The sequence below is a fragment of the Ruegeria sp. AJ12 genome (genome assembly GCF_056536245.1).
On the sequence record NZ_JBQFJJ010000002.1, the window covers coordinates 1 to 115,343 of the forward strand.

Annotated in this window: 95 protein-coding genes and 5 pseudogenes (1 of these 100 running past the window's edge); 57 read left to right on the plus strand and 43 right to left on the minus strand. The window is 58.5% G+C overall.

Going from position 1 to position 115,343, the window contains the following annotated elements:
- The coding region (locus ACR3E0_RS20305; RefSeq protein WP_480481132.1) for an IclR family transcriptional regulator domain-containing protein at positions 1-285 on the plus strand (285 nt) is incomplete at its 5' end.
- 94 nt (positions 286-379) lie between these two features.
- Here ACR3E0_RS20305 and ACR3E0_RS20310 read toward each other — a convergent pair.
- A complete protein-coding gene (locus ACR3E0_RS20310) occupies positions 380-1,099 on the minus strand; it encodes a hypothetical protein (protein ID WP_480481134.1) in 720 nt (239 codons plus the stop codon).
- Positions 1,100-1,186: 87 nt separating this feature from the next.
- Here ACR3E0_RS20310 and ACR3E0_RS20315 point away from each other — a divergent pair, with 87 nt between their 5' ends.
- The 9 genes and pseudogenes from ACR3E0_RS20315 to ACR3E0_RS20355 all read left to right on the plus strand — a co-directional run bounded on the left by ACR3E0_RS20315 (position 1,187) and on the right by ACR3E0_RS20355 (position 10,110).
- Complete coding sequence (locus ACR3E0_RS20315) at positions 1,187-1,729, plus strand: MarR family winged helix-turn-helix transcriptional regulator (RefSeq protein ID WP_480481136.1); 543 nt, start codon at positions 1,187-1,189, stop codon at positions 1,727-1,729.
- Positions 1,726-2,424 carry an MOSC domain-containing protein gene (locus ACR3E0_RS20320; RefSeq protein ID WP_480481138.1) on the plus strand — a complete coding sequence of 233 codons (699 nt, stop codon included), beginning with the start codon at positions 1,726-1,728 and terminating at the stop codon, positions 2,422-2,424. The genes ACR3E0_RS20315 and ACR3E0_RS20320 overlap by 4 nt, the downstream gene beginning before the upstream one ends.
- 157 nt (positions 2,425-2,581) lie before the next feature.
- A complete protein-coding gene (locus ACR3E0_RS20325; protein ID WP_480481140.1) occupies positions 2,582-3,607 on the plus strand; it encodes a LacI family DNA-binding transcriptional regulator in 1,026 nt (341 codons plus the stop codon).
- Between the two features lie 92 nt (positions 3,608-3,699).
- Positions 3,700-5,004 (plus strand): ABC transporter substrate-binding protein, encoded by a 1,305-nt coding sequence (locus ACR3E0_RS20330; protein ID WP_480481142.1) that lies wholly within the window; start codon positions 3,700-3,702, stop codon positions 5,002-5,004.
- 107 nt (positions 5,005-5,111) lie between these two features.
- Positions 5,112-5,978, plus strand: a complete 867-nt coding sequence (locus ACR3E0_RS20335) for a carbohydrate ABC transporter permease (protein WP_480481143.1) — start codon at positions 5,112-5,114, stop codon at positions 5,976-5,978.
- A 13-nt stretch (positions 5,979-5,991) separates the two neighbouring features.
- Positions 5,992-6,822 (plus strand): carbohydrate ABC transporter permease, encoded by an 831-nt coding sequence (locus ACR3E0_RS20340; protein ID WP_480481145.1) that lies wholly within the window; start codon positions 5,992-5,994, stop codon positions 6,820-6,822.
- A 12-nt stretch (positions 6,823-6,834) separates the two neighbouring features.
- Positions 6,835-7,839: an ABC transporter ATP-binding protein gene (locus ACR3E0_RS20345; RefSeq protein WP_480481148.1), complete on the plus strand. Its 1,005-nt coding sequence runs from the start codon at positions 6,835-6,837 to the stop codon at positions 7,837-7,839.
- The gene (locus ACR3E0_RS20350) at positions 7,836-8,609 is read left to right on the plus strand and encodes an L-iditol 2-dehydrogenase (RefSeq protein ID WP_480481150.1); all 774 of its coding nucleotides are present in this window, start codon (positions 7,836-7,838) and stop codon (positions 8,607-8,609) included. The genes ACR3E0_RS20345 and ACR3E0_RS20350 overlap by 4 nt, the downstream gene beginning before the upstream one ends.
- Positions 8,609-10,110, plus strand: a pseudogene (locus tag ACR3E0_RS20355) (mannitol dehydrogenase family protein). Before ACR3E0_RS20350 ends, ACR3E0_RS20355 begins: the two are co-directional and overlap by 1 nt.
- A 12-nt stretch (positions 10,111-10,122) precedes the next feature.
- Here ACR3E0_RS20355 and ACR3E0_RS20360 read toward each other — a convergent pair.
- The 3 genes and pseudogenes from ACR3E0_RS20360 to ACR3E0_RS20370 form a co-directional block, all read right to left on the minus strand.
- The gene (locus ACR3E0_RS20360) at positions 10,123-10,620 is read right to left on the minus strand and encodes an RES family NAD+ phosphorylase (protein ID WP_480481152.1); all 498 of its coding nucleotides are present in this window, start codon (positions 10,618-10,620) and stop codon (positions 10,123-10,125) included.
- On the minus strand, positions 10,617-10,805 hold the full coding sequence (locus ACR3E0_RS20365) for an antitoxin Xre/MbcA/ParS toxin-binding domain-containing protein (protein ID WP_480481154.1): 189 nt from the start codon (positions 10,803-10,805) through the stop codon (positions 10,617-10,619). The genes ACR3E0_RS20360 and ACR3E0_RS20365 overlap by 4 nt, the downstream gene beginning before the upstream one ends.
- Positions 10,793-11,152: pseudogene (locus ACR3E0_RS20370) on the minus strand (antitoxin Xre-like helix-turn-helix domain-containing protein); the annotation flags it as partial. The gene ACR3E0_RS20365 and the pseudogene ACR3E0_RS20370, both read right to left, overlap by 13 nt.
- A gap of 182 nt (positions 11,153-11,334) precedes the next feature.
- On the opposite strand from ACR3E0_RS20370, the gene pta reads away from it, so the two are divergent.
- Positions 11,335-12,342: a phosphate acetyltransferase gene (pta, locus tag ACR3E0_RS20375; protein WP_480481156.1), complete on the plus strand. Its 1,008-nt coding sequence runs from the start codon at positions 11,335-11,337 to the stop codon at positions 12,340-12,342.
- Here the strand turns inward: pta and ACR3E0_RS20380 are convergent.
- The 4 genes from ACR3E0_RS20380 to ACR3E0_RS20395 all read right to left on the minus strand — a co-directional run bounded on the left by ACR3E0_RS20380 (position 12,339) and on the right by ACR3E0_RS20395 (position 17,279).
- On the minus strand, positions 12,339-12,953 hold the full coding sequence (locus ACR3E0_RS20380) for a class I SAM-dependent methyltransferase (RefSeq protein ID WP_480481158.1): 615 nt from the start codon (positions 12,951-12,953) through the stop codon (positions 12,339-12,341). The two genes, pta and ACR3E0_RS20380, sit on opposite strands and share 4 nt — an antisense overlap.
- Before the next feature lie 9 nt (positions 12,954-12,962).
- The gene (pssA, locus tag ACR3E0_RS20385; RefSeq protein WP_480481160.1) at positions 12,963-13,709 is read right to left on the minus strand and encodes a CDP-diacylglycerol--serine O-phosphatidyltransferase; all 747 of its coding nucleotides are present in this window, start codon (positions 13,707-13,709) and stop codon (positions 12,963-12,965) included.
- A 12-nt stretch (positions 13,710-13,721) separates the two neighbouring features.
- Positions 13,722-14,396, minus strand: a complete 675-nt coding sequence (locus ACR3E0_RS20390) for a phosphatidylserine decarboxylase (protein WP_480481162.1) — start codon at positions 14,394-14,396, stop codon at positions 13,722-13,724.
- Positions 14,397-15,314: 918 nt separating this feature from the next.
- Positions 15,315-17,279 carry a CocE/NonD family hydrolase gene (locus ACR3E0_RS20395; protein ID WP_480481164.1) on the minus strand — a complete coding sequence of 655 codons (1,965 nt, stop codon included), beginning with the start codon at positions 17,277-17,279 and terminating at the stop codon, positions 15,315-15,317.
- A 165-nt stretch (positions 17,280-17,444) separates the two neighbouring features.
- Between ACR3E0_RS20395 and ACR3E0_RS20400 the strand changes: the two genes are divergently transcribed.
- From ACR3E0_RS20400 to ACR3E0_RS20455, 12 genes are all read left to right on the plus strand, one after another.
- The gene (locus ACR3E0_RS20400) at positions 17,445-18,107 is read left to right on the plus strand and encodes a helix-turn-helix domain-containing protein (protein WP_480481166.1); all 663 of its coding nucleotides are present in this window, start codon (positions 17,445-17,447) and stop codon (positions 18,105-18,107) included.
- A complete protein-coding gene (locus ACR3E0_RS20405) occupies positions 18,104-20,143 on the plus strand; it encodes an oxidoreductase (protein WP_480481168.1) in 2,040 nt (679 codons plus the stop codon). The genes ACR3E0_RS20400 and ACR3E0_RS20405 overlap by 4 nt, the downstream gene beginning before the upstream one ends.
- 128 nt (positions 20,144-20,271) lie before the next feature.
- Positions 20,272-20,964 (plus strand): helix-turn-helix domain-containing protein, encoded by a 693-nt coding sequence (locus ACR3E0_RS20410; RefSeq protein ID WP_480481170.1) that lies wholly within the window; start codon positions 20,272-20,274, stop codon positions 20,962-20,964.
- Positions 20,965-21,056: 92 nt separating this feature from the next.
- Complete coding sequence (locus ACR3E0_RS20415; protein WP_480481172.1) at positions 21,057-22,616, plus strand: ABC transporter substrate-binding protein; 1,560 nt, start codon at positions 21,057-21,059, stop codon at positions 22,614-22,616.
- 55 nt (positions 22,617-22,671) lie between these two features.
- Positions 22,672-23,616, plus strand: coding sequence for an ABC transporter permease (locus ACR3E0_RS20420; RefSeq protein ID WP_480481174.1), 945 nt, complete (start codon positions 22,672-22,674; stop codon positions 23,614-23,616).
- Between the two features lie 16 nt (positions 23,617-23,632).
- Positions 23,633-24,475: an ABC transporter permease gene (locus tag ACR3E0_RS20425; protein ID WP_480481176.1), complete on the plus strand. Its 843-nt coding sequence runs from the start codon at positions 23,633-23,635 to the stop codon at positions 24,473-24,475.
- Entirely contained in the window at positions 24,475-25,461 is a 987-nt protein-coding gene (locus ACR3E0_RS20430; protein WP_480481178.1) for an ABC transporter ATP-binding protein, read from the plus strand. Before ACR3E0_RS20425 ends, ACR3E0_RS20430 begins: the two co-directional genes overlap by 1 nt.
- On the plus strand, positions 25,458-26,459 hold the full coding sequence (locus tag ACR3E0_RS20435) for an ABC transporter ATP-binding protein (protein ID WP_480481180.1): 1,002 nt from the start codon (positions 25,458-25,460) through the stop codon (positions 26,457-26,459). The genes ACR3E0_RS20430 and ACR3E0_RS20435 overlap by 4 nt, the downstream gene beginning before the upstream one ends.
- On the plus strand, positions 26,456-28,474 hold the full coding sequence (locus ACR3E0_RS20440; protein ID WP_480481182.1) for a CocE/NonD family hydrolase: 2,019 nt from the start codon (positions 26,456-26,458) through the stop codon (positions 28,472-28,474). Before ACR3E0_RS20435 ends, ACR3E0_RS20440 begins: the two co-directional genes overlap by 4 nt.
- A 44-nt stretch (positions 28,475-28,518) precedes the next feature.
- Positions 28,519-29,373: an alpha/beta fold hydrolase gene (locus tag ACR3E0_RS20445; protein ID WP_480481184.1), complete on the plus strand. Its 855-nt coding sequence runs from the start codon at positions 28,519-28,521 to the stop codon at positions 29,371-29,373.
- A gap of 16 nt (positions 29,374-29,389) precedes the next feature.
- Entirely contained in the window at positions 29,390-30,391 is a 1,002-nt protein-coding gene (locus ACR3E0_RS20450) for a M81 family metallopeptidase (RefSeq protein WP_480481186.1), read from the plus strand.
- The gene (locus tag ACR3E0_RS20455; protein WP_480481188.1) at positions 30,295-30,879 is read left to right on the plus strand and encodes an MlrC C-terminal domain-containing protein; all 585 of its coding nucleotides are present in this window, start codon (positions 30,295-30,297) and stop codon (positions 30,877-30,879) included. Before ACR3E0_RS20450 ends, ACR3E0_RS20455 begins: the two co-directional genes overlap by 97 nt.
- An 89-nt stretch (positions 30,880-30,968) precedes the next feature.
- Here ACR3E0_RS20455 and ACR3E0_RS20460 read toward each other — a convergent pair whose 3' ends face one another.
- Entirely contained in the window at positions 30,969-31,841 is an 873-nt protein-coding gene (locus ACR3E0_RS20460; RefSeq protein WP_480481190.1) for a LysR family transcriptional regulator, read from the minus strand.
- A 145-nt stretch (positions 31,842-31,986) separates the two neighbouring features.
- On the opposite strand from ACR3E0_RS20460, the gene bla reads away from it, so the two are divergent.
- Positions 31,987-32,865 (plus strand): class A beta-lactamase, encoded by an 879-nt coding sequence (gene bla, locus ACR3E0_RS20465; RefSeq protein WP_480481192.1) that lies wholly within the window; start codon positions 31,987-31,989, stop codon positions 32,863-32,865.
- Positions 32,866-33,057: 192 nt separating this feature from the next.
- Here the strand turns inward: bla and ACR3E0_RS20470 are convergent, their stop codons facing one another.
- On the minus strand, positions 33,058-33,822 hold the full coding sequence (locus ACR3E0_RS20470) for a LytTR family DNA-binding domain-containing protein (protein ID WP_480481194.1): 765 nt from the start codon (positions 33,820-33,822) through the stop codon (positions 33,058-33,060).
- A gap of 89 nt (positions 33,823-33,911) precedes the next feature.
- Between ACR3E0_RS20470 and ACR3E0_RS20475 the strand changes: the two genes are divergently transcribed.
- Complete coding sequence (locus ACR3E0_RS20475; protein WP_480481196.1) at positions 33,912-35,006, plus strand: C45 family peptidase; 1,095 nt, start codon at positions 33,912-33,914, stop codon at positions 35,004-35,006.
- Between the two features lie 91 nt (positions 35,007-35,097).
- Here ACR3E0_RS20475 and ACR3E0_RS20480 read toward each other — a convergent pair.
- Positions 35,098-35,387, minus strand: a pseudogene (locus ACR3E0_RS20480) (aldehyde dehydrogenase family protein); the annotation flags it as partial.
- A 213-nt stretch (positions 35,388-35,600) separates the two neighbouring features.
- Here ACR3E0_RS20480 and ACR3E0_RS20485 point away from each other — a divergent pair.
- A pseudogene (locus ACR3E0_RS20485) lies at positions 35,601-36,359 on the plus strand (IS5 family transposase).
- Between the two features lie 86 nt (positions 36,360-36,445).
- On the opposite strand, the gene ACR3E0_RS20490 reads toward ACR3E0_RS20485, so the two are convergent.
- The 3 genes from ACR3E0_RS20490 to ACR3E0_RS20500 form a co-directional block, all read right to left on the minus strand.
- A complete protein-coding gene (locus ACR3E0_RS20490; protein ID WP_480481198.1) occupies positions 36,446-36,913 on the minus strand; it encodes a hypothetical protein in 468 nt (155 codons plus the stop codon).
- 31 nt (positions 36,914-36,944) lie between these two features.
- The gene (locus ACR3E0_RS20495; protein ID WP_480481200.1) at positions 36,945-38,705 is read right to left on the minus strand and encodes a DUF1217 domain-containing protein; all 1,761 of its coding nucleotides are present in this window, start codon (positions 38,703-38,705) and stop codon (positions 36,945-36,947) included.
- Positions 38,706-38,816: 111 nt separating this feature from the next.
- On the minus strand, positions 38,817-39,200 hold the full coding sequence (locus tag ACR3E0_RS20500; RefSeq protein WP_480481202.1) for a type II toxin-antitoxin system MqsR family toxin: 384 nt from the start codon (positions 39,198-39,200) through the stop codon (positions 38,817-38,819).
- Positions 39,201-39,692: 492 nt separating this feature from the next.
- Between ACR3E0_RS20500 and ACR3E0_RS20505 the strand changes: the two are divergent.
- A pseudogene (locus tag ACR3E0_RS20505) lies at positions 39,693-40,491 on the plus strand (IS5 family transposase).
- Between the two features lie 263 nt (positions 40,492-40,754).
- On the opposite strand, the gene ACR3E0_RS20510 reads toward ACR3E0_RS20505, so the two are convergent.
- On the minus strand, positions 40,755-42,029 hold the full coding sequence (locus tag ACR3E0_RS20510; RefSeq protein WP_480481204.1) for a replication initiation protein: 1,275 nt from the start codon (positions 42,027-42,029) through the stop codon (positions 40,755-40,757).
- A 580-nt stretch (positions 42,030-42,609) separates the two neighbouring features.
- On the opposite strand from ACR3E0_RS20510, the gene ACR3E0_RS20515 reads away from it, so the two are divergent.
- Positions 42,610-43,995 (plus strand): AAA family ATPase, encoded by a 1,386-nt coding sequence (locus ACR3E0_RS20515; protein WP_480481206.1) that lies wholly within the window; start codon positions 42,610-42,612, stop codon positions 43,993-43,995.
- Positions 43,988-45,055, plus strand: coding sequence for a ParB/RepB/Spo0J family partition protein (locus ACR3E0_RS20520; protein WP_480481208.1), 1,068 nt, complete (start codon positions 43,988-43,990; stop codon positions 45,053-45,055). The genes ACR3E0_RS20515 and ACR3E0_RS20520 overlap by 8 nt, the downstream gene beginning before the upstream one ends.
- 252 nt (positions 45,056-45,307) lie before the next feature.
- On the opposite strand, the gene ACR3E0_RS20525 is transcribed toward ACR3E0_RS20520, so the two are convergent.
- The 6 genes from ACR3E0_RS20525 to ACR3E0_RS20550 all read right to left on the minus strand — a co-directional run bounded on the left by ACR3E0_RS20525 (position 45,308) and on the right by ACR3E0_RS20550 (position 50,309).
- Positions 45,308-46,147 (minus strand): energy transducer TonB, encoded by an 840-nt coding sequence (locus ACR3E0_RS20525; RefSeq protein ID WP_480481210.1) that lies wholly within the window; start codon positions 46,145-46,147, stop codon positions 45,308-45,310.
- On the minus strand, positions 46,144-46,476 hold the full coding sequence (locus ACR3E0_RS20530) for an ExbD/TolR family protein (protein WP_480481212.1): 333 nt from the start codon (positions 46,474-46,476) through the stop codon (positions 46,144-46,146). The genes ACR3E0_RS20525 and ACR3E0_RS20530 overlap by 4 nt, the downstream gene beginning before the upstream one ends.
- A gap of 55 nt (positions 46,477-46,531) precedes the next feature.
- Positions 46,532-46,903, minus strand: coding sequence for an ExbD/TolR family protein (locus ACR3E0_RS20535; protein WP_480481214.1), 372 nt, complete (start codon positions 46,901-46,903; stop codon positions 46,532-46,534).
- Positions 46,904-46,907: 4 nt separating this feature from the next.
- Positions 46,908-47,801 (minus strand): MotA/TolQ/ExbB proton channel family protein, encoded by an 894-nt coding sequence (locus ACR3E0_RS20540; RefSeq protein WP_480481216.1) that lies wholly within the window; start codon positions 47,799-47,801, stop codon positions 46,908-46,910.
- 479 nt (positions 47,802-48,280) lie between these two features.
- Complete coding sequence (locus ACR3E0_RS20545; RefSeq protein ID WP_480481218.1) at positions 48,281-49,288, minus strand: Ldh family oxidoreductase; 1,008 nt, start codon at positions 49,286-49,288, stop codon at positions 48,281-48,283.
- Positions 49,289-49,370: 82 nt separating this feature from the next.
- Positions 49,371-50,309, minus strand: coding sequence for a c-type cytochrome (locus ACR3E0_RS20550; RefSeq protein ID WP_480481220.1), 939 nt, complete (start codon positions 50,307-50,309; stop codon positions 49,371-49,373).
- 18 nt (positions 50,310-50,327) lie between these two features.
- On the opposite strand from ACR3E0_RS20550, the gene ACR3E0_RS20555 reads away from it, so the two are divergent.
- The 3 genes from ACR3E0_RS20555 (at position 50,328) to ACR3E0_RS20565 (ending at position 52,820) form a co-directional block, all read left to right on the plus strand.
- Positions 50,328-50,930, plus strand: coding sequence for an RNA polymerase sigma factor (locus ACR3E0_RS20555; protein WP_480481222.1), 603 nt, complete (start codon positions 50,328-50,330; stop codon positions 50,928-50,930).
- On the plus strand, positions 50,927-51,670 hold the full coding sequence (locus tag ACR3E0_RS20560) for a hypothetical protein (RefSeq protein WP_480481224.1): 744 nt from the start codon (positions 50,927-50,929) through the stop codon (positions 51,668-51,670). Before ACR3E0_RS20555 ends, ACR3E0_RS20560 begins: the two co-directional genes overlap by 4 nt.
- Positions 51,671-51,740: 70 nt before the next feature.
- The gene (locus tag ACR3E0_RS20565) at positions 51,741-52,820 is read left to right on the plus strand and encodes a helix-turn-helix domain-containing protein (RefSeq protein WP_480481226.1); all 1,080 of its coding nucleotides are present in this window, start codon (positions 51,741-51,743) and stop codon (positions 52,818-52,820) included.
- Between the two features lie 34 nt (positions 52,821-52,854).
- Here the strand turns inward: ACR3E0_RS20565 and ACR3E0_RS20570 are convergent, their stop codons facing one another.
- Positions 52,855-54,159: a UDP-glucose dehydrogenase family protein gene (locus ACR3E0_RS20570; protein ID WP_480481228.1), complete on the minus strand. Its 1,305-nt coding sequence runs from the start codon at positions 54,157-54,159 to the stop codon at positions 52,855-52,857.
- Between the two features lie 158 nt (positions 54,160-54,317).
- Here ACR3E0_RS20570 and gmd point away from each other — a divergent pair, with 158 nt between their 5' ends.
- Both gmd and fcl read left to right on the plus strand, forming a co-directional pair.
- A complete protein-coding gene (gene gmd, locus ACR3E0_RS20575) occupies positions 54,318-55,442 on the plus strand; it encodes a GDP-mannose 4,6-dehydratase (protein WP_480481230.1) in 1,125 nt (374 codons plus the stop codon).
- A gap of 10 nt (positions 55,443-55,452) precedes the next feature.
- Positions 55,453-56,430: a GDP-L-fucose synthase gene (fcl, locus tag ACR3E0_RS20580; RefSeq protein ID WP_480481232.1), complete on the plus strand. Its 978-nt coding sequence runs from the start codon at positions 55,453-55,455 to the stop codon at positions 56,428-56,430.
- Between the two features lie 33 nt (positions 56,431-56,463).
- On the opposite strand, the gene ACR3E0_RS20585 is transcribed toward fcl, so the two are convergent.
- From ACR3E0_RS20585 to ACR3E0_RS20620, 8 genes are all read right to left on the minus strand, one after another.
- Positions 56,464-57,534, minus strand: a complete 1,071-nt coding sequence (locus ACR3E0_RS20585; protein WP_480481234.1) for a DUF2793 domain-containing protein — start codon at positions 57,532-57,534, stop codon at positions 56,464-56,466.
- Between the two features lie 242 nt (positions 57,535-57,776).
- A complete protein-coding gene (locus ACR3E0_RS20590; protein WP_480481236.1) occupies positions 57,777-59,213 on the minus strand; it encodes a mannose-1-phosphate guanylyltransferase/mannose-6-phosphate isomerase in 1,437 nt (478 codons plus the stop codon).
- Between the two features lie 72 nt (positions 59,214-59,285).
- Complete coding sequence (gene galU / locus ACR3E0_RS20595; protein ID WP_480481238.1) at positions 59,286-60,179, minus strand: UTP--glucose-1-phosphate uridylyltransferase GalU; 894 nt, start codon at positions 60,177-60,179, stop codon at positions 59,286-59,288.
- Between the two features lie 284 nt (positions 60,180-60,463).
- The gene (locus tag ACR3E0_RS20600) at positions 60,464-62,269 is read right to left on the minus strand and encodes an ABC transporter ATP-binding protein (RefSeq protein ID WP_480481240.1); all 1,806 of its coding nucleotides are present in this window, start codon (positions 62,267-62,269) and stop codon (positions 60,464-60,466) included.
- Position 62,270: 1 nt separating this feature from the next.
- Positions 62,271-63,200 carry an ABC transporter permease subunit gene (locus ACR3E0_RS20605; protein ID WP_480481242.1) on the minus strand — a complete coding sequence of 310 codons (930 nt, stop codon included), beginning with the start codon at positions 63,198-63,200 and terminating at the stop codon, positions 62,271-62,273.
- Between the two features lie 10 nt (positions 63,201-63,210).
- Positions 63,211-64,134, minus strand: coding sequence for an oligopeptide ABC transporter permease OppB (gene oppB, locus ACR3E0_RS20610; RefSeq protein ID WP_480481244.1), 924 nt, complete (start codon positions 64,132-64,134; stop codon positions 63,211-63,213).
- 66 nt (positions 64,135-64,200) lie between these two features.
- Positions 64,201-65,826 carry a peptide ABC transporter substrate-binding protein gene (locus tag ACR3E0_RS20615; protein WP_480481246.1) on the minus strand — a complete coding sequence of 542 codons (1,626 nt, stop codon included), beginning with the start codon at positions 65,824-65,826 and terminating at the stop codon, positions 64,201-64,203.
- Between the two features lie 465 nt (positions 65,827-66,291).
- Positions 66,292-67,527 carry a lytic murein transglycosylase gene (locus tag ACR3E0_RS20620; RefSeq protein WP_480481248.1) on the minus strand — a complete coding sequence of 412 codons (1,236 nt, stop codon included), beginning with the start codon at positions 67,525-67,527 and terminating at the stop codon, positions 66,292-66,294.
- Between the two features lie 191 nt (positions 67,528-67,718).
- On the opposite strand from ACR3E0_RS20620, the gene ACR3E0_RS20625 reads away from it, so the two are divergent.
- The 6 genes from ACR3E0_RS20625 to ACR3E0_RS20650 are packed head-to-tail and all read left to right on the plus strand — an operon-like array spanning position 67,719 to position 74,252.
- A complete protein-coding gene (locus tag ACR3E0_RS20625) occupies positions 67,719-68,681 on the plus strand; it encodes a cytochrome ubiquinol oxidase subunit II (RefSeq protein WP_480481250.1) in 963 nt (320 codons plus the stop codon).
- On the plus strand, positions 68,678-70,768 hold the full coding sequence (locus ACR3E0_RS20630; RefSeq protein ID WP_480481252.1) for a cbb3-type cytochrome c oxidase subunit I: 2,091 nt from the start codon (positions 68,678-68,680) through the stop codon (positions 70,766-70,768). Before ACR3E0_RS20625 ends, ACR3E0_RS20630 begins: the two co-directional genes overlap by 4 nt.
- Complete coding sequence (locus tag ACR3E0_RS20635) at positions 70,765-71,397, plus strand: cytochrome c oxidase subunit 3 (protein ID WP_480481254.1); 633 nt, start codon at positions 70,765-70,767, stop codon at positions 71,395-71,397. The genes ACR3E0_RS20630 and ACR3E0_RS20635 overlap by 4 nt, the downstream gene beginning before the upstream one ends.
- Positions 71,390-71,716, plus strand: a complete 327-nt coding sequence (locus ACR3E0_RS20640; RefSeq protein ID WP_480481256.1) for a cytochrome o ubiquinol oxidase subunit IV — start codon at positions 71,390-71,392, stop codon at positions 71,714-71,716. Before ACR3E0_RS20635 ends, ACR3E0_RS20640 begins: the two co-directional genes overlap by 8 nt.
- Before the next feature lie 32 nt (positions 71,717-71,748).
- Positions 71,749-72,732 (plus strand): HlyD family secretion protein, encoded by a 984-nt coding sequence (locus ACR3E0_RS20645; protein ID WP_480481258.1) that lies wholly within the window; start codon positions 71,749-71,751, stop codon positions 72,730-72,732.
- Positions 72,729-74,252, plus strand: a complete 1,524-nt coding sequence (locus ACR3E0_RS20650; protein WP_480481260.1) for a DHA2 family efflux MFS transporter permease subunit — start codon at positions 72,729-72,731, stop codon at positions 74,250-74,252. The genes ACR3E0_RS20645 and ACR3E0_RS20650 overlap by 4 nt, the downstream gene beginning before the upstream one ends.
- Here ACR3E0_RS20650 and crcB read toward each other — a convergent pair.
- Both crcB and ACR3E0_RS20660 read right to left on the minus strand, forming a co-directional pair.
- On the minus strand, positions 74,249-74,611 hold the full coding sequence (crcB, locus tag ACR3E0_RS20655) for a fluoride efflux transporter CrcB (RefSeq protein WP_480481262.1): 363 nt from the start codon (positions 74,609-74,611) through the stop codon (positions 74,249-74,251). The two genes, ACR3E0_RS20650 and crcB, sit on opposite strands and share 4 nt — an antisense overlap.
- Entirely contained in the window at positions 74,608-75,021 is a 414-nt protein-coding gene (locus tag ACR3E0_RS20660) for a fluoride efflux transporter FluC (protein ID WP_480481264.1), read from the minus strand. The genes crcB and ACR3E0_RS20660 overlap by 4 nt, the downstream gene beginning before the upstream one ends.
- A 228-nt stretch (positions 75,022-75,249) precedes the next feature.
- Between ACR3E0_RS20660 and ACR3E0_RS20665 the strand changes: the two genes are divergently transcribed.
- From ACR3E0_RS20665 to ACR3E0_RS20675, 3 genes are read left to right on the plus strand one after another with little or no spacing between them, the layout of a single operon-like run.
- Positions 75,250-76,830 (plus strand): FMN-binding glutamate synthase family protein, encoded by a 1,581-nt coding sequence (locus tag ACR3E0_RS20665; protein WP_480481266.1) that lies wholly within the window; start codon positions 75,250-75,252, stop codon positions 76,828-76,830.
- 60 nt (positions 76,831-76,890) lie between these two features.
- On the plus strand, positions 76,891-77,430 hold the full coding sequence (locus ACR3E0_RS20670; protein WP_480481268.1) for an RNA polymerase sigma factor: 540 nt from the start codon (positions 76,891-76,893) through the stop codon (positions 77,428-77,430).
- 23 nt (positions 77,431-77,453) lie between these two features.
- Positions 77,454-79,382: a vWA domain-containing protein gene (locus tag ACR3E0_RS20675; protein WP_480481731.1), complete on the plus strand. Its 1,929-nt coding sequence runs from the start codon at positions 77,454-77,456 to the stop codon at positions 79,380-79,382.
- A 38-nt stretch (positions 79,383-79,420) separates the two neighbouring features.
- Here ACR3E0_RS20675 and ACR3E0_RS20680 read toward each other — a convergent pair whose 3' ends face one another.
- From ACR3E0_RS20680 to ACR3E0_RS20695, 4 genes are read right to left on the minus strand one after another with little or no spacing between them, the layout of a single operon-like run.
- Positions 79,421-80,077, minus strand: coding sequence for an ABC-type transport auxiliary lipoprotein family protein (locus ACR3E0_RS20680; RefSeq protein ID WP_480481270.1), 657 nt, complete (start codon positions 80,075-80,077; stop codon positions 79,421-79,423).
- The gene (locus ACR3E0_RS20685) at positions 80,074-81,390 is read right to left on the minus strand and encodes an MlaD family protein (protein ID WP_480481272.1); all 1,317 of its coding nucleotides are present in this window, start codon (positions 81,388-81,390) and stop codon (positions 80,074-80,076) included. The genes ACR3E0_RS20680 and ACR3E0_RS20685 overlap by 4 nt, the downstream gene beginning before the upstream one ends.
- 5 nt (positions 81,391-81,395) lie before the next feature.
- On the minus strand, positions 81,396-82,211 hold the full coding sequence (locus ACR3E0_RS20690) for an ABC transporter ATP-binding protein (RefSeq protein ID WP_480481274.1): 816 nt from the start codon (positions 82,209-82,211) through the stop codon (positions 81,396-81,398).
- Position 82,212: 1 nt separating this feature from the next.
- Positions 82,213-83,337 carry an MlaE family lipid ABC transporter permease subunit gene (locus tag ACR3E0_RS20695; protein ID WP_480481276.1) on the minus strand — a complete coding sequence of 375 codons (1,125 nt, stop codon included), beginning with the start codon at positions 83,335-83,337 and terminating at the stop codon, positions 82,213-82,215.
- A 207-nt stretch (positions 83,338-83,544) separates the two neighbouring features.
- Here ACR3E0_RS20695 and ACR3E0_RS20700 point away from each other — a divergent pair, with 207 nt between their 5' ends.
- The 9 genes from ACR3E0_RS20700 to ACR3E0_RS20740 all read left to right on the plus strand — a co-directional run bounded on the left by ACR3E0_RS20700 (position 83,545) and on the right by ACR3E0_RS20740 (position 95,815).
- Positions 83,545-83,949, plus strand: coding sequence for an SxtJ family membrane protein (locus tag ACR3E0_RS20700; RefSeq protein WP_480481278.1), 405 nt, complete (start codon positions 83,545-83,547; stop codon positions 83,947-83,949).
- Positions 83,950-83,966: 17 nt separating this feature from the next.
- On the plus strand, positions 83,967-84,116 hold the full coding sequence (locus tag ACR3E0_RS20705) for a DUF5989 family protein (RefSeq protein ID WP_170431284.1): 150 nt from the start codon (positions 83,967-83,969) through the stop codon (positions 84,114-84,116).
- Between the two features lie 4 nt (positions 84,117-84,120).
- Positions 84,121-85,956, plus strand: coding sequence for a carbamoyltransferase family protein (locus ACR3E0_RS20710; RefSeq protein ID WP_480481280.1), 1,836 nt, complete (start codon positions 84,121-84,123; stop codon positions 85,954-85,956).
- Between the two features lie 72 nt (positions 85,957-86,028).
- The gene (locus ACR3E0_RS20715) at positions 86,029-87,561 is read left to right on the plus strand and encodes an alkaline phosphatase family protein (RefSeq protein WP_480481282.1); all 1,533 of its coding nucleotides are present in this window, start codon (positions 86,029-86,031) and stop codon (positions 87,559-87,561) included.
- A 225-nt stretch (positions 87,562-87,786) separates the two neighbouring features.
- On the plus strand, positions 87,787-89,472 hold the full coding sequence (gene aspT / locus ACR3E0_RS20720) for an aspartate-alanine antiporter (protein ID WP_480481284.1): 1,686 nt from the start codon (positions 87,787-87,789) through the stop codon (positions 89,470-89,472).
- A gap of 18 nt (positions 89,473-89,490) precedes the next feature.
- Positions 89,491-91,107: a bifunctional aspartate transaminase/aspartate 4-decarboxylase gene (locus tag ACR3E0_RS20725; RefSeq protein ID WP_480481286.1), complete on the plus strand. Its 1,617-nt coding sequence runs from the start codon at positions 89,491-89,493 to the stop codon at positions 91,105-91,107.
- Between the two features lie 109 nt (positions 91,108-91,216).
- Positions 91,217-93,082: a hybrid sensor histidine kinase/response regulator gene (locus ACR3E0_RS20730; RefSeq protein ID WP_480481733.1), complete on the plus strand. Its 1,866-nt coding sequence runs from the start codon at positions 91,217-91,219 to the stop codon at positions 93,080-93,082.
- A complete protein-coding gene (locus ACR3E0_RS20735) occupies positions 93,082-93,783 on the plus strand; it encodes a response regulator transcription factor (RefSeq protein ID WP_480481288.1) in 702 nt (233 codons plus the stop codon). Before ACR3E0_RS20730 ends, ACR3E0_RS20735 begins: the two co-directional genes overlap by 1 nt.
- 265 nt (positions 93,784-94,048) lie before the next feature.
- Entirely contained in the window at positions 94,049-95,815 is a 1,767-nt protein-coding gene (locus ACR3E0_RS20740) for an ABC transporter ATP-binding protein (RefSeq protein ID WP_480481290.1), read from the plus strand.
- 117 nt (positions 95,816-95,932) lie between these two features.
- Here the strand turns inward: ACR3E0_RS20740 and ACR3E0_RS20745 are convergent, their stop codons facing one another.
- The 5 genes from ACR3E0_RS20745 to ACR3E0_RS20765 are packed head-to-tail and all read right to left on the minus strand — an operon-like array spanning position 95,933 to position 105,416.
- Positions 95,933-97,243, minus strand: a complete 1,311-nt coding sequence (locus tag ACR3E0_RS20745; protein WP_480481292.1) for an HlyD family type I secretion periplasmic adaptor subunit — start codon at positions 97,241-97,243, stop codon at positions 95,933-95,935.
- Positions 97,227-99,374 carry a type I secretion system permease/ATPase gene (locus ACR3E0_RS20750; protein ID WP_480481294.1) on the minus strand — a complete coding sequence of 716 codons (2,148 nt, stop codon included), beginning with the start codon at positions 99,372-99,374 and terminating at the stop codon, positions 97,227-97,229. The genes ACR3E0_RS20745 and ACR3E0_RS20750 overlap by 17 nt, the downstream gene beginning before the upstream one ends.
- Entirely contained in the window at positions 99,374-100,714 is a 1,341-nt protein-coding gene (locus ACR3E0_RS20755; protein ID WP_480481296.1) for a TolC family protein, read from the minus strand. The genes ACR3E0_RS20750 and ACR3E0_RS20755 overlap by 1 nt, the downstream gene beginning before the upstream one ends.
- Positions 100,701-101,543 (minus strand): SapC family protein, encoded by an 843-nt coding sequence (locus ACR3E0_RS20760; protein WP_480481298.1) that lies wholly within the window; start codon positions 101,541-101,543, stop codon positions 100,701-100,703. The genes ACR3E0_RS20755 and ACR3E0_RS20760 overlap by 14 nt, the downstream gene beginning before the upstream one ends.
- A gap of 57 nt (positions 101,544-101,600) precedes the next feature.
- A complete protein-coding gene (locus tag ACR3E0_RS20765; RefSeq protein ID WP_480481300.1) occupies positions 101,601-105,416 on the minus strand; it encodes a beta strand repeat-containing protein in 3,816 nt (1,271 codons plus the stop codon).
- 228 nt (positions 105,417-105,644) lie between these two features.
- Between ACR3E0_RS20765 and ACR3E0_RS20770 the strand changes: the two genes are divergently transcribed.
- The 5 genes from ACR3E0_RS20770 to ACR3E0_RS20790 all read left to right on the plus strand — a co-directional run bounded on the left by ACR3E0_RS20770 (position 105,645) and on the right by ACR3E0_RS20790 (position 112,924).
- Positions 105,645-107,693, plus strand: coding sequence for a M10 family metallopeptidase C-terminal domain-containing protein (locus ACR3E0_RS20770; protein ID WP_480481302.1), 2,049 nt, complete (start codon positions 105,645-105,647; stop codon positions 107,691-107,693).
- Between the two features lie 685 nt (positions 107,694-108,378).
- Positions 108,379-109,503 carry an extracellular solute-binding protein gene (locus ACR3E0_RS20775; RefSeq protein WP_480481304.1) on the plus strand — a complete coding sequence of 375 codons (1,125 nt, stop codon included), beginning with the start codon at positions 108,379-108,381 and terminating at the stop codon, positions 109,501-109,503.
- A 116-nt stretch (positions 109,504-109,619) separates the two neighbouring features.
- Positions 109,620-110,732, plus strand: coding sequence for an ABC transporter ATP-binding protein (locus tag ACR3E0_RS20780; RefSeq protein WP_480481306.1), 1,113 nt, complete (start codon positions 109,620-109,622; stop codon positions 110,730-110,732).
- A 12-nt stretch (positions 110,733-110,744) separates the two neighbouring features.
- Positions 110,745-111,665: an ABC transporter permease gene (locus tag ACR3E0_RS20785; RefSeq protein WP_480481308.1), complete on the plus strand. Its 921-nt coding sequence runs from the start codon at positions 110,745-110,747 to the stop codon at positions 111,663-111,665.
- Positions 111,662-112,924, plus strand: coding sequence for an ABC transporter permease (locus ACR3E0_RS20790; protein WP_480481310.1), 1,263 nt, complete (start codon positions 111,662-111,664; stop codon positions 112,922-112,924). Before ACR3E0_RS20785 ends, ACR3E0_RS20790 begins: the two co-directional genes overlap by 4 nt.
- 39 nt (positions 112,925-112,963) lie before the next feature.
- On the opposite strand, the gene ACR3E0_RS20795 is transcribed toward ACR3E0_RS20790, so the two are convergent.
- The gene (locus tag ACR3E0_RS20795; protein WP_480481312.1) at positions 112,964-114,883 is read right to left on the minus strand and encodes a beta-galactosidase; all 1,920 of its coding nucleotides are present in this window, start codon (positions 114,881-114,883) and stop codon (positions 112,964-112,966) included.
- Positions 114,880-115,343: the 3' portion of an SMP-30/gluconolactonase/LRE family protein gene (locus tag ACR3E0_RS20800; protein WP_480481314.1), read on the minus strand. The gene runs 397 nt beyond the window's last position; only the last 464 of its 861 coding nucleotides appear in the window; the start codon falls outside the window, past its right edge; it ends in the stop codon at positions 114,880-114,882. The genes ACR3E0_RS20795 and ACR3E0_RS20800 overlap by 4 nt, the downstream gene beginning before the upstream one ends.

The window sequence follows — 115,343 nt, forward strand, 5'->3', positions numbered from 1 at the left end:
TCGGCCCGCAAACTTCACGCCCACACGACGCAGACCCTGACCGCACCCGACGCGGTGCGCGATGAAATCAACAGGGTGTCCCGCAACGGGTATTCCACCGATGATGAAGAGTTCATGTCCGGCATGACCGCCATCGCGGTACCGATTCTGGACAGTCGCGAGCGGCTTGTCGCCACGCTGTCGGTTCACGCGCCGGTGCAACGTCATGACATTGACGGGCTGATGCAGTTTCTGGACACCCTGCATCAGGGTGCCCGGAAACTTTCCAGCCTGCTATCCGATTGATCAGTTGAGCCGAGGCTGGTTGATCCCCAAAAACGGGCGGCCCGCCACCTGCCTACTCGATCTTGCCGGGCAGGCCAGGTTGCCGGAAGCGACGTCAAACACATCCACCACGCACAAGAGGTGCGTGAATGTTGGCGTTGACCCGCAAGGCCGAGGTCACGCCGTCATAGGCCACCCCGCCCAGTTGAACATCGCTGCGGAAACCTGCGTTGACGGCGATCTCAGGGCCGTCGAACAAGGGTGTAAAACCGGGACTGTCGAGGAAGATCGGAAATCCCGGCCATGTTGCCGGCAGTTGAGGCGTTTCGCCCTCCGGAATGTCCCGAACGGCAAGCGCGCCGGGTCCACATGCCTCGGTCGGTGTCAGAACAACCCAGTGGCTGTGCCAGACGTCACCGTCATTTGTCGGGTCCCCATCGTTGTTTTCGTCAAACAGCGGGGTGTCGTCAAAATCCGGGTGGCTGGTCGCTGCCAGCGCCAGAATTCCGGTTCCCTCTTCGAACCCCACGGCAGACGGGTCCAGCGATGTCGGCCAGACATATGCAAACACATCCGATCCGCCAACGGCACCTGTTGCTTCGGGAATGTCCGCGCCAGCGGTTCCGTTTGTCGTCATGTGAAACGTAACGGTGTTGCCAGTGCGATGGACATGGGCGGCCAGAATATCAAAGGATGCGATCTTCGCCGCGTCCGACTCTGAAAGAATGGCGCCCTGCTGATTGATGGCATGGCCATGGGAATGGTCGCCATCCGCAAGCGCGGCCGTACCGAGCAATGCGATGACGGCTGAAATCGGAAAACGTGATTGTGTCATGATCTGTCCTTTCTGATGATTTCGACTCACTATTAATAGCGAGTCGAAACTATTGCAATAGTAATTTCGAGTCGATACATTCTAGCCATGACACCGGATATCGAAATTCGTGACCTCATCAACCGTTTGGCAAGGCTGGATGCGGCCGCGGGATGGGACGGGGATCTGAACCCAACCCAGCGGGCCGCACTTGGGTATCTGTCGCGGGCCAACCGGTTTTCCCGAAGCCCCTCTCATGTGTCGGACTACCTCGGCACAACCCGTGGCACGACCACGCAATCGCTGAAATCGCTGTTGCAAAAGGGCTATGTGACCGAGCAACGTTCGGCACATGACAAACGGGTGATCAGCTACTCATTGACAGCCGCCGGACAAAAGGCGGCTGAGGCTCCTGCCCCGGTGCAAGCGGCAATCACAGCACTTGACGCGGACGACCAAAAGCTGTTGCAGGACCTGCTGACGAAATCTCTGCACACTGTTCTGGCACAAAACAATGGTCGCGACTTCGGGTTGTGCAAATCCTGCATTCATCATCAAAAACAGGATGCGGGCCCGTTTTGCGCGCTGTTGAACGTCTCGCTGTCACCGCATGAAACCAACCAGATTTGTCACGAACAGGAAAGCGCATGACCAAGCCGGACCTTAACGCTCGGATCGACGGCCTCTTTTTTGGGGCGGTTCAGCACAGATGGGAGGGGCGGGACCCGTCCGCAATCGGCAAAACCGCGGTCTCTGGGCCACAGCGCATTGACGACACCGGATTTGTCGGGGACGCGCAGGCGGATCTGGTCAATCACGGTGGCCGGGACAAGGCCATTCATCACTATGCATCGGAACATTATCCATCGTGGAAGGCAGAAGGCGCGATCCCGCCAGACGCCACACCAGCAGCCTTTGGCGAGAATATCGCCACGCACGGCATGACAGAAGAGACGCTGTGCATCGGTGACATCCTGCGCCTCGGGACAGCAACCGTTCAGATCAGCCAGGGCCGCCAACCTTGTTGGAAAGTGTCCGAGCACACGCGGAACAAACGCATGGCCTATCTCTTTCAGAAAACGGGCCGAACCGGTTGGTATTACCGCGTTCTCGAGCATGGCGCGGCAGGCGTTGGTGATGAGGTCCGTTTGTTGGAGCGCCCACAGCCCGGCTGGTCTGTCAAACGGGTCACCGCCGCACGACTGACACGGCGCGTGTCGGACAAAGATGCCGCAATACTGGCCCAGTTGCCCGAACTTGCCATCGGTTGGCGGAAAGCATTTGAAAAAATGGCGTCCGGTGACCGGGACGAGGACACCAGCAGACGGCTCACAGGACATCAATGACAGGCGGGAAGGTTGCCGGGCAGGCTCAAACTCCGACTGGCATCACAAAAACCCCGTGTTCCGCCGAACTGGACCGGCCTATTGATTTTTTGTCGCGCGCAAAGAATATGTAAAGCATTGTCAAGATCGCGACGAGGCTCCCTCAGGGTTCGACAGCATGACCAAGATAAAGAACATGGAAGAATTCGCAGCCGTCAGCGGTATCTCGCGGCCAACCGTGTCCAAGTATTTTCACGACCCTGACAGCGTGCGCGCCACAACCCGCGCACGTATCGAAGAAGCGCTGGAGCGGTTTGACTATCGGCCCAACATCTACGCGGTGAACCAGAACCGGAAACTGACCAAGAATATCGGCATCGTGGTCCCATACCTCGCCGATCCGTTCTTTGCCGAGATTGCCAGATATCTGGAACAGAGTTGCATCGCGGCGGGCTATCGCCCTTCGCTATTCAGTTCGCATGGGGAACAAAAGCTGGAAAACGAAATCCTGGACAGCTTGCGATCCCTGAAGCCCGCGGGCGTATTGCTGGCCCCGCTCGGGCGTGCATCGAACCAGTCGCACATCGAATCCTTCTGCCAAAACGTGCCCACGGTGCTGTTCGATAGCAACCTCGAAGGTCTGGGGGCTGCTTTCGTCGGTTCGGACAATTTCAGTTTCGTGTCGCAGACGGTCGAGTATCTGACCCGGACCGGCGCGCCCCCGTCGTTCTTCGAGATGCGCACCCCGGCAAACCCCAACGCCAACAAACGGCGCAAAGCCTATATCGAAGTGATGGAGCGGCTGGGTTTCGAACCCCATGTTGTAAAGATTGATGGCGAAGGCTGGGCGTTCGAAGAAATCGGACGGCAGGGCGCGGCCAAGGCGCTGGATGCCGGCGCGTTCAAAACCAACACGGTGCTGTGCAGCAATGACCGTCTGGCAATCGGCTTTTTGTCAACGTGCTACGAGATGGGGATTCGCGTCGGACGCAAGGATGACTGTACTCTGCGCGTGGCTTCAAACGACGATCATCCCTTTTCCAGATTTACCTGCCCCTCCCTGACAACCGCCGCCCATGACTATGACAACGTGGCAGGACGCAGCGTCGAAACCCTGTTTGAACTCATTGAAAATGGGGGAAAATTCGACACAAGAACGGAAACCCTGTTCCCTGCGCGGCTTGTTTTGAGAGATTCCGCATGAGTTTATTTTTACGCGCGTAAAGTTTTTATTGACGCCGCGACAACTTTTACTCTACGCTTCCCGCACGACATCCAAGCTCAGGGAGGACAGGGATGTATCTGAAGAACGCACTTCGTGCGGCGACTGCAATGACTTTCGTCGCAACGGCAGCGGCCCATGCACAAACTATCACAATCGCCACAGTGAACAACGGCGACATGATCCGGATGCAGGGCTATACCGACAATTTCACCGAAGCGACCGGCATTGACGTTGAATGGGTGACGCTGGAAGAGAACGTGCTGCGTCAGCGCGTGACCACCGACATCACCACCAAGGGCGGTCAGTTCGACATCATGACCATCGGCATGTACGAAACCCCGATCTGGGGTGCCAATGGCTGGCTGGTTCCTCTGGATGGGATGTCCGCCGAATATGATGTCGGGGACCTGTTGCCTGCAATGGCCGGCGGCCTGAGCAATGACGGCACGCTCTATGCGGCGCCGTTTTACGGCGAAAGCTCGATGATCATGTACCGCACCGACCTGATGGAAAAGGCCGGATTGGAAATGCCTGAAGGCCCCACATGGCAGTTCATTCGTGAGGCCGCAGCGGCCATGACGGACCGCGACAATGACATCAACGGCATCTGCCTGCGCGGCAAGGCCGGTTGGGGTGAAGGCGGCGCTTTCATCACCGTAACCGCAAACTCGTTCGGCGCGCGCTGGTTCGATGAGGACTGGAAGCCCCAGTTCGATCAGCCTGAGTGGAAAGAGGCTCTGACATTCTTCGTCGACATGATGAACGAATCCGGGCCGGCGGGTTATGCGACCAACGGTTTCAACGAGAACCTGTCGCTTTTCCAGCAGGGCAAATGCGGCATGTGGATCGATGCCACTGTTGCAGCCTCATTCGTGACAAACCCCGATGACTCGACCGTTGCTGACAAGGTCGGCTTCGCTTTGGCACCGAACTCGGAAGGCGTCGACAAGCGCGCCAACTGGTTGTGGGCCTGGGCCCTCGCCATTCCTGCCGGCACACAGCAGGAAGACGCGGCCAAACAGTTCATCGAGTGGGCAACGTCGAAAGACTACATCGAGTTGGTGGCCGAGAATGAAGGCTGGGCCAACGTGCCTCCGGGCGCGCGGACCTCGCTCTATGAGAACGACAACTACAAGGACATTCCATTCGCCAAGATGACGCTGGAGTCGATCCTGCTGGCCGATCCGCAGAACTGCTGCGCCCAGCCGACGCCGTATACCGGCATCCAGTTCGTTGCGATCCCGGAATTCGCAGGCATTGCCACACAGGTCAGCCAGGAATTCTCGGCAGTCTATGCCGGACAACAGACGGTGGATGAAGCCCTTGCCAAAGCGCAGGCCTTCACTGCTGAAGAGATGGAAGCCGCAGGGTACTGAGGCATCCTCCCCAGTGGGGGACAGGTGATCTGTCCCCCGCTCCCCACTTCCACAACTCGCGTTTTTCTCGCAGGCTGAGTTACGCCTGAACAGAGAGGGTTTGCGTAATGGCTACTCAACACTCCCGATCCGTTGCTCGCCTGATGATGGCACCCGCAGTGGTCCTGCTGCTTGGCTGGATGCTCGTGCCGCTGACGATGACGCTGTACTTTTCCTTCAAGAAATACCTGCCGTTGCGGGGCGGAGATCTGGGCTGGGTTGGCTTTGACAACTACATCCGCTTCGTCTCGTCCAGCACATTCTGGCCCGCCGTTCAGGCCACATTGGTGATTGTCGGCGGCGTTCTGATCATCACGATCATTCTGGGCATCCTGCTCGCAATGCTGCTGGATCAGCCGATGTGGGGACAAGGCGTTGTCCGTATCCTTGTGATTGCTCCGTTCTTTGTGATGCCGACCGTCTCGGCATTGGTCTGGAAGAACATGTTCATGGACCCGGTAAACGGCCTGCTGGCGCATCTGTGGCGTTTTTTCGGGGCCGAGCCAATCTCTTGGCTGTCACAGGCCTCGATGCCCTCCATCGTCATCATCGTCTCGTGGCAATGGCTGCCCTTTGCAACGCTGATCCTGCTGACCGCAATTCAGTCGCTGGACAGTGAACAGTTGGAAGCCGCCGAGATGGACGGTGCCCCGCCGCTGAAACGCTTCTATCACATCATCCTGCCACATCTGGGCCGCGCCATCACCATCGTGATCCTGATCCAGACGATCTTCCTGTTGTCGATCTTCGCCGAGATCTTTGTGACCACCGGCGGTGCATTCGGCACTCGCACCCTCACCTACCTGATCTTCCAGCGTGTGCTGGAAAGCCAGAACGTCGGCCTCGGATCAGCCGGAGGTGTCTACGCCATCATCCTTGCCAATATCGTTGCGATCTTCCTGATGCGCATCGTCGGCAAAAACCTGGACGCGTGAGGAGACAGAACCCATGGCCCGCACCGTCACAACACAACGCAAAACCTTCAACACGGCTCTTGCCTGGATCGTCGGTCTGCTGATCTTTTTTCCGATCCTTTGGACCATCCTGACCAGCTTCAAGACCGAGGCGCAGGCGATTGCCAGCCCTCCGATCTTTCTGAACTTCGACTGGACGCTCGAGAACTATGCCATCGTGCAGGAACGCTCGGACTACATGAGGTTCCTGTGGAACTCGGTGATCATCGCCGGCGGGTCAACCATCCTGGGTGTGATCATCGCCGTACCCGCCGCGTGGGCGATGGCATTCGTGCCGTCCAAACGCACCAAGGACATTCTGCTGTGGATGCTGTCCACCAAGATGCTGCCAGCAGTAGGCGTGCTGTACCCGATCTACCTGCTGTTCATTCAGCTGGGGCTGCTGGACAGCCGTGGGGGACTGGTCGTGGTGCTGATGCTGATCAACCTGCCGATCATCGTGTGGATGCTCTACACCTATTTCCGCGAGATACCGGGTGAAATCCTCGAAGCTGCACGAATGGACGGGGCGACGCTGAAAGAGGAAATCCTCTATGTACTGACGCCAATGGCCATTCCCGGCATCGCTTCGACCGTGCTGCTGAACTTCATCCTTGCTTGGAACGAGGCGTTCTGGACCCTCAACCTGACGGCTGTCGACGCGGCACCGCTCACAGCGTTCATCGCCAGCTATTCCAGCCCCGAGGGCCTGTTCTTTGCCAAGCTCAGCGCAGCCTCGACCATGGCAATCGCACCAATCCTGATCCTTGGCTGGTTCAGCCAGAAACAACTTGTCCGCGGCCTGACCTTCGGCGCTGTGAAATAAGGAGCATTCCTCATGGGACGCATACAACTCAAGTCCGTGACCAAAAGCTTCGGCGACGTTGAGGTCATTCCACCGCTGGATCTGACCATCGAGGATGGCGAGTTCACCGTCTTCGTCGGCCCATCGGGCTGTGGCAAGTCCACACTCCTGCGTCTGATCGCTGGGCTGGAAGACATCACCTCGGGCCATATCGAGATCGATGGCACCGATGCCACAGATGTACCCCCGGCCAAGCGTGGCCTGGCGATGGTGTTCCAGTCCTATGCGCTCTACCCGCATATGACGGTGCGCAAGAACATTGCCTTTCCCCTGCGCATGGCCAAGCTGGATCAGACCGAGATCGACCGTCGCGTCGAAGGCGCCGCAAGTGTTCTGAACCTGACCGATTATCTCGACCGGCGTCCGGGGCAGTTGTCCGGTGGTCAGCGCCAGCGGGTCGCCATCGGGCGCGCGATTGTTCGCGAACCGGCGGCGTTCCTGTTTGACGAACCGCTGTCGAACCTTGATGCGGCCCTGCGGGTTGGTATGCGACTGGAAATCAGCGAACTGCACGAACGCCTTGCGACCACGATGATCTACGTGACCCACGATCAGGTCGAGGCGATGACCATGGCCGACAAGATCGTTGTCTTGCAAGCCGGTGTCATTGAACAGGTTGGCAGCCCCCTGGAGCTTTATCGCGCGCCGCGCAACCTGTTTGTGGCGGGCTTCATCGGCTCTCCCAAGATGAACTTTATCGAAGGGGAAGAGGCAGCGAAACACGGCGCTCACACCATCGGCGTCCGCCCGGAACACATTGCTGTGTCGGATACGGAAGGACCGTGGTCCGGTACCGTCAGCGTGTCCGAACATCTCGGCTCGGATACGTTCTTTCATATCCACGAAACCGGGCTGGCCGAAACCGTCACCGTGCGCGCTGACGGCGAAGTGGGGTTTCGCCACGGCGATCGCATCCACCTGACGCCGCGCGCCGATATGATCCATCGCTTTGACGCAAAGGGCCTGCGGATCGAATGACGCGACTGGCGGGCAAAACCGCACTCATCACGGGTGCCGGGCGCGGGATCGGATTGGCTTTCGCAAAGGCCTATGTCGCCGAAGGCGCGCGCGTTGCTCTTGCGGATATCGACATCGCACGGGCCGAACACGCTGCATCCGGCATGGGTGAAGCGGCGATTGCCGTCGAAATGAATGTCACCGAGCAACGCAGCATCGACGCCGCAGTTGCCCGCACCCATGAACATTTCGGACCCATAGACATTCTCATCAACAATGCCGCGATCTTTACCGCCGCGCCGATTACCGAAATCGAACGCGCTGATTATCAACGTGTCTTCGACATCAACGTGTCGGGCACCCTCTTCACCCTGCAGGCCGTGGCACGACACATGATCGAGCATCGGGTCAAGGGTCGCATCATCAACATGGCCTCACAGGCCGGTCGACGGGGCGAGCCGCTGGTCGCGGTCTACTGCGCCAGCAAGGCTGCCATCATCTCGCTGACCCAGTCCGCCGGGCTCAACCTGATTGACCACGGCATCAACGTGAACGCCATCGCCCCCGGTGTCGTGGATGGAGAGCATTGGGACGGCGTTGATGCGTTCTTTGCAAAACACGAAAACAAGGCACCGGGCCAGAAAAAGCGCGAAGTGGCGGCTGCCGTGCCCTATGGCCGCATGGGACGTGCGGAGGATCTGACAGGCATGGCGGTTTTTCTCGCGTCAGACGACGCCCGCTACATCGTTGCCCAGACATACAATGTCGATGGCGGGAACTGGATGAGCTGATGGGCGTTTCGGCGAAAACGACTGAACCGGTTCCGCTGCGTCGCAGCCGCCTGTCGGACTTGCCCGCCGCCGTCGGGCGCCCGCGATACCGACTATCCGAGTTGACACCCGGCATCGTGCATATCGGATTGGGCAACTTTCACCGGGCCCATCAGGCCTGGTATCTGCACAGGCTGATGCAACAGGGGCGTGCGCTGGATTGGGCCATCATTGGCGCGGGCGTGCGAAGCTATGACGCCGGAATGCGCGAAAAGCTGTTGGATCAGGAGTGTCTGACGACGTTGATAGAGCTCGATCCGTCCGGCGCGTCAGCCGAAGTGATCGGCGCAATGATCGACTACCTGCCGATTGAGGCGGACAACGCCGCCCTGATCCGGCAGATGTCTGATCCTGCAATCCGCATCGTATCCCTGACCGTGACCGAGGGCGGGTATTTTCTTGATACCGGTTCCGGAGCGCTGGACATCGACCACGAAGACATTCGCCACGATGCCAGAAACCCCGACCATCCGCGCACGGTTTTTGGCGCAATCGTCGCGGCGCTGAAACGGCGCAGGAACGCGGGTGCGACGCCGTTCACGGCGCTGAGTTGCGACAACCTTCAGGGCAACGGTGCCATCCTGCGGAATTGCATTGTCGGGCTGGCGCGCCTGTCCGATCCCACACTGGCCGACTGGATTGATCAGAATGCCGAATTCCCCAATTCAATGGTGGATTGCATCGTCCCCGCCACCACGAACGAGGTTATCGCTCAGGCGAACTCGTTGGGCATCGCGGATCATGCGCCGGTCACCCATGAAAACTTTCGCCAATGGGTGATCGAAGACAGGTTCTGCGCCGGGCGTCCGCCGCTGGAAGACGTGGGTGTGACGCTGACAGACAATGTGCATGCCTACGAAGCCATGAAGCTGCGCATTCTAAATGGCGGTCATCAGCTTCTGGCCAATGTCGGTGAAATCCTCAACGTTCCGACCATCTCGGATTGTATGCAGGACGCGCAGATCACCGGGTTTTTCCGCAAGGTGCAATCCGAGGAAATCACACTTACGTTCAGGCCGTTCCTGAAACGACCCCGGCGGACTATCTTGAACTGGTCGAACGCCGGTTTACCAATTCCGCGATCCGCGACACAACCCGCCGCGTCGCGTTCGACGGCTCGTCGCGCCACCCCGGATTTCTGGTGCCGTCCCTGCGCGATGCGTTGCGGTCCGAGGCTTCGTTCCAAGGGCTTGCACTGGCCGAAGCCTTCTGGGCCCGGATGTGCGCGGGCACGCGCGAGGATGGCACGGACATTGACCCCAATGACCCGATCTGGCCCGATTTGCAACGGACAGCGCGGGCGGCACGCGAGAACCCCGCGGTTTGGATCAGTCAGACCAGCCTGTATGGCGATATCCATCAGAACCACGCATTCGCGCGCGCCTTCTCAGACTGGTTGCATCGCCTGTGGCGGGATGGCTGCCGAAAAACCCTGGATCAGTATCTCGGTGTTTCGTCCTAGGTCTTTGCGCACCTACCGGTGCAATCGCGGATCAAGCGCAAAACGCTCCTGCTGCACATCGTCAAAATGACCATCCACCCGGTCCGCGTCGAAAATCAGGTTCCAGCTGTGCCGGGACACCGTCGACGGAACCAGCGTAAACAGGTTGTCTTGCAGCAACTGGTCGCCAAAAGCCTGCTGTCCGGGCCCGTGCGCGCCCGGAACAAGCCAGTTTGGGTTTGGCAAGTCATCGGGATTGAGAACATGCACGTCGGACAGCTTGGCCACGCGAGCCGATGTCAGAACATGGGCAGCCGTATCGAGGACCTTGAACCCTTTGTGAACCGCGACCTCGATGATGGCCGTTGACGGGTCAATCGAGGTATAGACGGCCCGTACCCCGCGCGAGTTCCACCGACCGCCCACACGATAGGATCCCTCGCCCGTATTCCATGTGGCCGCATGCCGGTCCTGATCAAGCCGCCAGAACCGAAGCTCACCGGTCCCAAGCGGCGGTGGAAGTGGCGTCACGTATAGACCCCGTACTCCAGTCGCGTCAGGTAGGTCTCGACGGCTTCAGCCCCTGCAGCCGTTGCAAGCAGGTCGATCGGGCGTCGGTTGTCCAGCCCGATTGCAGGCTCAGAATCCACGCTTCGGCGGCATCCTGCGATCCCATGACATCCGTGGCCTGAGCGATAATCTCGGCAAAGCGCCACGCCCGGCTGCTCTGTTCAGTCGAGAGCATCTTCTGTGTCGTATCAGACCTGCGGCGCTGCAACGTGCGGATGCTGATCCCGATCGCCTTGTTCAGCGCGTCGCCTGTCGACAACACGCGCACACCTTCGACGAGATGAATCAACGATTTCGACGGTATCCCCTCGACAATCAGATCATGCGCATCCAGCGGGTTCCGGACCGTCCGTTTCATGATCTTGCCGCCGCCCAAAAGACGGTACGCCCGCGCTACGTCATTTTCCTGCGCAACCTGAACGTCCTGAGGCACCAGCGGGTCTGTCACTGCATTTGCGACCATCAGCACTTTCCTTTCGTCACGTGTCGCCATTTATATGACACTTGTCGCGAAACTTTTCAAGGGCAGCAATCCGAGATCGGTAACGCATGCGCATTAACTGCCAACCTTCAACCTCTGAGACATGACCCCGTCTTGATCGTCGCCGAGACAGCCTTTATCGCTGTACGGGTTCTGGCGGGTGTCCAGCTCGTGCATTTTTGAAAGGAAACAACATGAAACCGTTGGAAATGCTTCTCAAGAATGCGGCTCAATCGCAGAAGACGATCGTCTTGCCGGAAGGCTCTGACCCCCGTGTGATCGAAGCTGCGCTCGAGGCCAGCGAAAAAGGAATTGCGCGTATCATTCTGGTTGGAAACGAAGAGCTGATCGCCTGTCAGTTTGCCCTCCTCAAAGCCAAGGTTGGGGACGGGATCGAAATCGAGGACCCGGCGACATCGGCGTCCTTCGACGAACTGGCCCTGCTGCTCTACGAATTGCGCAAACACAAGAACATCTCTTTGGAACAGGCCATTCGCGAAGCCCGCAAACCGCATGTATTTGCGGCACTGATGGTCAAGAAAGGGCTCGCCGATGGCACCGTCGGAGGGGCCACGACGACAACCGCCGACATTGTGCGCACCGCCATTCAGATCATCGGGACCAAAGCGGACACCAAGCTGGTCTCGAGCTTTTTCCTGATGATGTTCTGCAAGGATCACCATCCCAAGAAAGGGGCCCATATCTTTGCCGATAGCGGGTTGGTCGTCGATCCCACCGCTCAGGAGATGGCGCAGATTGCAATCGATTCTGCGGGCAGCTTCAAGGCGCTGGTAGGTGATGTGCCGCACGTGGCTATGCTGTCGTTTTCGACCCGTGGCAGTGCAAGCCACGCCGCGGTCTCGAAAGTTGTCGAAGCAACGAAACTTGCGCAGGAAGCTGCGCCTGACCTGCTGATCGATGGTGAGTTGCAATTCGACGCGGCCTTTGTGCCGGATGTGGCCGCGTCCAAGGCGCAGGATTCACCGCTGGGGGGCAACGCCAACGTGTTCATTTTCCCAAATCTCGAAAGCGGCAATATAGCATACAAGGTTGCGCAACGGGTCGGCGGGGCCCTGGCGATCGGGCCTATTCTGCAGGGCCTCGACAAGCCCGCAAACGACCTGTCGCGGGGATGTTCTGCAGAAGACATTCTGCACATGATCGCAGTGACGGCCGCACAGGCGGATGCGCGCGACCCCTAAACCTTCTTCAGGACCAGAAAGGTCATCATACCAATCGGTGGCAGAACCTTTTGCTGTTCCGGGATGAGTGTTTTCTCTTGCAGCACTGTTTCAATTTCGAAATCAGAATGCCATCCGATCGTGTTTGCCAGCGGAGCAAATACGCGTTCAATGGAGGCAAGCAGGCCGCGCTTGCGCTTGAAATGATTGGTAATCACCACTTTGCCGCCCGGTTTGCACACCCGCGCTATTTCGGCCATCACCCTTTCGGGTTCCGGAACAACAGACAGAACATGCATCGCCGCAACTGTATCGAAATGGTCGTCCGGGAAATCGAGCCGGCGGGCATCCATTTGTCGCAACTCCCTGACATGGCTGAGCGTCATGGCTCTGACTTTGTCGCGTGCCTTTTGCAGCATGTCCTCACTAAAGTCGATCCCGGTCACCTGCATCTCGGGTCTGTAATGCTCAAGTGACAATCCGGTGCCCACGCCGACTTCCAGAACACTGCCAGGGTGCCTATTTATGTACTCTACCGCGTGCCGTCGGCCGACATTTGTGATAGCCCCAAACGTCCTGTCGTAGACAGGTGCCCAGCGAGCGTAGGAGGTTTGAACGGCTTTGATGTCCATATCTGATCCTCAACGGTTAGAAGATGTTTTTTTGTCGAGCCACGCCCAGGCGACCATTCCCACATATCCAACGCAAAGCGCGATCAGTGTGGCCCAGGCAAATGTCAGCAGCGCCGCCCCGACAACGGCAACACCTATGAGAAAGAACTTTGCGTTTTCGCGGGAGATCCGCGTGGTCTTGAAAGACCAGGTCGGTATTTGGCTGATGAGCAGCAAACCGATGAGCGCCATATAAACGCAAATCAGAACACTGGGCAGCAATGGAGCATCCGCAAAAGCGAAGGACAGATACATTGGCAACATGACCAGCAGCGCCCCTGCAGGGGCCGGGACCCCCTGGAAATAGGCATTGTTCTGATCGCAGGTCTCGGACTTGCTGCCCACATTGAACCGGGCCAGGCGCATGACGCAGCACACTGAAAAAAACAGAACCGCAAGCCATGCAGCGCTGCGTATATCCTGCAAGGCCCAGAAATAGAGAACGAGCGGCGGGGCCACCCCGAAGTTCAAAAAATCAGCAAGTGAATCGAGCTCTGCCCCGATTTTGCTGTCACTGCTGAGCAGGCGCGCGATACGCCCGTCAAGCCCATCAAGCACACAGGCCGCAATAATCAGCTGTACTGCGAGCACGTAATTGCCCTGAACGCCAAATCTGATTGCCGACAAGCCCGCGCAGATCGCCGTAATGGTCAGCGCATTGGGAAGCAAATGGATGAGCGTGAATCCGGTCTCTTCGTTTTTTGATGGGTCTGCCACTGATCCAGCTACCTACTTTTCTTCGGGCGCGGGCAAACTGGCAAGGACGGTTTCACCTGCAATCATCGTTTGCCCGACACGCACCTGCGGTTCCACGCCATCCGGCAGATAGACATCCAGCCGTGAACCGAAACGGATCAATCCAAATCGCTCTCCGGTTTGAAGCGCGTCGCCGGGTTTCGTGAAACAGACGATCCGTCTGGCCACCAGGCCGGCAATCTGGACAACGGCCAGGTCCTGACCATTTGTCATGCGAACGCGCAAGCTGTTGCGCTCGTTGTCGGCACTGGCCTTGTCCAGGGATGCGTTGAAGAATTTGCCGGGGCGATAGGCAACGGCGGCAATCTCACCTTCAATGGGCACCCGGTTCACATGGCAATTGAAGACACTCATGAACACACTGACACGGGTGAGAGGCGCGTCGGGCATCCCAAGCTCGCTCGGCGGCACCGCCCCTTCGATCATCGAAACCACCCCATCCGCCGGGCTGACGATCAGCCCGTCTTTTGTCGGAGGCACACGTTCCGGATCGCGAAAGAAATAGTAGCACCAGATCGTGAGGCCAACGCCGATCCATCCCAGAATGTCTGACAGCAGAAACAACCCGACCGTTATGGCGGCGAAGATCCCGACAAACCGAATGCCCTCCGGGTGCATTGGTTTGATGAACGTGTCGCGCATGCGCATCGCAAGTTTTCCCTAAGGTAAATCGACGGCACTTTCATAAGTGGATTGGTGTGGAACGCAAGTGTAACGGACGCCATTAACGTGGGTCCTGTGCACCGGCCGACCTGCATAGGTCTGTCCTTCAATACCAGAAACGCAACCGAGATAATGTGGCCCTGCGGAAACGGCCGCTCGAACCGAGCAAATGAGCAGAATCGGTTCGGCTAACGGCGCCTGTAGAAAGGCTCGGAGGGTTTGAATTCGATCATGTCGCCTGTGGGGTCCGCGATATCCAGAAGGGGCACAGTGGTTTGCCGAACAAACGGGTGCAGAGGTCATCCCCACCGAACCCGAGCCCGGTCAGTGGTATTGGAGCTATGGCGTGCCCCTGCCGCATGTGGCAGCACTTGAAATCATCGGACCCACCCCCGAAACATTCCGGTTTTCATCCCATCAAACAGGTGTTGAAGCAGTTTGAAACGCCAACTCCGATCTTCTGGCACCTGGGAACACGGGATTTCGCAACATTCTGCAAAACTTTAAAATCGGCAGGTGCGAAAGTCGAACGCATCGAGCATCTGGACAGTGACACCCCTTATGGCAGACGAACCTATACGCGCGGCGTGTTCGGTCCGGGTTTTCGGTCAACGCGGCCTTGTGCAATTTTCTGGAAGGCCCGTCCGATAAGGCCCGGAGTTGGAACAGGGCCATTGTGTCAGGTGGTGGACTTCAGCCTAACGTCGCCGCGCTGAACCACGTGCTTGAGGCGCTCGGGCTCAAACTACGCGCATTGGAAGGAAAAGAGGGCGTTACAATCCGCCTCAAGACACCCACAGGGGACCTCACACTTTCCGGTGCAATCCCAAAGTTTTCGGGAACAGTATCCAAATGGGCCAACGGGTTGCTGGAACAGGGCGTTTGTCATCCGCCAGGGATGACCTAGGAAATACGCCAGCGCCGCATCGCAAAGAGGCGCTCGTTCCATTCCACGTTCATTTCAGCTTCGGCCGTAATGCATCCGAAAGAGGAGTTTGCAGTCAGTGTCATGGAAACCGTGGCCGTTCCGTCAGGGCGTTCAAAAACCATCCGGTGATCAACGGTCGTCTCTTGCACGGCCGCATCCGACATATCCAAAACATGCAACATGCTGGTTTCATAGCCGAAAACCGTGCCGGTTTCGTGAAAGGCCGTTTTAGCGAGTGGCTGATGCCAACCCGTCTCGACCACGTTCCCACGAACATTGCTCCAACGTTCCAGCTCATTTGGTGAATGGGTAGAGTGTGTTTTCTGTACCGGCAAATCTTGTCGCGGGGGCAAAGGCGTTTGCAAGTCAGTCACCTTGCCCGCGACGACGGGCACCCGCAGCACTCCCATCTCCAGCAGGAGATCTTCAGCTGACGCCGTTGTGAGAATAAGTGGCCAAAGGGACGACGACACTGCCAGCCGGATACGATGCCCCTTACAAACGCGATAAGCCGTTGAATGAAAGCGAATATCCGCAACAAACCTGCCTGCCTTTGCGTTGGTTGGTTTGCGATCCATGTTTTCGTCCAGTGAAAGATTTCGGACGCCATAGCTGATAAGTGCGGCAACATCGTCCGTGTTGACGTCACTGAGCCGCGCTATGATCTGGCCCGGAACATCAGCGCTTTCACCGCTTAAACCAAGAGTAACGGCACCATAGATAACCAAGTCTTCATCCAAGGGGGCCGTTTCGAAAAGCAACGATCTGGAATCGTCTGAGTTTTGGTCAAGGGGCAACCCACCCGAGCGGCCAAAATACCCTGTGTCGCCCGAACTCTGCCCCACCAACGGGTCGGCGGAAATTCTCCAAGGCGGGTTGCCGTTTGCTGAGTTCAGTTCAGACAAGGCCAACTCCTGTGTCACGGTTTCCCCGGGCGTCGGGCCACTTTGGATCCATTTGCCTGATCGTTTTTCCAATATGTCATCCGGCGTATCGAACTCGCGTAGCCAGACACGCAAACGAGGCCAATTCGGGGTTTCTGGGGTGGCCGGTTTCAACCAGTGATCCCACCACTCCAACGCCAACGCCTGAAAACCCATCGCCGGTCCCGGAACCCCATGATCCGGATAGTGGTGTCCCCAGGGTCCGACGACCCCCCAGACCAAGTCAGGTCGCCGATCGACTAAAGACATGACCGAGTTCGAGTAGCGATCGCTCCATCCACCGATGGACAGGATCGGAACGGAAAGTGCATCCGCGTCATGAATGACAGATCCGTGCCGCCAGTACTCACCCCGCCCATCTTCTCGCAGCCAGTTTTCAAGCGGAAAAGAGAGGTTCTCAATTCTCTCGTTCCACACTGTTTTCCAATCTGACCCCACACTTGGCGAGGGCGGCGACGCCAGAATCGAGGGCAAGGTTGCGCCCCACTCGAACGTATCGGACAGAACGCAACCGCCCATGTAATGGATATCATCCTCGAACCGATCATGTGTGGCACAGACGGCAATCACTGCCTTCAGCGGTTCCGGGGCATTGATACTTGCCTGAAGAGATGCGGTGCCGCCCCAGGACGTACCGAACATCCCGACACGGCCGTTGCACCACGGCTGAGCGGCCAACCATTCGATGACTTGCCGCGCATCATCCAGCTCTGCCTTGGAATACATGTCCGGCATATGCCCTTCGCTGTCACCCGAACCGCGCATGTCGACCCGGATGCAGGCATAGCCATGCGCGGCAAAATAGGGATGGTTCCGCTCATCCCGCGCACGCACCATGTCGGTTTTGCGATAGGGGATGTATTCCAGAAGGGCAGGCACAGGCGTCTGCGTCACCGGGCGCCACAGCCGTGCGGCCAATCGCACGCCATCCGACATTTCGATCCATAGATGGTCGGTCTCTGTCACCTCGAAAGGGTTTTTGGTTTGGTCCGTCATTTTGATCTGCAGTCTGCCTTCGGGGTCTGCCCCAGTTCTGCAAATTCAGAATGAACTTGCAACCGAATAGGAAAATTCATTCAAAAATAGAATTTGACTTAAAAATTCTAGTCTGATTTCAATTCATATGGAACACAGCTGCTCACTTCGAACTCAGAGAACCGTATGCCATCGGAAAATGTCATCGCCTTACCGTCCGCAATCTCCTCACTCGGGAGCGAGGTTCGGCAATTGCGCAAAGCCCGTCAGCTTACACTCAAACAACTCAGCAAAGCGGCGGGTATCTCGCTGAGTCACGTGTCGGCGATTGAACGGGGTGTATCCAAGCCTTCGGTCGACGTCTTGCAAACCATCGCCAGCGCGCTGAGCGTCACGCCCGATTGGTTCTTTGCCCGCCGCGCCGGCGCCGGTCCGATGGAGCAGGCCTTTGTCGTGCGCGCCCAGAACCGCCGTGCGCTCAACACCCTGTACGGTCAGGATGCGGCTGAGTTGGGTTATACCGATCAGTTGCTGTCCAGCTCGATCGGCGGTCAGTTCTATATGGGCTTGGCGGTATACGCGCCCCATGCCGCGCGTCCCGAAGAGCCACTGCAAAAGCACGAAGGCGAAGAGCATGGTCTGGTGCTGGAGGGCGAGCTGGAAATGCAGATCGGCGACGAGTTCATAATTCTGCGCGCCGGAGACAGCTACAGTTTCGACGCGCGCATCCCGCATCATGCACGTAACAGGACGGACCGGGTGTGTCGGCTGATCTGGGCGGTCTCGCCGGTGGTCATTCCGAAGGATGTCGTCGCGCCTCGGACTTCGGACGCGGAGTCTTCATCATGAGCCGCGATGTTCTGCTTCAGCCCTATCAGTTGAAACATCTGACCCTGAAAAACCGGATCATGACCACCAGTCACGAACCCGCCTACCCCGAAGACGGCATGCCCAAGGAACGCTATCGCGCCTATCACGAAACGCGTGCCAAAGCGGGTGTTGCGATGACGATGACGGCGGGTTCGGCAATTGTCAGCCGCGACAGTCCGCCGGTGTTCAACAACATCCTGGCTTACAAGGATGAGGTCGTGCGCTGGATGGGTGAACTGTCGGATGCGTGTCACGCGCATGGCTGTGCGGTGATGATCCAGTTGACCCATCTGGGGCGACGCACGGGTTGGAACAAGGGCGATTGGTTACCCTCCTTGTCGCCGTCGCACTATCGCGAACCAGCGCACCGAGCCTTTCCGAAGAAGATCGAGGATTTCGATATCGAGCGTATCGTGACCGACTACGCCGACGCGGCTGAACGGATGCAGGATGCGGGTTTGGATGGGATCGAGTTGCAGGCCTACGGTCACTTGCTCGATCAGTTCTGGTCGCCCCTGACCAACACGATGGATGCACCTTTTGGTGGCAATCTCGACAATCGGCTGCGCTTTGGCTTCATGGTTCTGGACGCGATCCGTGATCGCGTCGGGCCCGATTTCATCGTCGGGGTTCGCTACACGGCCGATGAAGTCGAAAAAGGCGGTATCACCGAGCAAGAAGGGCTCGAAATCGCCCGGAGGCTGCGCGACAGCGGTCAGGTCGACTTTCTGAACGTCATACGAGGGCGCATTCACACGGACCCGGCACTGACCGATGTGATACCGGTGCAAGGCATGAAAAGTGCGCCGCATCTGGATTTCGCTGGGCGGGTGCGGGCGGAGATTGGTATGCCCACCTTCCACGCGTCTCGTATTCCCGATGTCGCGACGGCCCGGCACGCGGTGGCTTCGGGCCTTCTGGATATGGTTGGCATGACCCGCGCGCATATGGCCGATCCGATGATCGTGTCCAAGATTCAAGCCGGACAGGAAGATGACATTCGCCCCTGTGTCGGCGCGACATATTGCCTGGATCGGATCTATCAGGCGGGTGAAGCCTTGTGCATTCACAACCCGGCGACCGGGCGTGAGTTGTCGATGCCGCACATCATCCCAACCGCTGACAAACGCCGCCGGGCAGTCATTGTGGGCGCAGGTCCCGGCGGGCTGGAAGCGGCGCGTGTAGCGGCGGAACGCGGGCACGATGTCACGGTCCTCGAAGCTGCCCCGGAACCCGGTGGACAAGTACGCCTGACCGCGCAATCCAAGCGCCGCGCCGAGATGATCGGGATCATCGACTGGCGCATGGCTCAATGCGCTGCCCGCGACGTGCAATTCCAGTTTAATACCTTTGCCGAAGCCGCGGACGTGACCGCCCTGTCGCCGGACATGGTCGTGATCGCGACGGGTGGATTGCCTGAGACAACGATCCTTGATTCGGGCAACGAGCTTGCGATTTCCGCCTGGGATATCCTGTCGGGTGACGCGCCGCCTGGTGAAAACGTGTTGATCTATGATGATGCGGGCGACCACCCGGCACTGATGGCCGCCGAGGTCATTGCCGCCGCCGGGGCAAAGGTTGAGATCATGACCCGGGATCGCAGTTTCGCACCGGAAGTGATGGCGATGAATCTGGTGCCCTATATGCGGTCCCTGCAGAAAACCGGCGCCCAGTTCACCGTCACCCGAACCCTGAAGGCAATTGAGAAGTCGGGCAACCAACTGCTGGCTCATATCGGGACCGACTATTCAGACCTGGTCGAAAAAAAGAATTACGATCAGGTGGTTGTCAATCAGGGAACTCAACCTCTGGACGACCTCTACTTTGATCTCAAACCCCTGTCGCGCAACCGCGGCGCGCTGGATCAAGACGCGCTTGTTCAAGGCTCGGGCGCTCTTTTTCCGCAGACGAATTCCGACGCGGGTTTTGATCTCTATCGCATCGGCGACGCGGTTTCAGCACGCAACATTCATGCCGCAATCTACGACGCACTTCGAATTGGAATCCGATGGTAGCACGCGCAAAAAACAGCCATTCACCACATAGGGACGTCGTCAATACGAGAAAAAACTACGAAATTTCTTGCGAAAAAGAAACGCTGGCGTAGCATTTCCGTAAGACCGAGCGAGCGAAGGGAGGAATCGTGAGCCAGGGCACATCAAGAAACTATACCCGCACTGCAAGCGAAGAGGGTCTTGCCGCGTTCGGCGCCGAGGTACGTCAACTGCGCAGGGCCCGCCAGATGACTCTGGCCGAGCTTGCCAACAGCAGCGGAGTTTCGATCAGTCATCTCAGCGCAATTGAACGCGGTACGGTGAGCGCGTCATTGAACAAGATATCGCGCATCGCGGCGGCCCTTGGCGTACCCGAAGAATGGTTCTTCAATCACCGTCCCGGCGCGGGCCCGCTGGAACGCGCTTATGTCGTGCGTCAGTCGAACCGTCGCAACCTGAATCTGTTGTATGACGAGCCAATCGAACAATCAGGCTACGCGGATCAGTTGCTGTCCAGTTCCATCGGTGGCGGATTTTGTCTGGGTGTTTCAGACTATCGCCCCTATTCCGAACAGGTGATTGACCAGTATTTCTCGCGCGATGGCGAGATGCACGGGGTCATTATGGAGGGTGAGCTCGAGCTTGTGCTTGAGGATGAGACCGTCACCTTGCGCACCGGCGACAGTTTCAGCTTTCCCGGTGATGTCCTGCACGTCCTTCGCAACGTAACAGACCAACCCGCGCGCATGATCTGGGTGAACTCACCCGTCATCATTCCAAGATTCTCAGCGCTTGGCGCTGATGAGCAACTGCCACAGTCACACAAGAAAAAGAACGGATAACGCCTGCTGGCACCTGAAGTCGCGGGGACACGCCCCGCAAGCAACCAAACCGGACAGATGCCCGGACACGAAGACAAACAGGGAGTAAGCAAATGAGTTCGATTTTCAAAGGGGACGTATCACGGCGATCCGTTCTGGCCGGTGCCGGTGCACTCGGTGCGGCCAGCCTCGCCTTTCCTCATATGGCCGTCAGTGCCGATGGCTCGGTTCTGACCATTCGGTCTTATAGCGACCTGCAGGTTCTGGACCCCGCCTTCTGGCTGGCGCTGCCCGAGGCCGACATCATGCGGTCGATTTATGCCCCGCTGGTGTCAAACCAACAAGGCGACGAATGGAACTGGCGTCCGGTGGCTGTGGAAAGCATTGAACAACTGGACGATCTGACCATCGCCTTCAAACTGCGTGACAATATCGGATTCACGGACGGGTTTGGCCAGATGACGGCTGACGACGTTAAATTCTCGATCGAACGGATTGCTGATCCGGCTAACGAAAGCCCCTATGCTGGTGATTGGGGCGCCCTGAAAGAGGTGGAGGTCAAGGACACGCTCTCAGGCCTGATCCATCTGAACAACAAGTTCGTGCCACTCTGGACAACCACGCTGCCAACACCCGCATCCTGCATCGTTTCAAGAAAGGCGGTCGACGAAATCGGCGGCAAGATCGGATCCGAGCCGGTGGCGCAATCCGGTCAGTACATTCTGACCGAGTGGGTTCCCAAGCAGAAAACCGTACTTAAGCGCAACCCCGACTGGGCCTATGAACCGGGCGGGTATGAGGAAATCCACATCCTGCCCATCGAAGACCCGTCGACCGCAGAACTGGGTTTTGAAGCTGGTGATCTGGACTATACCTGGACGTCGGTATCCTCGCTGCCGCGTCTCAAGGAAAACCCGCCTGCGGGATCGGTTGTCGAGGAAAAACCCTCGCTGGCCTATGTCTGGCTGGGCATGAATCAGGACAATGAAGCGCTTAAAGACGTTCGTATCCGCCGTGCCATCCAGCATGCGATTGACCGTCAAACGGTTGTTGATGCGGCTTACTTCGGCGCTGCAGCCGTGGGCAACGGCATCATTGCGCCTGGACTGCCCGGCAGCCGGGACAGCGTGACCTACGACTATGATCCCGATAAGGCGCGCGAGTTACTGGCAGAAGCAGGCGCCGAGGGTATGACCGTCACTCTGGACATTCTGAACCAATCCGAGCGTCTGACGGCGGCGCAGGTCATTCAGGCCAATCTGGCCGAGGTTGGCGTCACCTGCGAGATAAAACAGAATGACAGTGGTACGTTCTGGACACTGGGGTCCAAGGATGGCGACTACTTCATGAACCTGCAACTTGTGCTCAGCCGGTTCTCGATGAACCCCGACCCAAGCTGGGCGACGGTCTGGTTTACACCGGAACAGGTTGGCGTCTGGAACTGGGAACGGTTCAACAACGAGGAGTACAAGGCACTGCACGACGAGGGCCTTGTCGAAAGCGATCCGGCCAAGCGCGATGAGATCTATAAGAAGATGCAGGGTCTCATGGACGAAAGCGGGTGTTATGTGTTCCTGACGCATGAGGTGGTCGGAGTGATCCACAAAGATACGGTCAATCCGGGTCTCAAGCCGAATGGTGAGCCGTTGCTGCCGCTGTTCAAACCCGCCTGATCCACGCAAACGGGCGGCGCGTGACCGCCGCCCGCACGGCCTTTGGGGGGCGCGTATGCTGAGCTATTTTTTCAAACGGCTTGGGCTGGCTGCGGCGATCGTGTCGGTCGCTATGTTCCTGCTGTTTTGCATGATTTACCTGATCCCCGGCGACCCGGCCTCGGTCGCGCTGGGGCCTCGGGCGACCGAGGAAATGCGCGCCGCCCTGCGTGAGAAGATGGGATTGAACCAGCCAGTTCTGGTTCAGTTCTGGAACTTCTACATCGGGGCATGGACAGGTGATCTGGGAGACGAGGTTCTGTCAGGCCGCCCCGTCACCACGGTCGTGTTCGAGCAACTGCCCTATACGTTGGCGCTGATCGTTGGCGGCATCACGTGGTCCGTGGCTCTGGGCATACCGCTGGGTTGCTGGGCTGCGGTCAGCCGGGGCAGTTGGGCCGACCGCGTTGTCGGTATCCTGTCCGTGGCGGTGATTGCGGTGCCCTCCTTTGTGATCGCGATTTACGCACTGCTGATCTTCGCAGTCGAACTGCGCTGGCTGCCCGCCATCGGGGCGGGCGAACCCGGCGATCTGAGTGATCAGCTGACTCACCTTATCCTGCCCTCGCTGGCGGTCGGATTGGGCTGGGTTGGCTATATCGCCCGCATGGTCCGCGCCTCGATGCTGGAAGTGCTTGAGGCCAGCCATATCCGCACGGCGCGTGCCTTTGGGCTGCCGGACCGAACGATCACCTATCGCTATGCTTTGTCGATCGCGATCCTGCCAACAGTCACATTGCTGGGCGTCGGGATCGGTCAGATGCTCTCATCGGCCGTCTTTGCCGAGATCGTCTTTGCCCGCCCCGGCGTCGGCAAACTGGTCTATGACGCCATCCTGACCCGTAACTTTCCCATCGTGACAGGCACCGTTCTGATCACGACCGTCCTGTTCGTTCTGCTCAACCTGTTGGCAGACCTCATCATCGGAGCTTTGGATCCCCGTGTCAGAAGCAGTTTCTAACCCCGCCCCCGGGCGCATGGCCGAGCTGTGGCGCCCAATCCGCAAAATCCTGCGCGAGCCCTTGGGCGCGTTGGGGTTGTTCCTCGTGCTGTTCGTCATCTTCGGCGCCGTCTTTGCCGATCTGCTGACCGGCTGGGAGCCAACCAAGATCAACCCGCGCGATCGGTTTCAGGCCCCAAGCGGTCAGCACCTGATGGGCACAGACCAACTGGGGCGCGACCTCTTTGCACGCGTGCTCTATGGCGGACGCATCGCGTTGTTTGTCGCTCTGGTCTCGACGGCCGTGTCGCTGGTCATCGGTATCATTCTGGGCCTGATCGCGGGCTACGGGCCGCGTTGGCTGGACAATCTGATGATCTTGTTGTTCGACGCGATGAAGAGCTTTCCAACAGTGATGCTGGCGCTTGCACTGGTGACGCTGATGGGGCCGTCGCTGACCGCCGTGATGGTCGTCGTCGTTCTGGTCACCGTGCCCGGATATGCGCGGATCATCCGCACTCAGACCATCGCGTTGAAAACGTCGGAATATGTCACGGCGGCACAAAGCATGGGGGCGTCATCGGCGCGTATTCTACGGGTGCACATCCTTCCGAACGTGATCGGTCCGCTGGTTATCCTTGCGTCGATGGACATCCCGGTCGTCATTGGCATCGAAGCAGGGATGAGCTTTCTGGGCCTTGGCGTGCGCCCCCCAACCCCAAGTTGGGGGTCAATCCTGAATGACGGGTTCACCAATATCCGCGATACCGCATGGATCGCAATCGCAGGCGGTGTGCCGATCATCATCACCACGCTGGGCTTTACCTTCCTCGGTGAGACGCTGCGGGACGTGTTCGATCCCCGGCTGAAAGGACGCTGATGACCACGCTGCGTATTGACAACCTGAACGTCAGCTTCTCGACCGAAGCCGGGCCTCTGCACGCTTTGAAGAACGTCAGCTTCGATGTGCCTGAAAACCGGATCGTCGGCATTGTCGGAGAATCCGGCTGTGGCAAGTCCACGCTGATCAACGCCATTCTGGGTCTGCTGGCCGACAATGGCAGCATCGACAGCGGCTCGATCCTGTTTGAAGGGCGGGATGAACTGACCACCCTGCCCCCGTCGCGCATGCGGGACCTGCGCGGTCCGCGTATCGCCACCGTGTTTCAGGACCCGATGGGTGCGCTGAACCCGGTGATCTCTGTCGGCAAACAGATGCTGAATATCCAGTACCGCTCGCCCCTGTCCAAAGAAGAAAAGACCGAACGTGCCGTAGAAATGCTGGAACTGGTCCGCATCCCGGATGCTCGCGCGGCCCTGGCGCGTTATCCGCATCAGTTCTCGGGCGGGATGAAACAGCGGATTGCCATTGCCATGGCCCTTATGATGGAGCCTGCTCTGCTAATCGCGGATGAGCCAACGACCGCGCTGGACGCGACGCTTGAAGTGACAACCATCGAGCTGCTCAAGGACCTGCAGCAAAAGATCGGCTGTTCGGTCATGTTCATCTCGCATCACCTTGGGGTCATTGCGGAGCTGTGTGACGATGTGGTGGTGATGTATGCGGGTGAAGTGGTGGAACGCGGCAGCGTCCGGCAGATTTTTCAGGACCCGCGCCACCCCTATACGGCGCGGCTATTGGAATGCGACCCGGCACGGCAAAGTGAGCGTACCCGGCACCTGCCGACGATCCCGGGTGAAATCCCGGATCTCAGGGCAAGGCCTGCGGGGTGCATCTTTGCCAATCGATGCGACCGCGTCAGCGACGTTTGCGCGGCCCCTCCCCCCGACAAGGACATCGGGAATGGTCATATCGCCCGCTGCTTTGTTGCGGACACACCCGCAGAAACCGGAGTGACGGTATGAGCAGCGATCCTATTCTCAAGGTCGAAGACGTACAGGTGTCCTTTCCGGTTGGCGGTTTCGGCCGCCGTGGTGCGATCCTTGGTGTCGCCGGGGTGAGCTTTGAGGTGAGCCGCGGGGAAACCTTTGCACTTGTCGGGGAAAGCGGGTCGGGCAAAACAACGCTTGCGCGGGCCGTGAACGGCCTGCAGGAGATCAGCGCAGGGTCAATCACGTTCGAAGGTCAGCGCATCGATGAACTGGATCGCAGGGCAATGAAACCCGTTCGGCGGCGCATGTCGATGATGTTTCAGGACCCGGTGGGATCACTGTCCCCGCGCATGACCGTTGGCGATCTGGTCACCGAACCCTTCCGCATTCACGGGATCGAGGGCCGAAGCCTGCGGGATGAAGCCGAGCGTCTGCTGACGCTGGTGGGATTGCCGACAAGCTTTGCCGCGCGCTTCCCGCATCAGTTGTCGGGCGGACAGGCCAGGCGGGTCGGTGTGGCGCGCGCGATCGCACTGGATCCGGCGCTGATCATCGCAGATGAACCCACGGCCGGTCTGGATGTGTCGGTGCAGGGCGAGGTGCTGAACCTGCTGAACGATCTGCGCGAACGGCTTGGGCTGGCGATGGTGATCATCACCCACAACCTGCACGTGGTGCATCATGTCGCGGACAGAACCGCCGTTATGTATCTGGGTCGCTTCGTCGAAGCCGGTAACACCGAGGACGTCTTCAGCGCGCCGCAACATCCCTATACCGCCGCACTGTTGTCAGCGAACCCCGAACCCGACCCGGACAAAACCCATGACCGGATCACCCTGCCCGCCGAGGTGCCCTCGTTGTTGGCGAGGCCGTCGGGGTGTGAGTTCCATACCCGCTGTCCCTGGGCACAATCCCGTTGCAGCGTTGATGCGCCGGAACGGCAGATCACGGACGGGCGCGCAATTGCCTGCCACTATCCGCTGGAGCCCGGGGCCCGTCCGCCCGAGCAGAAAGAAAGGGCCTTGTCATGACCGGTATTGAGGTTATCGAGACAGTCTGGATCCCAATGCCAGACGGAACACGACTTGCCGCGCGTTTGTGGTTGCCAGAAGAGGCGAAGGTCAATCCGCTGCCCTGTATCCTCGAATACATCCCCTATCGCCGCCGGGATCGCACACGGATGCGGGATGAAACCATGCATCCGCATTTTGCAGCCGCCGAATACGCGTCAATCCGAGTTGATATCCGGGGTTACGGAGACAGCGAAGGCGTTGCCGAAGACGAATACTCGCATCAGGAAATCCAGGATGGTCATGACATCATCCAATGGATCGCTGATCAGGACTGGTGCGATGGAAATGTCGGGATGTTCGGGAAAAGCTGGGGGGCGTACAACGCATTTCAGGTCGCGGCAACGCGCCCCCCAGCGCTGAAGGCCATCGCACCGGTAATGGGAACGGATGACCGGTGGCGCGAGGACATTCACTTTTACGGTGGCTGTCTGGCCAATGACAATTTCTGGTGGGGCTCGATCATGCAGCTCTACAATGCGATGCCTCCTGATCCCGAGATCGTTGGTGCAGATCGCTGGATCGACATGTGGCGCGACCGGCTGGAAGGGGTCCGCTTCTGGCCCGCCATGTGGCTGGAACACCAAACCCATGACGAGATGTGGCGGCGCGGCTCGATCTGCGAAAACTATTCCGATGTCGAGATTCCGGTCTACTTCTTCGGCGGGTGGATGGATCTGTATCGCGACACGCCGTTCCGCATAGCCGAACATCTCAATGGCCCTGTCAAAATCCTGATGGGGCCTTGGGCGCATCTCTACCCCCATGAAGGAATACCCGGACCGAAAGCTGATTTTGTTGGCGAGGTGATCCGCTTTTGGGACCATTGGCTGAAAGGAAAAGACACTGGCCTGATGGATGAACCACCTCTGCGGTTCTTTCTCCAGGACAGCGCCGCGCCTTCAGGCAGCCACCTGCAACGAACAGGTCGCTGGGTGGAAGAGCCCAGCTGGCCATCGCCCAACGTCACCGAGCAGACCTTTTGGCTGAACCACCAGAGCCTGAACAAAACGTCAGAGCCCGGCGCTGCGATGTCTATCTGCTCCCCACAGACGTTTGGGTCTGCGGCGGGCGACATGTGCTCGTTCGCTATTCCCGGCGATATGGCAGCGGATTGCCGGATCGACGCCGGAGGCGCATTGCAGTTCAAAGCGGCGCCACTCGACAAACCACTCGACGTGTTGGGCCAACCCAGCGTCGACCTGACCGTGTCCGCTGACCGGCCTCAGGGGATTGTCGTCGTATTGCTGGTGGATGAGGCGCCCGATGGTGCGCAAACGCTGATTGCGCGCGGGTTTTGCAACCTCAACCATCGCCACAGCGACACCCAACCGACGCCAATCGAGCCCGGCGAAGACATGTCCGTCGTGGTCCCGCTGTATGGAACCGGCTACCGGGTGCCGGCAGGCCACCGCCTCACGTTGCAGATCGCCTCATGCTATTGGCCGGTCCTTTGGCCTTCACCCGAACCGGTAACGCTGACGATCCGGCCCGGCACGTCCAGGCTCACCCTGCCCGTCCGAACCCAAACCGAAGGCGCAGATGCACCGCGTCCGCTGCCCGAACCACCAGACCCGGATACCGCGCAGCGAAAAACACATGTCCGCAAGGGATCAATGGAACGCTCGGTCCACACGGACCTGACCACCGGAGAGGTGACGCATCGCTTCTTTCTGGATGGTGGTGTTTTTGGTCCGGTCGGGGATTTTCGCCTCGACGACATCGGAACGGTGCTGAGCGACGTGTCCGACCGGCGCTATACGATCCACCCCAACGATCCATTGTCTGCTGTGGCAACCATGGAACAAACCGCCGGTTTCGAACGCAAAAACTGGTCCGCGAAAATCTGGACGTATTCCGAGCAAAAGGCGACGGCGACCGAGTTTCACCTGACGTCACGCCTCAGGGCCTGGTCAGGCGAGGACCTTATCTTTGAAGAAGAAGAAACCTACGTCATTCCCCGCAATGGAATGTGACGAACAGAGATGTCCATCTTACCTGTGGCCATAGGAGATTTCTGATGCCAGCGTTCCTTGAGTTCGGGCCCAACGCCGAAACACACCAACTGACCAAGGGTGGCGTTACCATGCGTGTTGTCACGCAAGGAGATGGACCTCCGGTCGTGTTCGTACCCGGAGGCGATCAAACAGCCGAGGCTTACTCCGAACAGTTCTCGCGTCTCTCCGACACCTATCGCTGCATCACCTATGACCCGAGGGGCGCGGGTGACACGCACTCTCCTCCTCCGCCTTGGACGATGTCGGACTATGCTGCAGATTGCGCTGCGGTGATTGACGCCTTTGCCGGTGGGCAGGCCGCCGTTTGTGGCCTGTCTCTGGGCGGGCTGGTCACACAGCAAACCGCGATAGACTTCCCCAGCAAGGTGCGATTGGCCATCCCCATGGGCACCTCGGCATATATCGACGGGTTTACGCGCGACTGGATGCAGGCCGAGATCGACCTGCGTAAGGATGGCATTACTCTGCCCGAGTACTTCCTGGCACCGCACTACGCCGTTTATGCGTTCCCGGCCAAGGCTCTGCACGAGCCCGAGTTGTGGGAGCAAGTCAAAGAGTCATACACTGATCGCTTTCGGGATCGGGACCCGCAGGCGACCATCGATCAGTGGGAGGCCTGTCTTGAATTTGATTGTCGCGAAGCGCTGAAAACCTGCCCGGTTCCGATGCATGTCATCGCCTTTTCCGAGGATGTCCAAACCGCCCCGATCATGTGCAGAGTTGTCTCCGATCTTGCACCGAAAGGTACTTTTCACGAAATACCCGGGCTGGGTCATGTGTCGATGACCCGCCATAGGCCAGAGATCGTGGCGGCCAAGCTGCGGGACATTTTGACCGCCGAATTGATACAACACTAGCCGGTTGATGGATTAAATGCGAATTGCAGTCGCAGGATTTCAACACGAAACCAACACCTTCGTTGCAAACCCCACGAAGCTGAGCGATTTTGAGCAGGCGGACAGCTGGCCGGCTCTGCTGACGGGGCCGGATGTTTTGGAGGCAACCCGCGGTATGAACCTGCCAATTGCCGGGTTTGCACAGGCTGCGGCTGACCATGACCTTCTCCCTATTCTATGGTGTGCCGCTGAACCGGGCGGCAAGGTGTCCAACCATGCGTTCGAAACTATCTCCAACCGGATCACACAGGCGATTTCTGAGTTAGGGCCGCTGGACGCCGTCTATCTTGATCTGCACGGTGCGATGGTTGCCGAGGCCTTCGATGATGGTGAGGGTGAGTTGCTTGCGCGGGTCCGGCATGTAATTGGCCCTGAAACACTGCTGGTGTCCAGTCTCGACATGCATGCGAATATCACGCAAGAAATGGTGGATCAGGCAGATGCGTTGACGGTTTTTCGTACCTATCCCCATCTGGACATGGCCGAAACCGGGGGGCGCGCATATCGGATGCTCGCGGCCATTTACCAGTGCGGCCGACCGGCAAAAGCATGGCGTCAGGGCGACTATCTTATCCCCCTTCATGCACAACAAACCAGCACGGGGCCAGCACAGAGGCTGTACGGCGCTCTTGAGAAATTCGAGGGACCGGACACGCGTCTGGCGGAAATCGCGTTGGGTTTCACAGCGTCGGACAATCCCGGCACGGGGCCATCGGTTGTCGCCTACGACCCGGATCTGACCGAAGCCGCTGCGATTGTCGAAACACTGTCGGCACAACTGGCAAAGGTTGAACGGGACTTCAACCGCCCCTGCTCACACCCGCCGAAGCTGTCAGCCGGGCACGACAGGCCCCCATTGGGTGTCCGGTTGTCATTGCCGATGTGCAGGATAATCCTGGTGCAGGGGCATCCTCAGACACAACCTGGCTGCTGCGAGAGCTTGTTCAACAGGATGTTCCGCCTGCACTTCTCGGGCTGATCCACGATCCCGCCCTGGCCGCCAAAGCACATCAAACCGGACCTGGCGCGACATTCGAAGCAGCGATCGGTGGCCGCGGCCCAGGAGACAGCCCGCTACATGCCAGAGTCCAGGTAAAACGGGTCAGCGATGGGCAGTGCCCATACACCGGTGCAATGTATGGCGGCGGTATTGCCACGCTCGGACCCTCGGCAGCCCTGCAGATAGAGAAAACACAGATTCAGATCGTCGTTACAAGTGTTCGGAACCAATGCCTGGACCTGTCCCAGTTTCGACACTTCGAATTAAAGCCGGAGGAGGCCCAGATCTTATGCGTAAAAAGTACGACCCACTTTCGTGCAGATTTTGAACCGATCGCACATGAGGTTTTGCTTTGTGCGGCGCCTGGGCAGTTTCCCTGCTTGTTGCGGCATGCCCACTATTCCAACCTGCGGTCGGGCGTTCGGATCAACCCGACCGATCACATCGGACAGCCCGCCGACCCATGATCAAAGAGTGAACTCACCTGATCGCATGATTTCAGTCCAGGCCGTGCATGTGCGAAAATGTCCATCCCCGACAAAGCCCGACCGGTGTTTCAGCCGATAGAACTGGCCTCGGTCACCCAATCCGCGAACTTCGTCATTGCAGGGGTTGGGGTGCGGTCAGATGGCCATCCCAGATAATATCTTCCTGCGGCTACGGTTGCACCAAAAGGTTGTACCAGGCGGCCTTGTTCGATGTGGTGATTAAACATGCGCACGGGCAGTAAGGCGGCCCCGCCGCCAGATGCGGCCAACTCTGCAAGCGCAACCGAACTATCAAGGACAGGACCATTGACGGGCGGACAGGCAACACCAACCCCCTTGAACCAGTCTGGCCACTCAGAGCTACGATAGCTGCGCAACAGACAGATCTGCCCAAGATCCGGGGGGCTCTGCAACCGAGCGGCCACCGCCGGCGTACACAGCGGTGACAACGGAGCGTCAATCAGCGGCGTCACGTCATGACCCGTCCAACCGCCCTTTCCGAACCGGATCGCCATGTCGAGGCCTTCGCGCAGGATTTCAACGCGATTGTTGTTTGTCGAGACTCTGAGGTCGATCTCCGGGTTGGCCTCGCGGAAGGCATCGAGCCTTGGCAACAGCCAGCCCAGGGCAAAAGTGGTATTTACACCAACATTCAGTACCTCCACATCGCGTCGTCCGCTCAAGCGATCCAGAACACGCGCCATGGCCTCGAACCCCTGTTCGAGAACCGGGAACAACAATAGCCCCTCGTCAGTTGGCGCCAGGCCTTGTGGTGTCCGCAAAAACAGGGTCGCACCAAGACGATCCTCAAGCCGCGCGATCTGGTGGCTGACGGCGGCTTGCGTCACTCTCAATTCGATTGCCGCGCGGGTGAAACTGCCCTGCCGCATGGCAACTTCAAATACTCGAAGAGCGTTCAGTGGCAAATCGGGGCGATCCATACCATTACCTTACCTAATACTGTGCCATAACATTTCTCGTTTGAGCCCGGTGGGCAAGTTGTTTTAGCCAAAGGCGCGACGTCGGAGGACGCCACACATGTATCAGCGCCCCAAAAACGGCGCGCATTCTTGAGAGGAACAAATCATGCGGTTTTCCGCCTTCGTCCTGTCGCGCATTGCGGCAGGTATCACCCTTGGGCTGTCCATCACTCATCCCGTGGCGGCGCAATCCACATTTGAGTCGCTCGCCGCTTCGGCTGCCCAGATCGAATACCGTCTGGATGGAAGGGTTGGAATTGCCTTGGTGGATACCGGAACCGATACATCCTGGTTTCACCGCGCACATGAACGGTTCCTGATGAACAGCATCGTGAAAACGCCGGTCTGTGCAGCGATTTTGGCGCATAGTGAAACTGGCCAGATCTCCTTGTCCGAGCCGCTGCCAATTCATGAAGCTGATCTGTTATCCTATGCGCCGGTCACAGAAAGGCACGTCGGAGAACACATGACGATCTCGGACTTGTGTCTGGCCGCTCTTGATATGAGTGACAATACAGCCGCGAACCTGCTGATCGATCATCTTGGCGGCCCCAAGGCTGTCACGCAGTTTTTCCGCAGCATCGGCGACATGATCAGCCGCCTTGACCGGCGAGAACCGGACCTGAACACCTTTGCCCCAGGCGATCCTCGGGACACCACCTCCCCGGCTGCGATGGCAGAAACGCTGCGGGCTCTTTTGACGGGGATGCTCTCTCCGGCCTCTCGCGACCAACTGGTCGAATGGATGAGCCATGGTGGTGTGACCGGAGCGCTCTTGCGTGATGACGCGCCGACAGACTGGGAAATTTCCGACAAATCCGGCGCCGGCAGTCACACGCGCAACATCGTTGCGCTTGTGACACCCTCTGGACGGGCACCTTGGATTGTCGTCATTTTTATCTCGGACACCGATGTGGATTTCGCGACTCGGAATGCCGCCATTCAGCAGCTCGGAGCAGAGGTCATCGAACTCATACAAAACTAGAAGTCAGCGTCGCCACGGGCCTTCGCCCTGCTCCGAATGCGAGGGCCCCAAGTGTACCGTCCCGAAGATCAACGAGCACAGTGCCAACTCTCCGGTCCCTTACCGCCCTCACGTCCTCCGACACGTCGCACAAAAAGCCCAACAGTATAAAATGAGACCTTCCGTATCCCATTCACACCTGCAAGGAGGCTTTCAAATCAAAATGCCCGCACTTTTGGCCGCATCTCTAAAAGTCCGACCGACAGGCACAGAGCTGCCATCCACAAGCTTCAATCGGATCGTGCGATCAGTCGTGTACCGGCCAGTGACCGCCTCCGTTGCCACCCAGTGCGAGCGATGCACCTGGGTTCCAGCAACGGGTGCAGCCTCGGTGATCGCATCGCGCAATCGCATTGCCACGAGAGATCGACCACGATCGGTCACCACCTCGACATAGTGATCCTGCGCCGCCAATCTGATCAAATTCCCTCGACACGCCCCAGGCAGTCGGCGCAGGATCGGGGCTTCGCCCATCTCCCTGGACATAGATCCGGACGCCAGCCGCACAACTCCGACAATCGCAGTCACGATCAATGCGCTTTGCAGGTAGAGTTCGATGGCAGCCAGCACACCGATCCGGGAACCGAACATGGTCGCAACACCGTAGACCACGAGAGTCGCGGGGACGGCCGCGAACAGGCATGCCAGGATCGTCCAGCCAAGACCATCCAGTTGTCGATGACGTTCGAACATGACGAGAACGAGATGGACCGGCAGCACCGTGCCAAAAACGATCAAAGTCCAGTAGAGCAAGCGCGCCCAAGTCTCGATGCTGATGGCCGTCCCAAATGGACCGGTCAGCCCTGCCAGAAACGAGAGTATCAGCAGAATTCCCAAGTTCCTCCGCGAGCGCAACAATTCACCGGAGGAGGCCAGCATCACCTGCACTGCAGCACTGTTGGCGAAAAACGTACGCATTTCACGAATCCCGGCTTGCAAACCCAATCGGCGGCCTTCCATCCGGGTGTAACGGCGCGAATGGAATTGGGCCGCAAAGCAGGTATAGCATGAATATCAGAAAGCACCCCCTAACCAAGAAGACGCCAGCCATGTGGGCGCTGGTGTTCGCAAATTGGCTTATCACACCCCAAGCGATTGCCTGTTCCACTATGGCCATCGGACCAATCGCAACACCTTTGATCGCCTATAGCTACGATACCTCGGCGACCGGCGCGGGGTATGTCCTTGTCAATCCTGTGGGTGCGACTCGCACATCGATTATGGAAAACAGCACCGCAACCTGGAAGACTCTCTTTGGAAGTGTCAGCTTCAACCAGATGGGTCCGGGTATGCCGGCCGCAGGCGTCAATACGGCGGGCTTGTTCGTCTCGCTCATGTGGAACGATGATGCGCGGTTTCCGTTGGCCACGGGCAACGACATTGTTGGCGAATTGGAACTGATTCAACGCGTCCTTGACCGCGCGGCCACTGTTGAGGAAGCCTTGCACGTTTTCCAGGATACAAGCGTTCGGGCCATGAGCCGCATCCACTACTTTGTCGCTGACGCCACGGGGCGAACGGCTGCGGTGCTGCCAACGACCGACGGATTGGTCGTGGATGTCGACGAGACCATGCCAGTACGGGCGCTGACCAATTCCAGCTACGCGGACTTGCTTGACGCCCTGTCCGACTATGTGGGTTTTGGAGGATTGCTACCGCTGCCGTCTCGCGCCGAGACCTCTCATCCAAACAGCGTGGAACGGTTCGTGCTTGCGGCCTCCGCCTCCCGGGGGCAAGAGCCGGTCGCCACGCAGGACGGGTTCGCTGCCCTAGCGGCAGTGCAAAACCCCGAGACGCGCTGGCAGATCGTCGTCGAACCCAGCGAAGGCGTAATCACACTCCGGCTCGCGGGGCGTGAAGAAGAGTGGCACATTGATATGACTGAAATTGACTATGCCTGCAGCCCAGGCCCCACCGGCCGGAGCCTGAGCCGTCTTCCGCCGCTGCAGGCGGACATTCAGTTCCGGAAGCTCCCCGCCAATGAAGTTGCAGAAACACTATCCGTAGTATTGGAGGGCTTTTCGCATTCCCTTGGACTACCGGCGGAACTGGCTTGGCCTATTGCACAAGCCCAGTTCAGCGCGCTCACCTGTTCAGAGTGAACTGAACTACAGATAGGCATGCACTGCACAGCGACGGCGCGCCAAGATCAACAATGGTACGCCACTCTCGGGAACGCCTCGCGGCATCGGTTGCCTCGGTGTCTGGCCCTTGAGGAACAACGGCAATCCCGGGATTTGTGCAAAACTGACCCACCCCGTGGTCAAGGATGCAGCCCAACCTTTTGCGATCTCGTTACCGAGTGACTTGAGCGCTCCGAGCAATAAGAACATCGGGTTGACTGATCCCACTTCACCGAAAAACGGGATGAGCTAATCCCGCGCCGCGCATAGGTCGAACAAAGTACGGCCACCGCGCAATGACCCCGTAAATCCGACCGCTTTGATGAATGTGTTCTGAACCAGCACACCTCCTAATTTTCTGAAATATGGATACGCGCAGGCACTGACCGATCCTCCAACGACATTTAGCGCATGCTGAAGGTTCTGAAGGTGTAGACGCCCCCGCTGGCCTCGATGTGCCGCTGTGGGTTTGTAAACAACCCAAATGAAGACGCCTATGGAAGAGATTAGGCTCGGAATCCATTGATTTTTGCTTGGCTGCGTGATTCATTGCGCAGCAAGCAAGCGGTGACGATTTCTGATCTCTTCTGGTTAAGCGACGAGCAATTGGCCCGTCTTGAGCCCTACTTTCCCAAATCCCACGGCATGCCTCGCGTCGATGACCGACGCGTCTTGAGAGGCATTATCTTCATCAATCGCAACGGTTTGCGGTGGCGCGATGCATCCAAGGAATATAGCCCACACAAGACCCTTTATAACCGCTGAAAGCGATGGAGCGAGTAGGGCATATTTGCTGAGATGATGATGGGCTTGTCGGCTGACCATGGCGACGAAAAGACGGTCATGATCGATGCAACATATCTCAAGGCTCACCGCACGGCGTCCAGTCTTGCGGTGAAAAAGGGGGACGTGGACGCCTGATAGGCCGAACCAAGGGCGGCATGAATACCAAACTGCATGCCATCTGCGACAGCCAGGGCCCGCCCTCTGAACCTTTTCATGACCGCCGGGCAGGTCAGCGATTACACCGGCGCGAAGGCTTTGTTGAGCAGTTTGCCAGCTGTTGATTGGCTACTGGGAGACCGAGGCTATGACGCTGATTGGTTCAGAGAAGCGTTGAAAGACAAGGGGATACGCGCCTGCATCCCCGGTCGAAAACAGCGCAAGAGACCGGTGCGATACGACAAACCGCGCTACAAGCGGCGAAATAGGATCGAGATCATGTTCGGCAGGTTGAAAGGCGGGCGGCGTGTGGCGACAGGCTATGACCGATGCCCCAAGGTCTTCTTATCAGCCATCGCATTGGCCGCACTCGTGATCTACTGGTTATGAGTCCTGACCCTAGAAACTTTGCAACAAAGCCCGCTACGACCGGTGCCCACAAGTCTTTCTGTCTGCCATCGCACTCGCAGCGCTCGTCATTTGCTGGCTATATGTCCAGAACCTCGATATACTGATTTGATCTCTCTCAGATGACAGCCGAGCGCCAATAGGGTTGGCCAGAGCAAATAGGTTTGAACCTCAACGTTTTCTCCAAAGGTAAGGAGGAGAATGGTAAGTAGCAGCCCCACCGGGAGTTTGCCTCGCTCAAACCTTATTGCGTCCAGGGTGACGACCGAGAAATGAACCAGAAACGGTATGAGAAACGCGGCAAATCCGGTCAGGCCTTTGACAAATAATAGCCCGTACCAGGTGTGATGGCTGCCGATCGGCATGTACTCAACAAGATGCGCTCCGGGTCTGACTGTGCCGTGCCCGAAAACCATCGCATCCGATTGCCAGCGCTCATACGCAATGCGCTGCAACGTTTCGCGTACGCGGGTGCTGTCGCCGCGCGCTCCAGGGTTTAATCCAGCCCAGTACTTTTGGCGCCATGTTGTGCGCAAAGGACCTTATGAAGGTCTCGACCGTCACCCGCTACAAGAGCAACGAAAGCACAGAGCTTGCCGGACTGGTGCTTCCGGTCTGGCCGATCAACGAAAGCGCCAGGTATCTTCTTTGCACCCCTTCCAGATTGCCGGGTTGTCCAATCTCCACAAGATCTGCCGTTCCAAACACCTGTTGTGACTTGTCTTTGAATATTCTCAATTGGCGATCAATGTCCAATTGACCAATGCCGTCCGGCAGGCCAAGCGCCCCTTCAAAGACGGCACGCAAAGACGGCGTTCCAATCACGCGAAACCATCGCCCATCGTTTCCACTTATTTGACTGATGGCGACACCCAGATCTCGATCAAGCGCCAGCATCAGCCTCATATCGTTGTCGCGTTGACCGACCGATATCTCAAACTGGCGCTCAATGTAGGAGTTGATGACGGCATCGGTAAATCCTTCGGGATATGCGTATGCCTGCTCACCTGTCTGCAGATTGAGCGCATCATAGAAATGCCTGTAGTTCGCGTCCGGCGCCAATTGATAGGTCGAGAGCGGAGACGTCGGATCACTCGACAGCAGCCTGCGCGTATATCCTGCAGAATTCTCATCCTGAGGGAGATCAAAGAGAGCGATTGCGGCTGACAGTAACCTCGGATCCCCGAAAACAGCATCGATTGTTGTGGGCGGCGTATTGCGCCGCGCAACAGCATCAACCAGCCTATCTATGCGGCTTTGTTTTGCGGGGTCGGGGCGGGCGAGCTGGTCTCCAAAATCGAAAGCACTTGCCAGCGCGACGTATTTTGAGTTCTCGCTTTGATTGATAGCGGAATTTTCATCAAGAGGATCCGCTGTCAGGACGGATCTGAGCAGATCCTTGTCCACCGGTTCAGCGTCCAGCCCAAAAACGGCGAGCGTCGTGTTCAAGAGCACCTCGTTTTCAAGAAAAGCCTCTGCGGATGTCAGGCTGTCTGGGTTTTTCTGCGCAAGCTCTGCAAACGCATAAATTGATGTTTCGTCATCACGACGCCCCACGAAATCAAACGCTCTGGCCAAATCTTGGAAGCGTGGGTCACCAAGCCGATTTGCAAGGGCACCCGGATCGGCCAAGTCGCTGTTTAGAACGTCATTTATCAGCCGTGTGTTATTGATCTGATCTTCCAACCCAAACTGGACCAAAACTGCATTCAGAACTCTGCGGTCGGCGGTCACATCTTCTCCGCGCTTTGCGGCGCGCAGTGTTTCGGCGACCTTGTCCGAAACCTTGCCCCGCAATTGCTGCGGCAGCGTATCGACATTGCCCTGAAAGGCGGACGCAAAGTCGATGTATCGCTGGTCTCCGAGGCGGTTGACCAGCGATGTTTCATCGGAAAGATCGGAGTTCAGAACGCGTTGCAGAAACACTGTCTTGCCAGCGTCGTCCTCAAGGCCGAAAACCTCAAGGGCGCGCGTTAAAAGCCTGTTGTTGGATCGTTGAAAGAGATCGTCAACAGACCCCAGCGCCTGCAGTTGAGGTGAAAGCGTGTCAGCCGCTGTTGACCCTGGCAGGCTTGCACCGGTGCCTGCGCCGAAGTTGAACAGTTGCGCGAGTTCACGGTACCTTGGATCTGCAATCCGGTTGGCCACCGACCTTTGATCATTCAGATCGGACAGCAGAATACTCCGCAACAGACCGGTGTTGTTGATGTCGTCCTCAAGCCCGACAGAGCCTAAAACCACCCGCAGAACCTGACGATCATCAAGCAACTCGTCGACATTTTGTATGTTTGTCAGCCGATTACGGACGGCCTCCAGGTCTCGAGCCACGTCTCCGGTTGCTCTCAAAACGCTTTCTTGCTGATCTCTTGTCCTGTTCAGAAAGGTGAGCGCACCGATACCAGAGCCGGATATAACTGGTAGAAAAGTCATCGCCACCTCTCAAAAATCTAACTTAACCGCTACCGGATTGGTGAAAAATGATTTCAGAACAATTAACTTTGACGCCAGAAAGCACGGATTAAGCAAAAAGTTTCGCGATCTGTTTTGACTTTGTCGGCTGCAGCGAATGGTAGCTTCGTCCCGCACACTGGACTTGTCGCATCGACCCAGGCAATGGCCGCTCAGCGGGACAAAACAGACCTTCATTGACTTCTGAAAATCGCGTCTGTCGATAAACTGGATAACCTCAACAATCTCACCACTTCCAAACCTAAGCTCTGCTGCTGAGCGACTCGCCGAACTGAGCGCGTTTAGCCTCTTTGCAGAACTGAAGGTCGATTTGATCGCTTCCAGGTTATAGGTTGGCTTTCGCTTTTCATTCACGAGTTCTCAACCAACACCATTATGGCGTCTTTTCAAAGGGCACCGCTATGGAGTTTCGCGCCCGTTCTATCGTCAGATCCGTTTCTGCTCCAGAATACCACCGCATGCTACAGCTAACTGGTGTTGCCGTTGACCCGAACACAGGTGCCATTGTAAGCCCCGCTAGAATCAATGCTGGCCGTAAGCAGGTCTGAGGATTTCTGGCCCAAAATCTCAATCCCAACGAGACATGGTCGTCGCATCAACTATGATCCCGTGTTCAGCCATAAGATCAAGCACATTGCGATAGGAAAACCAACAACGACAGTATCAGCGGACCGCCAGCAAAGTCAGTTCTTTAGAGAACCGGTGCTGCTTCAACGGCTTTCTGCACTGCACGTGACTTTTCCTTTCTAGGCTCAGGACCCATTGATTTCCGTTTGGTTGCGTGATTCATCGCGTTCAAAACGGGCAGTGAACATGTCCGATCTTTTCTGGTTAAGTGACGAGTAGATGGCGCGTCTGGAGCCCTTCTTCCCAAAGTGCAACGGCAAACCTCGCGTTGACAGCAGGCGTGTCTTGAGTGGGTTTACCTTTGTCAATCGCAAGGGGTTACGGTGGCGCGATGCACCTAGGGAATATGGACCACACAAGACGCTCTATAATCTTTGGAAGCGATGGAGTGACAAAGGTATCTTTGCCCAGATGTTGGTCGGTCTTGCCGCGGAACACGACGAGCAGAAGACGGTCATGATCCCTCTGAGGGCATCACTGCGTGATGCCCTGCCGGGCAATGGATGCAACGTGCCTCAAGCCCATCGCACAGCGTCCAGCCTTGCGGTGAAAAAGGGGACGTGGACGTCTGATCGGGCGCACCAAGGGCGGCATGAATACCAAGCTGCATGCGGTTTGTGACAGATGAGCCATGGTGCGCCATTGGTTCAAGCACAATGGCAAATGACACCCTTTGTATCTGTTTAGTCACCGCCGGTCAGGTCAGCGACTACATCGGTGCAAGGGCATTGGTCAGCCGTCTGCCAATGTCGAATGGTTGCTGGGTGACCGCGGCTATGATGCCGATTGGTTCACAGAAGCGTTGAAAGACAAAGGGATACGCGCGTGCATCCCAGGCCGCAAACAGCGCAAGACAACTGTCCGATACGACAAGTGCCGCTACAAACGCCGCAATCGGATTGAGATCATATTTGGCAGATTGAAGGACTGGCACCGTGTGGTGACACGCTACGACCGTTGCCCCAAGGTCTTCCTTTCAGCCATCGCTCTCGCGGCAATTGTCATTCATTGGCCATGACTCCTGAGCCTAGATCGGCACAGACCAACCACCAATTGGATCAAAACACCCAGAGGCGCAACATACCGACCAAAGTTCGCGACAGAGCCGGCCAAGGTAGTGGCAACGTCAAGGGCTGCGATGGGCCGCGGACGGGGTCAAGATTGTGCAAGTTCAAAGACTCAAAGAGGTTTAACGGGCAAAATTAGGGCAAAATGCGCAATACATCTCGTTTGGAGGTTCCTCAACGATCCTTGTTCAGACCCGCCCTGCCCCATTGGACATCACATTTCAGCCTCAAAAGTGAACGCGTCCGGTTCGAGTTCTTGCCAGAATGCGAAGATCGCGGTTGCGTTGAGACCCGAGCGCCATCCGTGCGCTCGGAAGTGTTCCCGGTCGAGATCATTGTCGAGGCTGCTCATGAACAGGCGCTTGTCTGCGTCACGCTGGGTCGGGTTTCGCCGCGAAACCAAGTCCTCGACAATCGACAGCTTGCGCGCGCGCTCGGCGCGTTCCGCGATGCGCGCGGCGTAGGCCTGGTCTTCCTGCGCCTTTTCAGCGTGGCGGTGTTCCGCTGCGGCAACGGCCTCGGGGCTGGGTTCGGCCTTACGCGTTGCGTCAGGCACGTGATAGTCGTTGCGCAGAGCCGCCGACAGATATCCCAACGTTGACTTCACGCCATCCTGTCCACTCACGTAATCCAGCTTCTGCTGCACGTAATCCTCGCCATGTTCGGCAATCCACTGGCGCGCCAAACGGTCCGACACGCCCTGCTGTCTGAGCAACTTGTAGACTGGCAGATTGCGTACCCCGTCGCTGTCGTCGATCTCGAACATCGCTTTCTGAGGGTTGCCCTTGATCGCAAACCGGATGTCCATGACGGTGCGGCCCTTCTTCTGAAACTCGGGTTTTATCAGAATGTCCGAGCTTTTGTTTACCTCTGCGACCGCTGGTTTGATGATTTTGGCGTTAAGGTGCTTGAAGCTGCTGTAATAGTCGCTGCCATCCACACCCATGAGTTTACGAAACACCTCCAGTGACCACCAGCCCGTCGACCCGGTGCGTACGAAACGATAGCAGTTCTCATACAGGGCCAGACCATGCCCCGAACTGAAATTGCGTTGTATCTGAACATTGATCAGGGCATAGATTTTCGGATCATAGAGCTTCTGCGCCAAGGCAGGCGAATAGGCGTATTCGCAGATACCATTCTTGAGCTTGGCAAAACTCAACAGCGAAGAGACACCCCATTCCTGCCGCCCCTGTTCATCCAGCATGTCCCATTCGGCGACTGTTTCGGCCAACGCTCTGAGGCTGGCGCGCAACGTGTCGAAATCGTTTGAATTGTAACCCACCATCATCGCAAGCGTCCGCGCGTCGATCGTGTGGGTCGCAGCCGATGTCAGGGCGTCATAGGCGTTGAGCAACAGGACGTTCGACAGCTTCCGTTGCAATAACGAAAGCTTGCCGCTGATGTGAATGGCGGCAACGTTCTTTTTGACCGTCTCCCGACGCAGGGCGCCCGAAAGACTGTCCATGTCCAATGTTGTATCCGGCATGATTCTGCCTGACTGCTCGTTTTGATATATGTGCCATGAAAGGTACCCGTGGATCAATCTGTTTTGGGTGCCCAAATACGGGATGGTGGGAATCCCGTAGACAGGTACCTTAACGCTCCGGGTAGCAGGTTATCCACAAAGCCGCGACTCGGATCGAGCCGCAAGGGACTCCCGAAGATCGAAAACAGGCCCCCAAGCGGCCTGATTAGGGTCTGTTGACGGTGTATTCGTAATATCCCGCGAATCGGGACCCGTGTTCCCGGACTCTGGTACCCCTGATCCCGCAAACGGGAACCTTTGATCCTGTATTTGGGCTCTCTTGAAACCGGAAACAGGTGCTCAAGTACACCTTACTATTTGTTTTATAACAATTAAATGGTGGTAAAGATTCTAAACATTCCAAAAAGAATAAACTCTTTGGTGTGCCTCTCTCTCAAATTCATTGCAGTTTCGCGGCGAAACCGTAAGCGATTTAACTCTTCTGTGGAAAAAGCTGACATGAAGGATAGCCGTGCGGTGAAATGTTCGCTACATTTCCGAATATACGCCGCAAAGGCGAACATTATCTGAGGCATCGACAGTGAACAAATCTACGCAACCTCCATTGCCGCCCTATCTGAATCTGGATCCGGAGATCGCGGCGGCAAAGTTGCCTGATCCTATCGGGACATCGCGATTCGCAAAAGCGGCAGCGTTCTGCGCCAAGGGCCGCGAAGACCTCGCCCGTCGGGGATATGCTCCGGACGGCGAAAAGCGCCTGCGCCGGTTTTCTATCTGGGAAATCACAAAGTACCTGATCCCGGTGGCACCAGCGCATCTGCGCCGGGTCCTGAAAGCAAATCCGGAATTGCCACAGGGTGAAGGCGAAGCCGGATCCAAATGGTTTACCCTGGATGAGGTCCTGACCCTGCGCAAGCATTTCGCCGCCGAAGGTGTCAGCACCAAGGAGTATCTGCCCTATCGGCCGGACAACCTGCCCGCCAAGGTCGTGGCTGTGGCGAATTTCAAGGGCGGCGTGGGCAAAACCTCGACCGCAGCGCATCTGGCCATGTCGGCGGCGCTGGACGGTTACAAGGTGCTGGTCGTTGATCTCGACAGCCAGGGGTCGATGACATCGATATTGGGTGGGCGGGTCGCTGACGAGTGGCAAACGGTCTTTCCGCTGATCGCCAAGGATTATGCCCGTGCGGTGCAGGAAGAAAACCGGGTGCGCAATGCGGCCGGTCAGCCGGAGATTCCGCTGGACGAAACCTTGCAGGAGGCGCTGACCACCCTGCCCCGCGACGTTATTCAGAACACGCACTGGCCCAATATAGATCTGATCGGTGCCCAGCTGAACCTGTACTGGGCTGAATTTCAGATCCCGGTTTGGCGCATGGGCCTGCGCAGTTGGCCGCTGTGGGATGGATTGACCAACTTTCTGCAGGACGAAGGTGTGTTGAGCGATTACGACATCGTCATACTCGATACCCCTCCTGCACTTGGGTACCTGACGATCAATGCGCTGGCTGCCGCGGACATCCTGCTCGTGCCGCTTGGGGCGTCATTCCTGGAGTTCGATTCCACGGGTCGGTTCTTTGACATGCTCTACACGACCTTTGCCAGCATCGAGGATGGCGAGAACGCCGCGCAACGGGCGGCGGGTTTACCGGAACTCAAGTTCGAATGGGATGTAGTGCGGGCGATTATCACCCGGTTCGACGCCAGTCAGCAGACCGATATGGCCAACGTGATCCAGGCCTATTTCGGGGATTTCATGAATGCATACCGTCAGGACTACACGGCGCTGGTCGGACAGGCGGGCGAGCAGGTGAACGGCATTTACGAGGCAGATTATCGCGATTTCAACCGGGACACTTACGTGCGAGGGCGGGAGACGTTTGACCGGACGTATGCGGAATTCAAAGAGGTTCTGATCGGGTGCTGGTGGCGCGATGCCCAGATGGGAGGAGAGGCAGATGGCTAAACGCAGAAGACTGAGCGCACCGGACACGGCGGAACTGGAGCAGCTTGAGGCCGGTTTCGCGGCGAAACCGTCGATCAGTCCGTTTGACACAAAATCCGGGCCGCCACCGATCGCGCAGGTTGCGGCCGAGGCGGCCTCGCTGAACGGTATGGCGGGTGTGACCGATAGGGTTGCGCTGGCCAAGGATCAGGGCGACGCAGAGCGGTGGCGCGATGCGCAGGACGCGGGGCTTGTCGCGCAGATGGTGCCGCTGGATCAGATCGATGCCGATTTCATTCGCCGCGACCGGATGGTCGAAGATGAAGAGGCGATGGCGGAACTGCTGGAGTCTTTACGCGTTCATGGATTGCGCACACCAATCGAGGTCACGCAGAATGCAGAAGGCTATGGTCTGATATCCGGCTTCCGGCGTCTGAATGCTTTTCGGCGCCTGTCCGAAACGGATCCGCGATTTGCTGAGATTCCGGCCTTTGTGCGTGACGCCGGGACAGGGCAGGGCGCTTACGTGTCGATGGTCGAAGAGAACGAGCTGCGATCAAACCTCAGCCCGTATGAGCGGGGCCGGATCGCGGTGCTGGCCGCGGGGCAGGGGGTGTTCCCATCCTCAGATGCGGCCATCGATGTTTTGTACGCAGCCGCCTCCAAGGCTAAGCGGTCCAAGGTGCGGGGCTTTGCAATGGTTCACGAAGCCCTGGGGGACTTGCTGCAGCACCCGGTGGCCCTGACGGAAAAGGCGGGGCTTAAACTGGCCGCGGCATTGCGGGATGGGGCCCAATCCGAATTGCGTCAGGCCTTGGCCGGGGCAGGGGAGCTGGACGCAAAATCCGAATGGTCGGTTCTTGATACTGCGCTCAAGGCAGGTCCGGAACCTGAACGAGACAAGTCCCGCGGTGGACGGCCACAACAGGTTCAGCGCTTGGCCCCGCAGATACTGTCGAGCGGCGGCAAGATTGTCTCCGAGGTCTCGGCAGGCGACGTGAGAATTCGTGTTCAGGGTCGTGATCTGACGATAGAAGAGGCGCAGCAACTGGTCGAACAGGTCGCGCGGTATCTCGAGTAGTTTCGCGGCGAAACCACCGAGGGTGAACTGGGTTCAAACGACGGTGCCAGAGGCCGCTGCGATTTTTGATTGTAACGCCGAATGATGCCGATGTCGGAACGTCAGTCATGTAATTTCCAATGTTGTGTGCAAAAAGACGAAATAATGAGCATTATATGCTGCAACCGTGATTTTGATGGAAGGAAAATAAAATGAGCAATGGGAACGGTTTTGACCTCACGCATTGACCCGGGCGGGGCGCACAGGTGTCGGCTAACGTCCCGGTGTCATCCGGATCAGCACAGAAAACCGAAAGCTGCTACCGATCAGGTCTTTGGGGGCTTTGGGGACCCGTTTCGTTCGGGCAACTGCGCTCAGCGCGGCCTGATCGAGAATTGGGTCGCCCGAGGATTGTGTAAGCTGGTGCGAGATCAGGCGCCCGTCGCGTGACACTGTCAGACCCACGGTGGCATCCCCACTGGCTTTGGTGCCACGCGGATAACGTTTGTTGCGTTCAATGCGCGCGCGGATTTTCGCGCCCCACACGGCCTGCAACTGCGCCTTCTGCCCGGGGGAACCGGTGGTCACTTTTGCCGTATCTGTGCCGGCGTGCGCTCCACCACCCGATCCAGCCGAGACTTGCTTGGCGGCCCCAGCCGACGCCACGTCAGATTTGCGGGCCTCTGGTTCGGGCGGTTTCAGCGGTCTTTGCCCTGGTTCAATTTGGGGCTGGGCTTGAACCTCAGGTTCCAGCCGAGGGGGCGGGGGTGTGGTGTCGATTTGCACATCTTCATGTTGCTCCGGTGGTACCATGGCAGTGGTCATCTGAGCACGCGGGGCCTGATCAATCTGAAAATCGGGCACGGTGAGCATGCCGGTTGGCGGGCGTGGCCGCAGTATCAGGTCTTGTTCCGGCGGTGGCTGTATCACCGGTGGACGTTCCCACATACGGACCATCTCCACCACAGTTGGCGCTGCACCCTGAATGGACACCGATGTATCTCCACCGCTACCGCCCGCCGTGATACCTGAGTTCGGTTGGGCTCCAAATGCCATCAGATGCAGCGTGGCAGCGAGGGCCACGAACACAGGAACTTCCAACCAGCGTTTCATTGCGGCATCACCATCAACTCGACTCTGTTCAGCCCAGCCTGTGCCAGATCGCTCAACAAACCAGCCAGTACCCTGGCCTCCAGTTCTCCATCCGCGCGGATCCGGAGGTTCGCCCCGGCTTCGCTGATCGCAGTCACTGCAGTCAACGCTGCGACCCCCTCGGCCTTGTCGAACGACATGTGCCCATTTTTGTCGACATAGAGTATGTGCTCTGCTTCGGGCTCGACATCAGAAGCCGAATGGGGCGGCGTAATCTCGAAAGGGTCCGGCTGCATCAGGTTCGACGCCATCAGGAAAAAGATGAGCAGCAGGAACACGACATTGATCATTGGCACAATGGCTTCAGGACGGGGTCTGCGGGGTGGGTCCGAGAAATCCATCGCGCTATTCCACAATGACGACCGAAGAATAGCCTGCGTCATGCAGCGCTTCGGTCACAGTTACGATCCGTTGCAGCGTCGCACCGTCCCTGCCGCGCAGGATCAACATGTCGGTGGGCGCCTGCATCAGCGGGGCAAGATCGCCAGCAATGTCTGCGGTTGCGATGCCGTTCAGCAGCACAACGTCCGGCAAGATATCGACCAGCCGCGGCGGTCCGGTGTATTCGCCTCCCGTCGCGGCCAAAGGCAGTGGCAGTATGGCGTCCGTTCCGAAGCGCGATGCCAGCATGAAGAACACCAGCAGCAGAAACACCACATCGATCATGGGTGTCAGGCTGGGTTTGCGTCTGGGTTTGGCCGGCGGTGCGAACTGCATGCGATCACTCGGCTGCCAGCTTGAGTTCGGTCGGTTTTATCGCGACAAACAACCGGGTTGCGCCGTCTTCGACATCGCGGCGCATGCGGTCGATAACCGCCTCGAACCATGTCAGCGCGGCTGCCGCCGGGATCGCTACGGCCATGCCGGCGGCAGTGGTCAAGAGCGCTTCCCAGATGCCGCCTGCCAGCAAGGCGGGATCAGCGCGGTTACCCGAGTCCTGCAACGCCTGGAACGCGGTGATCATGCCCAGGACGGTGCCCAGCAACCCCAGCAAAGGGGCAATCGTGGCGATCAGTTCCAGCGCCCGCAACCCGGCTGCTGCGCTGGCGATTTCACGCTTTGCGACGCGAGAGACATCCTCGCGGGCCCGGCTTTCGGGCAGCCTGCCAATAGCGAGGATCGCATTTGCCACAACTTTGGAGCGCACCCCCCTTCGTCCCTGGACAGTGGCCAGAGCCGCCTCGGTATCGCCGGCTTCGAACAGATCGACAGCCAAACCCGCTTTGCCCCGCGACCAGGCGCCGATCAGAGCCAGACGCCAGGTTTTCCATAGGATCAGGGCAACCATGGCGATCGAAAGGGCCGCGATAACCCAGATCGACGGCCCTCCGGTGCGCAGAAATTCGGTCGCTTTGGCCGAGGCATCCTGGGCTGCCAATAGCAGCTCCTCCTGTTGGGGGAGTGGTGTTACTGTTTCCCCTGGCTGAATGCTGTCAACCATGCCCTCTGCCTCGACCGATGGGAGAAGGGCAGGGCCAGCCTCCGGTTGCTGCAGGGCCGGCTGGACCGGTTCGATGACGGGTACATCCGGTGCCGGCTCCGCCGGCGTATCTTGCGCCGCCAAAGTCTGGGGTGAAGCGATCAGTGCCGCGATCAGGATCAGACGGGTTTGCATAAGGTGCTCCGTTGCAAGGGCGGCCATACACCCATCGGGCTGTGACAGGCCTGGACCCGATCAATGGTGTAGAGCGTCATTGCGTTTCTTCTTCGCCAGGGCCTGCTGCTGGTCGAACATGCACGACATTGCGTGTCGACATATCCAAACCGATCAGAGGCCGCACAGGCGGCACTTATCTGATTTGCAGGCTAGTGTTGTTTGCTGGCTGGGTGCTGCTGCTTCTGTGCAGACAGCGCAATCTGGCGCGGGCTGTTATCGTCCGTTCAGGATTGGGCGTAGATTTTCGACTGTGCTTTGTCAATATCAAGGGTCGCAAACGTGTCAATTCTCCCCGACATCCTCGCGTTCGGAGATCGCCCAGAAGGTTGCGGGTACGAAGAATTTTGAAGTCGCCGCGTTGCGAATGAGCGACCTTTATCGACACTAGCCAATTCGGGGCAGCACAACGTTAAAGAGGCCCGACTACAGACTATCCTTCAGGTCGTGCAAATCATCGTGCAGAGATTTGGATATCTCGACGAACCCCGCGCCGTGTTTCTGGCGCGGGCCTCAAACCGGCGCTGTGAGGGAAGCCGGGCGCCCTGATCCAGAATATCTGCGAACAGACGCTCGGCCCGGTCATCGTTTTCAGAAACCCGACCGGTGCTGAACTGCTCGGGGTCAAAGGCCAGGATGATCTCGCCGTGATAGGGTGCACCACCAGTGCCTTCGGCGAATTCCATGCTTTCAAGGCTGGTCAGATCGTCGATAAGCGGTCCGGCGAGCAGTTCGATCATGATCGACAGGGCGGACCCCTTGTAGCCGCCGAAGGTCAGCATCGCGCCGTCCATGGCGGCCTGCGGATCGGTTGTCGGGTTTCCGTCCTTGTCGATCGCAACGCCGCGGGGCAGGGGCTTGCCCGCGCGCCGGTAAAGCTCGATCTCGCCCCGGGCAAAGGCGCTGGTGGCGAAATCGAAGGTGAACGGGTCCTTGCCCTGTCGCGGCCAGCTGAATGCCAGTGGGTTGGTGCCCAGGCTTCCGCGCGTGCCCCCGGCAGGGGCGACCCAGGAATGACTGGGGACCATTGCCATCGCGGCCAAGCCTGCGGCAGACAGGCGTTCCACCTCGGGCCAGAGCGCCGAGAAATGGAAACAGCGGTTGAGGGCCATGGCCGCAATCCCATGCGTGCGTGTCTTCTCGACCAGCACCGGCAAACCCTGTTCGAATGCGAGCAACGACATCCCCCTCTGCGCGTCCACATGAACGATGCCGTTGTCCGAAGGTTTCAAAACAGGCTCTGCATGACCGTCGACCTTGCCGGCCTGAATGGTCTGGGCGCACATGAACAGGCGAAACAACCCGTGAGACTGGCAGTCGTCGATCTGACAGGTGGTCAGCGTATCGGCGATCGCCGACGCGTGAGCAGAGCCAAAGCCGGATCTGGTCAGGATATCCATGCAGAACGGTCGGATGTCGTCCAGTTTCAACGTGACCGTATCGCTCATGATTTTCCCCTGTCCCGCGTGATGTTTTACAAGGGATAGCTTGGCAGATGGGTTGGGGAAACCGGTTTTCTTCGAAAGGGGATCAGCCCTGCGTTTCGGCTTGCAGGTAGGCGATGACATTGGTGATGTCGGCGTCCTTTTTCAGGCCGGGGAATTGCATCTTGTTGCCCGGTACGGACCCTTTGGGATCAGCGAGGAATGCGGTCAGGGTCTCGACGGTCCAGATGATGCCGGAGTCCTGCAAGGGTGAGGAGAACCTGAATCCATCGACCTGTCCGGCAGTGGCACCGATGATGCCATGCAGCGATGGCCCGGCTCCGTGGCGGCCTTCTTTCAACTGATGGCAGGCCTTGCATTTGGCGAAGACCTTCTTGCCAGCCTTGATGTCCCCACCGACCGCAGCAACGGTTGTGGTGGCCTCAGGCGCCGCCTCCGCCTTTTTGTCATCCATTTTAAAGATCAGCCGCGCGGTCACGGGAACAGTACGGGTGATGCCCGGCAGCTCGGCCAGTTCCATCAGCTTGTCGACCCCGACATTCACCCCCGCGTCTTCGGTGCTGAGAAACACCATGTCATTGGTCGACACCAGAACCGATGTCTCGGACAGACGCAGTACAAACATCTCGGCGGTGAATTCCACGTCGACGCCGGCAAGCGCCAGAACCGCATCGGCATCGACGGTCGTGGATTGCCCGGCACCCAGGGCGGAAACCTCGTCCATATCGAACGCGGCGGTCAACTTCGCGGTGGCGGCCTTGCGAAAGACATACTCGATCATCCGCTCGTTGCGGATGTCGATGTTCGTTTCCACCGAGGACAGATCGATCTCGATCTCGGCCTTGCCGTCCGGGCTGACATGACCGCTGAGGTTGGTGAATGAATTCACCTCGCCCACAGTGTCTTTCTTGATGGTGCCATAAGCCAGGTGAGACCCGTCCGGCACAAGCGTCCAGCTTGTGGCCCAGATCGGGGTTGCAACAATTGCCGACGCAATCGTGACTGCCTTGAACAGAAGTTTCATTTCATTCCTCCACGGTGTATGTCAGTCCTGACCCCGCGGGCCCGGTCCGTGAATGACAAACACACACAGGTCGCGTTTTATTCGATGGGCGCTGAAATCAGTTCCGAACAGGCCGTGCGGAGTGCGGTGCAGACGCATACGAAACGTGTCTGGCGTTTTGCGCTGGCCCTGTCAGGCGCATCGGACGTGGCCGATGACTTGTTGCAGGCCACCTGCCTGCGCGCGCTAGAGCGTCATCATCAGGTCAATTCGCATGAGCGGCTGGATTCCTGGCTGATGACAATCTGCCGGTCGATCTGGCTGAACGAGGTGCGCGCGCGGTCGGTACGCCGCGCTCAGGCCTTGTCGGTCACGCCCGAGGCGGATTTGGTTGCAACCGGACCCGATTCAGAAACGAATATTTTCGCGTCTGAAGTGTTTACCCAAGTGATGCAGCTGCCAGAAGCGCAGCGGGAAACGGTCATGCTTGTCTTCGTCGAGGGATACAGCTACCGCGAAGCCGCTGCTTTGCTGGAGGTTCCTATCGGTACGATCATGAGCCGGCTGTCAAATGCCCGGCAGAAACTCAGGACCGTAATGCAGCATGATGCGGCAGATGCCGCGCAACGGAGTGGCAAATGACGTTTTCCGACGAGACGCTGTTGGCGTATCTGGAAGGCAGCCTGGACGAGGGCCAGTGCCGCGCCATTGAGGCTGCGGTAGAGGCCGATGTCGCGCTTGAGCAGCGTCTGATGGCGCTCGACCCGTTTGCGCCGGTGGTTCAGAAGGTTTTTGAAGAGGTGCCCGCCCAGACACCACATGTGGAGTTGCCGGAATCGACCCCGTCGGCGCCAGCTTATTCCGGGGGACCGTTGCGTTTGCTGGCCATTGCCGCGTCGGTTGCGGTAATCGCCGTGTCGGCAACATACTGGGCGACGCGCCCGGCCGAGATGGGATGGGCGGAACAGGCCGCGCTCTACCAGTCACTCTATGTGCCGGAAACGATTTCGTCGCTCGACAGCTCTCCCGCGTCTCTGGACGAACAGTTTGCGCAGGCCGAGGAACAGCTTGGCCGTTCGCTGAATCGCGAAGCGCTCGAGGCGTTGCCGGGGCTGGATCTGAAGCGGGCTCAGATATTGTCATTCAAAGGCAAGCCGCTGGTGCAGGTTGTGTTTGCAGACGAACAGGGTCAGCCGCTGGCGTTCTGCGTCATTCGGCAAGGTCCGGGCGCCCCGAACAAGGACATGCAGCAGGCGGTCCTGAGCGGTCTGGCGACCGCGACATGGGCGCGGGACGGGTATGGTTACATGCTTTTGGGTGCTGATGCCGAGACCGATCTGGGTGAAAAGCTGGATGTTCTGACGGACACGTTTTCCAGCTGATCGTCCGGTGTCTCAGGGCATTTCAGAAAACCCCTTGTGGAGCTTTTGAAATGCCCGAAGAATGTCACTTATGAAATCGAAACCTGTCAGGTCTGTTCCGGATGACGAGGCTGAGGATGTGGGGCCTCCCAGCATTTATGATGCCGACGCGCCCGACGAGGATGACCTCTGGTTTCTGCCGCCCGACGAGGACGAACCGCAGGAGGATTTCCTGCCGCCCGGGCCACGCGCTGATCGGCGTATGCTGTTTGATCCGCGCGACTGGCGCGCGGCGCAGGCGGATCTGTCGGTTGAGCTGGCCGATCTGGCGGTGACATTCGGAGCTTTGGATGAACGCTTGCGGGCTGGGCCGGATGGCTGGACGCATCGGCTGGCCCTGATGGACGTGTCCGATCTGGGCTGGTGGACCGGCGACCGGATCAGCGTCGACCGGCTGGCCTTGTGGACCGGTCTGCGGATCGGGGCGACCAGCGATGATGTGCAGGCCCTGTTCCGGGCGGGCTGGGCGGTTCGCCGGTTGACCTCGGGCGCAGCACCGGCGGTTGGCGGGTGGGACGCTGGCCTGACCGCGTTTCTGGACCGAATGGCACAGGGGATCGAGGACGTCCCGGAGGCGGTGGCTGATCTGGCCGAGGTCATGCGCAATGCTGACGGGCTGCATCCTGTGACGCAGGCGGCAATGGCGTTTCACGCGTGGCGCGCCTTGTCACAAGGGATCGGACAGGACACCGAAGCTGCCATCATTGCCGCGCGACACGCGGCAGGCATGGGGCGGGGCGGGGCGATGTTCATGCCGCTGGCCCTGTCAGGCCCCGGCGCTTTGCGCGGTGTTGGCGAGGCGGATGAAAAGCTGGCTGCCTGGATCAGAGGGGCGGGGCAGGCGGTGCTGGCTGCGCTGCTGCATCTTGACCGGGTGAGCACCTGGGAAGAGCGCGCCCGCGAGGCAACCGAAGACCTGAGCGGTCGCACCCCGCCGAGACTGATCGAGGTGCTGACCGCCTGGCCGATGGTCTCGGCCCCGCTGGCCGAAGACCTGACGCAGGCCTCGCGCGCGGCGGTTCAGCGAAACATCGACCGGTTCACCCGGCGCGGTCTTATCCGTGAGGTAACGGGGCAGGGCCGCTACCGGGTCTGGACTGCGGCCCTGTGATACGCCCTCAATAAATGTCGGTTAGGTCGGGCGGTCAGCGTCCGACCCCAACATAGGCTTCAAATCCTGATTTCATCACGGTGCCCTCAGAATAGATATTGCGCAGGTCCACCATTCTGGGGGTCTTCATGGCCCCGGCCAGATCCGTCAGGTTCAGGGCCCGGAATTCATTCCATTCCGTTAGTAGCACGACGACATCCGCGTCTTTTGCCGCCTCATACGGATCGTCCGACCATTCCACGCCCGGCAGCAGCTCTTCGCCCTCGGCCCGTCCCTGTGGATCAACGACCTTCACTTTGGCGCCGCCACCGATGAGGGCTGGCACGATGGTCAATGACGGCGCGTCGCGCATGTCGTCTGTGTTGGGTTTGAAGGTCACACCCAGCATGGCAACTGTCTTGCCGTTGAAACTGTCGCTGCAGGCCTCGCGGATTTTTTCGATCATCCGCTTTTTGATTTCATCATTCACCCGAATGACCGTTTCGGTGATCTGCATCGGATGTGCGTGTTCCTGCCCGATCCGTGCCAGCGCGGCGGTGTCCTTGGGAAAGCACGATCCACCGTAGCCGGGACCCGCGTGCAGGAATTTGTTGCCGATCCGGCCGTCCAGTCCGATGCCGCGCGCGACCTCTTTCACGTCACCGCCGACGCGTTCGCACAGGCCTGCGATTTCGTTGATAAAGGTGATCTTGGTTGCCAGAAAAGCATTGGCGGCATATTTGATCATTTCGGCGCTTTCCAGATCCGTGGTCAGGATCGGGAAATCGCGTAGATAGAGCGGGCGGTAGATTTCCGCCATCACTTCGGCAGCACGGTCGCTTTCGACGCCGACAACAACGCGATCAGGGCGCATGAAATCGTCGATCGCAGCGCCTTCGCGCAGGAATTCCGGGTTCGACGCGACATCAAACTCTGCCTTTGGGTTCGCGGCCGAAACGACTGCGTGCACCTTGCGGTTGGTTCCGACCGGAACGGTCGATTTGGTGACGATCACTGTGTAATCGGTCACCGCGTTTGCGATCTCTTCGGCGGCGGCCATCACGTAGGTCAGATCAGCGTGACCATCGCCGCGCCGGGTTGGCGTGCCCACCGCGATGAACACCGCATCCGCGCCATCAACGGCAGCGGCCAGATCGGTGGTAAAGCTCAGGCGTCCGGCGGCCACGTTCTTGGCCATCAGCACGTCCAGTCCCGGCTCATAGATCGGAACCTCGCCCGCCTGCAGCATCTGAATCTTCTGATCCGCCTTATCGACGCAGATCACATCATGGCCAAAATCCGAGAAGCACACTCCGGACACCAGACCCACATAGCCTGTGCCGATCATCGCAATACGCATTAATAAAATCCTTCTTACCAATTACCGCTGGTGGCGCGCGCACAATCAGGGAATCCGGCGCCGGTTTCAATGCCTGAGCGGCGCCTTGGGTTGCATTCCACAGATTCTTGCTGTTTTTGAGACCATAAACAGGCGCAATTGCACTTAAGGGCTCAGATATGACCAAAACGGCATTGATTACCGGCATAACAGGCCAGGACGGATCGTACCTGGCCGAGTTCCTGTTGGAAAAAGGATACGAAGTTCACGGGATCAAGCGGCGGGCATCATCATTCAACACCCAGCGCATCGATCACATCTATCAGGATCCGCACGAGCCCAACCCGAAACTGCACCTGCATTACGGTGACCTGAGCGACACCTCGAACCTGACGCGAATCATTCAGCAGGTTCAGCCGGACGAGGTGTATAATCTCGGGGCACAATCGCATGTGGCGGTCAGTTTCGAATCCCCGGAATACACGGCGGATGTGGATGCCATCGGGACCCTGCGCCTGTTGGAAGCGATCCGGTTTCTGGGGCTGGAGGACAAAACGCGGTTCTATCAGGCGTCGACGTCCGAGCTGTATGGGCTGGTGCAGGAAACGCCGCAGCGAGAGACAACGCCGTTCCACCCGCGCTCGCCTTATGCCGTTGCCAAGCTTTATTCCTACTGGATCACAGTGAACTACCGCGAGGCCTACGGGATGTATGCCTGCAATGGGATCCTGTTCAATCATGAGAGCCCGCGCCGGGGCGAGACCTTTGTGACGCGCAAGATCACGCGCGGCCTGGCTAATATCGCACAGGGCCTCGAAGAGTGCCTGTACATGGGCAACATCGACAGTCTGCGCGATTGGGGACATGCCAAGGATTACGTGCGGATGCAGTGGATGATGCTGCAACAGGACACGCCCGAGGATTACGTGATTGCCACAGGCGTGCAGTATTCCGTTCGTCAATTCATCGAATGGTCCGCTGCCGAACTTGGCGTTGTGGTCGAGTTCACGGGCGACGGCGTTGATGAGGTTGCGACCGTCAAACATATTGATGGCGACAACGCCCCCGCGCTGACACCGGGGGACGTGGTCATGCGGATCGACCCGCAATACTTCCGTCCGGCGGAAGTTGAGACGTTGTTGGGGGATCCCTCGAAAGCAAGGCAGAAACTGGGATGGGTGCCGGAACTGACCGTGCAGGACATGTGCGAAGAAATGGTGCGCGAGGACCTGAAAACCGCCAAGCGCCACGCGCTGCTGAAACAGCACGGCTATGACCTGCCTGTCAGCCTGGAAAACGGCTGAGGAGGGCGTCATGCGCAAGATCTATCTGGCAGGGCATCGCGGTATGGTCGGAGGCGCCATCCTCCGACGGCTACAGGATCGGCAATCCGCGGGCGAGGCGCTGGAGGTGATCACCCGCACCCATGCCGAACTGGACCTGACCAATCAGACGGACGTGCGCGACTTCATGCAGGCGGAACAGCCGGATGTCGTGATCCTGGCAGCGGCCAGGGTGGGTGGCATCCATGCCAACAACACGTACCCGGCTGATTTCATTTATGAAAACCTGATGATCGAATGCAATGTGATCCATCAGGCTTTTGCAGCAGGGGTCAGACATCTGTTGCAACTGGGCAGCTCGTGCATTTACCCCCACAAGGTTCTGCAGCCCATGCGCGAGGACGCCCTGCTGACAGGGGTTCTTGAACCAACAAACGAGCCCTATGCCATCGCAAAGATTGCCGGGATCAAGCTGTGCGAAAGCTACAATCGGCAGCATGGGGTCGACTATCGCTCGGTCATGCCGACCAATCTGTACGGGCCGGGGGACAATTTTCATCCCGAGAACAGCCATGTCCTGCCAGCGTTGATCCGTCGGTTCCACGAGGCGCAGCGCGACGGGTTGGATGAAGTAGCGATCTGGGGGACCGGAAAGCCGCGGCGCGAATTCCTGCACGTGGATGACATGGCAGAGGCATCCCTGTTCGTTCTGGACTTGCCGCGGGATGTCTACGCAGCCAATACGCAGCCGATGCTCAGCCATATCAATGTGGGCTACGGGTCGGATGTCTCGATTGCGGAGCTGGCGGAACTTGTGGCTGGGGTTGTGGGATTCAATGGCCGGATCACGCAGGATACGAGCAAGCCGGATGGCACCAAGCAAAAGCTGATGGATGTGTCGCGTCTGGCGGATATGGGATGGCGCGCCAGCATCGGGCTCGAAGACGGTGTTCGTGAGACCTACGCGTGGTATTTGAAGCAGCCGACAGCAAATCTGCGGGCCAGTTGACCGCCCGGGCACGCGGCCCAGGCGAAACGTTCATCAGAACCAGCGGCCGATGGCGGTAATCGTGGGCGCCAACGTGGTTGCGTCCGTCACAGACGACAGAACCTTATAGGTCACAAGTGCGAGTGTTGGGGCGTCCAGTCCAAGGAAGCGGCCTGTGGCACCGCCGCTGCCGCTGACGACGGGTGCGGTTGCGAAAGAGATAGGAAAATCCCAAGTCGCTGAATCGCTGGAAAAAAGGGCACCTTCAGCGGTGGCACACGCCACGGGGTTCTGCATGGCCGTACAGATCTGAGTGCCATCCGCAAACCGGACATAGTCACCAGTCGATGTGCTGCCGCGCTCGATCACAGCACCGGTCGGCGCACCGGAAGACTCAGAAACAGAACCCAACAGGTTGCCGGGCCCATATCCGAAATCGGCGCGCATCAGACGTCCTGATGTGGTATCGTCGGCACTGGTCTGCACGGCTGAGCCGCTCGCGATCCCCGTCGCCGGATCAATCGTCAACGCTTCGATCCAGCTGCCGCCGTCGGGCGACACCTTGATGGAAAACGCGATATTGCCCGACAAACCCATTTCCGCGTGTCCGGTCCAGTTTGACTGAAACAGCAGCGAGGCGGTGTCACCCGCACCGGCCTTGTTGATTTTCAGCTGATGCCCGCTGCCCTCGTGACTGAGCAAGGTGGCCGGGCCGCGCACCGACAGGCGATTTGTGCTGTCATAGCCCGTGGCGATGCCCAGCCCGTCGAGGTTCTGAGTAGAAACCGGGGGTTCGATCCAGTTGGCCCCGTCCCAGACCTTCAATTGCCCGGATGCCTGATCCCAGGCCCGCCAACCGGTATCCGGCGTAACGAAATGCCAGGCCGTGTCCAGCCATGCGGCCAGTTCACCCGGGTGGCCGTTCCAGTCTCCGGTCGGGGCTGCTCCCAAGGCATGCACTTCGCCCTGTTCCGGCGCGGTTGGTGGATTGATTGCGTTGGTGGCGACAACGCTCAGCTGCACCACCAGATCCAACTGGCGCAGCGCTTCGTTGTGGGTGACATGTTTTTGCGCCTGCGACGGTTGCAAAAAGGGTAGGGTCAATCGGGGTGAGGTCTGGGACATGGGCATCCTCCTGTGGCTGTCGGTCCGACACTGTCATTGCGCGCCACCCTGCAGCGATGCCCGTAAATCCCGTCTGACCTGCCCGAACGCCTCGAAATCGGTTTGTTAACCTCAGATTTCCAATGTGGAAACAAACACGCGGTAACACCCGCTCTGTCGCAGGTGTTGAAGGGCAAACCGCCCCGACCTGATTCTACGGGAGCTGGAGATTCGCGCAGATGATCCGACGATGACCCGCTAGGTTACTTGCGGGCATAAATGTCTTCGTAGCGGATGATATCGTCCTCACCCAAGTATGTCCCGGTTTGCACCTCAATCAGCACCATCGGCACTTTGCCCGGATTCTCCATCCGGTGCACCGCGCCCAGAGGGATGTAGACCGACTCGTTCTCGGAGACGAGGCGCACATCCTCATCAATGGTGACCTTTGCAGTGCCTTCCACCACAATCCAGTGTTCCGACCGGTGGTGATGAGACTGCAGGCTGAGCGACGCGCCGGGGTGCACATGAATGCGTTTGACCTGAAACCGGTCGCCGATCACAAGGCTTTCAAACCAACCCCAGGGGCGGTGGTCCACCGGCAGGGATTCTGCCTGTTTGGCACCCTTGGCTTTGAGCGCCGCGACGGCCTGTTTGACATCCTGTGCCTTGTCCATACTGGCCACGAGAACGGCATCTGGCATGGCCACGGCGATCATGTTCTCAAGACCCATGGCCACAACTTCCTGCGACGGCGATTCCGACCGTACCAGCACATTGCGACAGTCGATTGTGGTCACGTCCCCGGTTGTTGCGACGCCCTGCGCGTCGGGATGGGTCAGCTCCTGCACAGCTGTCCAGCTGCCGACATCCGACCATCCGGCCGCATAAGGAACAACGCTCAGGTTCGGCGCCTTTTCCATCACGGCATAGTCGATCGAGATATCTTCGACCCCGGCCCAGGCCACAGCGTCGAGCCGCAGAAAGCCAAGATCGGCCACGGCGTTGCCCACGGCGTGTTTTACCGGTTCGATCAGGGCAGGGGCATAGCGTTCAAACCCTGCGATGATATCGCGAACGGCAAACAGGAAAATGCCCGAATTCCATAGATAGCTGCCGGCGTCCAGCATGGACCTCGCGCTGTCCAGATCGGGTTTTTCGACGAACCGATCCAATGGCACCGCAGCGCCAGTGCCGTCCGGAGTCTGGCTGAGCTTTAGATAGCCATAGCCGGTCTCTGGCCGGTCCGGGGTTATGCCAAACGTCACCAGATCACCGCGTTCAACAATGGTGCGGGCGCCCTCGGCCACCGCCTGATGAAAGGCTGATTTGTCCGGCACAACGTGGTCAGACGGGGCAACCAGCATGATGGCGTCAGGGTCCTTGGCCGCCAGATACAACGCGGCGGCCAGGACCGCCGGGGCGGTGTTGCGCCCTTCGGGTTCGATCAGGATCGGGCCGGGGTCCACGCCAATTGCGGTGAGTTGTTCAGGGACCACAAAACGAAAGGCTTCGTTGGTTAGAATCAAAGGCTTGGCATACGGCGCAGCCTTCGGCCCACGCATCCTTTCGGCGCAATCCTGCAGCAGGCTGGTCTCGCCGATCAGCGGCACAAACTGCTTGGGATAGCTTTTTCGGGAGAGAGGCCACAAACGGGTGCCCGAGCCGCCGCAGAGGATGACGGGGTGGATGTTTGTCATGATGCACGTACCTTTGGCCGCCGATTTGCAGACGGTATCGCCTTAATTGACCGGCAGGGGAAGGGCATTCGGTTACTGTGCCGCTTTCCCCGTGGCCACGATGTCATTGAGGTATTGGCTCAGGTCGTCGCGCAGGTCGTCGCGGGCCAGTGCAAAGGCCACAGTTGCCTGCAAAAAGCCGGCTTTCGAGCCGCAGTCGAACCGTTGCCCTTCAAACTTGTATCCAAACACGGGAACGCCGTTACCGATGTCTTCGGCGATTGCATCTGTCAGCTGGATTTCGCCACCGCTGCCTTTTCTCTTTTGGTTCAGGTTGTACAGAACTGAGGGTCCCAGAACATAGCGGCCGATCACGGCGAGGTTCGACGGTGCCTCCTCGGGTTTGGGCTTTTCCACCATTCCCTTGGTACGTACCACGGTGCCAATATTGTCGCCGACATCCAGAACGCCGTAAGAGCTGGTTTGCTCTGGCGGTACTTCCATGGCGGCGACCATGTTGCCGCCGGTTTCCTCATAGGCCTCGATCATCTGTTGCAGGCAGGGCTTTTCCGCCGCAATTACATCGTCGGGCAGCATCACGGCAAAAGGCTCGTCGCCGATAAGGCGCCGTGCGCACCAGACGGCATGACCCAGCCCCAACGCCTTGTGCTGGCGGATGTAAGCGATTGCACCACTTTCCATGTTGGTCGCGTTCAGCGTTTCCAAAAGTGCGTCCTTGCCTTTGGCTTTTAGCTCTTGTTCCAGAACGAGGTTGTGATCGAAATAGTCTTCCAACGCGGATTTGCCGCGTGATGTGACAAAGATGAATTCGGTGATGCCCGCTGCGCGCGCCTCGTCGATGGCATATTGCACCAAAGGGCGGTCGACCAATGTCATGATCTCTTTCGGAACCGATTTTGTCGCCGGCAAAAACCGTGTGCCCAGTCCGGCCACGGGGAAAATCGCCTTGGTAACCTTGCGTGCCATGGTGCCTCTCAAATTCAGCAAAAATGCGGACGCAAAAGCGCATCCGGAGTTTCTCTTAGGCTGCGAAGCCGGATCAATCAATGATGCCCGGTGTTCCGAGCGCTAATTGGTCAAAACGTGCCACCTTGAACGGTTGGAGTCAAAAACAACCGTTGGTTTCTTTGGGTTTTGTCTCTGTCCCGCGTGTGTTGCCGGTGGACGAAGCGCGTCGCGGGTTGGCTGAACAATGCCTGAACTCGGCAAGAAATTGCCCCGCGGCCGGGAATCGGCCGCGGGGCTGTCTGTCAAACTTGTGCCAGGATCTTTTCCAGCGGATCGTGTTCGGCGACGAAATGATCCGGGGCAACCTCGCTCAGTTTGGGGATGTAATCCGTCTCGCCTGCCACCAGTCGACTGGGAAGGAACCGCAGCGCCGCCTTGGGATCCATGGGAGAGGGCAATTCGCCCGGCAGTTTTATCCGCTGCCGGCTGCGCTCGACATCCGGATCAGGGATCGGCACCGCAGAGATCAGGGATTTCGTATAGGGGTGGATCGGCTCGGAACAGATGACCTCGCCATCACCCAGCTCTACGATCCGGCCCAGATACAGGACCATGATCCGGTTCGATATGGCCCGCACGACCGACAGATCGTGGCTGATGAAGATCATCGACAGCCCAAATTCCTGTTGCAGCTCGCGCAGCAGGTCCACGATCTGGGCCTGGATCGAGACGTCCAGTGCCGAGACCGCCTCGTCGCAGATGATCAGTTTGGGCTTGTTGATCATCGCCCGGGCAATGCCCACGCGCTGATTCTGCCCACCGGACAGTTCATGCGGATAGCGATTGATCATGTTGGCCTTCAGGCCGACACGCTCCATCATTTCGGCGACCTTCTTTTTGCGTTCGCGTTCGGTCAGGTCGGGGCGATAGGTCTTCAATGGCTCGGCAATTGAGGCCGAGATTGTCATGCGCGGATCGAGGCTGGCCAGAGGATCCTGGAACACGATCTGCAGGTCCTTGCGATACTTGTTCAACTCGGACCGTTTCAATCCGACAATGGGATGGCCCAGCCAGCTGACATTGCCAGCACTGGGTTCGATCAACTGCAGAACAGCACGCGCCAGTGTGGACTTTCCACATCCGGATTCGCCGACCACACCCAGGGTTTCACCCTTGCGAATGTCGAAGCTGACGCCGTCGACGGCCTTCAAGGGCACCTTGTGTCCAAACAATCCTCCCGAGATATGGATCGGGAAATGCACTTTGACATCATCGACCTTCAGCAGCGGCGCCTCGGTTTTCTCCAGCGCGCGTGGTGCATCCCCGGCATCGATCCGCGGCATTGCCTCAAGCAAAGTGCGGGTGTAGTCGTGCTGCGGTGCGCGAAAGATGTCGTGCGTTGTGCCGGCTTCGACAAATTCGCCCATGCGCATCACCTGAATGCGGTCACACATCCGTGCGACGACACCCATGTCATGAGTGATCAGAGCTATGGCTGTGCCTTCGTCTTTTTGCAGGCGCACCATCAGGTCGAGAATGTCGGCCTGCACCGTCACATCCAACGCCGTTGTGGGTTCATCCGCGATCAGCAGCTTGGGGTTGCACAGCATCGACATGGCGATCATCACGCGCTGACGCATCCCGCCGGACAGCTCGTGCGGATACTGATCCAGACGCCGTTCGGCCTCGGGGATACGCACGCGATTGAGCCACTCCAGGCACCGTTTGCGCGCGGCTGATCCCTGCAAACCCTCGTGGATTTGCAGAACCTCGCGCATTTGCTGACCCACCCGCAGGTGCGGGGTCAGGGCCGTCAGCGGGTCCTGAAAGATCATGCCGACATCGGCGCCCCGGATCTGGTTCAGTTTGCCCACTGGCAGGTTCAGAATCTCCTGGCTGTTCAGCGTGACCGACCCCAAAGCGCGGCCAGCGGTCGGCAAAAGCCCCATCGCTGCCATGAAGGTCTGGCTTTTGCCCGACCCGCTTTCGCCGACGATGCCCAGGCATTCGCCCGGGTTAATCTCAAAGGAGATGTCTTTGACGGCCTCGACCACGCCATCCGGTGTATCGAACTGGACGCTCAGGTCCTTTACGGAAAACAGACTCATATCAGCGGTCCTTCGGGTCCAGTGCGTCACGCAGACCATCGCCAATGAAGAACATGGTGATGATGATGGTGACGTAGAATGTTAGGGGGAACAGCAGCTGCCACAGGGTTCCATAGCCCATGGTCCCGGCCCCTTCGGCGATCAGGCGGCCGAGCGAGGTATAGGGTTCGGAAATCCCCAGACCCAGGAACGAGATGAAACTTTCAACAAGGATCATCTCGGGCACCAGCAGCGAGGCGTAGACGATCACGACACCCAGCAGGTTGGGCAGGATGTGGCGATACATGATGGTGAATTCGCTGACGCCGGCGGCCCGGGCCGCCTCGATGAACTCGCGATTTTTCAGGGTCAGTGTCTGCCCGCGCACAATCCGAGCCATGGTCAGCCACCCCACCGCGCCCAACGCGATGAACAGGGTAAAGAACGACCGCCCGGCAACCACCAGCAGCAGGATGATGATCAGCGTCGTGGGGATCGCCAGCAGGATGTCGACAAAGCGCATCATCACGCCGTCGGTGCGCCCGCCGATATAGCCTGCGGCGATGCCGTAGCACGTGCCGAAGATCAGCGCCGTCGCGGCCCCGATCAGACCAACCAGCAGCGAGGTAGTCGTGGCCTGAATGACCCGGCTGTAGAGGTCGCGCCCCAGATCATCGACGCCGAAATAGTGTCCCGTTTCAATCGACGGCATGCCCATGCCGCGCACGTCTCCCATGACGTTCCAGTCGATCTCTTCGTTGTTCCAGACGGCGAAACAGGGTCCGATTATCGTGAACAGCACGATAAGCCCCAGAATAAAGACGCTGGCCATTGCGGCCTTGTTGCGGACAAACCGCATGCGCGCATCCTGCCAGAGCGAACGCCCCTGAATGGCCGTGTAGTCGGTGACGTCTTCGGCCAGATGGGCGGCTTTTTGTGATTTTCCAAACATTGCCAGCCCCTCAGTAGCGGATTTTCGGATCGAACCAGGCATAGGCCAGGTCGGTCAGCAGGTTCACGATAACGGTCAGCGCGCCATAGAGGATCGTGACCCCCAGCAGCACGGCATAGTCACGCGACAGGGCCGATCCGACATAGGCCTGACCCAGGCCGCCGGTTGAAAAGTAGATGTCCACAAAGACCGATCCCGTCAGCACGTAGACGAAGACCGGGCCCAGGTAGGACACGACCGGCAGCAGCGTGGGTTTCAGCGCGTGGCGCCAGATCACGGTTCGGGTCGGCAAGCCCTTGGCCCGCGCGGTGCGGATGAAGTTCGAGTTGAGAACCTCCAGCATCGAAGACCGGGTGATCCGTGCGATCGAGCCCATGTAGGATGTGGCCAGCGCGATGACCGGCATCACCAGATATTGCCACTGGCCACCATTCCAGCCGCCACCGGGCAGCCATCCCAGCCACAGAGTGAAGGTCAGGATCAGGATCGGGCCCATGATGAAATTCGGCAGCGCTTGCGCCGCAATTCCCAGGCCGACGGCAAAATAGTCGATCCAGCTGTTGTGCTTGATCGCGGCTGCAATCCCCAAACCGACGCCGATGGTCGTCGCAACCAGAAATGAGAGCGAGCCATAAGTCAGCGAGATCGGAAAGCCCTGCGCGATGATGTCATTCACGTCCCGGTCTTTGAATTTGAAGGACGGGCCGAAATCGAAATGCACGACGATATTGTACAGGTAGTCCCAAAGCTGCTTCCACAACGGCTGGTCGAGCCCATAGCGTGCCTCGATATTGGCCAGAACCTGCGGTGGCAATGGCCGTTCCGAAGTGAACGGTCCGCCGGGCGCGTAGTGCATCAGAAAGAAACAGGCGACGATCAGCAACAGGATCGTCGGAATCGCGACGAGCAATCGCCGCAGACTATAGGCAAGCATGTCATGCCCCCATCATTATTGGCCCTGCCCCGGACAGGTCCGGGGCAGGGCGAGGTTCCATGACGATTACTCGGCGAGCTTGTAGAGGTTCTTCGAGTACCAGTTCTGCTCGACATTGTTCACGGGCCAGTTCCCAACGTCGCTGTCCATCATGTAGACACCTGCATAGTGGTAGATCGGGATCACAGGGGTTTCCTGCGCAAGGATGCGCTCGACCTCGGTGTACAGGGGCGCCGGGTCGTCCGCAGTCTTAGCTTCTGCCAACAACTCGTCGACACGCGGGTTGGCATATTTGCCGTCGTTGTAGCCGGAATCCGACTGCAGCAGATCGAGGAAGGTGGAGGCCTCGTTGTAGTCGCCGCACCATGCGCCACGCGCCAGATCGAAGTTCTGGTTGCCGCGCTCTTCCAGGAACACCTTCCATTCCATGTTGGCAAGCTGAACGTTTACGCCCAGTTTCTGCTTCCACATCTGGCTCAGGGCGACGGCGACCTTTTTGTGGTCCTCCGAAGTGTTGTAGACCATCTCAAAGCTCAGCGGGTTGTCAGAGCCATAACCAGCTTCCGCGAGCAGTTCCTTGGCCAGTTCATCGCGCTCGGCCTGGGACATCGACGCCATCTCGACGGCGGGAACGGTGAACCCTGCGGTCGCTTCGGGGGCAAATGTGTACGCTTCGGGCTGACCTCCCGCCATGACCTTTTCGGTGATGATCGCGCGGTCGACGGCCAGAGACAGGGCCTGACGGACATTCGGGTTCTTAAAGGCCTCGGGTCCGCCGTCGGACAGGTTGAACGTGTAGTAGTAGTTGCACAGACGCGGGAAGCTGATGGCCTCATCCGGGTGTTCCTGGCTCAGGCGCGGGTACTGACCGGCGGGGATCTCGGTGCGGTCCAACTCGCCCGCGAGGTAACGGGTCAGAGCGACGTTTTCGTCATTGATGACGAGGGCGACGACCTTGTCGATGATGGTGTTGTCGTTGTCCCAATACATCTCGTTACGTTCCCGAACCGAGCGTTCCTGCGGCAGATGCTCGGTCAGAACATATGCACCGTTCGAGACAATGTTCTCTGGTTTGGTCCAGGCATCGCCAAACTCCTCGATGACCTTCTGAGGAGCCGGGAAGGTGGTGGAATGCGTCGTCATCTGGGCGAAATAGGGCAGGGGGGCACTCAGACGCACTTCCAGGGTTTTGTCATCAATCGCTTTGACGCCGAGTTCGTCGACGGGCGTCTCGCCGGCGATGATCGCTGCGGCGTTCTCGATCGACATCAGTTCCATGAACCACGCATAAGGCGAGGACAGTGTGGGATCGACGGCGCGCTTCCAGGCGAAAACGAAATCGCCTGCAGTCACCGGATCGCCATTGGACCATTTCGCGTCACGCAACGTAAAGGTGTACACGTCTTTTGTGTCATTGGTTGTGTAGCCGGTTGCAACACCGGGAACCAGATTACCGTCCTCGTCCTGGTTCATCAGTCCTTCAAACAGATCGCGGACGATTTCGGCGCCGGTCACATCCTCGACGACCTGCGGGTCGACCGAGCTGTGTTCGTCGAGAATACGATACGTGAAGGTCTGGTCCTCGGCCAGCGCTTCGCCCGTGTCCGGATGTGTGCCGGCCGCGAAGGCTGTGCCGGCGATAAAGGTCGAGGTCATCAGACCCACCAGTGAAGTTCGGATGTATCTGTTCATGGTGTTTTCTCCCATTTTGGGTGCCGGATATGCGCCTCTGTCACGGAATGCGCGCGGTCACCGTTTTTTCCGACATGGATCGAGAACCAGCCTTGATCGAAAGTGGCGATACGTGGTCGCAATGCGCACTGCGTCAATGCCTTTCAGTTCGGTGTCGGAACGTGATTGCGAAAGCTGTCTTTCACTGCGCAGGAACGTGCCATTATTTGAAAAAAGGTTAAAGACGCTCTCCCGGGTGAACTCAACCAAAGGAGGAAAAGAACCGAACCGCGGGGTCGTGCTGAAACTTTGTGATCAATCAGAGTGTTGTTGTAACACTTATGTTAAGGTCTGCGCGCGCAGCAGGGGTTGGTGGACAAGAATTCAGCCATGCCCGATCTGGAACCATGCCTAAATCCGGCGAATCACCTGTTGCAAAGCCGGTGCGGATGGGGAGAGATTCTGCGCTTTTTGCAGACAACCCAATCAGGGGACCAAATCGGATTTCATCCGTTCTTCAGGAAAACAGGTAGGCTCGCGCCCGGTCGCTTCCTGCCAGCGTCCGATTGATCGGCGGGTTTTGAAGCCCGGCAGACCGTCGGCCCCGCCGACATCGTGCCCCTGCTGTTCCAGTGCACGCTGCATGGCGGCAATGTCGGATCGGTACAGCCCGCCGACCTTGCCCCAGCGTCCGTTGAAATCCCCCACCCCGTATTGAATGCGGTCACCGACATGACCTACGAACAGGGCGTAAAGATCGCTCTTGTTGTATTCCTTCAGCACATAGAAATTCGGTGTGACCAGAAAAGCCGGGCCGTTCCGGCCAGCTGGCATCATCAGATAGCCTTCTGTGGCCATCTCATGTGCTGGAAAGGGATTGCCGGACACCCGTGCGATACCCATAGCGGACCAGTCGCGAATGGATCGGCCCTGATCGGGGCCTTCCAGGGCACAGGACAAGGACTGCGGAACCGCCACTTCGAATCCCCAATCGCGCCCGGAGACCCACCCATGTCGGGCCAGATAGGTGGCAATCGAGGCGACTGTGTCGTCAGCCGAGCCCCAGATATCGGCGCGCCCGTCGCCGTCGCCATCGGTCGCATAGGTCAGAAAGCTCGACGGCATGAATTGCGGTTGCCCGAGCGCGCCCGCCCAGCTGCTTTTGAGCGCACGGCCTTGCGCGTGACCGGCCTCGGCAATCTGCAAGGCCGCTATCAACTCGGCTGTGAAGTAATCCGACCGGGTGCTCATGAAGCCTTTGGTGGCAAGAACCTGAAAGGCGTTGTGCCGGATCGGGACCTGTCCATAGCCGCTTTCACGACCCCAGATGGCCAGAATGATACGCCCGGGTACGCCGGTCTCCGCCTCAACCCGCGCAAGCGTGGCGGCATGGCGTTTGGCCATTTTGCGGCCGACCGAGGTGGCCCCCTGTACGGACCCGGCATTGAAATAGCGACCGGGTGAGCCAAACTCGGCCTGGCGTTGCGCCTTGGGCGTCTTCGCAGCGCTTCCGGGCGGCACGAGGTCGGGCAGGTCCCAGTTCAATGCCACGCCCGAAAATGCCTGATCCATGGTGGCGCGCGAAACACCCTTGGCGCGAGCTTGCGGCCAGATCGTCTTTTGCAGCCAGGTTTGAAACTGCCGCTCGACCGCCGCGCGATCCTGCGCAAAGGCGCCGCCGGCCAGAAAAACCAGACAGAATATCAAAAGAAGCAAACGCATTACACAGATGTCTGTCGTGACCCTTGTCTCAAGTCAACAGAAAGCCGGCCAGTCGGGTGCGATAACGGAGGCCCTAACCCAGGGTTGAGCGACTGTTGTACCGGGCAATCGCGGGCCCGGAAAAAACCTTGAGAAAATCTCTGCATTTGCCGATAGTTGGCGGACCAGAGGGCACGAGAGGACCGTCAGGCATGGCCACTTTCAGAACGTCTCCCGCGTCGGCTGTCCTGTTGGCGGCATTTGCGGTTCTGATGGCCACGGCCCAACTGGCGGGGGCCAGCGACAGCTTCATGGACCCGCAAGGGCCGATCGCGGCGGTTCAGAAAACGCACCTGCTGCGCGCGACGGGCCTGATCCTGATCGCGGTCGTCCCGGTACTGATACTGGTTCCGCTGATTGCGCTGAGGTATCGTCGCCGCAAGGGCGGCACCGCCACGTACCGGCCCGACTGGGATTTCTCGGCAAAGCTCGAATTTCTGATGTGGGGCGTGCCGGTGGTGATCGTTGCGCTCCTGTCGTTTTACCTCTGGAAAGCGACCCACCGTCTAGACCCGTATTCCGCGTCTTTTGGCGAAGAACCGGCCCTGCGGGTTCAGGTTGTCGGTCTGGATTGGAAGTGGCTGTTCATCTACCCCGATCTGGGGATTGCCACCGTGGGCGAGCTGGGGATCCCTGTCAAACAGCAGGTGGCGATGACGCTGACGACCGATACGGTGATGCAGTCTTTCATGATCCCGGCGTTGGCTGGCCAGATCTATGCGATGCCGGGGATGACGACCCAGCTCCATCTGGTGGCAGATCAGCCCGAGCAAATGCAGGGCGAAAACACACAGTACAACGGGCGCGGTTTCACCAAGCAAAAGTTCAATACCGTCTCGATGGAACCGGGTGATTTCAATTCATGGGTCGACACGGTCCTGGCAAATGGGATCTTGCTGGACCCGGATACCTATCAGACGCTTGCCATGCGCACTGATCGGGATGAAGTGCAGGCAGCACTGGGTACGAGCCAGATGCCGGACAACGCGCTCTATTTCAAATTGGACGAGGGTGACCTGTTCCACACCATTTTGCACCGGTATCACAGCGGCGAACCTTTGCCCCTGAACCAGCAGCCCGGGACATCCGCCTATGGGCAGGAGGCCAGCCAATGACGACGACTGAGTCCGGGTTCTTTGGCCGCCTCAACTGGGATGCCTTTCCCATAGCGGGGCTGATTCAGGACCCCAACACCAATGAGATTGTCGCCAATGCGGCGGCGGGCATCGTTATCGTCGGCGTTGTCGCGGTGGTGGGTCTGCTGACATGGTTCCGGCTTTGGGGGCCGCTCTGGCGGGACTGGCTGACCAGCGCAGACCACAAGAAGATCGGCATCATGTATATCGTGTTTGCCATTGTTATGCTGGCCCGCGGCGTTCTCGAAGGCGTTGTCATGCGCGCCCAGCAGGCGGCCGGACCGGGGGACGGATTTCTGGAAGCCGAGCATTTTGCCGAGCTGTTCAGTACCCATGGCACGATCATGATCTTTTTCGTGGCCGTGCCGTTCGTGTTCGGTCTGGCGAATTTCCTTGTGCCGCTGATGATCGGTGCGCGGGATGTGGCCTTTCCGGTTATGAACCAGATCAGCCTCGGCCTGACCGTCTCGGCGGGTATGATGCTGATGGTTTCGCTGGTGGTGGGTGAGTTCTCGACCGGCGGCTGGACGGCGTATCCGCCTTATACCGGCGCCGCGTTCAATCCGGGTGTGGGGCCGGATTACTGGATCTGGGCCATCGTTGTGTCGGGGATCGGTACGACGCTGACAGGTATCAACTTTGCAGTTACGATCTACAAGCTGCGCGCCCCGGGTATGAAGTTCATGCGGCTGCCGATGTATTGCTGGACGATCATCTGCAGTTCGATCCTGATTGTCTTTGCGATGCCACCGCTGGGCGTTGCGGCCATGTTGCTGGCCGCCGACCGTTATCTGGATTTTCATTTCTTCACCAATGACCTTGGCGGCAACATGATGAACTATGCCAACCTGTTTTGGCTGTTCGGTCACCCAGAGGTCTACCTGCTGGTTTTGCCTGCCTATGGGATTTATTCCGAAGTCTTCGCGACATTCTCGGCAAAACGGCTTTACGGGTATAACTCGCTGGTCATTGCCACCATGTCGATCGCGGTGCTGTCCTTTACCGTCTGGCTGCACCATTTCTTCACCATGGGTCAAAGCGCGCTGATCAACGCCGTCTTTGGCATCGCGACCATGCTGATCGCCATTCCGACCGGGGTTAAGGTCTATGACTGGATGGCAACGCTTTGGCGCGGGCGCATCCGGTTCTCGGTTCCCATGCTCTATGGGCTGGCCTTTCTGCTGCTGTTCGTCATTGGCGGGCTCAGCGGTGTGATCCTGGCCAATCCCACAGTGGACTATCAGGTGCACAACACCCTGTTTCTGGTCGCCCATTTCCACAACGTTCTGTTGCCGGGTGTGCTGTTCGGGTTGCTGGCGGGCTACAATTACTGGTTCCCAAAGGCGTTTGGCTTCCGCCTGAACGACTTTTGGGGCCGTGTTACAGTGGTTTTGTGGACGGTCGGGTTCATGCTGACTTTCCTGCCTTTGTACTTTGTCGGCCTGATGGGGATGCCGCGCCGGTCGTTCAGTTGGGAAGACCCCGGTTTTCATCCCTATATGATCGTCGCGGTGGTCGGGGCGCTGGTGATCCTGTCCGCGCTGCTGTCGGTTCTGGTGCAGCTGTGGGTCAGTATCCGGGATCGGGAAAAGACCCGCGTGCCCGTCGGGGACCCGTGGGACGCACGCACATTGGAATGGTCGATCCCCGCCCCGCCGCCACCGTATAACTTTGCGATCAGTCCCAATGTGACAGACCGCGATAACTTTGCCGCCGCCAAAGAGCGTGGCAACGCGTATCCAAAACCGGAAGCCTATGAAGACATCTATATGCCACGGAACACCGGCATCGGGTTTATCCTGTGCGTGCTCAGCGGTGTCTGGATGTTTGCGCTTGTCTGGTGGATCTGGTGGCTTGCCGCGCTGATGACCTTGCTGATCATCCTGTCGATCATCGTCTGGAGCTTTGACACCAGCACTGAAATCGTCATTCCAGCCGAAGAGGTGCGCAAAGAGCACGAGGCGTGGCTGACGCTGGTGCAAAACTCGACAGCGGTTGATCGCGACCATGAAATGGCGCCGGAGAACCGCGGACTGGCCCGACCTGATCTGGAGGCGGTGACATGAAACGCGCGCCGACGCACAGCTATCCGGGCATCAACCTTGGCGAACGTCACGCGAGTGCCCACAAAGCCACCGAGGTCGTGACCTTCGGCTTCTGGGTCTTTCTGATGAGCGATCTGGTCTATTTCGGCCTGATGTTTGCGGTCTATATCACCATGATCGACGCACAGGCCGGCGGGCCGGGTCCGCATGAGCTGTTCGATCTCACCAGTATTTTTGCCCAGACCATGATCCTGTTGACCAGCAGTCTGACTGTGGGCCTGGCCATGCTGGCGTTGAAATACAACCTGCCCCGGGGCCGCATCATTCTTTGGTTCGGTGTGACCCTTCTGTTGGGTATCAGCTTTCTGGTTCTGGAAATCCGCGATTTCACGGCGATGGCCGAAAAGGGGGGTGTTCCGCAGCGCAGCGGCTTCCTGTCGGCGTTTTACGGCCTTGTTCCCCTGCACGGTCTGCATGTGGCGGCGGGATGTGTGTGGCTGATCGTGCTGGGTATTCAGTTGCGCGTCATGGGCCTGACCGATCTGGTGATGTCGCGTGTGGTGCGCCTGGCGCTGTTCTGGCATTTCCTCGATCTCATCTGGATCGGCATCATCACCATCGTTTACTTCGGAGGGCTCGCCTATGGATAGACGCTCGGAGATGCACCGTCGGGAGCGCCGCCGCTACATCATAGGCTACGGTGGCTCGCTGCTTCTGACGCTGGCGGTGTTTGCCATCGCATATCACTTCGGTATTGAAACCAAGGGAGTCTATCTGACCATTGGCCTGCTGGGGCTGGCTCAATTGCTCGTGCAACTGGTTTACTTTCTGCACATCGACCGACGCCGCAGCAGTCGCGAGGATTTGGATCTGATCCTGTTTTCAACTCTGGTTCTGTTGATCATCATACTCGGAACAGTGTGGATTCTGGGCAATCTGGCTGTGCGTATGCACATGCACGCAATGTAGGATTTCTGTTCCGAGGACAAAAGGAAACGCACATGAAATCCCTTAAGGCAATCGCGGTTTTTGTGATGCTGGCCGTCATTGCCGTGGGTCTGATCCTGTATTGGCGGCATGAAGAGCGTTACCCGTCGACCAGGGACGCCTATGTGGGTGCAAACATCATATACGTGGCTGCGCTGGTGACCGGACAGGTGGCCGAGGTGCATGTGATTGAAAATCAGTCGATCAAATCCGGCGATCTGTTGTTCACGATTGACGACACGCAGTTCAAGGCGGCGTTTGATCAATCTATGGCCGATCTGGAGGGTGCGAAGGCAGAGGCAAAGTCTTTTGCCACACAGATCGCGGCGGCCGAGGCAACGGTGGAAAGTGCGCAATCGTCCTATGACACGGCGGAGAAGGCGTTAGATCGGGCCAAAGTTCTGTTTTCGACAGGTGATGTTGCACAAGCGTCCTTGGATCAGACAACTTCCGATTTTGCCCAGGCTTCGGCACGGTTGACCGCCAGCCAATCCGCTCTTTTGGCGCTGCAAAACATTCTGGCGGAAAAGCAGGACGGCGTCTTGTCGGCGCGTGCACAGCTGGAAATTGACAAAGCCAATCTGGGTTGGACCAAAGTCTATGCAACGGCGGATGGGTGGATTGCCAACCTGACCCTGCGACCGGGTTCCACGGTTTCAGAAAACCTTGCGCAGTTTTCGATCATTGAGGCCGCAGACTGGTGGGTCGATGCCAATTTCAAGGAAACCTCGCTGCCGCGTATTCGGGCTGGTCAGCCGGTGACAGTTGAAATTGACATGCTGCCGGGCCTGACGCTGACCGGCAAGGTGGCCTCGATCGGGCGCGGCTCCGGCGACACGTTTTCGTTGCTGCCGTCCGAGAACTCCAGCGGAAATTGGGTCAAGGTCACGCGCCGGTTCCCGGTACGAATTGAGCTTGATCCAACGGATGCCGCTCTGCGTGTCGGTGGCAGCAGTCGGGTGGTTGTAGACACGACAGATTCCACGGACGGAAAATGACATCCGCTACGGCCAGCCACGTCAATCCGGTGATCGTGGTCGCCGTTGTTCTCAGTGCCATTCTCGAGGTTTTGGACAGCACCATCGTCAATGTCGCCTTGCCGCACATACAAGCGGCCTTTGGCGCGACCACCGATCAGGCGACCTGGATTTTAACCAGCTACATCGTCTCGGCGGTTGTCGTCATGCCGCTTACCGGTTTTGTGGCGCGCAGGGTGGGACGGCGGCGCCTGATCCTGACGGCCGTGACCGGGTTCGCGACGATGTCGGTGATGTGCGGCCTGTCCTGGAGCCTTGAGACGATTGTCGTGTTTCGTATGGCCCAGGGCATGTTCGGCGCGTTTCTGATCCCCCTGTCGCAGTCCATCCTGTTTGATGCTTTCCCGCGTGAAAACCGAGGTCAGGCCATGGCCGTCTTTGGCCTGGGCGTTGTGGTGGCGCCGGTGCTTGGGCCCACGGTTGGGGCGATCCTGACCGAGTACTTCTCATGGCGGATGGTGTTTTTCGTCAACCTGCCCGTGGCCGCCGTGGCGCTGTTGTTGCTGGCCGGGGAGTTGCCGGAAGATGAAACCGAAGAGGTCAGGATCGATTGGAAAGGACTTGCCTTACTGGCCATCGGAATCGGGTGCCTGCAATTCGTGCTGGATCAGGGCGAGACCAAGGATTGGCTGTCGTCCCGCGTCATACAGGTGGCGGTCATAGCATCCATCCTTGGCGCGCTTGGGTTCGTTTACCACGCCCTGACGTCGAAAACGTCGGTTGTCGATCTTCGCCTGTTTGCGGATCGCAACTTTGCCCTGTGCAACCTGATCATCGCGGGCTTCGCCATTTCGCTGTTCGGGGGCATCGCGATCCTGCCGACCTTTGTCCAGAACCTGCTCGATTACCCGGTCATCGACTCCGGGCATCTGTTCATCCCGCGCGGCATCACGGCTGGCCTGTCTATGGTGGTGACCGGGGCTGTGCTGGTCAGCCGGTTCGATCCGCGTATCCTCGCCGGTGCCGGCTTGCTGCTCACAGCGGTGGGGAATTTCATGCTGGGCGGGCTGAACCTGAACGCGGGTTTCTGGCAGGTGGCGTGGCCCGGTGCCGTCAGTGGCCTGGGTATGGGACTGGTCTTTGTGCCGATGTCGATTCTGGCGTTCGAGAGCATCAGCAAGACCCGTCAGGATGAGGCGTCGGGCCTGTTCAATGTCACGCGTCAGCTGGGATCGTCCGTGGGGATTTCGTTGGTAGGCACATGGGTGGTGCGCGGATTGCAGACAAACACGGCGGCGCTGAGCCAGAATGTGACGCCTTACAACCCGGCGGCGCAGGCCTATTTGCAGCCGCTGGGACTGACACCGGACAGCGCAGAGGGCGCGGCCATCCTGGGGCAGGAGATCGCGCGGCAGGCCGAAATGATCTCGTATCTGACCGTGTTCAACAATCTCGGGCTCCTTGCTCTTGCGACAATCCCTCTGTTGTTTTTCTGCCGGGCACCGAAACCGGGAACGCAAGCCACCGTGCAGGCGCATTAACCGGTCAGGATCAGCCCCAGCCACAACGCCAGCCAGCACAGCACAAGGCTGAGCAGGATGTTTCCTGCAGCCAAGACAAGCGTGCGGTCACGCTTTAGTTCCAGCGTTTGATAGGCAAAACTTGAAAACGTGGTAAAGCCTCCGCAAAATCCGAAGACAAGCCGCTTTTCCTCTTCACCCATCTCAACCGGTCCGCCGAGGAATCCGATCCAAAGTCCCAGCAGCAGACTGCCCAGAACGTTCACGATCAGGGTCGACAGCGGCAGGTCATGATTGACCCGCAGCGCCAGCCAGTGCCGTAGTACCGCGCCCAGACCCCCACCCAATCCAAACATCGCATGCAGGTAGAGGTCGGTCATTCGGAATGCCTCGTGGGCTGAAAACGGCGACCCAAGGCCTCACCCATCACTGCCGCCGCAAGGCCAACGGCGATTTCCAGACCCGCGGCGACGGGTACTGTCCATAGATTGGTTTCCGCCAGCCGTTCCAGCTCTGCCACGAAGGACGAGAATGTGGACAGCCCGCCGCAAAACCCAACGGCTCCCAGATGCAGGACATGGGCATGCACCCGGTGGCGAATGGAATACAGCCAGCCCAGAACGAAACAGGCGACGACGTTGATGCCGAAGGTCGAGGTCAGAAAAGGCGCGCCGGGTATGCTCAGCGCAAACGCCTCCCGCAGCAGCGAGCCTGCAGCACCCCCGACAAACACGGCTGCGAACATCAAGAAATGTACCCGGATTGCCGGTCGTGTTTTCTGTTCCGTCACCTATCCGGCCCGCTTTGCGTGTCTTATCGCCTTACAGGCCGCCCCGATCCGGATCAACCCGATGCAAGCCCCTCGCGTCACTTCACAAATTCGTCTGTTCCGGCAGGCGGGGGCACAATCGCTTGCAATCAAAAGCCAAATTGTTCCACGTTTGCATCAGGTGGCGCGGCATGGGCGTCGAATGAATCAAGGTCGCGCAATGTTCGGCGCCACCCAGAGGGATCAGGAATGATTGTACGCAGACTCTATTACTTCATCAGCTATGTGTGTCTGCCCCTGGTGGCGATCTGGGGGTTTTACTGGCCACCAGCCCATTGGTTCCTTGTATTCCTGGTGCCGTATGCGGTCGTTGGTCTGTATGACATGCTGACCACCAAGCACAACGTTCTGAACAACTATCCCGTTTTGGGTCATTTCCGCTATATGCTGGAATTCGTCAGCCCGGAAATCCGTCAGTACTTTGTGGAAACCAACGAAAGCGGCCGGCCCTACAACCGGATCATCCGCGCGCTGGTCTATTCGCGCGCCAAGGGTCAGGTGGACACGCAGGCCTTTGGTACCCAGTACGACATCATGACCGTGGGGTATCACCGGGCCAACCACTCACTGGCCCCCAAGGACGTGCCCGAAAGCGAAGAGCGCGTGATGCTTGGCGGTCCGCAATGCGAAAAACCGTATAACGCGTCGCGCCTGAACGTCTCGGCCATGAGTTTCGGAGCGCTGAGCGCAAACGCCATCCGGGCCCTGAACGGTGGCGCCAAGGACGGCGGCTTTGCCCATAATACGGGCGAGGGCGGGTTGTCGCCGCATCATCTGGCTGAAGGTGGTGACATCATCTGGCAGATCGGAACCGGCTACTTCGGGTGCCGTACCCCTGAGGGCGGGTTTGACAAGGATGCCTTTGCCGAGAAAGCCAAGAAAGATGTGGTCAAGGCGATCGAGATCAAACTGTCTCAGGGGGCCAAGCCTTCACATGGCGGTGTTCTGCCAGCCGCAAAGGTCGACAAGGAAATCGCCGAAATCCGGGGCGTGCCGGAACATCAGGATGTCATTTCACCGCCCATCCATTCCGCCTTTGACGGGCCAACGGGGCTGATGCAGTTCGTACAGCACTTGCGCGAGATGTCCGGCGGCAAACCCATCGGGTTCAAATTGTGTATCGGCAATCGGTCGGAATTCCTCGCGATCTGCAAAGCCATGTTGGAGACGGGGATCCTGCCGGATTTCATCACCATTGACGGGGCCGAGGGTGGAACGGGCGCGGCGCCGGTTGAGTTCACAAACCGCCTGGGCATGCCGCTGAACGAGGCCCTGATCTTTGTGAACAACTGCCTGCGCGGCGTTGGGCTGCGCGACAAGGTCCGTATCATTTGCTCAGGCAAGGTTGCCACCGGCTACGACATGGTCGAAAAATTCGCGCTGGGGGCGGATATGTGCAACGCGGCACGGGCGATGATGTTCGCCGTAGGCTGCATTCAGGCCCTGCACTGCAATACGAACCGCTGCCCGTCGGGGGTGGCCACGCAGGATCCCATCCGGGGCCGCGCGGTGAATGTCCCGCAGAAACGCCAACGGGTGCACCGCTTTCACGATGCGACGCTGGAAAGCTTTCGTGAACTCCTGGGCGCGATGGGCAAAGAAAAGGTCTCGGACCTGCATCCGGGCGATATCCGCCGTCGCACCGCGGATGAACGCGAGCGGTCCTATGCCGAGCTTTACCCGTTCATTGAGGACGGCGCTTTGTTGACCGACTCGATCCCGGAGGACTTTGCCGACGATTGGAACCGGGCCTCTGCAGCCCAATTCTGATTTATTTCGCAACACTGCCAAGGATTGACCTTTTCCATCCGTCTTACAAACGTGATGCGGATGAAAACCTCGGACGAAGATCTGGCCATGGCGGCAGCTGGCGGCGACGCGGATGCGTTCGCGACTCTGCTTGCGCGCCACTATGACCGGGTTTTTCGGCTGGCATTTCGTCTGACCGGACGGACCGGCGACGCAGAGGATCTGACGCAGGACATCTGCGCGGCATTGCCTGCCAAGATTGCCGGATTCCGCGCTCAGGCAAAATTCACCACCTGGCTCTACCGGGTTGTCGTCAATGCCGCCGAAGATGCCCGGCGGCGCAACGCCAGCCATGACCGCGCAGCCTCCGGCTGGGGTGATGTCGAAAAAATGCGCCGTGCCGAAGCGGCAGAAGCGGCTGAAGCCATGGATTGGCTGCACCGCGCAATGCGCGCGTTGCCACCGGATTTGCAGGAAACGCTGGCCCTGACACTGGACGAAGAGATGACCCATAGGGAGGCGGCAGAGGTTCTGGGCGTGTCAGAGGGCACGGTGTCCTGGCGAATGTCCGAAGTCCGAAAACATTTGCGCGTATTGCGACAAGAGGAGCTGGCGCAATGACAGACGAGTTTGACGATCTGAAGATGCATATGGATGCAGCGACGCCTGCGCCTGACGAACAACGCCGTGCCGAAAACCTGCAACTGGCGCAGGAAAACTTTGCTCGTGCCCAAGGATCGCACGCCGGGGCACGTCCCACTGTTCAGCGAGGCCCGATGGCCCGCCTGACAGAAGGAGCGAAATCCATGTTGAACACCCTTTCACAGCGCGGCGTGCTGACCGCGACCACGGCCATAGCTGCCGTTGCTTTAGTGATGATCGTGCCGCAAGCCCGGGATGTTGTGGTGAACCCGACATCGTGGAGCGAAATCCGGGTACCGTCGCCTGAAACCCGTGCCGAACAGGACGGACCTGTAATCGCCGGATTGTCGGCGGGCGCTGATTTGGAGGCCCCGGTTGTGGTTGAGGAGGCAATCTCGCCAACGCCGAGGCAGTCTTCGGGAGTGCAGTTTTCGAAGGATGCAGGACGTTTTGGCCTGTCTCACGGTACATTTTCTGGAGACAGCACCTCTTCGATGGTTGCACCTGGGATTGACGGCGGTGGAGTTGACCTGAGCCCAAACACCGAAGCCTTCGCCAATGCCGATACCAACCCGCTGAAGGTCACAATCGAAGAACCCGTGTCCACCTTCTCGATCGACGTTGATACGGCCTCGTATTCTATCGTCCGATCTTCGCTGATGAACGGTCATCTGCCGCCGAAAGACGCGGTACGGGTGGAAGAGATGGTGAATTACTTCCCCTACAGTTACCCCGCACCCGATGGCGACGTTCCGTTTCGTTCGACGATCACCGTGACCCCAACGCCATGGAACGAAGGCACGCAGCTTGTCCATATCGGTATTCAGGGCGCGTTGCCTGCGATTGAGGACCGCCCGCCGCTGAACCTTGTGTTTCTGATCGATACATCCGGGTCTATGCAGGATGCCGACAAGCTGCCCTTGCTCAAACAATCCTTTCGCCTGCTGCTGTCTGAATTACAGCCCGAGGATCAGGTCTCGATCGTGACCTATGCGGGCAGCGCCGGTCAGGTGCTGGAACCGACGGCGGCCACGAACCGCGCGAAGATTTTGACCGCTCTGGAGCAATTGGAAGCCGGTGGCTCGACCGCCGGACAGGCCGGGTTGCAGCAAGCCTATCAGGTGGCTGAAAGCATGGCGGCCGAGGGCGAGGTGACCCGCGTGATCCTGGCCACGGATGGGGATTTCAACGTTGGGCTTTCCGACCCGGAGGCGCTGGAGGATTTTATCGCCGGGAAACGCGATAGTGGCACCTATCTCAGTGTGCTGGGATTTGGCCGGGGCAATCTGGACGACGCAACCATGCAGGCGCTGGCGCAGCACGGGAACGGGCAGGCGGCCTATGTCGACACGCTGAGCGAGGCGCGCAAGGTGTTGGTAGATCAGTTGACAGGGGCTTTGTTCCCGATTGCCAATGACGTGAAGATTCAGGTCGAGTTCAACCCCGCGCAAATCGCCGAGTACCGACTGGTCGGATATGAAACCCGAACTCTGCGGCGTGAGGATTTTTCGAATGACAAGGTGGATGCCGGCGACATCGGCGCAGGCCACAACGTGACCGCGATCTACGAGGTGACGCCCGTGGGATCGGACGCGATCCGCAACGAGCCCTTGCGCTATGCCACGCAAACCGAACCGCAGGCATCGGACGAGATCGGGTTTTTCAGGCTCCGCTACAAAACCCCGGGGGAAGAACAGAGCCGGTTGATCGAACAAGCGATACTATCGGCGCAGGGCAAGGCAAATGACGATGTTCGGTTTTCCTGCGCAATTGCTGGATTCGGGCAGTTGCTGCGCGGCGGCGCCTATCTGGGCGACTGGAGCTATGACGATGCCATTGCCCTGGCGAACGGGGCAAAGGGTCAGGACAGTTTTGGGTACAGGGCCGAAGCGGTCACCCTGATGCGATTGGCGGATACCCTGTCTCGATGAGTTTGGGGGGGCGGCAGTGTCCTGTCGTCCCTCGTTATTCAGTTCAGCGAGGGGCGCGGATTGCTTGCTGCATGAGAGTTGATCCGGCGCACGCTCCACTCGACCGCGTCCCGCATGGTTTTCCCAAGCGCTATATCGAACGCATTGACCAGATCCTCGGTCTGATCGCTGGCTGCCACAACGTTTTCCTGAAACGAGCTGGACGCGATGATCTTGTCTTCAAACTCGTCGATGATCTTGATGTTCATACGCACTTCGACGCGCACGGTTTTCGCGTTTTCGGTTTCCGAAATGACGATACCCTGAAACTCCCGCAGGTCCGGGGCAATGACGTAGTCGGCGCGCAACCCAACGGTCGAGCGACCAACGGCTGCGACCCTGTTCGAGTTCTCATAGCTTTCGACCAGCAATGCCTGAACGATCAGGGGCGCTCGATCGACCCAACGTGCGCGCGGCAAATACTGCACCTGCAACGGAGTCGGCTGGATCGCAATCTGATCCGTGTTCACCGCCGCTGTTGCCGTCGGTTCTTGAACAACAATCTGTTTTTGAACCTTCGGTAAAGAGGACGAGAACGTGCTTTTGGGTGTCAGCAGATACAGATCGTTGGGCTTGGCCGCCTGTTGCAACGTTCCCAATCCGGCGCATCCGCCGAGCGACGCAATCATCAGGAACAGAATGAATGGCCTAATCATTGGCGGAACTCCGATGCTTGCGTGCCCAGAAGGAAACGGGCCGGATCACGTTCCACCTTGTCTACAAGGCGGTCAAGGCTGATGACAAGCCTTTGCGACTCTTCGATAAAACGCACGAACTGGGGCAGGCCGACCCGCAGGAAATCTGATACCTGGCGGCGGTTGCTTTGCACAATGCCGTCGATTGTGCCGAGCAATTCCGATGCGGAGTTCGATGCGCTGAGCACATCGTCCGAGATTTTGTCGATCTTCTCGGTGATGTTCGAAACGGTCGTGGTGACCTGATTTGCCGCCTTGCGGATATCCTCTGCCACCGGGGCCACATCCTCTTCCATCACGCGGTTGGCGGAGTCAAAGGCGCGTTCGGCTGAAACCAGAGTTTCCTTCGCGGTGTCCATTGCCGCAGTGATCGACCCAAGCGTGGTGTTTGCGTTCAGCACGGTATCGTTGACGATCTCCAGCGTGACGCTGCCTTCTTCCGACAATTTGGTTAGCCGCTCGGCCAGGGCCGATCCACGTTCGATAAACGGCCGGATGTCTTCCTGCATCACCTGATCGGCTGTGGCGAGGGTTGTTTTTGCCTCGTCCAGCGCCTCTTTGGCGGATTCCGAGGCCGTCTTGACGGAATTCAGGGTATCGTTCCCGGTTTCCAGCGTCGTTTTGGCGGTGTCGACCAAAGGTTCCAAGCGCTTGGTGAACTCGCCGATATCTTTGGCTGCCCCACCGATATCGCTGGAGACAGATTCAAAATCCGACAGTGTCTTGTCCAGCCGTCCGGTCGCCGAGGCCAGATTGTCCAGGATATCTGATACTGCCTGACGGTTTTTATCATTCACGACGGAGTTCAAATCCTGAAGCAGCGTAATCGCCTCATCCAGGAGCTTGGGGGCGCCTTCGAAAAGCGTCTGGATTGTACTACGTTTGCTCTTGATGACACTGTCTTGCGGCAACCGCTCAGCTGTCGAAGACCCACCGGTCAGTTCAACGTAGCCAACGCCGGTCACACCCAGGGATTGCAGTTGCGCAACCGTGTCTTCTGTTACGGGGATATCCGCATCCACTTCGATCCGCACCCTGACTTTGGACGGATCGTCATCATCCAGATTGAGCGAAATGACCTGACCGACCGGCAAGCCATTGAAACTGACGCCCCCGGCGGCCGACAGCCCTGACACGTTGTCGAACAGGATATCGTAATAGGCGTATTGGCGGGTGACTTCGAATTTTGCCAGCCACAGGAAAAAGGCAAACGCGCCCAGGATGCCCGCAAGGGTGAACGCGCCGATCAGGATATAGTTCGCTCGGGTTTCCATCGCCTCTACCTGTTTTGCCCCTTCTCCTGCGCCGCGCGGGCGCGGGGGCCTGTGAAGTATTCCTGAACCCAAGGATGATCGACCTTGGTCATCTCTTCAATCGGTCCTTCCACCAGCACGCGTTTTTCCGCAAGAACTGCAACGCGGTTGCAACTGGCATAGAGGCTGTCCAGATCATGGGTCACCATGAAAACAGTCAGACCAAGCGCTTGTTGAAGCTCTCCGATCAGGTCATCATAGGCGGCGGCACCAATCGGGTCCAAACCGGCGGTGGGCTCGTCCAGAAAGACGATCTCGGGGTCCAGCGCCAAGGCCCGCGCCAATGCGGCGCGTTTGCGCATGCCGCCCGAAAGCTCGGCAGGGAACTTGCCGCAACTGAGTTGCGGCAGCCCGACAAGTGAGACTTTAAGCGCGCCAAGGGATTCCATCAGCTTTTCGCTGATCCCGGTGTGTTCACGCAGCGGTGCCATCACGTTTTGCAGGACGGTCAGCGAGGAAAACAACGCCCCATCCTGAAAGGCAACGCCCCAGTGCCGTTCGATCCTGCGGCGGTCTTCTTCGGGCCCGTTCAGGACATCCACGCCCAGAACCTCTATACTGCCCGCCACCGGCGTGTTCAGCCCGACAATTGTGCGCAACAGAACAGATTTCCCGGTGCCCGAGCCGCCAACGATACCAAGAACCTCACCGCGCCAGACGTCCAGATCGAGGTTATCGTGCACAACCTGTGGTCCAAATTGCGTTTTCAAACCCCGTACCCGGATCACTGCTTCACGCTGCGCATCGGTTTGAGTTGCCTGATGCTGAACCGTGCCGTCCATGTCAGACCCCGACCTGCGAGAAGAACACCGAAAACAGCGCGTCGATGGCGATAACCATGAAAATGGATTGCACGACCGAAGCGGTGGTTCTTTGACCCACGCTTTGGGCCGAACCCTTGACTTGCATGGCCTGCCAGCAGGCAATCACGCCGATGACCAAAGCGAAGAACGGGGCTTTGATCAGACCGACCCCCAGTTGCCAAACGCCTGTGTTCTCTTTCAGGCGGGTGATAAACATGCCAGGGCTGACGCCAAGATCGATCCAGCTCATCAGGGCACCGCCGAACAGCCCGGCCATATCGGCCACGAACCCGAGAATGGGCAGCATGATCAGCAAGGCGACCACGCGTGGGATGACCAGCACTTCGATCGGATCCAGGCCCAGCGTGCGCATGGCGTCGATTTCTTCCTGCACTTTCATGGACCCGATCGAGGCCGTGAAAGCTGATCCGGATCGGCCGGCGACGATGATGGCTGTCAGCAGGATGCCCAACTCGCGCAGGATCGAGATCGATATCAGCTCGACGACAAAAATTTCAGCCCCGAATTGTTTGAGCTGGGTGGCGCCCTGAAAGGCCAGAACGACGCCAATCAGAAACCCCATGAGCGCGACGATGGGCAGGGCTTTGAATCCGGTCTCCTCCATATGGGTGAACAGGGCCGCGCGGCGCAGCCTCCAGGGCATGACAACGGTGCGCGCAAGTCGATGTAGCGTCAGCCCCAAAAACCCGAGGATTGAAAGCGTATCGGTCCAGGCGCCGACAGTGCCTTGCCCCACGCTTTCGACCCAATCGGTGAAACTGCGTGGCTCAGCCAGTTTTCCGGGATCGTCCGGGATGTTGTGCGAGACGGTATCTATCAGCGCAGCATGTGCCGGCTGGACGCCCTGAAACTGCAGCTTGGCACCGCTGGACGTGAACCTGCGCGCCAAGTTGGCAACCAGCCACGCGCCGCCGGTATCCAGCGCCTCGACATCCGACAGATCGAGCGTGACGTCACCGCCCTTGGGTTGAATGGCGGCAAAAGCGTTTTCAACGGTTTCCAGCGATTGCGTCAGCATTTTGCCGGCAATGCGCACACAGGTGCCGTCGGCGTCATGCTCGGTTGTTATGGTCGGACGCGTCATGCGGCTATGTGAAGTGAAACGCGCGCATGCTGCAACGGCTTTGTGCCGACCAAACCGGATTTGTCTGCACAGGAGTGCGCGGCTGCGACACCTAGACGTTCAGCAGGCAAATGAATCCCGTGTTGTGAGAACTAAATCACTTGTTTCGACTGCCGGGGATGGTATTCTTGCGCAAGTTGTTTTGTTTTTGTTGTTCGGTTGTGTTCCATGTCTGACCATCACTCCAATGTTGACGTTGAAATCGGCTCTGAACGGGGCTTTGGATTTGTGTTCACAGCAGTGTTTCTGATCATCGCGCTTTGGCCGGTTTGGGGCGGGGGTACGGTCCGTTGGATTCCTCTGGCTATCGCCGCGGGCATTCTGGCGCTGACCTTTTTCGCGCCGCACACGCTGACCAAGCCAAATCGACTGTGGTTTAAATTCGGCATGTTGCTGGGGGCCGTCGTTGCGCCGATCGTCATGTTTCTCGTGTTCATCACGACTTTTGTGCCGTTCGGCATTGTTACCCGCCTGTTGGGCAAGGATCTTTTGTCTGAGAAATTAGACAGTTCGGCGAAAAGCTACTGGGTGGATCGCAAGGATCAGCCTGGCAGCATGAAACAACAGTTTTAAAGAAGGGAGTACCGGGCGTGACATTTGTTTCCGAGCTCTGGTCATTTATGAGAGTCAGAAAAAAGTTTTGGCTGCTGCCGATCCTGATTGTTTTGGGTGTGTTCGGCGGGCTTATCGTGCTTAGCCAAGGTTCGGCTATTGCGCCGTTCATTTACACGCTATTCTGATCCTATGACTTACATTCTGGGCATTTCAGCGCTGTACCACGACAGCGCAGCCGCCTTGCTGCGCGATGGCAAAATCGTCGCCGCCGCGCAGGAAGAGCGTTTTACACGCCGCAAACACGATCCCGGCTTCCCCGAGAAGGCGATCGAATACGTGTTGGCCGAATCGGGCATTACGTTGGCGGACGTCGACAATGTCGTTTTTTACGACAAACCGTTTCTCAAGTTTGAACGGCTGATCGAGACCTACATTGCGGTCGCTCCGCGCGGGTTCAATTCTTTCCGCATGGCGATGCCGGTCTGGTTGCGGGAAAAGCTGTTTCTCAAGGATTTGCTGAACAAACAGTTGCGCAAATTCGACCCGGAATTCCCGATCAGCAAACTGCTGTTTACCGAACACCATGTCAGCCATGCGGCCAGCGCATTCTACCCGTCTCCGTTCGAAGAGGCGATTGTGCTGACCGTGGATGGCGTTGGGGAATGGGCCACGACCACCGTAGGGATCGGGCGCGGCAACGAACTGACCATGGTCAAGGAGCTGCATTTCCCGCATTCTCTGGGCCTGCTCTATTCCGCATTCACCTACTACACCGGGTTCAAGGTCAATTCCGGCGAATACAAGGTCATGGGCCTGGCACCCTATGGTGTGCCGCAATACAAGGACCTGATCCTCGAACATCTGGTTGATCTGAAAGAGGATGGCTCCTTCCGCCTGAACCAGAAGTATTTCAACTACACCGCTGGTCTGACCATGACCAGCAAGGCGCTGGAGGACCTGTTCGGCCACCCGGTTCGCAAACCGGAAACCGATCAGCTGACACAGTTCCACATGGACATCGCCGCATCGGTTCAGGCGGTAACCGAGGAAATCATGCTGCGCATCACCCGCGATCTGGCGCAGGAGCACGGCATTCGGAACCTGTGCATGGCCGGGGGTGTTGCCCTGAACTGCGTGGCCAATGGCAAGATCCTGCGGGATGGTGCCTTTGACAATCTGTGGGTGCAGCCAGCCGCTGGCGATGCTGGCGGAGCGCTGGGGGCAGCCTACGCCGCGTGGCACCAGGAGTTGGGAAACCCGCGTCAGGTGCAGCCGGGCGACCAGATGATGGGCGCGTATCTCGGGCCCCGGTTCGAAGACGACGCAATTGCCGAGGAACTGACCAAGGCGGGGGCGAAGTTCACAACCTACAAAAACGGCGAAATGGTCAACGAAACCGCGCAGGCCCTGGCGGATGGAAAAGCTGTCGGCTGGTTTCAGGGGCGTATGGAGTTTGGGCCGCGCGCCCTGGGTGCGCGATCTATTCTGGGTGATCCACGTTCGGAGTCCATGCAGAAGACACTGAACCTGAAGGTAAAGTACCGCGAAAGCTTCCGCCCGTTTGCGCCGTCGGTCTTGCGCGAAGACGTGGGTGAGTGGTTCGAGCTGGAGGGCGACAGCCCCTATATGCTGATCGTAGCAGATGTGCAGGACCGGATCAGACGCCAGATGACGGATGATGAAAACGCCCTGTTCGGCATCGAAAAGCTGAACGTGAAACGGTCCGACATTCCGGCTGTGACCCATGTGGACTATTCCGCGCGCATACAGACAGTGCACGAGGACACAAACCCAGCCTACCATGCGCTGATTTCCAAGTTCAAAGAACTGACCGGATGCGCATTGGTGGTTAACACATCGTTCAACGTGCGTGGCGAGCCGATTGTGTGCACGCCCACGGACGCATTTCGGTGCTTCATGGGCACGGATATCGAGGTTTTGTCCATCGGCAATTGCCTGCTGCGTAAGGAAGATCAGGATCCTGCGCTCAAGGAAAACTACGAGACGAAATACGAGCTGGACTAACCTGTTGCATGCGCACGGGAACCGCGACACAGTCCGCATCTGAATAAAAGGTGCGGAAACGGGGATCGTGCCATGCGCCAGGCCGGAAACGTCTTGTTCATCATCATCGACCAGTTGCGGGCAGATTGCCTGACCGGTGCGTTGGCGGCGCATGTCGATTTGCCGAATATGCGGGCCTTCATGGAGGAGGCGGTGACGTTCACCCGTCACTTTTCGGTCACCAACCCCTGCGGGCCATCGCGTGCATCGATCCTGACCGGCCAATACGCGATGAATCACCGCTCGGTGCGCAATGGAACACCGCTGCGCCATGACACGCCAAACATCGCGACGGAAATGCGGAAGGCCGGGTACTTGCCGATGCTCTTCGGCTATACCGATACGTCAGCCGATCCCCGCGTTCACCACCCAAAAGACCCGGTTCTGACCTCTTACGAGCAATCGATGGACGGGTTTCTTGAGGTTGTCGAAATGCGACTTGAGGAATCCTATCCCTGGCGCGCGCATCTGATGAAAAAGGGTTATACGTTTGAAAATTATTGGGATGTTTACAGGCCGGTTTCTCCGGATGGTGCCTCGCCCAAGTTGAATGATCCTGCTCTGTACCGGGCCGAGGACAGCGACACTGCCTTTCTGACCGATGCATTTCTGGAAGGCATCGCGCCACACCGAAATGAGAACTGGTTCGCGCATCTGACCTACATTCGGCCCCATCCGCCGCTGGTCGCTCCAGCACCGTATAATGATGTGTACGACCCGGCCGGGGTTCCTTTGCCGCAGCGGCTGCCCACGCTCGATGATGAACGCGCTCTGCATCCGTTTTTTGGACCCAAGCTTAATTCCAACTCTGCCGCGGGTGTTGTTTTTGGCTTTGCTGATGTCCCGCCGACGGATGAAAACATTCGGACCCTGCGAGCGGTGTATCTCGGGTTGGCAACCGAAGTGGATCATCATGTCGGTCGGGTTGTTCAGTACCTCAAGGACAGCGGTCAATATGACGACACGCTATTGGTGATTACGGCTGACCATGGCGAAATGCTGGGTGACCGGCACAGCTGGGGCAAAATTACGGTGTACGACGCGGCATACCACACACCGCTGATGATACGGATGCCCGGAAATGGCGCGCGCGCCGGGGCCAGGGTTGCCGTGCCAACGGAATCCATCGACATCACACCGACAATCCTTGAGTGGGTGGGTCAGGCGGCCCCCAATGCGATGGACGGGCGATCTCTGTTACCGCTCTTGCGCGGCGAGTGTCCGGACGATTGGCGCACGTACTCCTTCAGCGAACTGGACTTTGGCGAACCCGAGAACCCGACGGTGTGGCAGAGGCAGTTGGGAACTGGCAACAGCGATTCCTGTCTGGGCATCCTGCGCGACGACCGGTTCACCTTGGTTGAGTTCGCCGCCGACCTGCCGCCCCTTCTGTTTGACCAGCAGGGCAGGGGAGAGCTTGAGAATGTTGCGGACAGACCTGAATTCGCCACCGACCTCGCCCGGCTGTCCCGACAGATGCTGCGGCACAGGATGCGCAACATGGACCACACATTGTCCTTACACTCGATCACGCCGATGGGCCCGAAATCTCAGCCTCGGTTCTAAGCCGCCAGCCCGACGGGACCATGGCCCAAAAATCCTAGACAAATTCGCATCTTACGGTATCGTCACCCTTAAAATACTGTGTTTCGATTTAACACCGCCGGGTAGCCACGGTGAAGTCGCGCGCGATTTGCAGATCAATCGCTCAGCCTGAACAGCTCTCCCGGCTTTTGGAGTTTTGGCGCGCCGGGCATGACGCCCGGGTCGTCTGACAGGTGGGAGATGTTCATGTTTGACTGGTTTGTAAACATATTGCAGACCTATCCCGAGCTTGCGGTATTCCTGTCCATCGGTATCGGATTTTGGGTTGGACCCTGGAAATTCCTGGGTTTCAGTCTTGGGACGGTCACGGCCACCCTTCTGGCAGCCGTGGTGATTGGCCAAGTTCATATCGACATCGACTCGGCTGTTAAATCGACGTTCTTCATCATGTTCATCTTCGCGGTTGGTTATGGTGTCGGACCGCAGTTTATCCGTGGTCTCAAAGTCGATGGTGCGCGCGAGGTGTTTTTCGCGCTCAGTGTGTTGGCGCTGTGCCTGATCGTACCGGTGATATCGGCCAAAGTCGCGGGGCTTGAGCTTGGTTATGCCGCTGGACTGTATGCCGGATCGCAGACAATTTCGGCCGCAATTGGTGTGGCGACGGACCAGATCAATCAACTCAGTCTGTCTTCCGAACAGGCTCAAACCTACGCCAACCAGATCCCGATCGCCTATGCGGTCACGTATATCTACGGCACCATCGGGTCGGCTATCATTCTGGCCAAGATCGGACCCAGGCTGATCGGTGTTGATCTGGTCGCGGCCTGCAAAGAATACGAGGCCAAACTGGGCGGTGGCGCGGCTATCGAAACCGGCGACGGCATTGTGTCAGGGTATCGCGCCATCGAAGCGCGGGCATTTGAAATCCCCGACGGCAGTGACCTGCTCGGCCAGCCGGTCAAGGATTTGCTGCCAGGCGTTCGGATTTATGCGGAACGGATCAAGCGCGGCGATCAGATCATCGAGGTCGATGACAATACGGTTCTGCAGGCCGGAGACATCGTGATGTTCTCGGGTCGGCGCGCGGATCTGGTGGGATTATTGGAAACCAGCCTGCGCGAAGCGGATGCGCCAGAATTGCTGAGCATCCCCTCGGAAAAGCTGGACGTTCTGATCACCAGTAAAGAGGTCCATGGAAAGTCACTGGAACAACTTGGCAAACAGCCCATAGCGCGCGGTGTCTATGTCTCGAAACTGATGCGCAACATGGTCGAATTGCCGCTATTGCCCGGCACCGTGGTGCATCGTGGCGACATCCTGACGGTTCTGGGCAGCAAACGCCATGTCGAGGCGGCGATTGCCGAGATCGGATATGCCGACCGCCCGGTGGACACGACAGACTTGGCCTTTGTGGGCTGGGGCATTTTCATAGGCGGCCTGGTTGGCACGCTGGCGATCATGATGGGCGGATTCCCGATCAGCCTGTCGACCACCGGGGGAGCGTTGCTTGCGGGGCTGGTTCTGGGATGGCTGCGTACCGTGCACCCGACATTTGGCAGAATCCCCGGTCCGTCCTTATGGCTGATGAATACACTTGGCTTGAATGTCTTTATTGCGGTGATCGGGATCACGGCAGGGCCCGGATTTGTTGCGGGGCTTCAGCAGGCCGGCGTTGCCTTGCTGCTCTGGGGCATTTTGGCCACGTCCTTGCCGATGATCTTTTCGGTATATGTCGGGCATTACGTGTTCAAATTTCACCCGGCAATCCTGTTCGGCGCCTGCGCCGGTGCCCGAACGACTACTGCAGCCCTGGGCATGATTCAGGAAGCCGCCCAGAGCCGCATCCCCGCATTGGGTTACGGCATGCCTTACGCAATCGGAAACACGCTGCTGACCATCTTTGGCATGGTCGTTGTTCTGATCCTAAGCTGATTTGGAAAGGTGAGTCCCATGGACCGACTGAAACTGCACGATTACGAAGCGCTCAGCCCCTTTCAGATCAAGGATGAGCTGATCAAACTGGCCTCGGACGAAGCCCGCAAATCCAACAGCGCCTTTCTGAACGCGGGACGTGGCAACCCGAACTGGATCGCCACTCGCCCGCGTGAGGCCTTTTTTGCATTGGGCCAGTTTGCCATTCTGGAGGCCAAGCGCACCATGAACCATCCTGCTGGACTGGGCGGGATGCCTGCGATGAAAGGCTGCCATGACCGCCTGCTGGGCTGGGCCGCGGCGCATGGGGATTTGCCCGGTGTCGATACGCTGATGGAGGTGGTCAACCATGCGATATTTGCTTTTGACTTTGATGCCGATGCGTTTGTGCACGAACTGACGGATTCCATTATCGGTGACAACTACCCGGTGCCGGATCGCATCCTCAAACACAACGCGGCCATCGCGCATGAATACCTGATGTGGGCCATGTGTTCCGGCCAGCGCCCCGATGCACAATTCGACCTGTTCGCTGTCGAAGGTGGTACGGCCGCCATGTGCTATATCTTCAAAACGCTCAAGGCGAACCGGCTGTTGAATCCGGGCGATACAATTGCGCTGTGTACGCCGATTTTCACACCGTATCTGGAAATGCCGGAACTGGAGGATTACAGCCTCGAATCCGTGCACGTGGAGACCGACGAAGAAGATGGTTTTCAGTTGACAGACGCGGCAGTGGACAAGCTGAAGGACCCCAAGGTCAAAGCCTTCTTTCTGGTCAATCCGGGCAATCCGTCTTCGGTTGCGCTCAACACCGCTTCCTTGACAAAACTGGCTGATCTGGTGGAGACTCACCGTCCCGATCTGATTGTCCTGACCGATGACGTTTATGGAACATTTGTGCATGATTTCACGTCCGTCATGGGGCAATTGCCGCGCAATACCATCGGTGTCTATTCCTATTCGAAATATTTTGGATGCACCGGTTGGCGCCTTGGCGTGATTGCAGTGGCGCAGGACAATATCTTTGATCTCAAATTGGCAGACCACCCGAAAGAGATCAAAGACGCGCTGGACAAACGATACGGAACGCTCAGCCTGACGCCGAGCGACATCCGGTTCATCGACCGGATGGTGGCCGACAGCCGCGACGTGGCCCTCAACCATACGGCTGGGTTGTCCTTGCCACAGCAGGTCATGATGACGCTGTTTTCATTGGTTGAACTGGTCGACACCAAAAAGGCCTATCAAACCGCATGCATGGAACTGGTGCATCGCCGCTTCAAGCTGCTGACCGAGTCCCTTGGAATCGAGATAGATCCCGGCGATCACTACGATGCCTATTATGGCATACTCGATTTTGAATACTGGCTGCGCAAATACGTGGGCGAAGATGTCGTCGCCTGGATCAAACAGAATGTGCATCCCTTGGACATCGCGTTCAAGCTGGCCGAGGATCACGGGATCGTTCTGCTGAACGGCAGCGGGTTTGACGCGCCGGGCTGGTCGGCACGGGTGTCCTTTGCCAACCTTCCCGATGAAGCTTACTCCGAGATTGGCCGTGCAGTGCGTTCGGTGGCACGCGGTTATGTCGAGGCGTATCGCGCGGCTAACAACCAACCCCTGCATGGGTAATCGGGTCGAAGAGCCGGACCTATCCCCTCTACACCTGCATCAGATCTGATGTTACGCATATGTCGTGCGGAGGACGACATTGGACATTACCGAACAGCGTATCAAAGCGATGACAACCGCCGGGTTGAACCTGATCGGTCAGGCGCTTTCGATCTATGACAGCGAGTTGCGGCTGGTGCTGAGCAATCGACGGTTTCAGGAAATGTTCGATCTGCCGGATGAGCTGGTTCGGCCCGGTGCGTTGTTCCGGGATACGATTTTCTTCCTGGCCAGTCGCGGCGAGTATGGCGATGAGGGCGACATCGAAGACATGGTGACCCTCCGCGTCGAACAGGCGCTGGCATTCGAGCCGCATTACATGGAGCGTGTGCGCCCCAACGGGCAGGTCCTGTCGGTCGAGGGGGCTCCGCTGCCGCAAGGCGGATGGGTTGCGGTCTACACGGACATCACCGGAACCAAAAGGGCCGAGAACCTGCTGCGGGCGCGGTCCGAAGAACTGTCCGATCAACTGCTGAGTCACGCCGAGGAACTGTCGGCTACCAACCGAAAACTGGCCGCGACCATTACCGCATTGGAGGAGGCCAAGAGGGAACTGACCGAAATCGAGGCCCGCACGCGCATGACGACCGAGATGATGCCGGCCCATATTGCGCATTTGGATGCCAGCGGGCGTTACGACTATTCGAATCGCCGCCTCAGTTCGGTCATGCCGGGGCGGCCGTCAGAAATTCTGGGTCTGCACATTTCCGAGGCTCTGGGGCCAACCGCATTCGGGCGCGTCGAACCCCATCTGCAAAAGGCATATGACGGCGAGACCTCGGTGTTCGAGTTCACCGAGGATCAGGATGCCCGGCGCATCCGGGTATCGTTCACGCCCGACGGGGCAGGGGGCGTCTATGTGATGTCGGTGGATATCACCGAGGAAACCCAGGCGCGCGTTGCCCTGCAACAGACCCGTCGGCGCGAGATGGCGGCCCAGATGACCAGTGGGCTGGCGCATGATTTCTCCAATCTGTTGACCATTATTCTGGGTATGCAAGCCAGGCTGGACAAAATGGGCCTGCCGGATGAGGCCAGCGAGCTTGTATCCGCGACCCAGCAAACAGCGCGTCGGGGCGGGCAATTGCTGAACCGTATCGCCGACATGACCGGCAATCGGACACCGCACCCCAAGGCAACGGATATGCACGGGCTACTGGAAGATTTGCGCATTCTTGCGTCTCCGTCATTACCGCGCGGTGTGGGTCTGTCTGTTGTTTGCACGCTACCGGATCAGGCTCTCATGCTGGATCCCGGGATGGTTCAGGACGCGCTGTTAAACCTCGTACTGAATGCGCGAGATGCCTGTGGCAATTCAGGCCAGATCACGATCAGTGCGCACACAATCGGCGCCATTTGGGTTGAGATCACTGTGTCCGACACCGGACCCGGTTTTTCGACCGAAGCGTTGAAGAAGGCGCTTAATCCGTTTTTCACCACCAAGGGCAGTCAGGGGTCCGGTCTGGGTCTGCCCATGGTCTATGACACGGTGAAACTTGCCGGGGGCGACCTGAACTTGCGGAATACGCCGTCGGGCGCGTCCGTCATTGTTCGCCTGCCGTATAGACCGGCACCGCCGGTTCAGGACGGGTTGGTTCTGCTGGTCGAAGATAATGATGACCTGCGCGGCCAGTTTCGCGACATGCTGGTGAATCTTGGGTATTCGGTCATCGAAGCGATTTCGGTTGATGAGGCGCTGGCCCTGACGGCAGACATCGAAGATATTGTGCTGGTCTTGTCGGACATCCGGCTCGCCGGGTCGGGCACCGGGCTCGATCTGTTGGCTCGGGTAAAGAACAGCCTGCCCTGCATTCTAATGACATCCTTGCCAACATCTGATCCCTTGTACCGTGAGGCCCTGGCCGTCGCGCCGGTTTTACGCAAACCGTTTTCGCAGGCACAGTTGTCCGCCCTGATCCGAACCGAGGCCGCCTGATGACGCAACCGTTGGTCACCATTCTCGACGATGAACCCGAAATTCGTCGCATCCTGACCGATGCGCTTGAAGATGCGGGGTTTCGAACACAAAGTTTTTCGCGCGCCCGGGAATTCGAGGCCGCGCTGAACCGGGTCACACCGGATGTATGTCTGGTTGACCTGTCCCTGCCCGACACGGATGGGCTGGCGCTGGTGCATCGTCTGGCATTGGAGCAGGGTGCCGCGGTTATCATCATTTCCGGACGGGCGCAGGTTCAGGATCGGGTCACAGGGCTGGAACTCGGCGCTGATGATTACATCACCAAGCCATTTGACCCGGCTGAGGTCGTGGCGCGTATTCGTGCCAGGCTGCGATCCCCACGCGCGCAGAGCGCACAGTCGGATGTGGCAGAGTTTAACGGCTGGACCGCATATTTCGACCGGTACATCCTTGAGGATGGCAATGGTGAAGAAACGCCGTTCAGCCACGCCGAAAGTGAAGTGTTGCGTTTGTTTTTGGAAAGCCCCAAGCGGCTGATCAGCCGGTCTCAGATGCAGGAATCCCTGGGCGGTGCGGCTGGAGACAGCTTTGACCGGGCAATGGATGTCCGAATTTCACGGCTGAGAACCAAACTGGGTGAAGACCCCAAAAACCCGCGTCTGATCAAAACGATCTACGGCGCCGGGTACATTTTTTTGGGTGATGTGGTGTGGCGGTAGGGTGTTTGACAAGTGATGCAGTCGGCCCGACTGCTGAGGCCGTTGTAGAAATTCGTTTCTCTAAAGGGGCTTACGTGAATCGGAATGAAAAACCGCGAGGCTCAATCTGTGAGTGCTCGATGCCATACCTGCAATGTTGCGGTGCGGGGTAGTATCTCAGCCCGGTCCCGCTTAATTAACACCAATCCGTCATTTGTGCCGGGCAGACTGTCATAACGACAATCATGACCTGCGTGAGCCGACGGAATTGGTTTTGGAGAACGCAATGATCAAGCAAGCCTGGGCGAATTGGCGATCTGGCTACATTGGTCGTCTGTTGAGCGAGAGCCTGCGCAACCAGGGTTGGTTGTACGGGGTAGCGATGGTCGCAATGGTCGTTGCAGCGGTAACCACGGCGGGCGCGGCTTGGATGATGGAAAACATCGTTAACGCGATGACCACGCCCGACATGCGTTCGCAGGCACAATGGGTGGCACTGGCGGTGATCGCGCTGTTTGGCGCCAAGGCCGTGGCGTCCTACGTCCAGTCGTTATATCTCGCACGAGCCGGTAACCGGATCATCGCTGCGCAGCAGACCAAGCTCTACGAAAAACTGCTGAAGCGGGGCGTCGGCTATTTTGCAGAAATCGAGTCGTCCAACCTGTTGATGCGTGTCACGGCCGGGGCAGGGGCAGCCCGGCAACTTGTTGACGTCATTGTCACAAGCTTTGTCCGGGATGCCCTGACGCTGATTGGTTTGGTCTTCGTCATGGTGTACCAGCAACCGCTCTTGTCCCTTCTGTTTTTTATCGTCGGTCCGTTTGCGTTGATCAGCGTACGCTACCTGCTCAAAAACGTGCGCAAGATCATGCAGTCCGAAATGAAATACCTGTCGGAAATCATTCAGGTCTTGCAGGAGACTGCCAACGGCATTCGGGTGATCAAGGTGTTTGCGATGGAAGACCGCATGGCGGGGCGCATGAATGTCGCAATCAAACGGGTTGAACAGCGGTCCAACGAAATTGCCAAACTGCAATCCATCGCCAGCCCGATGATGGAATTTCTGGCCGGGATCGCGGTGGCCGGTGTTCTGGTCGTCAGTACGATGGGCCTAGCCGGAAGCGAGCCGCCAACCGCAGGTCAGTTGATGTCCTTCATAACGGCGCTGCTGATGGCGTATGAGCCGGCGAAACGGCTGTCGCGTATGCGTGTTGTTATCGAAACCTGCATGGTGCCGATCGGCCTGATGTTTGAACTCCTCGATGAAGAGGACAACATGCGCGAGCATCCCGCGCCCAAAGACTTGCGCGATGGTCCGGGCGAGGTGCGTCTGCACGATGTCACCTTTGGGTATCAGGGTGCGTTGCCGGTGATCCGGAATATGGACCTGACCTTCGAAGCCGGAAAGACCACGGCCCTTGTGGGCCAGTCCGGCGGTGGTAAGTCAACTATATTCGGTCTGATCATGCGGTTTTATGACCCTGATAAAGGCCTTGTTGAGATCGACGGTCAGGACCTGATGGAGGTCAGCTTCGCGTCGCTGCGCCGCAAGATTTCTTACGTGGGTCAGGATACGTTCCTGTTTTCCACCAGCGTGCGAGAGAACCTGCGCTACGCCGAGCCGTCGGCGACCGACGAAGAGATTGAAGAGGCCGCGCGTGCAGCGCATGCGCATGATTTCATAAAGAATCTCCCGCAGGGCTATGACACCCAGGTCGGGGAGAACGGCGCTTTTCTGTCCGGCGGACAAAAGCAACGACTGGCGATTGCGCGGGCTATTCTGCGCAAAGCTGAAATTCTGTTGCTCGACGAGGCAACCAGTGCGCTGGATGCGGAGTCAGAGGCGCTAGTGAAGGAGGCACTGGAAAAGCTGACGCAAGGCGTTACGACGATTGTGATCGCGCACCGCTTGTCGACCGTTCTGGAAGCGGACAAAATCATGGTCGTTCAGGATGGAGAGGTTGTCGAGCAGGGCCAGCTGGACGGATTGATGGAGCAGAACGGTGCCTTCCGTCGTTTGTTTGATCAGCAATTCAAGCGTGCTGCGTCGTAAATCCCAGTGAAGTTCGCTGAAGTTTTCCGCGCAGAGTAAACAGACATTGATCGCGGGCCAAGTTGGGTTCGGCAACGCCAACGGAAACAGAATTGGCTGAGCGGGAGCAGTGCGTATTTACTCACGCAGCGCCTGATCCTTGATTTTCACAACGGGTTGGATCAGGTAGTCCAGAACGGACTTGCGACCGGACAGTATGTCCACCTCGGCGATCATGCCCGGGATGATCTCAACCGCCATACCACTGGCGTCCAGCATTGTATCCGTGGTTCGAATCTCGACCACAAACACCTCTTCGTCATTTCGTTCGGACCGTGTGATCGTGTCCGCCCCTATCCTGACGATTTCACCGTCCAACCCCCCATAGCGCGCGAAATCATAGGCCGTGATCTTGACCTTGACCGTCTGCCCAGCGTGCAGAAAGGCAATGTCCTCTGGCCGCACAAAGGCCTCGACCAGCAATGACTCATCCAGAGGGACTATTTCCAGAAGCTCGGTGCCGCTGCGTGCCAAGCCCCCGATTGTCGTCCTGTGAATTCGGTTGACGATGCCACGTACCGGCGATCGGATCTGGGCGCGTGCGGCCCGATCCTGCAAGGCAGGCAGCGCGGGCTGTAGGGCCGCAAGTTCTGCAGTTGCCAGCGCCAGATCGGTCAGGGCCGCGCTGCGAAACCGGCTGCGGGTGGCCCGGATGCGGTCTTCGATTTCATCCAGCCCGGTTTCGAGTCTCTTGGTCACCGCCTCGGCCCTGACCATGCGACCTCTCCACTCGGCCTCGCTGCGGCGCAAAGCCAGAAGCGTGGTTGCAGGCTCCATCCGGCGCTCGACTAACGGAGCCATTATCGCCCGTTCCTCGGCCAGCACCTTGAGCGTTTCATCTGCTGTGACCTGATCCACCAACCCTTCTTCGTACTCTCGTTGCCGCTGTTGCCGCTGGCGTTCCAGAATGGCAATCTCGGCCTGCAATTCAGACTGCCGCCCCTGGTACAGGGCGGTTTCGGATTTGACGACTGCCGGTGCCCCCTTGATCAGATCCGTGTCGAACCGCAGGTCAGTTTCGTCAATTTCAGCCTGCAAACGCTGGGTACGGGCCAGCAGGCCAAAGGCACGCTGTTGCTCTTGGCTGATCTGGCTGTCGATCTGCGTTGTGTCGAACTCCATCAACAGGGTGTGTTTGCCTACAATCTCGCCTTCCCGAACATGCAACCTTTGCAGCACACCCGGTTCCGTGGCCTCAATTACCTGCACATCCCCCGAGGGTACGATCCGCCCGTCCACTCTTGTGACGTCGTCCAGTTCAGTCAGGTGAGCCCAAACTCCCGCCGCGCCGATGCAGGACAGGATCACAAGCAACAGCAAAGACCCTCGGACGGGCGAGCGCCCGCGCATCTCGCGCGCGAGCGTGGCGAGATCAGGATGCGGCGACATTCAAATGCCCCCGGGTGCGCCGCGCATGCTGTGAAAGCAGGCTCTTTGGGCCGTCCACGGCAATTTTTCCGTCTTCGATGACAATCACACGGTCGACAAGCTCCAGAAGACTGGTGCGATGCGTGACGATGACCATTGTAGTGTCTTCTGAGGCTTGCTTGAGACGTTGGATCACCTGCGCTTCGGTTTTGACGTCCATGGCGCTGGTTGGTTCGTCCAGTAGCAGAACCGGAGGCCACCCGATCAAGGCCCGTGCCAGCGCGATGGCCTGTCGTTGTCCGCCGGACAACCCCTCGCCGCGTTCCGCAAGGTTCAGATCGTAGCCGGCGGGGTTTCGGGCCACGAAGTCTTCGACACCCGCTATCCGACCTGCTTCAATGAGGTCTGCGTCGCTGGGCCGGATCGCGCCGCTGACAATGTTGTCCCGAACCGAACCGGAGAACAACCAGACATCCTGCAGAACCGATCCGATATTGCGCCGCAAGTCACCCGGGTCGATCTGACGTATGTCCAGACCGTCGAGCATGACGGACCCAACCCGCGGCGAATAGAGACCCAAAAGCAGGCGCGCTATGGTGCTTTTTCCCGACCCGATCGGTCCCAGGATGGCCACTTTTTCACCGTGGTTGATTGTGAACGAAACGCCATTCAACGTGTCCTGGCCCTGGTCCGGATAAGCGAAACAGACATTGCTAAAGGAAACGGCGCCCTTGAAACCGGACCTGTTGATCCACTGGCGCCCGTCAGGCCGTTCACTTTCGGCCTGCATCAGGGCGTTGAGATTGCGATAAGCGGATCTGGCCTGATTAACGCGGGTCAACGTCTGGGACAGTTGCCCCAAAGGCGCCAACGCGCGCCCGGTCAACATGACCGATGCGACCAGAGCGCCCATGCTTGCCTGACCCTGGGTGATCAGGAAAACGCCATAGAATACGATCAGAACCTGGGCGGCCTGCTGAGTAAAACCGGTCAGGTTCAGCGCGAATTGTGCAATGGCCCGGCTGCGGGTGCCATGCGCGGATTGCCGTTCTATCGCGCCTTCCCAGCGTGTGCGCATCTGACGCCCGGCAGCAGTTGTCTTGATCGTTTCGAGGCCCGAAACGGCTTCGATCAGAACCGATTGCTTGGACTGACCGTCTGAAAAGCTCTGTTCGGCCAGGCGCGACAGCATCGGTTGCACGGCCAATCCAGTCAAGAGGACCACGGGGACAGCCAGCGCCGGTATTAGTGCCAGCGACCCGCCGACCAGGTAGATGACATAGATAAAGAGGGCAATGAACGGCAGATCAACGACGGCCACCAACGTGGCCGATGTAAAGAATTCGCGCAGGGTTTCGAATTCCCGTATTGTGCTTGTCATAGCGCCGGTCGAACCGGTGCGCGACTTCATACGGATGTTGAGCAGTTGGTCAAAGATTCGCCGCCCCATGAACATGTCTGCCTTTTGTCCTGCCTGGTCGATGAAACCGGCCCGCAACAGTTTCAGAACAAAATCAAAAACAAGGGCCAGCCCCACGCCGATGGTTAACGCGATCAAAGATTCTGTTGCTTCATTTGGAAGCACGCGGTCGTAGACGACCATGATGAAAATGGAGGTCGACAGGCCCAGCAGATTGGCCAGAGCCGCAGCCAACGCAACCTGAATGTAAGACCATCGGTTGGCTGAGAGGGCGGACCAGAACCAGTGACCCGCGGGACCGGTATGTCCGGACGGGGTTCCATCCGTGTGGCTGCGACGAAACAAAATAGCGTAGCCGCTGTAGGCAGTGCTCAGACTTTCGGAGGAGATTTCGCCAACGCCATCCCCCAAAGACGGATCGAATATCAGCAGCATTCCATCACGGGTTCGCCCGTGAAAGACCACGGCCCCGCCTTGATCCAGCAACAGAATGGCCGGTACCAGGCAGTTTTCGAACGCCGACAGACGTTGCGCCCCATATCCGGCCTGCACTCCCACCCGGTTTGCCACCGAGACGACATCCCGCACCGTCAGGTCGCCGTCCGGACCGGATCGGGCCGCATGCAGGGTGGCGAGCGTCAAGGAGCGCTCCAGCGTTTTGGCCACGTTCAGAACGCAAGCTTCCATCGCCGTCAGTGAAGAAGGGCCGGATATGGTAGACGTTGGTGCCACTACAGGTCACCTCGAGTGTTCAGCGAAATTTCAAGCAGATCGAGAATGTCGCCAGTGAGGCTCAACGCGGCATAGTTTGTCAGGAAAAAGCTCTGTTCCGCCAGGATCAACCGTTCCTGCGCGTTCACATAGTCCCTTTGCGCATCCAGGATTTCGATCAGACTGCTGCGTCCAATCGTGAATTGCGCGCGGGTCGCGGTGACGCTTTCTGCATTGGCCTGAACCGCAACTCTGGCGGCTTGCAGACGTTCGGCACCGGCCTTCTGGTCGGACCGAATGAAGCCGAGTTCGCGGCCGATCTCCCGCGCCAGGCTCTCGCGTGTGAACTCCGCGTCTCTGACCCTGGCTTCTGCCGCCGCGATCGCAGCCCGCCGCTGACCTGTGCTATCGAGTTCGTAATTGAACGAAAGATCCACGCCAAAATTGGCGTCGCGTCTGTCGTCCTGATTGGCAAAGGCGGCAACGCGTATGTCGGGTTGTCGACGCGCCAGCGCAGCGGTGCGTTCGGCCTTGGCTGCGATCAGGCCTGCATCGGCGCGGCGGATCTGGGGACTGTCCATGACAATTTGACTATCGCTGCGGGCAAGACCCGGGGCGGGCACAGGCGGTGGCAGCTCGCCCGGCGCAGAGCCGAACACCTCGCGAAATCGAGCCTCGGCCCGGTCCACCTGCGCCTTGGCGTCGGCAAACCGGGTGCGCGCGTCAGCCATGCGCGAGCGCGCCGTCAGAACATCTGCGTTGGACCCGGCACCGCCCTCAGCCCGATCAGAAATCTGCCGAACCAACTCTTCGTGGACCGAGACGTTTTTGGCGGTTATGTCCAGAATTGTCCGACGATCCAGAACCAGTACATAGGTTTCAATTGCGGCCAGGGCCGTGGCGGCGGCAGTTTGCAATTGATCGCCACGGCTTTCCAGAACACGTGCCTGTGCCGCAGCCAGGTCGCCCGAAGCTGCCCCACCATCATACACCAGCTGAGACACTCGCAGGTAGGGCGAAACATCGGCAACGTCGGAATCGATCCGTTCCGACCGTGCGTTCACACCCAGCGAGACCTGGGGCAGAAATGCGCCTTTGGCCGCATCCTGATTGGCGGCTGCGACGTCCAGCCTGGTACCGCTTTGCGCTAGGTTCGGGCTGGTTTCAACCGCGGCGCGCACACGCTTACCAAACGCGCTTTGAGTGAGTTTTTTGGATGGTTGCGTGGCACCTGCACCGGCTGTACCGCTGGCAAATGACGCCTCAACGACGGACAGATCGGGCGTTGGCGCACAGGCAAAGAGGCAGGCTGACAGCCCAGATATGGCCAGCTTATGCAATGTGCGTTCAAGCCCCCGCATGGGTGCTCTCCGGCCGGTGCTTGGCAAACATGTTTTCACTGTCCTGACTGTTTGCTATTGCCATCAGGAACTCAGATGTCGCGGAAGCGCTGTCGGAGCATGTACGTGATAAAGGGCGGGCGATCTCCTTCTGGGCCTGCGTTAACCACGCGGCGTGTGACAGCGAGATCTGATGCGCATGGACCAGCCGAAGCGCTCCGTTGCTTGCCATCATCATGCTCTGAGACTGTGAAAGACCCTCGAGCTTGTTCTTGTCGATGCCCAGAAAACCAGGTGAAAACGCGACGGTTTGGTGCTGTGCCAACGGGGTGAACAATCCCAATTTGTGAATAATGCGGCACAATCGGCGCGTTTCTTCCGAGGCGGCAATTCGAGCCTGAAAGAAAGCCCGGATATTTTTTAGCGCCGGCATCAATCCTCCATCGGCGTCAAAAAATGCTTCGTCACTTGCATCATCCGTGACCAGACCAGTGGCTTCATCCACCAGCAGACGGAATTGATTTTTGTTTTCATGGTCCGACCCTTCAACGCGGTCCGCGTGAAACGGGAGACAGCGCAACAGGGATGGGATATAGGCTGCGCGCCAGGCGCCATCTGCCGAGACAAACGGTGTTGGCTTCGCCGGGTTCATTGATAAAACAGCTACGGGTTCGATACCGTTTCCTGTAGACTTGAATGCGATGGGAAAAGCGGCCGCTACCTCAAAGATCTCCGCCTCGACGACCGGGCAATCGGGGATGGATCGCGCAAAATCATAAGACGTGATGCGTCGCCAATACCGGTGACCATGTCTTTGATAGGTGACTGGAAGTAGGCCATTCTGTGCCATGCGTGCTCCATCAGGATTGGCTGAGTTTTTTGCGCGGATGCTGCGGGGCCGTCCGGGTCAGCTTGAGGTGCCGGTCGGGTCGGTGTGCAGGATATTGTCCGCAGACAGACTGCTCAGATCGCCCAGCCCGTCGAAAATCGCGACATTTTCAACGCTTGCCGTATCAGATGCGGCGTAGTCGACTTTCACCAGAACACTGTCCGTGCCATCTGTGGCGAGCATGTAAATGTCGTCTCCGGATTGTGCGCCGGACAGACTTTCTGCCGCCGCTTCGAGCGTTCCCGATGTGAGATCTGCCAGAATGGAGGTCAAACCAATGAAACCAGTGTCTGTGCCAAGGGTACCGCCCAGTGTGAGCAGCTCGAATTCCGTCCCATCACCTCGCAGCGAACTAACGTCCAGACCGCTGAACATGAGTGCATCGGACACGTCAGCCGCCGGTCCGACGGAGAACCCGATGATCGTGTCGACACCATTGTCGGACGGGGTCGCCTCGAACACGACAACATCGCGACCGGCTTCGGCGACATCAATCGTGTCATCACCCTCACCGCCAAGGATGACGGTATCCAGATTTGAGGCCGTCAGAGTGTCGTTTCCATCGGTGCCGATCTGCAGAACCGACGGTCCACCGTCAGGTGTGGTGATCGTCAGCTCAATGGGCTGGGCGGCGTCCTGGACCGTCATCGTGAAGGTGACCAGGGGTTGCGACAGGTCAGTGAAAGTTGTCGCAGCCCCGGCAAAGTTTATGACGTCTCCTGCTCCTGGCTCTGCAAGAAACAGGTCAAATTCGCCGTTTTCGGTGTCTGAGCCGGAGTCAAAGGTCACTACGGAAGAGTCAAATCCCAGCTGAGCAGTCATCGCCAGACCACCTGAGATATCCCGGTCCGGATCAGCGTGAATCTGGAACGTCACGGTCGACCCGCTGCGCCCGGCTTCTGTTATGATGTAAGCTGCGGGAACATGCGCGGTCGCTTCGTCGGAAACCGGCACAGGATCGGGGCCTCCGGAAACTGTCGCCTCGGCCGAGAAATCCAGGGTGTCGCCGGCATCCGTTCCCGCAAAAAACGACGCAGGCACCGTCAGCGACCATGTTCCATCCGCTGCAACGGTGGCCGTACCGACCGAAACGCTGTTGAGCGTGACATCAACCGCCTGACCTGCTCCCAGGCCAATCGAAGACCCGCTGACAACCACACCTGCGCTTTGCGCATCGGCCAGCGACACTGCGCCGTTCGTGCCGATTGCAGTCAAACTCAGAGCGGGCCTGAAATCAGTGGTGACCGACGTCGTGGCTGCTGATGCGCTGTTTCCGGCCACGTCATCCACGGTCGCGGAGACCGTGTAATTTGTGACATCCGAAAGCCCCGCCAGGTCCAAGGCCGGAACAGTGGTCGTCCAGGCCCCGCCTGATACAACACCGGTATAGGTCTGGCCCCCAAGGGTAACCGAAACGGTTTGCCCATCTTCGGCTGTGGTTGTCCCGGATATTGTCAGGTCGCTGTCCCGCTCGACCACATCCAGCACCGCGCCGACCGGCAAGGCATCCAGTGCAATTGTCGGAGCTGTGAAGTCGGTCGTGAAACTGGATGTGTCCTGACTATCATTTCCCGCGCTGTCCACCGCCGATGCACTGACGGTATAGGTCTCCGAATCCTGCAGACCGCTCAAATCAGCGGGCGAGGCCGTATAGGTCCAAACCCCTCCGGAAACCGTGGCGGTCCCGCTGGCATCGACCGTGCCATCCGCCCGGGCAATCTCAACCGAAATCACCGCGCCGTTCGGGAGGTCCGATGTTCCGGATACGGTCAGGTTCGTGCCCTGCTCGGCAGCATTCATGACAGCACCATCAGACAGGTTCGTGATCGAAACGGTCGGTGCGGTGAAATCCGTATCGAAGCTGTTGCTGGCCTGAACCGCCGGGTTGCCTGCGAGATCAGACACATCTGCGGTTACTGTTATCGTTGCACCATCTGACAGGGTGGAGAGGTCGCTGGCGGGTGCAGTCACGCTCCATCCGCCGCCCGAGACTGTGCCGGTGTATGTTTCACCGTTCATGGAAACGGTGACGACCTGTCCGTCCTCGGCATTTGTCGAGCCGGTGATTATCAGATCTGTACCGCGTTCCGCTGCGCTCATGATTGCGCCATCCGAAAAGGTGTCGATGCTGAGCGTTGGGGCACTGGCATCCTTTGACAGTGGGACACTGGCCTGCGGCGCGACCAGCCCGTCGGCATCCGCGACGTCTGCCGTCACTGAAAAGGCGCCGCCATCCGTCAGCGCGGCAAGGTCCGCTGCGGGTATTGTGACGCTCCAATTGCCGCCCGACACGGATCCCGTATAGGTTTGGCCATCAAGTGTAACCGTCACTTGCTGACCATCGCCGACATTTCCGGTCGTTCCAGTTATGGTCAGGTCCGATCCGGTCTCAGCTGCATTCAACACTGATCCAACGGACAAGGGCGCAATCGCAACGCTGGGTCCTGTCAGATCCACCGGCACAGAGACAGAGACCGGAACCGAAGAGTTACCGGCTGCATCGTCGACGGTGACGCTGATCGAGGCCGGTGTGCCCGTGCTCAGGCCCGCAAGGTCGCCGCTGGGAACCGTAATGCTCCAGCTTCCACCAGAGGCGGTGCCCGAATAGGTCTGGCCTTCGAATGTCACCGTGACGGTTTGACCGTCTTCCGCCGTTGTTGATCCGGTCAGTGTCAGATCGCTGCTCAGGTCGATCAGGTCAATCGACCCGCCCGCAACGGCGTTGAGTGTCAAGGTCGGTGCGGTGAAATCTGTGTCAAAACTGTTGCCGGCCTGAACTGCCGGGTTTCCCGCCCGATCTGCGACGTCTGCGGTGACCGCGACGGTTGCGCCATCGGACAGCGCCGCCAGATCTGACGCGGGTACAGTGACGCTCCATTGTCCGCCCGATGCCGTTCCCGAATAGGTTTGTCCGTTGATTGTGACGGTGACGGGCTGGCCGTTTTCCGCATCAGTTGTGCCGGTCACCGTCAGGTCCGTTGACTGTTCGGCTGAGTTCAGCACGGCCCCGTCCGAAAACCCGGTGATTGATATCGTCGGTGGGACAGTGTCGACATCGAAGGTGGCCGATTCGACGGACAGTTCATCGCCCATGCCGTCCAGATGCCTTACTGTAACGGTTGAAGCGCCTTGCGGCAGACCAGCCGCCTCAACGGCAGTCAGTGAAACGTCCCAACTGCCGTCCCCGTTTGGGGTTATGGTTTTGACCACCGATCCGATCGTGACTTCGACGGTGGTTGTTCCGGTGGGAGATATTGAACCCGTGCTGACACTACTCAGCGCTGTGGCCTGCAAACCGGCGAGGTTGAGGCTGGGGTATGTGGTTGGTGCCGGCGCAGGGTCGTCAGAACCGCCGCCGCCTCCTGCGGCCGCGGCTGCTCCGGCCAGTCCGACGCCCCCCAGAACCGCTCCGGCACCGCTGATACCACCCGCAGCACCGGCACCGCCGGCCTCGGCAACCACGCTGAATTGTGCAATTTCAGCCACGGCTTCTTCGGCGATCATTATCGCGCCGCTGTCCAGGACCTGGACGTTTTCAGCGGCCACGACCAATGTCCGCCCATCCGCCATCTTCAATTGAACATCGCCGTTCTTCAAAAGCTTGACCGAGCGGACACCGGGCAGTGTTTCTGCGAACTGAAACGCATACAGTTCTTCCACCGTGGCCTGCGACAAGGCCGGCAGCGCCATCAGCGTTGACCCAAGACCCCCGGCGATCCCGCGACCGGCCCATCGGCGTATCTTGCCGTCAATCCACTTGCGGATATGGGTCTTGCGATCTGTATCCGAATAATCGGCGGCTGGTCGGGTGTTGGAGTCAGACGTGTTGGTCATCAAGCCCTCACTTGCGGTTTTTGCGATCCCTTGCGGGGGACAGTTCGGTCCGGATCTGGATCTGTTCATCTGTCTTGCCCTTTGATTACTGCTGGGATCGGACCAGAAAAGTTTGAGTTAAACTGAAGCCGAACTCCTCGATTTCACCACATTCCCGCTCTGGTTTCGCTTTGGCATCGGATCATCCTGCTGTCTGGGCCAGGGGTGGCTTTGGGGGTGATCGGTTTGATGCTTCAGTTCGAAAGAGTGGTTGCAACGGGGAGCACGGCGCTCGATTCAGGTATCGGCGATACGGCTTTAAAAACGTTTAACGGGGACACGTATCTCTACACGGTCACCGGTCCGGCCGGCGGCGTCGCGGTCTGGCGGCTGGTGGACGGGGCGATTCCGCAATTGGTGGACACCGAGTATTACGCCGGCTCAATCACCTTTCTGGTGGGGCGTAGCGCCGCGTCTGTGACATTGGCGGGCGCGGATCAACTGGTGCTGGACGTCAACACCGCCACGGGTCTTGTCGGTTACGATCTGAACTCGGACGGAACCATCGGCGGTCTGCAGGAAACCGGAACCCTGATCGGCGGGGGCAACATCTCGGCGGTTGCGCAGGCCTCACTTGGCGCGGGCGATGTGCTGGCCCTTGCGCATCAGGACACCGGCCAGATCGGAACCTATCAAGTAAATGGCGACGGGACCTTGACGCTGGCCGGATTGGTGGCGGGGCGCTCCGATTCGATGCAGGTTTTGCAATCCGGGGCAGGGCAGTTTGTTGTGTCTGTTGATGGGGCCGGAAATGGCATCACAACGTACGAGCTCAACACCGTTAGCGGAGCCCTGACTGAAATTGACAACAGCGCATCCATCGCAACCTTGGGAGTCGCAGTGCCGACGGCGGTAGAAGTTGTTCAGGCATACGGCCAGTCCTGGGTCGTGGTCGCCGGGTCAGGCAGCAACTCCTTAAGCGTAATGGAACTGAGCAATGACGGCAGACTGATCCCGACCGATCACGCGTTGGACACGCTGAATACTCGGTTCGGTTCCGTTCAGGATGTGTCCGTGGTCGAAGTGAACGGACGTGTGTTCGTTGTCGCGGGCGGCGGGGATGACGGCGTTACCCTGTTCACTCTCACGCCAGACGGACAGCTTGTTCATTTGGACAGTTTTGCGGATACGTTGGACAGCGGCCTTCAGAACGTTCAGACTCTCAGCGTTGCGCATGTCGGAGACGAGCTGCAGATCTGGGCTGCTGCCCAGCAGGACGCCGGACTGACGCAGCTGACCGTCTCGGTAGCCAATCTGGGTGTGGTGCAAGAGGCATTCGGCATCGTGAACGGCACCTCACAGGACGATATGCTGAGTGGGAGCGTGCTGGAGGCGACGTTGTTGGGTGGGGCAGGGGACGACATCCTGATTGCCGGAACCGCTGCAACCGCAATGACGGGCGGGACTGGTGCTGACATCTTTGTGATGCAATATGGCAGCGAGCCCACGACGATCACCGATTTCGAGTCGGGAATCGACCGGTTGGACCTGTTTGATTTCCCGATGCTGCGGTCTCCGGCGCAGTTGACCTTTACCAGCACCGCGCGGGGAGCGGATATTCAATACCTTGACGGAATCGTTCATGTGCAGTCGGCATCCGGGGGGCCGTTGTCCAGCGAGGATGTGTTCGGGGCGGGTTTTGGCGGGCCGGATCACATCCCGGTCGATTTTGGGGATTTCGGTGGACTGAACCCAGACAGTTCAGATGGCGTGCAAGGGGCCGTATCGGTAAATTCCGAGACCTCAAACCCGGGCCTGACAGATGCTGAGATCAGGTTTACGCCCTCTGGTGGAGGCACCATCAGCGCCAGAGCCGACGATGAAGGACGTTTCGACCTGGACTTACCTCCGGGAACGTTCTCCGGCGAGTTGGACATCATCAAGACCTACTCAACGGCGAGCGACAAAATCAATGCTCTAGACGCATTGCAGGTGTTGCGCATTTCTGTCGGACTGGACCCGACCTGGGGTCCGGCGGCGCCGGAGAACCTGATTGCCGCAGACATTACGCGGGACGGTGCGATTAATGCGCTGGACGCGTTGGCCATATTGCAGGTGGCAGTCGGACAAACCCCGGCCCATGAACCGGAATGGGTGTTTCTGGATGCCGATGCGGACCTGTCCGGCATCACGCGTAACAACGTGGACTATGAGACCGGCGTGGATATCGTGGCGGTTGATGGGGTGGTGTCGGTGGACATGACATCAATTCTGCTGGGAAATCTTGAGGCCGTTTGAATCCAGCTGCGTGGGATCATCCAATTTGCAGGATTTGGTTTCCAGCAAAATCAGATGCTTAGGATACTCAACGTGTGAGAGACGGAAATCTTGAACGTTCGATTTGGTAAACCGGATTGCAGTGCCTCTTGGTGTGCAGGTTCGATCCGCGTTGAGTTTTGTTGGAAAGATGCTGTGGAGCGGCCCAAGGCGGTCTCGTCAGATTGGCTGAGTGATAGGCTGCCGCTCATCTAGTCTGCGGAGACCAAGTCAATCAACTGGGATCATCTGTTTGCACCAGTTAACAAGCCTCAACCAGACGCCAACGACATTGATCAGTAAGGAAGAGCCTTTCAATCGACAGCCTCATCGGCGTCGTCTGCCAGATCGATCCAGATGGTTTTGAGCCGCAGACCTGGTTTGTAGACCAGGCACTATGGCACTCTTTATCTCTGCGCTTGACTGCGGCGACCTTGCCAAACGGAAATCCAAGCGAAATCCTGAGCGGAGCGAACCTGTTGCGTCCCTCGTGGTCACTGTTTGGGGGGCGACAGAAACACAAAGGTGTGACTTCAGAAGATGAGAATACGCGTGAAACTGGACTTATGAATTCCGCCAACTGTCACTTTTTGGCTGACGCGAGGGCGATGAAAATCCTATCAATAAATCACAACAAAAAAATCAGTCCAATATCGGGAGAAAATCAATGGCTGACAGAAAGACACTATCCAGACGCTCTGTCCTAAAAAGCGCAGGTGCCGCTGCGCTGGCGGCGCCGCTTTACAGCAAAAGTGCGCTGGCCTCGTCGGGGGAAATCAACATCCTGATGTGGTCGGACTATCTGCCGCCCACTTTTATCCAGGAATTTGAAACGCTTACCGGGATCAAAGTGAATTATACCGGCATCGGTTCGAACGAAGAAATTATCAACAAGATGAAGGCCACCAAGGGTCAGGGATTCGATATTGTCTCGCCCACCAACAACCGCTCGCTGCAGTGGGAGCCGCTGGAGTTGTTGCAGCCGTTCGATATGAACAAGGTGCCGATCGATCTGGTGAACCCCGCGATGGCCAAGATCGGCACGGATGCGTGGGACTTTGGCGGCAGCGGCGCACACTGGCTGCCACATATCTGGGGCACCGAAGGCATCGCCTATCGCACCGACCTGTGGCTGCCGGATGGTGACGCGCCGTCTTATGGCGACGTTTGGGCCGAGGAAAACGCCGGCAAGACCATGGGCCGTGCGCATTCGATGATGTTGGGCGCGGGTCTGTACATGGAACGTGCGGGCGAGATGGAGCCGGGTTCTGTCTGGGCTGCTTATGGTGACGAAGACACCATGCGCAAGGTCTGGGGTCAGATCGCCGATTGGTGTATTGCCCGCAAGGATCGCATCAAGCTGATCTGGAACGATGCGGACACGCAAAAGAACGGCTTGCTGAACGAAGGTGTCGTTGTCGGCCAGACCTGGGACGGTCCGCCGCTGGCACTGAAATCGGCCGGTGAACCTGTCCACTATCAGGCGCCTGTCGAAGGTGCGATGGCCTGGGTTGACGGTATCTCGATGCCGACCGGGGCCGCAAATATCGACCAGGTCTATGCCTTCATCGACTTTGCCTATCAGGCCAAGCCGGCCGGCGTCGCGATCGACAGCCACGGGTATAACTCACCGGTTCTGGGCGCGGATCAGTACTCCGGCGACACCTACAAGAAGAACTTTGCCGAGGCCTATCCGGGCGACTCGCTGGCCAACCTCAACCCGTGGCCGGCCGAAGCGCCCTGGTACGCCGAAACCCGGACCGAGTTCGTCAACAAGTTCAAGAGCGCCTGATCGCTTTGAAATCCAGCCCCCCGCATACTGTGCGGGGGGCAGTTTCCCGCATGCCGGTTTGGCATGTCGGGCCGACAATGGTGCGGTGAGTACGCGCCCATACGGAGATATCAACCATGAGTGCAGGGGTCGGAGTCGATCTGGAGAACCTGTGGATCCGTTTCGGTGATTTTGTCGCCGTGCGCGATGCGAATGTGAACATCAACGGGGGCGACTTCTTTTCCTTCCTCGGACCGTCTGGCTGCGGCAAGACCACCATCTTGCGGGCCGTGTCCGGGTTTCTGGAGCCGAGCGAGGGCAATGTTCTGATCGGCGGCAACAATATGAAGGGCATCGGGCCGAACAAACGCCCGACGGCTCTGATCTTTCAGAACCTCGCGTTGTTCCCGCTCATGAAAGTCTGGGAAAACATCACCTTTTCCATGGAGATCAAAGGTGCCAGTTCGGCGGAACGTCGCAAACGAGGGGATGAGCTGCTCGATATGATCGCGCTGCCGGGGCAGGGGGACAAACTGCCAAGCGAGCTGTCCGGTGGTCAGCGTCAGCGGGTTGCAATCGCGCGTGCGCTGTGTGCGGAGCCGGACGTGTTGTTGTTGGACGAACCGCTGTCAGCGTTGGACCTGAAACTGCGTCAGCACATGCGGACGGAACTGCGTGAGATCCAGCAGCGCGTTGGCATCACTTTTATCTACATTACCCACGACCAAGGCGAAGCCCTGACCATGTCGGACAATATCGCCGTTATGCGGGCAGGAGTGATCGATCAGATCGCGGACGGCAAAACCATCTACAACGATCCAACAACAGCCTTTGCCGCTTCGTTCGTCGGCGAAAACAATGTGTTCCGGGGCAAAATCAAGAGCGTTATGGGCAACGAAGCGTTGATCTCCACCAACCGCTCGGGCGATTTGGTCGCGCGGATTTCGACGGCCAATCAAGGCAAGATGAAAGAAGGCGATGACGCCATGATGTTCATCCGACCCGAAGCCTTTGCCATCGCCCCCGACGGGGCGACCGGAGATCACTTTGTCACCGCACGGGTGAACCACGAAGAATTCGAAGGCAATGTCTTCAACATCTTTACCGAAGGCGAAGGCGGAAAAGAGATCAAAGTGTCCCTGCCGAATATCGGTCAGTCCTTCGAGGATCACACCGGTCAGACCATCACGCTGGAATATGAGACGCGAAACGCGGTTCTGGTTCCGGCGGGCGAACTGGCCGCAGAGTAAGGGGTAGAACACATGCCCCGATTTCTGAAGGACTTCTTCAACCGCAACGGCACCGGCATGGGGGCGGCAATCCTTGGTCTGGTTGTATTCTGGACCATCGGCCTGATCATCCTGCCGCAGCTGTCGATGCTGGACTTTTCCTTCCGACCGAACCTGCCGCCGCCGGAGATTGGCGGGCCCAAGGACGTCTATACGCTGGAGAACTACAAGTACCTGATTTACGGGCCGGAAGGTGGCAGTCAGGCCTATAATGCCGTTGATTTACGCGTGTTTTTCCGAACGCTCCTGGCGGCGATCTGCGTGACGATCTTCAACCTGATCATCTGCTACCCGATCGCTTACTATCTCGGTCAATCCAAGGGCAGTCATATCCGTATCTTCGCGATCATGCTGATTATCCCCTACTGGATCAACGAGATCCTGAGGGCGTTCGCGCTGCGCATCATCTTTGGCGAAACCGGCGTGCTGAACACTCTGTTTGTAGGGCTGGGCATCTGGGATACGCCCTTTGATTTTATCCGCAACGATATCGCGCTCTATGCCGGGCTTGGATACGCCTACATCCTGTTGATGATCTTCCCGATCTACAACGTGATCGAAAGTCTGGATCACAACCAGATCGAAGCCGCGCGCGACCTGGGTGCACCCTGGTGGCGGATTCACTGGCGGGTCGTCATCCCTTATGCCAAGCCGGGGATCAGTTCGGGCTGTACCATGGTGTTCATGCTCAGTGCCGGTGCGCTGGCCGCGCCCCAGATTCTGGGCGGACCGTCGTCGCTTTGGTTCACGCAGCTGATCTATCAGCAGTTCAATGACAACAATGACTGGCCGCAAGGGGCCGCCTACGCCATCGTTCTGCTGGTCACCTGTATCCTGTTCGTGCTGGCCGTGATGCGCCTGTTCAAGGTCAACATGGGGGATATCGGGAAATGAACGCGTCCTTCCTCCGCATCAGCATCTGGGTCTATCTGGCGATCTTTTTCGCCTATCTGCTGGGTCCGCTGGTGATCATGTCGGTCACGGCGTTCAACTCGTCCGGTTTCCCGAGGATGAGCCCCTGGGAATGCCTGACGTTCCAGTGGTTCAACGAGCTGTTTCAGGATCAGCGCATTCTGAATGGCATCAAGAACTCGCTGATCATAGGGGCGGGTACGGTTGTTCTTTCGGTGGCGATGGGTCTGGCCGGTGCACTGATGCTGACGCAAATCTGGCCCAAGCTGCGCGCGACCTACTATACGATCATCATCGCGCCGATCCTGATTCCCGGTGTGGTTCTGGGTATCTCGACGCTGGTGTTCTGGGACCGGATCAACCGGATGCTCGGGCTGGGCGCGGACAGTGTTCTGTCGAACGGGATCTTCCTGACGGTGATCGGTCAGTCCACCTTCATCGCCAGTTACTGCATGCTGGTTCTGGTGGCGCGCTTGCAGCGCTATGACGTCGCTCTCACCGAAGCGGCGCTGGATCTGGGCGCAAGCCACGCACAGGCCTTTCGGAAGATCCTGCTGCCCTTCATGCGCCCGGCGATTGCCTCAGCAGCCGTGTTGGCGTTCCTCGCCTCGTTCGAAAACTACAACACCACCACGTTTACCTTCGGCGAGTACCCGACGCTGACCATCGAGTTGGCGCAAAAGGTACGCTACGGCATCACCCCGTCGATCTCGGCGCTGGCCTTTATCATCGTCGCGCTGACCGTCTTCTTTGCCCTGCTCAACGAAGCCAAATTGAAACGTCAGGAACTGGTGGCGGCGGCCCGCAAAAATGCGACGGTCGAGGAACTGGCAGGCAAGATCAAACTGCCCAGCTTTTTTGCCGGAAACACTGCAGCGGTTTTGCTGGTGGTTTTTGCGGTGGCAACGATCACGGTGGTTGGAACTGCGACGGTTTACAACCCGGCGCAGTGCATCGCGGACGTCCGTGAGCAAAAGCAGCTTGAAGCGGAACAGCGCATTCAGGAACTGCGCAAGCAGCGCGAGGAACGGCGCAAACAGCAAGAGGTGCAGGAAGCCGAACAAGAGGGCGCACAGACCGCGCCAAGACCGTCGAACAACAGCGGCTTTGGTAATGTCTTCGCACCGAATTCTCTGGGTGGTGACAGTGACGAGGACTCCTCAGACACTGAAACCCAACCCTCGAACAACAGCGGTTTCGGAGGGGTGTTTGACCCCAACAGCCTGCAAAGCGATCAATAGCGGCAGCGCTTCAAAAGACCAGACCCGCCCGCACCGGCTTTAGGCTGGTGCGGGCGGATCACGTTTGACAATAGCAACATCGCAGCCATCTATCCGATGTCCGTTCCAGGCGACGGGGCGTGCGTTGTAGTTGATCAAAAACGTATGATCCGCCGTTTCGCGCCGCCTCAGACCTTCCGGCATTGGGTGCAGGACAAGGCCGGTTTTCTGCACGGCCATGGTAACAACCTGATCCCACAAATCGTCGTTTGGAGCGCCCGCAAGATACCAAAGGCCTTCCGACCCTTTCATTGCGGCGGTTCCGTCAGCAAAAGTCAGCAAAGTCTCCGCACCGCCTGACAGCCGGTCGATCCAATGCAGCGCGGCTCCGCCGCCGTCGACCGCTCGCGTAACATTGGGCGGAAGCGTTTCGACCAGATCAACGTGACAATCCAGACCGTCCAGCCCGGGCCGGCCCGTTTCGGGGATACGAAACTCGGGCGTTATTGCGCCGGCTCTTGGTCCCAACAGAGTCAGATCACCGCCTGCTGTCAGCCGCTTCTCCAATTGGCCGTCCACCGTTGCAAGCCCGGGTGCAAGGATCAGCTTGTACCCATTTGCGGGTACATCGGTTGCGGAGATGAAATCAATCGACAATCCCGCTCTCCGCAGGGCCTGATAGGCCGAAAAGACCAGCTTGAAATAGTCAAACCCGGCCCCTTGCGGCAACGCAGACCAGGCCCAGTCAGAGGCGTAGTCAAACAGAATTGCGACCTGCGCCCGTGTCTGTTGAACTGCGCCGAGATCCTCCAGATCCTTTGCGGTCTGAGCGGCTTCGGCCAATCCCGGTGCTGCGCGGTTGTCCGGCGCGAACAGTCCCGCATGCATCTTTTCCTGTGCAAACGGTGCCTGCCGCCAGCGGAAATAGCTGACCACTTCGGCGCCGTGTGCCACGGCTTCGAGCGACCACAGACGCACCATGCCGGGCAGCGGAGCCGGGTTGTAAGGGGCCCAGTTGACCGGGCCGGGCTGTTGCTCCATCACCCACCACCGGCCACGGCCGACAGCGCGGTAGAGATCGTGGTGGAAAGCCTGCATGTCGGGATCGCCCTGCTGCAGAAACGCTGTTTTGTGGGATTCTCCGGATTCAAGCCGGTCGGACAGGAACCCGATCGGATAGCTGTCCCACGTGGCGATATCCAGATCCGCACCGACTGCGAAATGGTCGAATTCCAAGGTGCGGCCCATGTAGTTATGCAGCATCGGTGCATCAGTCAGCCGACGCAAAACATCGACCTGCGCCTTGTTGAACGCCACCACCTGATCCGAACTGAACCGGCGAAACGCGAGATCATGCGCCGGGTTGGGCTCCGTCACGGTCAGGTTAGGGAGGTCGATCTGATCGAAAGAGTTGTACTCCATGGACCAGAACACATTGCCCCAGGCCTCATTCAGAACATCGATGGTACCGTATCGATCCGCCAGCCAGTTGCGGAACGCCGCCAGGGCAGGGACACCGTAGCTGATCGCAGTGTCATGGCAGCCATATTCATTGTCGATCTGCCAGGCGGTTACATGCGGGTTACGCCCATAGCGCTCCCCCATGATCCGCGCAATGCGGACACATTCGTCAATGTAGCCGGCATGGCTAAAGCAATAGTGTCGGCGGGATCCAAATTTGCGTGAGTTGCCCGTTGCATCCACCGCAAGCATGTCCGGGTGCTTGTCCAGCATCCAACGTGGCGGCGTCGCGGTTGGTGTACCCAAAACAACTTTCAGCCCGGCGGACCCGAGAGTTTCAATCGCCCGGTCCAGCCAGTCAAATTGCAGGTCGCCCGGGCGGGGTTCCATCCGGCTCCAGCCAAATTCGCCGATCCGGACCCGGCGCAATCCGGATTCGACCATGCGTGCGGCATCCTCCGCCCACATCGCCTCTGGCCAATGTTCGGGGTAATAGCAAACGCCAAGTTCTGGCTTCATAAGTGGACTCTGTGTTCTGCCTGACCCCGCCCCGCGTCCGCGCTGGCAAAGGTCATTCCATTGGTAGGTTGCGATTCAATTGCCTCGGCACTTAACCCGTCTCGGGCGGATGTGCAAAACAGTGTTGTCAGATCTGAACCGCCAAAAGCCGGGCAGGACGTATGGGCGGCGTCAAATGAAATGGCCCGCAGGAATTTGCCATTAGCGGAATAGGCCGCGACCCGTCCGACACCCCATTGTGCGATCCAGATGTTGCCATCGGTGTCCACCACGGCGCCGTCCGGGTTCAGCCCGTCGTCACGCAGATCCAGAAATACGGCACTGTCCCCTTCGGGCCAGCCCGTCTCCGCGTTCAGGTCCCAGCGCCGCACTTGCCGCGTGCGTGTGTCGCAGAAATAGGCGCAGGAGCGATCCGGCGCGAAACAAATCGCGTTTGAAATCGTCACATCACTGACCAGAC

What these genes read in the sequence shown, in the direction of transcription:
- ACR3E0_RS20310 (WP_480481134.1), bottom strand. Translation starts at nt 1,099, where the DNA reads ATGACACAATCACGTTTTCCGATTTCAGCCGTCATCGCATTGCTCGGT.
- ACR3E0_RS20315 (WP_480481136.1), top strand. Translation starts at nt 1,187, where the DNA reads ATGACACCGGATATCGAAATTCGTGACCTCATCAACCGTTTGGCAAGG.
- ACR3E0_RS20320 (WP_480481138.1), top strand. Translation starts at nt 1,726, where the DNA reads ATGACCAAGCCGGACCTTAACGCTCGGATCGACGGCCTCTTTTTTGGG.
- ACR3E0_RS20325 (WP_480481140.1), top strand. Translation starts at nt 2,582, where the DNA reads ATGACCAAGATAAAGAACATGGAAGAATTCGCAGCCGTCAGCGGTATC.
- ACR3E0_RS20330 (WP_480481142.1), top strand. Translation starts at nt 3,700, where the DNA reads ATGTATCTGAAGAACGCACTTCGTGCGGCGACTGCAATGACTTTCGTC.
- ACR3E0_RS20335 (WP_480481143.1), top strand. Translation starts at nt 5,112, where the DNA reads ATGGCTACTCAACACTCCCGATCCGTTGCTCGCCTGATGATGGCACCC.
- ACR3E0_RS20340 (WP_480481145.1), top strand. Translation starts at nt 5,992, where the DNA reads ATGGCCCGCACCGTCACAACACAACGCAAAACCTTCAACACGGCTCTT.
- ACR3E0_RS20345 (WP_480481148.1), top strand. Translation starts at nt 6,835, where the DNA reads ATGGGACGCATACAACTCAAGTCCGTGACCAAAAGCTTCGGCGACGTT.
- ACR3E0_RS20350 (WP_480481150.1), top strand. Translation starts at nt 7,836, where the DNA reads ATGACGCGACTGGCGGGCAAAACCGCACTCATCACGGGTGCCGGGCGC.
- pta (WP_480481156.1), top strand. Translation starts at nt 11,335, where the DNA reads ATGAAACCGTTGGAAATGCTTCTCAAGAATGCGGCTCAATCGCAGAAG.
- ACR3E0_RS20380 (WP_480481158.1), bottom strand. Translation starts at nt 12,953, where the DNA reads ATGGACATCAAAGCCGTTCAAACCTCCTACGCTCGCTGGGCACCTGTC.
- ACR3E0_RS20390 (WP_480481162.1), bottom strand. Translation starts at nt 14,396, where the DNA reads ATGCGCATGCGCGACACGTTCATCAAACCAATGCACCCGGAGGGCATT.
- ACR3E0_RS20395 (WP_480481164.1), bottom strand. Translation starts at nt 17,279, where the DNA reads ATGACGGACCAAACCAAAAACCCTTTCGAGGTGACAGAGACCGACCAT.
- ACR3E0_RS20400 (WP_480481166.1), top strand. Translation starts at nt 17,445, where the DNA reads ATGCCATCGGAAAATGTCATCGCCTTACCGTCCGCAATCTCCTCACTC.
- ACR3E0_RS20405 (WP_480481168.1), top strand. Translation starts at nt 18,104, where the DNA reads ATGAGCCGCGATGTTCTGCTTCAGCCCTATCAGTTGAAACATCTGACC.
- ACR3E0_RS20415 (WP_480481172.1), top strand. Translation starts at nt 21,057, where the DNA reads ATGAGTTCGATTTTCAAAGGGGACGTATCACGGCGATCCGTTCTGGCC.
- ACR3E0_RS20420 (WP_480481174.1), top strand. Translation starts at nt 22,672, where the DNA reads ATGCTGAGCTATTTTTTCAAACGGCTTGGGCTGGCTGCGGCGATCGTG.
- ACR3E0_RS20425 (WP_480481176.1), top strand. Translation starts at nt 23,633, where the DNA reads ATGGCCGAGCTGTGGCGCCCAATCCGCAAAATCCTGCGCGAGCCCTTG.
- ACR3E0_RS20430 (WP_480481178.1), top strand. Translation starts at nt 24,475, where the DNA reads ATGACCACGCTGCGTATTGACAACCTGAACGTCAGCTTCTCGACCGAA.
- ACR3E0_RS20435 (WP_480481180.1), top strand. Translation starts at nt 25,458, where the DNA reads ATGAGCAGCGATCCTATTCTCAAGGTCGAAGACGTACAGGTGTCCTTT.
- ACR3E0_RS20440 (WP_480481182.1), top strand. Translation starts at nt 26,456, where the DNA reads ATGACCGGTATTGAGGTTATCGAGACAGTCTGGATCCCAATGCCAGAC.
- ACR3E0_RS20445 (WP_480481184.1), top strand. Translation starts at nt 28,519, where the DNA reads ATGCCAGCGTTCCTTGAGTTCGGGCCCAACGCCGAAACACACCAACTG.
- ACR3E0_RS20450 (WP_480481186.1), top strand. Translation starts at nt 29,390, where the DNA reads ATGCGAATTGCAGTCGCAGGATTTCAACACGAAACCAACACCTTCGTT.
- ACR3E0_RS20460 (WP_480481190.1), bottom strand. Translation starts at nt 31,841, where the DNA reads ATGGATCGCCCCGATTTGCCACTGAACGCTCTTCGAGTATTTGAAGTT.
- bla (WP_480481192.1), top strand. Translation starts at nt 31,987, where the DNA reads ATGCGGTTTTCCGCCTTCGTCCTGTCGCGCATTGCGGCAGGTATCACC.
- ACR3E0_RS20470 (WP_480481194.1), bottom strand. Translation starts at nt 33,822, where the DNA reads ATGCGTACGTTTTTCGCCAACAGTGCTGCAGTGCAGGTGATGCTGGCC.
- ACR3E0_RS20475 (WP_480481196.1), top strand. Translation starts at nt 33,912, where the DNA reads ATGAATATCAGAAAGCACCCCCTAACCAAGAAGACGCCAGCCATGTGG.
- ACR3E0_RS20510 (WP_480481204.1), bottom strand. Translation starts at nt 42,029, where the DNA reads ATGCCGGATACAACATTGGACATGGACAGTCTTTCGGGCGCCCTGCGT.
- ACR3E0_RS20520 (WP_480481208.1), top strand. Translation starts at nt 43,988, where the DNA reads ATGGCTAAACGCAGAAGACTGAGCGCACCGGACACGGCGGAACTGGAG.
- ACR3E0_RS20525 (WP_480481210.1), bottom strand. Translation starts at nt 46,147, where the DNA reads ATGAAACGCTGGTTGGAAGTTCCTGTGTTCGTGGCCCTCGCTGCCACG.
- ACR3E0_RS20530 (WP_480481212.1), bottom strand. Translation starts at nt 46,476, where the DNA reads ATGATCAATGTCGTGTTCCTGCTGCTCATCTTTTTCCTGATGGCGTCG.
- ACR3E0_RS20535 (WP_480481214.1), bottom strand. Translation starts at nt 46,903, where the DNA reads ATGCAGTTCGCACCGCCGGCCAAACCCAGACGCAAACCCAGCCTGACA.
- ACR3E0_RS20540 (WP_480481216.1), bottom strand. Translation starts at nt 47,801, where the DNA reads ATGCAAACCCGTCTGATCCTGATCGCGGCACTGATCGCTTCACCCCAG.
- ACR3E0_RS20545 (WP_480481218.1), bottom strand. Translation starts at nt 49,288, where the DNA reads ATGAGCGATACGGTCACGTTGAAACTGGACGACATCCGACCGTTCTGC.
- ACR3E0_RS20550 (WP_480481220.1), bottom strand. Translation starts at nt 50,309, where the DNA reads ATGAAACTTCTGTTCAAGGCAGTCACGATTGCGTCGGCAATTGTTGCA.
- ACR3E0_RS20555 (WP_480481222.1), top strand. Translation starts at nt 50,328, where the DNA reads ATGTCAGTCCTGACCCCGCGGGCCCGGTCCGTGAATGACAAACACACA.
- ACR3E0_RS20560 (WP_480481224.1), top strand. Translation starts at nt 50,927, where the DNA reads ATGACGTTTTCCGACGAGACGCTGTTGGCGTATCTGGAAGGCAGCCTG.
- ACR3E0_RS20565 (WP_480481226.1), top strand. Translation starts at nt 51,741, where the DNA reads ATGAAATCGAAACCTGTCAGGTCTGTTCCGGATGACGAGGCTGAGGAT.
- ACR3E0_RS20570 (WP_480481228.1), bottom strand. Translation starts at nt 54,159, where the DNA reads ATGCGTATTGCGATGATCGGCACAGGCTATGTGGGTCTGGTGTCCGGA.
- gmd (WP_480481230.1), top strand. Translation starts at nt 54,318, where the DNA reads ATGACCAAAACGGCATTGATTACCGGCATAACAGGCCAGGACGGATCG.
- fcl (WP_480481232.1), top strand. Translation starts at nt 55,453, where the DNA reads ATGCGCAAGATCTATCTGGCAGGGCATCGCGGTATGGTCGGAGGCGCC.
- ACR3E0_RS20585 (WP_480481234.1), bottom strand. Translation starts at nt 57,534, where the DNA reads ATGTCCCAGACCTCACCCCGATTGACCCTACCCTTTTTGCAACCGTCG.
- ACR3E0_RS20590 (WP_480481236.1), bottom strand. Translation starts at nt 59,213, where the DNA reads ATGACAAACATCCACCCCGTCATCCTCTGCGGCGGCTCGGGCACCCGT.
- galU (WP_480481238.1), bottom strand. Translation starts at nt 60,179, where the DNA reads ATGGCACGCAAGGTTACCAAGGCGATTTTCCCCGTGGCCGGACTGGGC.
- ACR3E0_RS20600 (WP_480481240.1), bottom strand. Translation starts at nt 62,269, where the DNA reads ATGAGTCTGTTTTCCGTAAAGGACCTGAGCGTCCAGTTCGATACACCG.
- ACR3E0_RS20605 (WP_480481242.1), bottom strand. Translation starts at nt 63,200, where the DNA reads ATGTTTGGAAAATCACAAAAAGCCGCCCATCTGGCCGAAGACGTCACC.
- oppB (WP_480481244.1), bottom strand. Translation starts at nt 64,134, where the DNA reads ATGCTTGCCTATAGTCTGCGGCGATTGCTCGTCGCGATTCCGACGATC.
- ACR3E0_RS20615 (WP_480481246.1), bottom strand. Translation starts at nt 65,826, where the DNA reads ATGAACAGATACATCCGAACTTCACTGGTGGGTCTGATGACCTCGACC.
- ACR3E0_RS20620 (WP_480481248.1), bottom strand. Translation starts at nt 67,527, where the DNA reads ATGCGTTTGCTTCTTTTGATATTCTGTCTGGTTTTTCTGGCCGGCGGC.
- ACR3E0_RS20625 (WP_480481250.1), top strand. Translation starts at nt 67,719, where the DNA reads ATGGCCACTTTCAGAACGTCTCCCGCGTCGGCTGTCCTGTTGGCGGCA.
- ACR3E0_RS20630 (WP_480481252.1), top strand. Translation starts at nt 68,678, where the DNA reads ATGACGACGACTGAGTCCGGGTTCTTTGGCCGCCTCAACTGGGATGCC.
- ACR3E0_RS20635 (WP_480481254.1), top strand. Translation starts at nt 70,765, where the DNA reads ATGAAACGCGCGCCGACGCACAGCTATCCGGGCATCAACCTTGGCGAA.
- ACR3E0_RS20640 (WP_480481256.1), top strand. Translation starts at nt 71,390, where the DNA reads ATGGATAGACGCTCGGAGATGCACCGTCGGGAGCGCCGCCGCTACATC.
- ACR3E0_RS20645 (WP_480481258.1), top strand. Translation starts at nt 71,749, where the DNA reads ATGAAATCCCTTAAGGCAATCGCGGTTTTTGTGATGCTGGCCGTCATT.
- ACR3E0_RS20650 (WP_480481260.1), top strand. Translation starts at nt 72,729, where the DNA reads ATGACATCCGCTACGGCCAGCCACGTCAATCCGGTGATCGTGGTCGCC.
- crcB (WP_480481262.1), bottom strand. Translation starts at nt 74,611, where the DNA reads ATGACCGACCTCTACCTGCATGCGATGTTTGGATTGGGTGGGGGTCTG.
- ACR3E0_RS20665 (WP_480481266.1), top strand. Translation starts at nt 75,250, where the DNA reads ATGATTGTACGCAGACTCTATTACTTCATCAGCTATGTGTGTCTGCCC.
- ACR3E0_RS20670 (WP_480481268.1), top strand. Translation starts at nt 76,891, where the DNA reads ATGAAAACCTCGGACGAAGATCTGGCCATGGCGGCAGCTGGCGGCGAC.
- ACR3E0_RS20675 (WP_480481731.1), top strand. Translation starts at nt 77,454, where the DNA reads ATGCATATGGATGCAGCGACGCCTGCGCCTGACGAACAACGCCGTGCC.
- ACR3E0_RS20680 (WP_480481270.1), bottom strand. Translation starts at nt 80,077, where the DNA reads ATGATTAGGCCATTCATTCTGTTCCTGATGATTGCGTCGCTCGGCGGA.
- ACR3E0_RS20685 (WP_480481272.1), bottom strand. Translation starts at nt 81,390, where the DNA reads ATGGAAACCCGAGCGAACTATATCCTGATCGGCGCGTTCACCCTTGCG.
- ACR3E0_RS20690 (WP_480481274.1), bottom strand. Translation starts at nt 82,211, where the DNA reads ATGGACGGCACGGTTCAGCATCAGGCAACTCAAACCGATGCGCAGCGT.
- ACR3E0_RS20695 (WP_480481276.1), bottom strand. Translation starts at nt 83,337, where the DNA reads ATGACGCGTCCGACCATAACAACCGAGCATGACGCCGACGGCACCTGT.
- ACR3E0_RS20700 (WP_480481278.1), top strand. Translation starts at nt 83,545, where the DNA reads ATGTCTGACCATCACTCCAATGTTGACGTTGAAATCGGCTCTGAACGG.
- ACR3E0_RS20710 (WP_480481280.1), top strand. Translation starts at nt 84,121, where the DNA reads ATGACTTACATTCTGGGCATTTCAGCGCTGTACCACGACAGCGCAGCC.
- ACR3E0_RS20715 (WP_480481282.1), top strand. Translation starts at nt 86,029, where the DNA reads ATGCGCCAGGCCGGAAACGTCTTGTTCATCATCATCGACCAGTTGCGG.
- aspT (WP_480481284.1), top strand. Translation starts at nt 87,787, where the DNA reads ATGTTTGACTGGTTTGTAAACATATTGCAGACCTATCCCGAGCTTGCG.
- ACR3E0_RS20725 (WP_480481286.1), top strand. Translation starts at nt 89,491, where the DNA reads ATGGACCGACTGAAACTGCACGATTACGAAGCGCTCAGCCCCTTTCAG.
- ACR3E0_RS20730 (WP_480481733.1), top strand. Translation starts at nt 91,217, where the DNA reads ATGACAACCGCCGGGTTGAACCTGATCGGTCAGGCGCTTTCGATCTAT.
- ACR3E0_RS20735 (WP_480481288.1), top strand. Translation starts at nt 93,082, where the DNA reads ATGACGCAACCGTTGGTCACCATTCTCGACGATGAACCCGAAATTCGT.
- ACR3E0_RS20740 (WP_480481290.1), top strand. Translation starts at nt 94,049, where the DNA reads ATGATCAAGCAAGCCTGGGCGAATTGGCGATCTGGCTACATTGGTCGT.
- ACR3E0_RS20745 (WP_480481292.1), bottom strand. Translation starts at nt 97,243, where the DNA reads ATGTCGCCGCATCCTGATCTCGCCACGCTCGCGCGCGAGATGCGCGGG.
- ACR3E0_RS20755 (WP_480481296.1), bottom strand. Translation starts at nt 100,714, where the DNA reads ATGCGGGGGCTTGAACGCACATTGCATAAGCTGGCCATATCTGGGCTG.
- ACR3E0_RS20760 (WP_480481298.1), bottom strand. Translation starts at nt 101,543, where the DNA reads ATGGCACAGAATGGCCTACTTCCAGTCACCTATCAAAGACATGGTCAC.
- ACR3E0_RS20765 (WP_480481300.1), bottom strand. Translation starts at nt 105,416, where the DNA reads ATGACCAACACGTCTGACTCCAACACCCGACCAGCCGCCGATTATTCG.
- ACR3E0_RS20770 (WP_480481302.1), top strand. Translation starts at nt 105,645, where the DNA reads ATGCTTCAGTTCGAAAGAGTGGTTGCAACGGGGAGCACGGCGCTCGAT.
- ACR3E0_RS20775 (WP_480481304.1), top strand. Translation starts at nt 108,379, where the DNA reads ATGGCTGACAGAAAGACACTATCCAGACGCTCTGTCCTAAAAAGCGCA.
- ACR3E0_RS20780 (WP_480481306.1), top strand. Translation starts at nt 109,620, where the DNA reads ATGAGTGCAGGGGTCGGAGTCGATCTGGAGAACCTGTGGATCCGTTTC.
- ACR3E0_RS20785 (WP_480481308.1), top strand. Translation starts at nt 110,745, where the DNA reads ATGCCCCGATTTCTGAAGGACTTCTTCAACCGCAACGGCACCGGCATG.
- ACR3E0_RS20790 (WP_480481310.1), top strand. Translation starts at nt 111,662, where the DNA reads ATGAACGCGTCCTTCCTCCGCATCAGCATCTGGGTCTATCTGGCGATC.
- ACR3E0_RS20795 (WP_480481312.1), bottom strand. Translation starts at nt 114,883, where the DNA reads ATGAAGCCAGAACTTGGCGTTTGCTATTACCCCGAACATTGGCCAGAG.